138 protein-coding genes and 4 pseudogenes (1 of these 142 cut by a window edge) are annotated in these 115,343 nt (G+C 23.0%); 67 read left to right on the forward strand and 75 right to left on the reverse strand.

Translation table 4 applies throughout. The features are described from left to right. Nucleotides 1-364 precede the first annotated feature (364 nt). The 13 genes from SPIRDC1_RS02765 to SPIRDC1_RS02820 all read left to right on the forward strand — a co-directional run bounded on the left by SPIRDC1_RS02765 (nt 365) and on the right by SPIRDC1_RS02820 (nt 6,892). On the forward strand, nt 365-694 hold the full coding sequence (locus SPIRDC1_RS02765) for a terminase small subunit (RefSeq protein ID WP_174480432.1): 330 nt from the start codon (nt 365-367) through the stop codon (nt 692-694). A 58-nt stretch (nt 695-752) separates the two neighbouring features. Continuing rightward, the gene (locus SPIRDC1_RS02770) at nt 753-1,535 is read left to right on the forward strand and encodes a phage terminase large subunit (protein ID WP_174480433.1); all 783 of its coding nucleotides are present in this window, start codon (nt 753-755) and stop codon (nt 1,533-1,535) included. 206 nt (nt 1,536-1,741) lie between these two features. Continuing rightward, nucleotides 1,742-2,107, forward strand: a complete 366-nt coding sequence (locus tag SPIRDC1_RS02775) for a hypothetical protein (RefSeq protein WP_174480434.1) — start codon at nt 1,742-1,744, stop codon at nt 2,105-2,107. A gap of 3 nt (nt 2,108-2,110) precedes the next feature. Then, the gene (locus SPIRDC1_RS02780) at nt 2,111-3,448 is read left to right on the forward strand and encodes a phage portal protein (RefSeq protein WP_174480435.1); all 1,338 of its coding nucleotides are present in this window, start codon (nt 2,111-2,113) and stop codon (nt 3,446-3,448) included. Further along, on the forward strand, nt 3,417-4,049 hold the full coding sequence (locus SPIRDC1_RS02785; protein WP_174480436.1) for a hypothetical protein: 633 nt from the start codon (nt 3,417-3,419) through the stop codon (nt 4,047-4,049). The genes SPIRDC1_RS02780 and SPIRDC1_RS02785 overlap by 32 nt, the downstream gene beginning before the upstream one ends. Nucleotides 4,050-4,401: 352 nt before the next feature. Beyond that, nucleotides 4,402-5,127 carry an ERF family protein gene (locus SPIRDC1_RS02790; protein ID WP_174480437.1) on the forward strand — a complete coding sequence of 242 codons (726 nt, stop codon included), beginning with the start codon at nt 4,402-4,404 and terminating at the stop codon, nt 5,125-5,127. Then, a complete protein-coding gene (locus SPIRDC1_RS02795) occupies nt 5,120-5,257 on the forward strand; it encodes a hypothetical protein (protein WP_174480438.1) in 138 nt (45 codons plus the stop codon). Before SPIRDC1_RS02790 ends, SPIRDC1_RS02795 begins: the two co-directional genes overlap by 8 nt. Beyond that, nucleotides 5,257-5,385: a hypothetical protein gene (locus SPIRDC1_RS10220; protein ID WP_255495900.1), complete on the forward strand. Its 129-nt coding sequence runs from the start codon at nt 5,257-5,259 to the stop codon at nt 5,383-5,385. The genes SPIRDC1_RS02795 and SPIRDC1_RS10220 overlap by 1 nt, the downstream gene beginning before the upstream one ends. After that, a complete protein-coding gene (locus SPIRDC1_RS02800; protein ID WP_174480439.1) occupies nt 5,378-5,545 on the forward strand; it encodes a hypothetical protein in 168 nt (55 codons plus the stop codon). The genes SPIRDC1_RS10220 and SPIRDC1_RS02800 overlap by 8 nt, the downstream gene beginning before the upstream one ends. Further along, nucleotides 5,538-6,107, forward strand: a complete 570-nt coding sequence (locus tag SPIRDC1_RS02805) for a hypothetical protein (RefSeq protein ID WP_174480440.1) — start codon at nt 5,538-5,540, stop codon at nt 6,105-6,107. The genes SPIRDC1_RS02800 and SPIRDC1_RS02805 overlap by 8 nt, the downstream gene beginning before the upstream one ends. Before the next feature lie 105 nt (nt 6,108-6,212). Then, on the forward strand, nt 6,213-6,413 hold the full coding sequence (locus SPIRDC1_RS02810) for a hypothetical protein (protein WP_174480441.1): 201 nt from the start codon (nt 6,213-6,215) through the stop codon (nt 6,411-6,413). After that, complete coding sequence (locus SPIRDC1_RS02815; protein ID WP_174480442.1) at nt 6,413-6,622, forward strand: hypothetical protein; 210 nt, start codon at nt 6,413-6,415, stop codon at nt 6,620-6,622. Before SPIRDC1_RS02810 ends, SPIRDC1_RS02815 begins: the two co-directional genes overlap by 1 nt. Nucleotides 6,623-6,625: 3 nt before the next feature. Continuing rightward, on the forward strand, nt 6,626-6,892 hold the full coding sequence (locus SPIRDC1_RS02820) for a hypothetical protein (protein WP_174480443.1): 267 nt from the start codon (nt 6,626-6,628) through the stop codon (nt 6,890-6,892). A 374-nt stretch (nt 6,893-7,266) separates the two neighbouring features. Here the strand turns inward: SPIRDC1_RS02820 and SPIRDC1_RS02825 are convergent, their stop codons facing one another. Further along, complete coding sequence (locus tag SPIRDC1_RS02825) at nt 7,267-7,431, reverse strand: hypothetical protein (RefSeq protein ID WP_174480444.1); 165 nt, start codon at nt 7,429-7,431, stop codon at nt 7,267-7,269. A 51-nt stretch (nt 7,432-7,482) separates the two neighbouring features. After that, nucleotides 7,483-8,958 (reverse strand): hypothetical protein, encoded by a 1,476-nt coding sequence (locus tag SPIRDC1_RS02830; RefSeq protein WP_174480445.1) that lies wholly within the window; start codon nt 8,956-8,958, stop codon nt 7,483-7,485. Between the two features lie 558 nt (nt 8,959-9,516). Between SPIRDC1_RS02830 and SPIRDC1_RS02835 the strand changes: the two genes are divergently transcribed. The 3 genes from SPIRDC1_RS02835 to SPIRDC1_RS02845 all read left to right on the forward strand — a co-directional run bounded on the left by SPIRDC1_RS02835 (nt 9,517) and on the right by SPIRDC1_RS02845 (nt 10,707). Beyond that, on the forward strand, nt 9,517-9,921 hold the full coding sequence (locus tag SPIRDC1_RS02835) for a hypothetical protein (RefSeq protein WP_174480446.1): 405 nt from the start codon (nt 9,517-9,519) through the stop codon (nt 9,919-9,921). A 169-nt stretch (nt 9,922-10,090) separates the two neighbouring features. Continuing rightward, the gene (locus SPIRDC1_RS02840; protein WP_174480447.1) at nt 10,091-10,486 is read left to right on the forward strand and encodes a terminase small subunit; all 396 of its coding nucleotides are present in this window, start codon (nt 10,091-10,093) and stop codon (nt 10,484-10,486) included. Then, on the forward strand, nt 10,480-10,707 hold the full coding sequence (locus SPIRDC1_RS02845) for a hypothetical protein (RefSeq protein WP_174480448.1): 228 nt from the start codon (nt 10,480-10,482) through the stop codon (nt 10,705-10,707). The genes SPIRDC1_RS02840 and SPIRDC1_RS02845 overlap by 7 nt, the downstream gene beginning before the upstream one ends. Nucleotides 10,708-10,741: 34 nt before the next feature. On the opposite strand, the gene SPIRDC1_RS02850 is transcribed toward SPIRDC1_RS02845, so the two are convergent. The 19 genes and pseudogenes from SPIRDC1_RS02850 to ligA all read right to left on the reverse strand — a co-directional run bounded on the left by SPIRDC1_RS02850 (nt 10,742) and on the right by ligA (nt 27,232). Beyond that, nucleotides 10,742-11,737, reverse strand: a complete 996-nt coding sequence (locus SPIRDC1_RS02850; protein WP_174479968.1) for an IS3 family transposase — start codon at nt 11,735-11,737, stop codon at nt 10,742-10,744. 113 nt (nt 11,738-11,850) lie between these two features. Then, nucleotides 11,851-12,009: pseudogene (locus SPIRDC1_RS02855) on the reverse strand (IS256 family transposase); the annotation flags it as partial. A 58-nt stretch (nt 12,010-12,067) separates the two neighbouring features. Next, nucleotides 12,068-13,264, reverse strand: coding sequence for an IS256 family transposase (locus SPIRDC1_RS02860; protein ID WP_174480450.1), 1,197 nt, complete (start codon nt 13,262-13,264; stop codon nt 12,068-12,070). A gap of 58 nt (nt 13,265-13,322) precedes the next feature. Next, entirely contained in the window at nt 13,323-14,150 is an 828-nt protein-coding gene (locus SPIRDC1_RS02865) for a hypothetical protein (protein WP_174480451.1), read from the reverse strand. Between the two features lie 3 nt (nt 14,151-14,153). Then, nucleotides 14,154-14,411 carry a hypothetical protein gene (locus tag SPIRDC1_RS02870; protein WP_174480332.1) on the reverse strand — a complete coding sequence of 86 codons (258 nt, stop codon included), beginning with the start codon at nt 14,409-14,411 and terminating at the stop codon, nt 14,154-14,156. A gap of 604 nt (nt 14,412-15,015) precedes the next feature. Continuing rightward, the gene (locus SPIRDC1_RS02875) at nt 15,016-15,858 is read right to left on the reverse strand and encodes a RecT family recombinase (protein WP_174480452.1); all 843 of its coding nucleotides are present in this window, start codon (nt 15,856-15,858) and stop codon (nt 15,016-15,018) included. Beyond that, complete coding sequence (locus tag SPIRDC1_RS02880; protein ID WP_174480453.1) at nt 15,851-15,997, reverse strand: hypothetical protein; 147 nt, start codon at nt 15,995-15,997, stop codon at nt 15,851-15,853. Before SPIRDC1_RS02880 ends, SPIRDC1_RS02875 begins: the two co-directional genes overlap by 8 nt. A gap of 159 nt (nt 15,998-16,156) precedes the next feature. Continuing rightward, nucleotides 16,157-16,351: a hypothetical protein gene (locus SPIRDC1_RS02885; RefSeq protein WP_174480454.1), complete on the reverse strand. Its 195-nt coding sequence runs from the start codon at nt 16,349-16,351 to the stop codon at nt 16,157-16,159. Beyond that, nucleotides 16,344-16,568 carry a hypothetical protein gene (locus SPIRDC1_RS02890; protein WP_174480455.1) on the reverse strand — a complete coding sequence of 75 codons (225 nt, stop codon included), beginning with the start codon at nt 16,566-16,568 and terminating at the stop codon, nt 16,344-16,346. The genes SPIRDC1_RS02885 and SPIRDC1_RS02890 overlap by 8 nt, the downstream gene beginning before the upstream one ends. Then, nucleotides 16,558-17,211: a PD-(D/E)XK nuclease family protein gene (locus SPIRDC1_RS02895; RefSeq protein ID WP_174480456.1), complete on the reverse strand. Its 654-nt coding sequence runs from the start codon at nt 17,209-17,211 to the stop codon at nt 16,558-16,560. Before SPIRDC1_RS02895 ends, SPIRDC1_RS02890 begins: the two co-directional genes overlap by 11 nt. Next, nucleotides 17,204-17,539 carry a hypothetical protein gene (locus SPIRDC1_RS02900; protein WP_174480457.1) on the reverse strand — a complete coding sequence of 112 codons (336 nt, stop codon included), beginning with the start codon at nt 17,537-17,539 and terminating at the stop codon, nt 17,204-17,206. Before SPIRDC1_RS02900 ends, SPIRDC1_RS02895 begins: the two co-directional genes overlap by 8 nt. A gap of 352 nt (nt 17,540-17,891) precedes the next feature. Continuing rightward, nucleotides 17,892-18,746: a hypothetical protein gene (locus SPIRDC1_RS02905; protein ID WP_174480458.1), complete on the reverse strand. Its 855-nt coding sequence runs from the start codon at nt 18,744-18,746 to the stop codon at nt 17,892-17,894. Between the two features lie 935 nt (nt 18,747-19,681). Next, on the reverse strand, nt 19,682-20,536 hold the full coding sequence (locus tag SPIRDC1_RS02910) for a bifunctional 5,10-methylenetetrahydrofolate dehydrogenase/5,10-methenyltetrahydrofolate cyclohydrolase (protein WP_174480459.1): 855 nt from the start codon (nt 20,534-20,536) through the stop codon (nt 19,682-19,684). Between the two features lie 21 nt (nt 20,537-20,557). Continuing rightward, nucleotides 20,558-20,869, reverse strand: a complete 312-nt coding sequence (locus tag SPIRDC1_RS02915) for a potassium transporter TrkG (RefSeq protein WP_174480460.1) — start codon at nt 20,867-20,869, stop codon at nt 20,558-20,560. Nucleotides 20,870-20,885: 16 nt separating this feature from the next. Then, nucleotides 20,886-21,881 carry an IS3 family transposase gene (locus SPIRDC1_RS02920; protein ID WP_174479968.1) on the reverse strand — a complete coding sequence of 332 codons (996 nt, stop codon included), beginning with the start codon at nt 21,879-21,881 and terminating at the stop codon, nt 20,886-20,888. 134 nt (nt 21,882-22,015) lie between these two features. Beyond that, entirely contained in the window at nt 22,016-23,455 is a 1,440-nt protein-coding gene (gene gatB / locus SPIRDC1_RS02925) for an Asp-tRNA(Asn)/Glu-tRNA(Gln) amidotransferase subunit GatB (RefSeq protein WP_174480461.1), read from the reverse strand. Next, a complete protein-coding gene (locus SPIRDC1_RS02930; RefSeq protein ID WP_174480462.1) occupies nt 23,448-24,920 on the reverse strand; it encodes an amidase family protein in 1,473 nt (490 codons plus the stop codon). The genes gatB and SPIRDC1_RS02930 overlap by 8 nt, the downstream gene beginning before the upstream one ends. Continuing rightward, nucleotides 24,910-25,224, reverse strand: coding sequence for an Asp-tRNA(Asn)/Glu-tRNA(Gln) amidotransferase subunit GatC (gene gatC, locus SPIRDC1_RS02935; RefSeq protein WP_174480463.1), 315 nt, complete (start codon nt 25,222-25,224; stop codon nt 24,910-24,912). The genes SPIRDC1_RS02930 and gatC overlap by 11 nt, the downstream gene beginning before the upstream one ends. After that, nucleotides 25,217-27,232 carry an NAD-dependent DNA ligase LigA gene (gene ligA, locus SPIRDC1_RS02940; RefSeq protein WP_174480464.1) on the reverse strand — a complete coding sequence of 672 codons (2,016 nt, stop codon included), beginning with the start codon at nt 27,230-27,232 and terminating at the stop codon, nt 25,217-25,219. Before ligA ends, gatC begins: the two co-directional genes overlap by 8 nt. 344 nt (nt 27,233-27,576) lie before the next feature. On the opposite strand from ligA, the gene SPIRDC1_RS02945 reads away from it, so the two are divergent. After that, nucleotides 27,577-27,813 carry a hypothetical protein gene (locus tag SPIRDC1_RS02945; protein WP_174480465.1) on the forward strand — a complete coding sequence of 79 codons (237 nt, stop codon included), beginning with the start codon at nt 27,577-27,579 and terminating at the stop codon, nt 27,811-27,813. A 61-nt stretch (nt 27,814-27,874) separates the two neighbouring features. Here SPIRDC1_RS02945 and SPIRDC1_RS02950 read toward each other — a convergent pair whose 3' ends face one another. Beyond that, a complete protein-coding gene (locus SPIRDC1_RS02950; protein ID WP_174480466.1) occupies nt 27,875-28,567 on the reverse strand; it encodes a superoxide dismutase in 693 nt (230 codons plus the stop codon). A gap of 185 nt (nt 28,568-28,752) precedes the next feature. Between SPIRDC1_RS02950 and SPIRDC1_RS02955 the strand changes: the two genes are divergently transcribed. Further along, nucleotides 28,753-29,829, forward strand: coding sequence for a CPBP family intramembrane glutamic endopeptidase (locus SPIRDC1_RS02955; RefSeq protein WP_174480467.1), 1,077 nt, complete (start codon nt 28,753-28,755; stop codon nt 29,827-29,829). An 11-nt stretch (nt 29,830-29,840) separates the two neighbouring features. After that, a complete protein-coding gene (locus SPIRDC1_RS02960; protein WP_174480468.1) occupies nt 29,841-30,770 on the forward strand; it encodes an RluA family pseudouridine synthase in 930 nt (309 codons plus the stop codon). Between the two features lie 27 nt (nt 30,771-30,797). Here the strand turns inward: SPIRDC1_RS02960 and SPIRDC1_RS10225 are convergent, their stop codons facing one another. The 7 genes from SPIRDC1_RS10225 to SPIRDC1_RS02990 form a co-directional block, all read right to left on the reverse strand. Next, on the reverse strand, nt 30,798-30,929 hold the full coding sequence (locus SPIRDC1_RS10225) for a hypothetical protein (RefSeq protein WP_255495901.1): 132 nt from the start codon (nt 30,927-30,929) through the stop codon (nt 30,798-30,800). Between the two features lie 86 nt (nt 30,930-31,015). After that, nucleotides 31,016-31,753 carry an Abi family protein gene (locus tag SPIRDC1_RS02965; protein ID WP_174480469.1) on the reverse strand — a complete coding sequence of 246 codons (738 nt, stop codon included), beginning with the start codon at nt 31,751-31,753 and terminating at the stop codon, nt 31,016-31,018. Nucleotides 31,754-31,774: 21 nt separating this feature from the next. Then, a complete protein-coding gene (locus SPIRDC1_RS02970; RefSeq protein WP_174480470.1) occupies nt 31,775-33,688 on the reverse strand; it encodes a hypothetical protein in 1,914 nt (637 codons plus the stop codon). 244 nt (nt 33,689-33,932) lie between these two features. Beyond that, nucleotides 33,933-34,244, reverse strand: coding sequence for a hypothetical protein (locus tag SPIRDC1_RS02975; protein WP_174480471.1), 312 nt, complete (start codon nt 34,242-34,244; stop codon nt 33,933-33,935). A 16-nt stretch (nt 34,245-34,260) separates the two neighbouring features. Next, entirely contained in the window at nt 34,261-35,256 is a 996-nt protein-coding gene (locus SPIRDC1_RS02980; protein WP_174480472.1) for an IS3 family transposase, read from the reverse strand. 58 nt (nt 35,257-35,314) lie between these two features. Beyond that, on the reverse strand, nt 35,315-36,010 hold the full coding sequence (locus SPIRDC1_RS02985; RefSeq protein ID WP_174480473.1) for a helicase HerA domain-containing protein: 696 nt from the start codon (nt 36,008-36,010) through the stop codon (nt 35,315-35,317). Nucleotides 36,011-36,121: 111 nt separating this feature from the next. Further along, nucleotides 36,122-38,491, reverse strand: a complete 2,370-nt coding sequence (locus tag SPIRDC1_RS02990) for a VirB4 family type IV secretion system protein (protein ID WP_174480474.1) — start codon at nt 38,489-38,491, stop codon at nt 36,122-36,124. A 215-nt stretch (nt 38,492-38,706) separates the two neighbouring features. Here SPIRDC1_RS02990 and SPIRDC1_RS02995 point away from each other — a divergent pair, with 215 nt between their 5' ends. Further along, nucleotides 38,707-39,945 carry an IS256 family transposase gene (locus SPIRDC1_RS02995; protein ID WP_174480475.1) on the forward strand — a complete coding sequence of 413 codons (1,239 nt, stop codon included), beginning with the start codon at nt 38,707-38,709 and terminating at the stop codon, nt 39,943-39,945. Nucleotides 39,946-40,136: 191 nt separating this feature from the next. Here the strand turns inward: SPIRDC1_RS02995 and SPIRDC1_RS03000 are convergent, their stop codons facing one another. Beyond that, complete coding sequence (locus SPIRDC1_RS03000; RefSeq protein WP_174480476.1) at nt 40,137-41,552, reverse strand: DUF3626 domain-containing protein; 1,416 nt, start codon at nt 41,550-41,552, stop codon at nt 40,137-40,139. Nucleotides 41,553-41,962: 410 nt separating this feature from the next. After that, the gene (alaS, locus tag SPIRDC1_RS03005) at nt 41,963-44,689 is read right to left on the reverse strand and encodes an alanine--tRNA ligase (protein WP_174480477.1); all 2,727 of its coding nucleotides are present in this window, start codon (nt 44,687-44,689) and stop codon (nt 41,963-41,965) included. An 891-nt stretch (nt 44,690-45,580) separates the two neighbouring features. On the opposite strand from alaS, the gene SPIRDC1_RS03010 reads away from it, so the two are divergent. Next, the gene (locus SPIRDC1_RS03010) at nt 45,581-46,120 is read left to right on the forward strand and encodes a hypothetical protein (protein WP_174480478.1); all 540 of its coding nucleotides are present in this window, start codon (nt 45,581-45,583) and stop codon (nt 46,118-46,120) included. A gap of 118 nt (nt 46,121-46,238) precedes the next feature. Here the strand turns inward: SPIRDC1_RS03010 and SPIRDC1_RS03015 are convergent, their stop codons facing one another. Then, nucleotides 46,239-47,234, reverse strand: coding sequence for an IS3 family transposase (locus SPIRDC1_RS03015; protein ID WP_174479968.1), 996 nt, complete (start codon nt 47,232-47,234; stop codon nt 46,239-46,241). A 901-nt stretch (nt 47,235-48,135) separates the two neighbouring features. Here SPIRDC1_RS03015 and SPIRDC1_RS03025 point away from each other — a divergent pair. Then, nucleotides 48,136-49,272: pseudogene (locus SPIRDC1_RS03025) on the forward strand (IS256 family transposase); the annotation flags it as partial. 46 nt (nt 49,273-49,318) lie between these two features. Here SPIRDC1_RS03025 and SPIRDC1_RS03030 read toward each other — a convergent pair. Beyond that, nucleotides 49,319-49,657, reverse strand: coding sequence for an HU family DNA-binding protein (locus tag SPIRDC1_RS03030; RefSeq protein WP_174480480.1), 339 nt, complete (start codon nt 49,655-49,657; stop codon nt 49,319-49,321). A gap of 148 nt (nt 49,658-49,805) precedes the next feature. Next, the gene (locus tag SPIRDC1_RS03035; RefSeq protein ID WP_174480481.1) at nt 49,806-51,221 is read right to left on the reverse strand and encodes a terminase large subunit domain-containing protein; all 1,416 of its coding nucleotides are present in this window, start codon (nt 51,219-51,221) and stop codon (nt 49,806-49,808) included. A gap of 255 nt (nt 51,222-51,476) precedes the next feature. Here SPIRDC1_RS03035 and SPIRDC1_RS03040 point away from each other — a divergent pair, with 255 nt between their 5' ends. After that, the gene (locus SPIRDC1_RS03040) at nt 51,477-52,472 is read left to right on the forward strand and encodes an IS3 family transposase (protein WP_174480482.1); all 996 of its coding nucleotides are present in this window, start codon (nt 51,477-51,479) and stop codon (nt 52,470-52,472) included. Nucleotides 52,473-52,589: 117 nt separating this feature from the next. Here SPIRDC1_RS03040 and SPIRDC1_RS03045 read toward each other — a convergent pair whose 3' ends face one another. Then, nucleotides 52,590-53,828 carry an IS256 family transposase gene (locus SPIRDC1_RS03045; RefSeq protein WP_174480483.1) on the reverse strand — a complete coding sequence of 413 codons (1,239 nt, stop codon included), beginning with the start codon at nt 53,826-53,828 and terminating at the stop codon, nt 52,590-52,592. Nucleotides 53,829-53,950: 122 nt separating this feature from the next. Here SPIRDC1_RS03045 and SPIRDC1_RS03050 point away from each other — a divergent pair, with 122 nt between their 5' ends. Continuing rightward, on the forward strand, nt 53,951-55,000 hold the full coding sequence (locus SPIRDC1_RS03050) for an Mbov_0401 family ICE element transposase-like protein (RefSeq protein WP_255495905.1): 1,050 nt from the start codon (nt 53,951-53,953) through the stop codon (nt 54,998-55,000). A 196-nt stretch (nt 55,001-55,196) separates the two neighbouring features. Here the strand turns inward: SPIRDC1_RS03050 and SPIRDC1_RS03055 are convergent, their stop codons facing one another. From SPIRDC1_RS03055 to SPIRDC1_RS03085, 7 genes are all read right to left on the reverse strand, one after another. Beyond that, nucleotides 55,197-55,721, reverse strand: a complete 525-nt coding sequence (locus SPIRDC1_RS03055; protein ID WP_174480484.1) for a recombinase RecT — start codon at nt 55,719-55,721, stop codon at nt 55,197-55,199. A 109-nt stretch (nt 55,722-55,830) separates the two neighbouring features. Next, nucleotides 55,831-56,022 carry a hypothetical protein gene (locus SPIRDC1_RS03060; protein ID WP_174480485.1) on the reverse strand — a complete coding sequence of 64 codons (192 nt, stop codon included), beginning with the start codon at nt 56,020-56,022 and terminating at the stop codon, nt 55,831-55,833. A 132-nt stretch (nt 56,023-56,154) separates the two neighbouring features. Then, nucleotides 56,155-56,319, reverse strand: coding sequence for a hypothetical protein (locus SPIRDC1_RS03065; protein WP_174480486.1), 165 nt, complete (start codon nt 56,317-56,319; stop codon nt 56,155-56,157). After that, entirely contained in the window at nt 56,306-56,734 is a 429-nt protein-coding gene (locus tag SPIRDC1_RS09990) for a PD-(D/E)XK nuclease family protein (RefSeq protein ID WP_174480604.1), read from the reverse strand. The genes SPIRDC1_RS03065 and SPIRDC1_RS09990 overlap by 14 nt, the downstream gene beginning before the upstream one ends. Next, nucleotides 56,718-56,963, reverse strand: a complete 246-nt coding sequence (locus SPIRDC1_RS03075; RefSeq protein ID WP_174480487.1) for a hypothetical protein — start codon at nt 56,961-56,963, stop codon at nt 56,718-56,720. Before SPIRDC1_RS03075 ends, SPIRDC1_RS09990 begins: the two co-directional genes overlap by 17 nt. Before the next feature lie 120 nt (nt 56,964-57,083). Beyond that, complete coding sequence (locus SPIRDC1_RS03080; RefSeq protein ID WP_174480488.1) at nt 57,084-57,251, reverse strand: hypothetical protein; 168 nt, start codon at nt 57,249-57,251, stop codon at nt 57,084-57,086. A gap of 159 nt (nt 57,252-57,410) precedes the next feature. Continuing rightward, nucleotides 57,411-57,605: a hypothetical protein gene (locus tag SPIRDC1_RS03085; RefSeq protein ID WP_174480338.1), complete on the reverse strand. Its 195-nt coding sequence runs from the start codon at nt 57,603-57,605 to the stop codon at nt 57,411-57,413. A gap of 766 nt (nt 57,606-58,371) precedes the next feature. Here SPIRDC1_RS03085 and ilvA point away from each other — a divergent pair. Then, nucleotides 58,372-59,622 carry a threonine ammonia-lyase gene (gene ilvA / locus SPIRDC1_RS03090; protein ID WP_174480489.1) on the forward strand — a complete coding sequence of 417 codons (1,251 nt, stop codon included), beginning with the start codon at nt 58,372-58,374 and terminating at the stop codon, nt 59,620-59,622. Nucleotides 59,623-59,728: 106 nt separating this feature from the next. Here ilvA and rpsT read toward each other — a convergent pair whose 3' ends face one another. Then, entirely contained in the window at nt 59,729-59,989 is a 261-nt protein-coding gene (gene rpsT / locus SPIRDC1_RS03095; protein WP_174480490.1) for a 30S ribosomal protein S20, read from the reverse strand. 212 nt (nt 59,990-60,201) lie between these two features. Between rpsT and SPIRDC1_RS03100 the strand changes: the two genes are divergently transcribed. Genes SPIRDC1_RS03100 through SPIRDC1_RS03120 form a run of 5 tightly spaced genes read left to right on the forward strand, consistent with a single transcriptional unit; the run spans nt 60,202 to nt 64,465 of the window. Then, nucleotides 60,202-60,483, forward strand: coding sequence for a hypothetical protein (locus SPIRDC1_RS03100; protein ID WP_174480491.1), 282 nt, complete (start codon nt 60,202-60,204; stop codon nt 60,481-60,483). 22 nt (nt 60,484-60,505) lie between these two features. Continuing rightward, nucleotides 60,506-61,114, forward strand: coding sequence for a hypothetical protein (locus SPIRDC1_RS03105; protein WP_174480492.1), 609 nt, complete (start codon nt 60,506-60,508; stop codon nt 61,112-61,114). A 36-nt stretch (nt 61,115-61,150) separates the two neighbouring features. Next, entirely contained in the window at nt 61,151-62,905 is a 1,755-nt protein-coding gene (locus SPIRDC1_RS03110; protein WP_174480493.1) for a DUF2779 domain-containing protein, read from the forward strand. Further along, on the forward strand, nt 62,892-63,839 hold the full coding sequence (gene fmt / locus SPIRDC1_RS03115) for a methionyl-tRNA formyltransferase (protein WP_174480494.1): 948 nt from the start codon (nt 62,892-62,894) through the stop codon (nt 63,837-63,839). Before SPIRDC1_RS03110 ends, fmt begins: the two co-directional genes overlap by 14 nt. A gap of 44 nt (nt 63,840-63,883) precedes the next feature. Beyond that, nucleotides 63,884-64,465 carry an ECF transporter S component family protein gene (locus SPIRDC1_RS03120; RefSeq protein ID WP_174480495.1) on the forward strand — a complete coding sequence of 194 codons (582 nt, stop codon included), beginning with the start codon at nt 63,884-63,886 and terminating at the stop codon, nt 64,463-64,465. Here SPIRDC1_RS03120 and SPIRDC1_RS03125 read toward each other — a convergent pair whose 3' ends face one another. Next, on the reverse strand, nt 64,466-65,275 hold the full coding sequence (locus tag SPIRDC1_RS03125; RefSeq protein ID WP_174480496.1) for a hypothetical protein: 810 nt from the start codon (nt 65,273-65,275) through the stop codon (nt 64,466-64,468). A gap of 408 nt (nt 65,276-65,683) precedes the next feature. On the opposite strand from SPIRDC1_RS03125, the gene SPIRDC1_RS03130 reads away from it, so the two are divergent. Continuing rightward, nucleotides 65,684-65,857, forward strand: coding sequence for a hypothetical protein (locus tag SPIRDC1_RS03130; RefSeq protein ID WP_174480497.1), 174 nt, complete (start codon nt 65,684-65,686; stop codon nt 65,855-65,857). Between the two features lie 177 nt (nt 65,858-66,034). Here SPIRDC1_RS03130 and SPIRDC1_RS03135 read toward each other — a convergent pair whose 3' ends face one another. The 6 genes from SPIRDC1_RS03135 to SPIRDC1_RS09940 all read right to left on the reverse strand — a co-directional run bounded on the left by SPIRDC1_RS03135 (nt 66,035) and on the right by SPIRDC1_RS09940 (nt 70,417). Further along, nucleotides 66,035-67,273: an IS256 family transposase gene (locus SPIRDC1_RS03135; RefSeq protein WP_174480498.1), complete on the reverse strand. Its 1,239-nt coding sequence runs from the start codon at nt 67,271-67,273 to the stop codon at nt 66,035-66,037. 83 nt (nt 67,274-67,356) lie between these two features. Then, nucleotides 67,357-68,046: a hypothetical protein gene (locus tag SPIRDC1_RS03140; RefSeq protein WP_174480499.1), complete on the reverse strand. Its 690-nt coding sequence runs from the start codon at nt 68,044-68,046 to the stop codon at nt 67,357-67,359. Between the two features lies 1 nt (nt 68,047). After that, complete coding sequence (locus tag SPIRDC1_RS03145) at nt 68,048-68,194, reverse strand: hypothetical protein (RefSeq protein WP_174480500.1); 147 nt, start codon at nt 68,192-68,194, stop codon at nt 68,048-68,050. Nucleotides 68,195-68,466: 272 nt separating this feature from the next. Further along, entirely contained in the window at nt 68,467-69,012 is a 546-nt protein-coding gene (locus SPIRDC1_RS03150; RefSeq protein WP_233214973.1) for an ETX/MTX2 family pore-forming toxin, read from the reverse strand. 472 nt (nt 69,013-69,484) lie between these two features. Further along, complete coding sequence (locus SPIRDC1_RS03155) at nt 69,485-69,703, reverse strand: hypothetical protein (protein WP_174480502.1); 219 nt, start codon at nt 69,701-69,703, stop codon at nt 69,485-69,487. 126 nt (nt 69,704-69,829) lie between these two features. Beyond that, nucleotides 69,830-70,417, reverse strand: a complete 588-nt coding sequence (locus tag SPIRDC1_RS09940; RefSeq protein WP_199188848.1) for a BspA family leucine-rich repeat surface protein — start codon at nt 70,415-70,417, stop codon at nt 69,830-69,832. Between the two features lie 212 nt (nt 70,418-70,629). Here SPIRDC1_RS09940 and lepA point away from each other — a divergent pair, with 212 nt between their 5' ends. Together lepA and SPIRDC1_RS03170 are read left to right on the forward strand one after the other, a co-directional pair. After that, nucleotides 70,630-72,438 carry a translation elongation factor 4 gene (lepA, locus tag SPIRDC1_RS03165; RefSeq protein WP_368668551.1) on the forward strand — a complete coding sequence of 603 codons (1,809 nt, stop codon included), beginning with the start codon at nt 70,630-70,632 and terminating at the stop codon, nt 72,436-72,438. Nucleotides 72,439-73,126: 688 nt separating this feature from the next. Next, nucleotides 73,127-73,552, forward strand: a complete 426-nt coding sequence (locus SPIRDC1_RS03170) for a hypothetical protein (RefSeq protein WP_174480504.1) — start codon at nt 73,127-73,129, stop codon at nt 73,550-73,552. Nucleotides 73,553-73,855: 303 nt separating this feature from the next. On the opposite strand, the gene SPIRDC1_RS03175 is transcribed toward SPIRDC1_RS03170, so the two are convergent. Together SPIRDC1_RS03175 and SPIRDC1_RS03180 are read right to left on the reverse strand one after the other, a co-directional pair. Continuing rightward, nucleotides 73,856-74,851, reverse strand: a complete 996-nt coding sequence (locus SPIRDC1_RS03175; RefSeq protein ID WP_174479968.1) for an IS3 family transposase — start codon at nt 74,849-74,851, stop codon at nt 73,856-73,858. Nucleotides 74,852-74,935: 84 nt separating this feature from the next. Beyond that, entirely contained in the window at nt 74,936-75,808 is an 873-nt protein-coding gene (locus tag SPIRDC1_RS03180) for an Mbov_0401 family ICE element transposase-like protein (protein ID WP_174480505.1), read from the reverse strand. A gap of 443 nt (nt 75,809-76,251) precedes the next feature. Here SPIRDC1_RS03180 and SPIRDC1_RS03185 point away from each other — a divergent pair, with 443 nt between their 5' ends. From SPIRDC1_RS03185 to SPIRDC1_RS03220, 7 genes are all read left to right on the forward strand, one after another. Beyond that, nucleotides 76,252-76,539, forward strand: a complete 288-nt coding sequence (locus tag SPIRDC1_RS03185) for a hypothetical protein (RefSeq protein WP_174480506.1) — start codon at nt 76,252-76,254, stop codon at nt 76,537-76,539. A gap of 454 nt (nt 76,540-76,993) precedes the next feature. Next, complete coding sequence (locus tag SPIRDC1_RS03190; RefSeq protein WP_174480507.1) at nt 76,994-77,482, forward strand: hypothetical protein; 489 nt, start codon at nt 76,994-76,996, stop codon at nt 77,480-77,482. 130 nt (nt 77,483-77,612) lie between these two features. Then, nucleotides 77,613-77,810: a hypothetical protein gene (locus SPIRDC1_RS03195; RefSeq protein ID WP_174480508.1), complete on the forward strand. Its 198-nt coding sequence runs from the start codon at nt 77,613-77,615 to the stop codon at nt 77,808-77,810. An 18-nt stretch (nt 77,811-77,828) separates the two neighbouring features. Further along, entirely contained in the window at nt 77,829-78,068 is a 240-nt protein-coding gene (locus tag SPIRDC1_RS03200; protein WP_174480509.1) for a hypothetical protein, read from the forward strand. Beyond that, nucleotides 78,056-78,262 carry a hypothetical protein gene (locus SPIRDC1_RS03205; protein WP_174480510.1) on the forward strand — a complete coding sequence of 69 codons (207 nt, stop codon included), beginning with the start codon at nt 78,056-78,058 and terminating at the stop codon, nt 78,260-78,262. The genes SPIRDC1_RS03200 and SPIRDC1_RS03205 overlap by 13 nt, the downstream gene beginning before the upstream one ends. Before the next feature lie 793 nt (nt 78,263-79,055). Further along, nucleotides 79,056-79,862 carry a recombinase RecT gene (locus SPIRDC1_RS03215; protein WP_174480512.1) on the forward strand — a complete coding sequence of 269 codons (807 nt, stop codon included), beginning with the start codon at nt 79,056-79,058 and terminating at the stop codon, nt 79,860-79,862. Next, nucleotides 79,855-80,358 (forward strand): hypothetical protein, encoded by a 504-nt coding sequence (locus tag SPIRDC1_RS03220; protein WP_174480513.1) that lies wholly within the window; start codon nt 79,855-79,857, stop codon nt 80,356-80,358. Before SPIRDC1_RS03215 ends, SPIRDC1_RS03220 begins: the two co-directional genes overlap by 8 nt. A 340-nt stretch (nt 80,359-80,698) precedes the next feature. Here SPIRDC1_RS03220 and SPIRDC1_RS03225 read toward each other — a convergent pair whose 3' ends face one another. The 18 genes from SPIRDC1_RS03225 to SPIRDC1_RS03320 form a co-directional block, all read right to left on the reverse strand. Next, nucleotides 80,699-81,937 (reverse strand): IS256 family transposase, encoded by a 1,239-nt coding sequence (locus SPIRDC1_RS03225; protein ID WP_174479940.1) that lies wholly within the window; start codon nt 81,935-81,937, stop codon nt 80,699-80,701. A 48-nt stretch (nt 81,938-81,985) separates the two neighbouring features. Then, complete coding sequence (locus tag SPIRDC1_RS03230) at nt 81,986-83,890, reverse strand: hypothetical protein (protein WP_174480514.1); 1,905 nt, start codon at nt 83,888-83,890, stop codon at nt 81,986-81,988. Next, on the reverse strand, nt 83,802-84,842 hold the full coding sequence (locus SPIRDC1_RS03235) for a hypothetical protein (RefSeq protein WP_174480515.1): 1,041 nt from the start codon (nt 84,840-84,842) through the stop codon (nt 83,802-83,804). The genes SPIRDC1_RS03230 and SPIRDC1_RS03235 overlap by 89 nt, the downstream gene beginning before the upstream one ends. Then, nucleotides 84,812-87,082, reverse strand: a complete 2,271-nt coding sequence (locus tag SPIRDC1_RS03240) for a hypothetical protein (RefSeq protein ID WP_174480516.1) — start codon at nt 87,080-87,082, stop codon at nt 84,812-84,814. Before SPIRDC1_RS03240 ends, SPIRDC1_RS03235 begins: the two co-directional genes overlap by 31 nt. A 3-nt stretch (nt 87,083-87,085) precedes the next feature. Next, nucleotides 87,086-88,783 (reverse strand): hypothetical protein, encoded by a 1,698-nt coding sequence (locus SPIRDC1_RS03245; protein ID WP_174480517.1) that lies wholly within the window; start codon nt 88,781-88,783, stop codon nt 87,086-87,088. A gap of 639 nt (nt 88,784-89,422) precedes the next feature. Then, nucleotides 89,423-89,731, reverse strand: a complete 309-nt coding sequence (locus SPIRDC1_RS03260) for a hypothetical protein (RefSeq protein WP_174480520.1) — start codon at nt 89,729-89,731, stop codon at nt 89,423-89,425. A gap of 16 nt (nt 89,732-89,747) precedes the next feature. Beyond that, on the reverse strand, nt 89,748-90,125 hold the full coding sequence (locus tag SPIRDC1_RS03265) for a hypothetical protein (protein ID WP_174480521.1): 378 nt from the start codon (nt 90,123-90,125) through the stop codon (nt 89,748-89,750). 16 nt (nt 90,126-90,141) lie between these two features. Further along, nucleotides 90,142-90,330: a hypothetical protein gene (locus SPIRDC1_RS03270; protein WP_174480522.1), complete on the reverse strand. Its 189-nt coding sequence runs from the start codon at nt 90,328-90,330 to the stop codon at nt 90,142-90,144. A 34-nt stretch (nt 90,331-90,364) separates the two neighbouring features. Further along, the gene (locus tag SPIRDC1_RS03275; protein WP_174480523.1) at nt 90,365-90,523 is read right to left on the reverse strand and encodes a hypothetical protein; all 159 of its coding nucleotides are present in this window, start codon (nt 90,521-90,523) and stop codon (nt 90,365-90,367) included. Nucleotides 90,524-90,539: 16 nt separating this feature from the next. Next, on the reverse strand, nt 90,540-91,301 hold the full coding sequence (locus SPIRDC1_RS03280; RefSeq protein ID WP_174480524.1) for a hypothetical protein: 762 nt from the start codon (nt 91,299-91,301) through the stop codon (nt 90,540-90,542). 1 nt (nt 91,302) lies between these two features. Then, a complete protein-coding gene (locus SPIRDC1_RS03285) occupies nt 91,303-91,548 on the reverse strand; it encodes a hypothetical protein (protein WP_174480525.1) in 246 nt (81 codons plus the stop codon). After that, a complete protein-coding gene (locus tag SPIRDC1_RS03290; RefSeq protein ID WP_174480526.1) occupies nt 91,548-91,853 on the reverse strand; it encodes a hypothetical protein in 306 nt (101 codons plus the stop codon). The genes SPIRDC1_RS03285 and SPIRDC1_RS03290 overlap by 1 nt, the downstream gene beginning before the upstream one ends. Next, on the reverse strand, nt 91,846-91,989 hold the full coding sequence (locus SPIRDC1_RS03295) for a hypothetical protein (RefSeq protein ID WP_174480527.1): 144 nt from the start codon (nt 91,987-91,989) through the stop codon (nt 91,846-91,848). The genes SPIRDC1_RS03290 and SPIRDC1_RS03295 overlap by 8 nt, the downstream gene beginning before the upstream one ends. Nucleotide 91,990: 1 nt before the next feature. Beyond that, nucleotides 91,991-92,149 (reverse strand): hypothetical protein, encoded by a 159-nt coding sequence (locus tag SPIRDC1_RS03300; RefSeq protein WP_174480528.1) that lies wholly within the window; start codon nt 92,147-92,149, stop codon nt 91,991-91,993. Nucleotides 92,150-92,184: 35 nt separating this feature from the next. Next, nucleotides 92,185-92,442 carry a hypothetical protein gene (locus SPIRDC1_RS03305; protein WP_174480529.1) on the reverse strand — a complete coding sequence of 86 codons (258 nt, stop codon included), beginning with the start codon at nt 92,440-92,442 and terminating at the stop codon, nt 92,185-92,187. Continuing rightward, nucleotides 92,432-92,908, reverse strand: a complete 477-nt coding sequence (locus tag SPIRDC1_RS03310; protein WP_174480530.1) for a hypothetical protein — start codon at nt 92,906-92,908, stop codon at nt 92,432-92,434. The genes SPIRDC1_RS03305 and SPIRDC1_RS03310 overlap by 11 nt, the downstream gene beginning before the upstream one ends. Before the next feature lie 8 nt (nt 92,909-92,916). Further along, complete coding sequence (locus tag SPIRDC1_RS03315) at nt 92,917-93,120, reverse strand: hypothetical protein (RefSeq protein WP_174480531.1); 204 nt, start codon at nt 93,118-93,120, stop codon at nt 92,917-92,919. 134 nt (nt 93,121-93,254) lie between these two features. Then, a complete protein-coding gene (locus SPIRDC1_RS03320; RefSeq protein ID WP_174480532.1) occupies nt 93,255-93,776 on the reverse strand; it encodes a hypothetical protein in 522 nt (173 codons plus the stop codon). An 896-nt stretch (nt 93,777-94,672) separates the two neighbouring features. Between SPIRDC1_RS03320 and SPIRDC1_RS03325 the strand changes: the two genes are divergently transcribed. Continuing rightward, a complete protein-coding gene (locus tag SPIRDC1_RS03325; protein ID WP_174480533.1) occupies nt 94,673-94,822 on the forward strand; it encodes a hypothetical protein in 150 nt (49 codons plus the stop codon). 58 nt (nt 94,823-94,880) lie between these two features. After that, a complete protein-coding gene (locus SPIRDC1_RS03330) occupies nt 94,881-95,876 on the forward strand; it encodes an IS3 family transposase (protein ID WP_174479968.1) in 996 nt (331 codons plus the stop codon). Nucleotides 95,877-95,910: 34 nt separating this feature from the next. Here the strand turns inward: SPIRDC1_RS03330 and SPIRDC1_RS03335 are convergent, their stop codons facing one another. Further along, the gene (locus tag SPIRDC1_RS03335; protein ID WP_174480534.1) at nt 95,911-96,213 is read right to left on the reverse strand and encodes a hypothetical protein; all 303 of its coding nucleotides are present in this window, start codon (nt 96,211-96,213) and stop codon (nt 95,911-95,913) included. Between the two features lie 417 nt (nt 96,214-96,630). On the opposite strand from SPIRDC1_RS03335, the gene SPIRDC1_RS03340 reads away from it, so the two are divergent. From SPIRDC1_RS03340 to SPIRDC1_RS03355, 4 genes are all read left to right on the forward strand, one after another. Further along, the gene (locus SPIRDC1_RS03340; protein ID WP_174480535.1) at nt 96,631-97,812 is read left to right on the forward strand and encodes a prolipoprotein diacylglyceryl transferase; all 1,182 of its coding nucleotides are present in this window, start codon (nt 96,631-96,633) and stop codon (nt 97,810-97,812) included. Between the two features lie 116 nt (nt 97,813-97,928). Beyond that, nucleotides 97,929-98,237: a hypothetical protein gene (locus SPIRDC1_RS03345; RefSeq protein ID WP_174480536.1), complete on the forward strand. Its 309-nt coding sequence runs from the start codon at nt 97,929-97,931 to the stop codon at nt 98,235-98,237. 19 nt (nt 98,238-98,256) lie between these two features. Continuing rightward, on the forward strand, nt 98,257-99,315 hold the full coding sequence (locus SPIRDC1_RS03350) for an MSC_0882 family membrane protein (protein WP_174480537.1): 1,059 nt from the start codon (nt 98,257-98,259) through the stop codon (nt 99,313-99,315). Nucleotides 99,316-100,078: 763 nt separating this feature from the next. Then, entirely contained in the window at nt 100,079-100,642 is a 564-nt protein-coding gene (locus tag SPIRDC1_RS03355) for a BspA family leucine-rich repeat surface protein (RefSeq protein WP_174480538.1), read from the forward strand. 158 nt (nt 100,643-100,800) lie between these two features. Here the strand turns inward: SPIRDC1_RS03355 and SPIRDC1_RS03360 are convergent. After that, nucleotides 100,801-100,974 (reverse strand): annotated as a pseudogene (locus SPIRDC1_RS03360) (hypothetical protein); the annotation flags it as partial. A 357-nt stretch (nt 100,975-101,331) separates the two neighbouring features. Continuing rightward, a pseudogene (locus SPIRDC1_RS03365) lies at nt 101,332-102,571 on the reverse strand (IS256 family transposase). Between the two features lie 177 nt (nt 102,572-102,748). Here SPIRDC1_RS03365 and SPIRDC1_RS03370 point away from each other — a divergent pair. After that, nucleotides 102,749-102,994, forward strand: a complete 246-nt coding sequence (locus tag SPIRDC1_RS03370) for a hypothetical protein (protein ID WP_174480540.1) — start codon at nt 102,749-102,751, stop codon at nt 102,992-102,994. 177 nt (nt 102,995-103,171) lie between these two features. Here SPIRDC1_RS03370 and SPIRDC1_RS03375 read toward each other — a convergent pair whose 3' ends face one another. After that, nucleotides 103,172-103,465, reverse strand: coding sequence for a hypothetical protein (locus SPIRDC1_RS03375; RefSeq protein WP_174480541.1), 294 nt, complete (start codon nt 103,463-103,465; stop codon nt 103,172-103,174). 120 nt (nt 103,466-103,585) lie between these two features. Here SPIRDC1_RS03375 and SPIRDC1_RS03380 point away from each other — a divergent pair, with 120 nt between their 5' ends. The 5 genes from SPIRDC1_RS03380 to SPIRDC1_RS03400 all read left to right on the forward strand — a co-directional run bounded on the left by SPIRDC1_RS03380 (nt 103,586) and on the right by SPIRDC1_RS03400 (nt 109,144). Beyond that, nucleotides 103,586-104,581 (forward strand): IS3 family transposase, encoded by a 996-nt coding sequence (locus SPIRDC1_RS03380; RefSeq protein WP_174479968.1) that lies wholly within the window; start codon nt 103,586-103,588, stop codon nt 104,579-104,581. 359 nt (nt 104,582-104,940) lie between these two features. Further along, complete coding sequence (gene topA / locus SPIRDC1_RS03385) at nt 104,941-106,902, forward strand: type I DNA topoisomerase (protein ID WP_174480542.1); 1,962 nt, start codon at nt 104,941-104,943, stop codon at nt 106,900-106,902. 9 nt (nt 106,903-106,911) lie between these two features. Then, the gene (gene truB / locus SPIRDC1_RS03390) at nt 106,912-107,835 is read left to right on the forward strand and encodes a tRNA pseudouridine(55) synthase TruB (protein ID WP_174480543.1); all 924 of its coding nucleotides are present in this window, start codon (nt 106,912-106,914) and stop codon (nt 107,833-107,835) included. Continuing rightward, entirely contained in the window at nt 107,828-108,712 is an 885-nt protein-coding gene (ribF, locus tag SPIRDC1_RS03395; protein WP_174480544.1) for a riboflavin biosynthesis protein RibF, read from the forward strand. Before truB ends, ribF begins: the two co-directional genes overlap by 8 nt. Before the next feature lie 129 nt (nt 108,713-108,841). Further along, nucleotides 108,842-109,144, forward strand: a complete 303-nt coding sequence (locus tag SPIRDC1_RS03400) for a hypothetical protein (protein ID WP_174480545.1) — start codon at nt 108,842-108,844, stop codon at nt 109,142-109,144. 50 nt (nt 109,145-109,194) lie between these two features. Here the strand turns inward: SPIRDC1_RS03400 and SPIRDC1_RS03405 are convergent, their stop codons facing one another. Continuing rightward, entirely contained in the window at nt 109,195-109,764 is a 570-nt protein-coding gene (locus SPIRDC1_RS03405; RefSeq protein WP_233214964.1) for a phosphotransferase, read from the reverse strand. 316 nt (nt 109,765-110,080) lie between these two features. Here SPIRDC1_RS03405 and SPIRDC1_RS03410 point away from each other — a divergent pair, with 316 nt between their 5' ends. From SPIRDC1_RS03410 to SPIRDC1_RS03475, 15 genes are all read left to right on the forward strand, one after another. Further along, entirely contained in the window at nt 110,081-110,614 is a 534-nt protein-coding gene (locus tag SPIRDC1_RS03410; protein WP_174480547.1) for a cob(I)yrinic acid a,c-diamide adenosyltransferase, read from the forward strand. Further along, nucleotides 110,614-111,207, forward strand: a complete 594-nt coding sequence (gene rdgB / locus SPIRDC1_RS03415) for an RdgB/HAM1 family non-canonical purine NTP pyrophosphatase (RefSeq protein ID WP_174480548.1) — start codon at nt 110,614-110,616, stop codon at nt 111,205-111,207. Before SPIRDC1_RS03410 ends, rdgB begins: the two co-directional genes overlap by 1 nt. Before the next feature lie 464 nt (nt 111,208-111,671). After that, entirely contained in the window at nt 111,672-112,160 is a 489-nt protein-coding gene (locus SPIRDC1_RS03420) for a hypothetical protein (protein WP_174480549.1), read from the forward strand. A 134-nt stretch (nt 112,161-112,294) separates the two neighbouring features. Further along, nucleotides 112,295-112,453, forward strand: a complete 159-nt coding sequence (locus SPIRDC1_RS03425) for a hypothetical protein (RefSeq protein ID WP_174480550.1) — start codon at nt 112,295-112,297, stop codon at nt 112,451-112,453. Continuing rightward, nucleotides 112,443-112,625 (forward strand): hypothetical protein, encoded by a 183-nt coding sequence (locus SPIRDC1_RS03430; protein ID WP_174480551.1) that lies wholly within the window; start codon nt 112,443-112,445, stop codon nt 112,623-112,625. The genes SPIRDC1_RS03425 and SPIRDC1_RS03430 overlap by 11 nt, the downstream gene beginning before the upstream one ends. Before the next feature lie 5 nt (nt 112,626-112,630). Then, nucleotides 112,631-112,837, forward strand: a complete 207-nt coding sequence (locus SPIRDC1_RS03435; RefSeq protein WP_174480552.1) for a hypothetical protein — start codon at nt 112,631-112,633, stop codon at nt 112,835-112,837. A 15-nt stretch (nt 112,838-112,852) separates the two neighbouring features. After that, the gene (locus SPIRDC1_RS03440; RefSeq protein WP_174480553.1) at nt 112,853-113,029 is read left to right on the forward strand and encodes a hypothetical protein; all 177 of its coding nucleotides are present in this window, start codon (nt 112,853-112,855) and stop codon (nt 113,027-113,029) included. Next, entirely contained in the window at nt 113,029-113,754 is a 726-nt protein-coding gene (locus SPIRDC1_RS03445) for an ERF family protein (protein ID WP_174480437.1), read from the forward strand. Before SPIRDC1_RS03440 ends, SPIRDC1_RS03445 begins: the two co-directional genes overlap by 1 nt. Next, nucleotides 113,747-113,884: a hypothetical protein gene (locus SPIRDC1_RS03450; RefSeq protein ID WP_174480438.1), complete on the forward strand. Its 138-nt coding sequence runs from the start codon at nt 113,747-113,749 to the stop codon at nt 113,882-113,884. The genes SPIRDC1_RS03445 and SPIRDC1_RS03450 overlap by 8 nt, the downstream gene beginning before the upstream one ends. Further along, nucleotides 113,884-114,012 carry a hypothetical protein gene (locus SPIRDC1_RS10230; protein ID WP_255495900.1) on the forward strand — a complete coding sequence of 43 codons (129 nt, stop codon included), beginning with the start codon at nt 113,884-113,886 and terminating at the stop codon, nt 114,010-114,012. Before SPIRDC1_RS03450 ends, SPIRDC1_RS10230 begins: the two co-directional genes overlap by 1 nt. Further along, complete coding sequence (locus SPIRDC1_RS03455; RefSeq protein WP_174480439.1) at nt 114,005-114,172, forward strand: hypothetical protein; 168 nt, start codon at nt 114,005-114,007, stop codon at nt 114,170-114,172. Before SPIRDC1_RS10230 ends, SPIRDC1_RS03455 begins: the two co-directional genes overlap by 8 nt. After that, nucleotides 114,165-114,734: a hypothetical protein gene (locus tag SPIRDC1_RS03460; RefSeq protein WP_174480440.1), complete on the forward strand. Its 570-nt coding sequence runs from the start codon at nt 114,165-114,167 to the stop codon at nt 114,732-114,734. Before SPIRDC1_RS03455 ends, SPIRDC1_RS03460 begins: the two co-directional genes overlap by 8 nt. 105 nt (nt 114,735-114,839) lie before the next feature. Then, entirely contained in the window at nt 114,840-115,040 is a 201-nt protein-coding gene (locus tag SPIRDC1_RS03465) for a hypothetical protein (RefSeq protein WP_174480441.1), read from the forward strand. After that, nucleotides 115,040-115,252: a hypothetical protein gene (locus SPIRDC1_RS03470; protein WP_174480554.1), complete on the forward strand. Its 213-nt coding sequence runs from the start codon at nt 115,040-115,042 to the stop codon at nt 115,250-115,252. The genes SPIRDC1_RS03465 and SPIRDC1_RS03470 overlap by 1 nt, the downstream gene beginning before the upstream one ends. Next, on the forward strand, nt 115,252-115,343 hold the start of the coding sequence (locus tag SPIRDC1_RS03475) for a hypothetical protein (RefSeq protein WP_174480443.1). Its footprint extends 175 nt past the window's final position; only the first 92 of its 267 coding nucleotides appear in the window; the start codon lies at nt 115,252-115,254; its stop codon lies beyond the right edge, outside the window. Before SPIRDC1_RS03470 ends, SPIRDC1_RS03475 begins: the two co-directional genes overlap by 1 nt.

Genomic DNA, 115,343 nt, shown 5'->3' on the forward strand with positions numbered 1-115,343 from the left:
TTATATGGTTGAAATCTATGTGAAAAAAATAAAGTTTTTGGAGTATTATTCTTAACTATTTCTCTTAATATTATAGGAACTTTTATTGGTTGCATGATTATGTATAAATCACAACATCCAGAATTTAAGTTTTGAAAAAATTTAGGGAATAAAATTAAGAAAATGTTTAAATTTAAAAGAAAAAATAAAAAAATAGCAGTGTAATGCTATTTTTTGTTATAATTATATTATAAAAATTAAATAAAAAAGTATATGAAGTAATTAATAAAGTTAATAAGTTATTTTTGTCAGACTTAACTTAAAGATTATATTAATTATAGCATAAATTTTTGTTTTTTTAAAGCATATGAAAGGAGATTTTTATGTGCAAGAAGAAAAAATAAAAATAAGAACAATTTTTAATGATGCTACAAAATTAAGAGAATCATTAGAAAATTATTTTATTCATTGTAATGAATTTAAAGAAGTTCCTACAAAATTAGGAATGTTAATTTATTTAGATATAACTGAAAGTACTATTAGGACTTGAAAACAAAAAAAGAGAAATACTTTTTTACAACAAATTAATTGAGCGCATTCTCAAATTGAACACTTAAATTTACAAAGATATTTAACTTCAAATGCTGGTACTTCATCATGATATTTAGAAAGAGCATATGTTAATAAATATCATTTATCAAAAAAATTGATATAAAAAATAATGATAACGTCGCCCCTATAGCAATTAGTTTAGAAAATAAAGGTAAGAATAAATGTTAAGTAATTTTGGTTATTTATTAGATATTGCTAAAAGAATGTATTTAAAACAACCTTTAAATATTAATAAAATTAAACAATTAGGTAGTCGTAAATCTGGTAAAACATTTAGTGATATTGAATTCTTAGGTATTTTATTAATGTTAGATAATATTAATATTCATGCTTATTTAATTCGTAATATGTCAAAACAATTAAATGATAGTTGACAAGAATTAAAGCAAATTATTAGAGCAACATATCCATCAATTAATTTTATTATTAGTGAAACTAAAAAAACTATTGAATTTAATGGTAGTAAAATAACTTGTAAATATTTACATTCACAAGATAATAGTAATGTTAAATTAACTGGATTAGCAAGTAATTATTTATATGATTATGTAATTATATGAAGTGATGAAAGATATGAAATTACTGAAAATGATTATCAAGATTTAAAAGATGCTATTCGTGGTGCAAATCAATTATTAGAAATTGAAAGTTGTAACCCTTGAAGTATTTTAAATGAATTTATTAAAAAAACTATAAATTCTTGTCCACAAAATGAAAAACAAATTATTAATGAATATGAACAATTTACTATTATTGATAATACTATTTATCATTATCAAAATTGAAAATTAAATACTTATTTAAAAGATAGTGATAAACAACAATTATTAGAAATAGAAAAATTAGACCCAATATCTGCAAGAGTAAGAAGTCATGGTTTAGTAGGGTATGAATCTGGTGGAATATATTCACATCTTATTCATAAGATATCACGTTTATTATAACCAAGTTATAGATTTAGTGCTGGATATTAGATTATGGGTTTAAAGATGATGCTTTAGCATGTGTATTAATAGGTTTTGATTATGATTTTAAATTTGTTAATGTTATTGATTGTTTAAAAATAGAAAATAAATTAGTACGTTATGATAATAAACAATTAGCAAGATTAGTAGTTGAGTTTTATATTAAATTAGCAAAAGAAAATAATTTGTTATATGAATATGGTTTAACTGTATATTGTGATTTTAGTAATTATACATTTATTGAAATGTTAAATGATACAGCAATTAAATATCAAGTTAATTCATGATTATATTTTAAAGATTGTGTGAAATTAAGACTTGAATTTAGAATAGTTAAGAATGTGGCTTTAATGGCTTCAGAACGTTTAAATATTAGTATGAATGCACAAGCATTATTAGATGAATTTAGATTAGCTGTATGAGACCCTAAAAGTATTAAACAAATACCATTAGCAGGTAATGACCATTTACGTGATGCATTTGATTATGCTATAGAACCATATATAAGAAATTTAAGTGCAAATATAAATCCTTATTTTGAAAGGAAATAACATATGAGTAATGAAACATTAATATCAGAAGAAAATTATAAAAAAAAGACTGAATGATTATCATCTGAATGATGTATGCTGAATTTAACAGAAATGATTGCTAATCATGCTTCTAAATTACTTTGGGGTAATGGTTATACTTTAACGAGTGAAGATGAACAATATAAACAAGCAATTAAAAAATTAAAAGAATGAAATAATTTGGATTCATTATTTTATCAAGATTGTAATATTAAATCTGGTTATGGTTATAGTATTGTTCAAATTGATAAAAGTAAAACTGGTAGAATAGCATTAAATTTTGCTCAACCATATGCTCAATCAAGAGTAGCTAGAGTATTAGATACTGAACAAGGAGCAAGTACTTGGTCAAGATTACAATATGATGACCAAAGTATTTATGTTAAAACAACATATACTCCAAATCAAATAATTAGATATTTTACTAGTGATTTTATTACTTTAGATGGTTTACAAGAAAAAATAAGTAAAGATTTACAATTACCTTTAATAGAAAATCATAATTTAGGTATTATACCAGTTAAATTTATGCAAAATTTACCAAAGAAAAACTTTTTTGGTGGAGTTATTGGTGATTATTATCCAGATATGACACCAATTAAAAAATTACAACAATTATTAAATAAAACATTTGAAAGTATTGAACATGAACTTGAATATAATGTTACTCGTGTATTTTTAGATATTACTGAACAAGAAATAAATCAATCTAAAACTGCTTTTGATTTAAAAAAATTAATAGGTAAATTTATTTTACAAGCAAATTTAAGAAGTTTAGGAAGTACTAGTGGAACACCACCAATTGCAATATTACAAGGTAATCCAATATTAGATAAATATGCAGATTTTATAAAATTTATTATTGATAAAGCATTTGAAGGTAGTGGATATAGTCCAGTCAATGATACTACTAGTCAAAAAACTGAAGCAGAAGTATTAATTACTAATTCAAGAGATATGGAAACTACAAGAATTAAAAGAACATTAAATCAAAGTGATTGAAATGAAATATTTCAAAGATGTTTTATATTAATGGGATTAGATGGGGATAAATCTAAATGAACATTTGAAATTAAAGAAAATACTATTATAGATAGATTAAAATCATTGGAAATTAATGAGAGAAAATTAGCATTAGATTTAACTAACAGAAAACGTATTCTTGTGCAAGAAGAAGGTGTCAGTGAAGAAGAAGCAATGAACATTCTTGAAGAAAATAGAAGAATGAGAAAAGAAGAAATTGATTTTGATAATAAATTAGTAAAAGATATTGATGGAGAAACTAAAAATGATATCGAAAATAAATCATCAATTAATTAAAACTGTATGAAAAAGTACAGGTGAAATTGAAAAAGATTTTACACAAAATAAAGATTTACAATTTCGTGTATGCCCTTTTACTATTATTTTAGGTGCGATAAATTCAACAGAAACGGGTTATAAACCACCAACTTCAATACCTAATGATTATACTTCATTTAGTAAAATCTTTACTGGTAGAGAAGCAATACAAGCAGTTTGAGACCATTCTTATTATCCTATTCAAAATAAAGATAATCCAGATGAAGCATATAAACAATTAAAAATTGGTGATGTGTTTTATGGAAATATATTATCAGACCAATTAGGTATTACTTATTCAGCAACTCCAGCAAATAACACTTTTATTCAAGAACAAGCAATTAAAAATGTATTTATTAATATTCCAAATGAAAAAAAGAATTTTAGTTTTATTAATAATATTGTTTCAAATTTATATAAGTTATATATGATTCCAGAAATTAATAAAGTTATAAATACTGATAAATCAATTAAAGTTGATAGACAATGATATATTCTTGAAGTTGCTAGTAAAACTTATAATAATGAAAATAAAGAATTGGCTTATATTCAATGTACTTTTAGTTCATTAAATGATTAATTAGCACATAGTGGATTAGCAATTAATCAATATGTACAATTAGGTGCCCCGGGCGACCCAGTAGCATTACCAGCATTAGATGAAAATAATAATATGTTTTAGACAGTAATTATTTAACACCATTACCAGTTACTCATTGTCAAATATCTTTTTATGGGTCAGTAAAACCTATTTCAATAGCATTATGGGGTAGAGATATTGATAATAATCCTATTAATACTAAACAACATAAATATCGACAATATCCAAGTAAATTATTATTTCCATGACAATATCAATGTTCAACTTATGACCCAGTAAGTTTTCAAGCATTACCAGAAACTAATTATGTATTAACTGTNAGTGATAAATAATGAATAATTTATATAAAAAAATACTTAAATTACAATTAGAAATTGGTAGTACACCTAAAAATGGTTTTAATAAATTTGGTAATTATAAATATTGATTATTAAGTGATATTTTTAATAAATTTAAATTATTATGTAAAGAATTAAATATTGTTATTACACATGAAGATATATTAACAACTGATAGAAAAATTAATTATTTAGATACTAAAGAAGTAGAAATAACTTATTTTAAAAGATATACAATTATTGATTTAGATAATGATAAAGAAAATAAATATTTTGATATACTTGCTTGTGCTAAAAATACAGATATAGCAAAAGCAAAAGGGAGTGCAGAAACTTATGCTTATAGATATTTTTTAATGAATTTATTATTATTAAGTGAAGATGAACTTGACCCAGATAATGATAATGTTAATTTAATACAAAATAATAAACCACAAAATAATTATATTAATAATAATATAAAAATACAAAATGAAAAATGAGAACCAAGTGAAAAACAATTAGATTATTTTGAAAAATATATGATTACAAATACAGTTTTATTTGATGAATGTATCAGAGAAGATATGGAAAGATTAAATCCAAGTAATAATAAAGATTTTTTAATATTAATGGGTGAAAATTATTTAAAAACTTTATTTGATAAATTTAAAGAAATTCGTGAAAGATTTAAAAATTTAAAAAATAATAATAAAAATGAGTATAGAAATTATGAATAAATGTAGAACATGTAATAAAAGAATATTTTTAAGTAAAAATTGATGTCTTAAATGTTTAGAAATAATTGTTAATAATTTATCTGAAAATGTAGAAAATAAATATTTAAATAAAAATAAGGAGAATAAATAATGAATAAAGAAAAATTAATTAAAAAATTAGATGAATATTTAAAACTTACTGGTGATAATTGATGAGCAAAAGCAGCATTTATTAGTATTATAGATTCTATAAAAAAGGGTGAATTTGATAATGAATAAAGAAAAATTAATTAACGCACTGCGTGATAGATATAAATTATTGTGGGATAAAATTACTCAATCAACAAATAGTGATAAGATTTTATATTTACAAGCAAAATTATTTGAAGTAGAAGATTGAATTGAAAAAATAGAAAATGGAGACTTTGATAATGACTAATTATTTACTTTCAATTGACCCAAGTATAAAAAATACTGGATTTACTTTATGAGAAAAGAAAATATATTGTGATACATATAAATATATATGAAAACCAATATTAATTAGTAGTTGTAGTTTTAAAAAAAATGGTGTTGATAATTTTAATAGAGATATGCATTATGTTGTATATGGAACTTTAGAATTAAAAGATGAGTTAAATAATTCTAAAAATAATTTTGATTTAATTATTGAACGTGGTACTTTTCATTCAAAAAATGGAATTGGTTATGAAACACAAGAACATTTACGTGGTTTTATTGCTGGACAATTTAATAAATTAATAACAAAAGATATGTTAATAAGTCCAAGTGAATGAAAGAAATGATATGTAAAAAATGATAAATATTGTTCTGCTATTACATTTGTAAATGGTATAAATTATAAATGAGATAAAAATATTTCTTTGTTTATGTGTGAAAATTTAATAAAAAAAAATAATTGAAATATAAAAATATCAAATCATGATGAAGCAGATAGTTTATTAATTGGTTGATATTATTTAAATAAGGAGAATAAATAATGAATAAAGATAATTTAAAACCATGTAAACATTATATTTATTATAACGTAGAATATTATTATTTTGGAGAATGTGATATGTGTGATGAAGAAAAGGAGAATAAAAATGAGTAAAGAAAAAATAAAAGAATTACATTATACAAAATCATTATGTGATAATTGAGATTGATTTACTGAATGCGAAGGATGTAATATTGGTATATCTTTACATTGTTTATGTTCTATACATTTAAAATGTAATATGTGTGATGAAATTTGTTCAAAAGATTTTGAATGAAACATAAAACAAATTAAGGAAGTTAAATAATGCAAAAACAAAAAAAAGAAAAAGTATTACTTAAATGTATTGTTAAAGATTGTAATAGTAAAGTATTAGTTACTTTAAAAACTTTAAATATAGAAGATAGTGTAATTCAATTTTTTAATATGTGTTATTTTCATAAAAAACAATTTAAAAATAAAATAAAAGAAATAAAAAATGAATGATGATGATATAAAAAAAAAAATAAGGAGTAAATAATGATAATGATAAATTGTACAATAGATGAATTTTTAAATAAATGAAAAAAAGAAAAACATTATGATGTAAGTGTTGGTCATTTCTCAGTTGATGGAGATTTTACTTTAAATTTTAAAAGTTTGCATATTGATAAAAATAATATTGAAGAATTTGAAGAATTATTAAATGATTATAATATTAATAGAAAAATTTGAGAAAAAATAGAAAAATGTAAACAATGTCATCATCATAATTCTCAAATAGAAATTGATGATGAAGATGAATAAATTAACTAATTTATCTATATTTAATATAGAAAATATGATATAATTAATTTATAAAAATAGGTTTCCGTATATTAAATCGTAAGTTAAGAATTCGGTGAGCGTAATTAACTCTAATGTAATAAATAATGAAATATTTTCCTAATTTTTAAAGAAGATAGCCGTAGAAATAAATTTTAATTTATTTTGTAGAGCGGTGATATATGATGAATTTCATGTCTTCTTTTTTTTATTTAAATAAATATAAAAAAAGTTACCTTATTGGTAACTTTTTAATTAGGTGCCAACCTAACAACAGAACAGTAAGAACTTTTTATTTCATATACTTACATAAGTAAGTCTCTTAATTATACATTATTTAAGATTGTGGGGAAATATTATTTTCAAACAGTGAATGCACCAATTAAAAGAGCAATAGTTATCAATAAAACTACTATAGCAATTACACTAATAGAAATTAGAAAAAATTTATTATTATAAAGTTTACTAGTAAATTTTTCTTTTTCAATTTCATGAGTTATAACATTTTTTTTTGTATCCATAATTTACTCCTTGAATATTTTATTTAACTTAATAGTAATATAATATCATAATTATCTTGAATTTAGTACTATTTTATATATATTTGCTTTAATACTATTAATGTAGATTCTAGCATATGCTTTATTATCTTCGCCAATTTTTTCATTAATATATCACATATTTTCAATTTTTCCTAATGTTGCTTGTAAATAAAAATTTCATTTTAATTTTTTATTAAGAATACAATAATTTAAAAAATTATTATTTTCAAAACTATTATCTCATCCATCAATATTACCATTATCTTTTATTTCAAACTTATAACTATTAAAATCATAATGTTTATTAGTTATTCCATATATATTAGCAATACCACTTTCACTTTCTAAATGGACTAGTTGGTTTTTATTTGGATTATGATTTCAATAACCTAATCTAAAGTTATTGTTTGGTTCGTTATCTTGAAAAATTAAATCTTTTAATAAAATTTCTTGTAAACCATCATGTTTTTTTGGATTGGCAAATTTTTCTTTAACAGAAAAATCAGTATATCAATCTTTTAAACCAAAACCTTTAATAAAATTATTATGAATTTCTTGTACTGTTTCAATATCATAATCATAATAAATAGTTATTGATTTATAATATCTTTTTAAATCATTAAAAGACTTAATTAATAATGTTGGGTCTAATAATGAATTTAAATCAATTTCATAATTAACTAGTTTATTTGAATTAGCATTTCATCAATTATCTAAATTATCTTTTACTGGAATTGAACTTGTATCTGTTAATGGTATATCTTTATAATTTAATTCTACTTTTAAATCTGGATTAATAATAATTGATTTTGCTATATTTTGTGGACTTGGTGGTAATATTTTTGATGGATAACTAAAAGTAGTTTCTTCACTTTCTTCATATTCATCATGATTTAATTTATATAAAGTTGTTCAATTAAAAGCATTACCAGTTAAATAACCCATATTATTATAACGAAATTGTGCAACTGATATTTCATTATAATCACCTTGATAAGTAAAAGGATTATCACTATAAAATGTATGTCTTTCTTCACCTTGATGTAAACTTTGAGTTACAATTGTATCAATAATATAAGCATAATTTGAACCATCAATAACTCCATTACTTGTCGGATTTCATTGACATTCAGTATCTTCATTAGTTAATGGTGAAGCAATATCTAAAAATTCTGTATCTTCTGCCATTATATATACTTTATCATCTATTATATGATTAAAAATTTCTTTTGTTTTCTTTTGTGATAAATCAACTGTACTTATTTGTTCTTTTACTTCTAACTTTTTACCAGTTTTAGCATCTCATGGATAAACACTTACTCTATCACTTAATTTCATTGTCATAGCAGTTGTTGAAACATGTGAACCTAACATTTTACCTAATGCAAACTCACTTGAATTACTAAATACATTTAAAGGAATAAATCAATTATTATCATTATTACCAATAATACTTGATAAATTTGAAGCAAAAAATGCACTCATAAATCCATTAAAAAATGGCATATTTTTATATTGTTGAGAATTTTGAGTAATAATAAATCCTACTGGAATACCTAATGTTAAAGCATTTAATAATTTACCTACTAATGGAATTGAACTTAAAGCAAATGGTAATTAAAAGTGTTTGTTTAAATTTATAAAATTTAATAAATCTAAACCTAAATAGTTAGGAATTTTTATTTTATAAAAGTTAATAAAATCTATATTAAGACTTGACATTAACCCTAAATAGGGTTATAATTTTTATAACAATTAATAATTTATTTTAATTTTATCTTTTATTTAAAGAAAATTAAATTATATCCACATTTGAAATACGTCCTTGATTTTTATCTCTATTTAGAAAAAAATATTCATCATAATCATGGATTTTTTGAAAATATTTTGCTAAAATATTAGTGATTTCAGATTTTAGAGTATAATATATAATATTAAAGAACGATAAAATAAACTGCAAATTCTATTTACGTTTAAAAGATAACTTTTATTAGTTATCTTTTCTTTTTTAATAAAATAATGTACAATAAAGAAAAATATAAATAGAAAAGGAATTATAAATATATGCCAACTTGAGCAATTATATCATTAGCCGTTTTAGTATTTGGTAGTATTGTTTTATTTGTACCAATTATGCAAGGAATAGTTTTATGTAAAAAAAATAAAGTTTTTGGTATTTTTTTATTAACTATTTCATTACCTATTATTGGAACTTTTATAGGATGTATGATTATATATAAAAATCAACATCCAGAATTTAAATTCTGAAACAATATAAAAAACAAATTAAAAATTAAAAGAAAAAATAAAAAAATAAAATTTAAAAAAATTAATTTAAAATTATTAATTGATAAAAATTCTTATTGTCAATTAAAAAAATATTGTTCTGATAATAATATTAATATGTCACAATTAGGACAAAAAAGTTTAGAAAATTTTATTGAAAAATTAAATAAATTAAAAAAATAGCAGTGTAATGCTATTTTTTGTTATAATTATATTATAAAAATTAAATAAAAAAATATATGAAGTAATTAATAAAGTTAATAAGTTATTGCTACCACCGTCTAACTTAAAGATTATATTAATTATAGCATAATTTTTTTTGTTTTTAAAGCATATCAAAGGAGATTTTTATGTGCAAGAAGAAAAAATAAAAATAAGAACAATTTTTAATGATGCTAAAAAATTAAGAGAATCATTAGGAAATTATTTTATTCATTGTAAAGATTTTGATGAAATACCTACTAAATTAGGAATGTTAATTTATTTAGATATAACTGAAAATACTTTAAAAAAATGAAAAGAAAAAAAGAGAAATACTTTTTTACAACAAATTAATTGAGCGCATTCTCAAATTGAACACTTAAATTTACAAAGATATTTAAAGTCACATGCCGGCAATTCTTCATGATATTTAGAAAGAGCATATGTTAATAAATATCATTTATCAACAAAAATTGACATCAAAAATAACGATAATACCACCCCTATAGCAATTAGTTTAGAAAATAAGAGTAAAAATAAATGTTAGAACATTTTGGTTATCTTAATGATATTTTAAAACAAATGTATTATAAAAAACCTTTAACTGTTAAAAGAATTGACCAATTAGGTAGTCGTAAATCTGGTAAAACTATTCAAGATTTTGATTTTGAATGTAAAACAACTGTATTACCTAATACAAAAGTTAAAACTTATGTTTTTAGAAATATGAGTGAACAATTATATGATACTTGAAAACAAGGTGGTTAGCCCTAAATACTGGACTACTTTTGGATAGACAGTTTTAAATTTTTATTTGTGAAATTGGTGGTTTTAGAAATTTAGAATGTATTCTTTCGTAATTATAAAACATAATATATTGGTTTACATCATTTATAGCTTCATTGAGAGAAAAATATTGATTTGAACCTTTAGGTAGTCATTCTTGAGATAAATGAGAAAATCAGTTTTCAGATATTACATTGCCACCAATATCATAAGGTTGTTTTTTGCTTAAAATTATTTGCTTATCAGCAGCTCAATTTGTGATGTCTTGACAATAAAATTCGTTGGCGTTATCTGAGTGTAAAATAACGTTTTTTACTTGGTTTCAAGAGAATTGTTGATTTATTTTTTCAAGTGCAGGAAGGATTAAATCTTGATAGGATTTGTTTGAACATGTATTATAGCTTACAATATTATTTGAATAAAAATCAATAATTACAAAAAGATATAATCAACCTTCTTTAGTATTTATTTGTTTAGTGTCCATTGATCAAATTTGATTTGAAGAGGTTGTACTTTTATAATCTTTGTTTACTTTATCCATTGTAGGTATTCACTTATTTGGATTTTTTTTGTTTTTAGGATAGTTATTTTTAGTTTGTTTTAATCCTTGAAGATTGTGATCTTTCATAATTTTTCGCATTTGTTTTGTTGATAATTCTAGATTTAAAATAATATGTTTGTATTGTTTTAATCATTCTTTAAATGCTGAAAAAATTCGTAAATAGCCATAAATTTGTCCTTTTCTTGTAAAATGAAATTCAAGTAAAAGTTGGCATAATTCTTGATATTTATGTGTACAATTACTAATTTGATTTTTTTCTTTTTTAATAGGGTTTTGTTTGTTTTTTACAAAATAATATGTTGATCGGTTTAGTTGAAGATGTTGGCAAAGATATCTAATTGAATATTGGTTTTTGCTATCATCAATAATTTGAATTTTTTGTTTGATATTTAACTTGTTAATTACTAATGCTATTTGTTTAATTTTATCCATTATTAAAAATCCTTTCATGTCAAAATTAGTGTTAATTGTATAACACAATTGTTTTTCGAATACATTCAAGTTTTTTTTAAATTAATGGTCTAGTAAAAAGGGCTAAGTAGCAAGTAGCAAGTAGCAATTAGCATCTCAGAATTCAACATTTTTTCTACCAATCGTTTAGTTAATTCTTTATATAAGCCTCCCTCTTTAAAAACTGTTGTTAAATCCTCAGTATTTTCTAATAATAAATCTACTGCTTTTGATATTGGATCATTGTTATTAAGATTATCTTTTTTAGCCATCTGTAACTCACTCTTTCTAGATATATAAATTATATTTACTAGAATTAATTAAACATAGTTATTTTTGTAAGTCACACAGATTACTAAACATTCCCCATTTTTTTGTGATATTTTCAATTGCTAAGTAAAAAATTTTAAAAACTGCCATATCATTAGGAAAAACTTTTTTATTTCTAATAACTTTTCGTAATTGGCTATTAACAGATTCAATAGCATTTGTAGTATAAATTACCCTTTTAATTTCTGCTGGATAACTAATAAAAACCATTAAATTTTCTCAATTTTTATATCAAGATTTAGCAATTTGTGGATATTGTTTATTTCATTTACTTTCAAATGATTCTAAAGCTTGCATTGCTTGTTCTTCACTACATGCTGTATAAATTGGCTTTAAATCGATAACTAGAGACTTTCGATGTTTGTATGAAACATATTTTAAGCTATTTCTAATTTGATGAACTATGCATAATTGATGTTCAGTTTTAGGATAAACTGATTGTATTGCCTCTGACATGCCTGTTAAATTATCACTACAAGCAATAAGAATATCATTTAAGCCTCGATTTTTCATTTCTGTAAAATTATTTAATCAGAATTTAGCACCTTCATTTTCACTAATTCATAAACCTAAAACATCTTTTTTACCTTCTAAATCAACTCCTAAAGCTATATAAACTGATTTGTTAATAATACGTTTATCCTGACGTACTTTAACTACGATACAATCAAAATAAATGATTGGATAAACACTATCTAATGGACGATTTTGCCATGCTTTGACATCATCAATGACATCATCAGTAATTTGACTAATTACGCTTTCGCTAATATCTGCGCCATCATATAACTCTTGCAACTGCATTCTAATATCTGATAAAGTCATACCTTTTGCATATAGTGAAAGAACTTGTTGATCAAAACCATCAAATCTTCTCTGTCTTTTTGTGATTATTACTGGTTCAAAATTACTATTGCGATCTCTTGGTACATCAATTTCAATTTTACCTTGTTGAGTTATTAATTTTTTTGATGTTGTACCATTACGAACATTGTCATTATTACTGCGTTGATTTCTTTCGTGTCCTAAATAATTTTGCATCTCAGAATTCAACATTTTTTCTACCAATCGTTTAGTTAATTCTTTATATAAGCCTCCCTCTTTAAAAACTGTTGTTAAATCCTCAGTATTTTCTAATAATAAATCTACTGCTTTTGATATTGGATCATTGTTATTAAGATTATCTTTTTTAGCCATCTGTAACTCACTCTTTCTAGATATATAAATTATATTTACTAGAATTAATTAAACATAGTTATTTTTGTAAGTCACACAGATTACTAAACATTCCCTTATCATAATTTAATGGTACTTCGGTCATATTATCACTACCATAATATTGACTTGATGTTTCACTATTAATTGTGAATCTATTATCATTAATTAATCTTGTAGTTTCATTATTAAATGGTGTTTCTTGCATTTCTTCAATATGATTAGTTGTTTCCATAGGTAATAAATTATGAATAATTTCACTTGCACCAGCAATTATGGTAGGTACTGCATAAGCATTCATAAAATCATTATTTATACCCATTGCTACACCACTACTAATCAAACAACCACCAGTAGCCATATTACATATCTTTCTTATTGCTTCAAATTTATTAGGTATTAACTCAGTAATTCCAGCAACCAAATTGGCAATACCATATGAATTTAAAGATATATATGTATCTCAATCCATTAAATGATTATCAATAGTATCATGATTACTAAATAATAAATCTGGTGGAAATGGGTCAACAGTAGTAGTTGTTATTGGATTTTCTGTTGGATTAGGATTAATATCTGCATTAGTAAATTTACTATAATTAACTAAACCAATTGTTCCTAATCCTAATAATATTTTTTTACTACTATTAATTAATTTAGTTTTTGAACTTGGCATTTGATTTAAATTTCAAATATCAATTCCTAATTTTTTACTAAATAATAAAGCATTAATACTTCCTAAAATAGGATTTCCTATTAATTGACCATAATAAGCACTGGTACCAATCATGGCAGATAATGGTGCTATTCCAGTTCTTATTAATTTTAATAAAGTATAATTTGATTGTGAGTTTTCTGTATTTGGCATTTTCTATTCTCCTTTTATAAATTTAAATTTCATATTTCCAATAGTATCTCTATTATTACCGACAATAATTAAATATCCAGTTTGATTATTTTCTAATATTCATGAATAATAAATATCTTGTGGATATAATTTTGGATATAAATTTAATGCTAATAAATAACATAAAGCATCTTCTTTATTTTTTAATAAACTTACTGTTTTACATATTATTTCTTTAGGACTTTTTTCATTATAAAATCATTCAGTTTTAATGTTTCTCATTATTTCACATCCTTTTATGAACTCATCAGCACCGTTTACTACGGTGGACTATAGAATTATAATGTTATCCAAATTTTAATAATTCTATAGTTTCGTTCTGTATAAAATAAAATTTAGGACTTACATTGACATATTTAAATAAAAATAGGAGTTAAACAGGTTATATGTCAAATGCCTATCATTTTATTTAATCTTTTATTATTGCTATTGCTCCTAAAATAAGAGCAACTAAACAAAATAATAATATGATTGCTACTGGTGTAGTTGCTATCACTATTAATAATATTCCTCATCAAGGCATTATTTACTCTCCTCTTTTCATGTCATTTCAAACTGAATTTTAAATTTTCCAAATAAAATAAATGCTAGTAAATTATAAGGAATAGAGATTAAAGATAATAATAAAAATATTGGTAAAATTAATATTCTTAATAAGATATAAAATAATTTCATTAATCAAATTCACCTTTTTATATAAATTCAAGTACTTTATAATAAGCAGTAAGTTTACCGGCTTCTTTTAAAGAATCACATAAACAAATACTAATTTGTTTTTTTATTCAAATAATTAATTTTTCTTTATTCATATTAAATTTACCTTTCACTAGACCTCAAAATTTTCTATAATTTCTTCTTCTTTTTCTAATTCTTTTAATTTAGATAAAGTAGAATTTATATCAGTATTATCAATATTATTATTTGAATTAATAATTTTAACTTCATCACCAGTATTATCTTTATATGCAATAGTTTCTTCATCAATTACTACACCTTGGTCTAATTGAAGTGCTAAATTAATATCATCTTGATTATTTAATACTATAATTGGTGTTTTATTAATTTCACGAATTAATGCTTTAACTACTGTTTTTAAAGCCATTTGGTCAAAAGCAGAAGTTCATATATGATTTAATTTTCATTCTTGATTTTTTTTATTATAAGTTTTTCCATATTTATCTTTATGTTGATTAATTTCTTCAACAGTCATTCCTTTATAAAAATTATTAATTTTACCATTTTTATCTAAAAGTGAAATATAACAATAATAACCAATTGTAGTAATAGTTTTTCTTTCAAAAATTAATGCTGGATTAATTTCTCATTTATTATTTTCTTTATTAAATTTATGTGCTGATGTTATTTTTTCTCTTTGAAAATCAACAACTAATCCAGTTCTTTGTAATAATGTTAATCAACCATCTTCTTGAATTTGAACTTGTAATTCATCACCATAAGGAATTAATGCTAATTCTTTTTTTATAGGATTAATTGAAAGATTTAATTTATATAAATTAATTAAAGCATTAATTAAACTTTGTGGATTCATAGTTTTTAAATCTTTACTAGAATTTATAATCATTTCATAATAATTTCTAAATTTTACATATTCTTCTTTATTACTTTTAATAAAATTAGGAATTTTTAATTCATTTTTATTATTACTCATTATTTTCTTCTCCTTCATCTCAAATTATTTTTTCAGCATTTAATATTTTTAAAATTTCATCTAATTTTTTATTAATTTTTCCTATATGTTTTAATAAAATTAAAATTGATTTATCCATACCAGAACTTTTTTTATCCATTATTTAATAGTTCCTTTCGTTTTTTATTTTTTTCAATTATTAAATCTTTTATATTAATAAAAAATAGAATTAATAATAGAATTATTAAAATAATTGAAGCAATTATAATTAATCCAATGAGTACTCAAGTTATAGGTCAAATATCATTAATTTTAGTAATTAAAATCATTTTTTAATTCCTTTAAATCTATTATCTAAATGTACTTCAATATTTTTACTAGGATTAACTATTAAATGACTATTAATCTCAATTCAATTATTTAGATTACTATCTAGTTTATTAGGTAATTTATCAAATTCAATTGAATTACAAGAATAAATATTTTTTTCTTTAATTGATTTTTCATTAATCATTTTTATTTCTTCTTAATCATTCTTTAATATTATTTTTTAAAATATTTAGTTCTTTAATTTGACCTCTTAAAACATCTAATTCTCATAAATTTAATTGATTTAAATTAATTTCTTCAATTTGATATTCTAAAAATTCAATTCTAGAATTAAGATTTTTAACTAATAATTCATTAAAATTACATTTTTTATTTTTACAATATTCCAATTTATATTCCATTTTTATTTTCTCCTTTAAAATATTTTGTTTTTGCTTCTAATCATTCATCTATTAATTTCTTTGTTATTTTAATTTCTATTTCTTTTTGATTTTTTTTATTAGTTAAATAAACATAAGTTTTATTAGTTGGACTTATACCATTAGCAAGTAACATACAATAATAAGCAGTTAATTGTAATTGAATTCTTTTGAATTTATCATTATCAATACAAGCATAAGTTTTATAATCTACTAAATAATATTTATTTTCATTTTTATCTAAATAAACTAAATCTGGTGTTCCAGCAATTACATTATCAGTAATAGGTTTTTCAATAATAAATTCATAATTATTTTTATCTTTAAATTTTTCTTTTAAAAACATAAGTGATTTTTTACAATAAGAATAATTTATAGTATTAGTTAATGGTTTTAATTTTTTTAATAAATTATTAATAATATTTTCTTGATTAATATTTTGTAAATATAATTCATTAAGTTTATGAACTCATTTACCACGATTTGAAGCATTTTTTAATACTTCTGGTGCTATATGACTATAATCAAAACTTAAATAATTATCAATAATTCTAGAAACAGATATTAATTCTTTATCTTCTAAAAAATATTGATGAGTTTCTTTTTTAAAAATTAATTTACTCATATTTTTTTCTACCTATTAATATTCAAAAACATTTATTACATAATCTATTACCAATTGAAGATTGTTTTCTACATCTATCACAAGAACCAACCATTCTATATTCTCTATATTCCATAATTATTAATCCTTTCATTAATGTTTTTTCTTCTGTACAATGCATATCAATTTCTAATACTAATATTTCATAATGTATAATATATGCATCTTCTAATAAATGATATTTATAATTTTTATGAAAATTAGTAGCCTCTACAAAAGTGCAAAAGGCTTTATATTTTGTTTCAAATGTATAATTAACTTTATATTTTATTAAATAAACGTATGCCATATTTATTTTTCTCCTTTATTTTATTTATTGTGTTATGATATTGTTAATGAGGTATGTATTTATATATAAAACCCCCTATTTTTTTTAAATAATACAAATGTAATTATTAATTAGATTAATGAGTTCTTTACTGAGCCATAATAAGGCTATTCAAATTAATCTATAATTACATTAAGCGATACAGTGTAACATTTTAACTTACTTAACATTAAATGCTCTTTTATACTGATATAGAAGTATTTACATTTCGTACTCACTATTAGACTTCTACGACAGTTTTATGAAGTTTTAATCTTTTAACAAAAAAAGAACGATAGTTATATCGTTCTTTGTTATTTTATGAAACTAGGAGTTAAAGTGATGCGCCCTTTTCTGTGAGTGTTTGTATTTGTTCACTGGTCAGTCAAGTAATTTGTTTTGATGTAATTGCTTTAATTTGGCTTTCTGTAAATGTTTCTATTTGTTCTTTAATGAATGTTTGTATTTGTGTTGTTGTAAACATTTTAATTTCTTCTTTTTTAAATAGTGGAATAGGTATTTCTTTATGCTTTAAAATATAATCAGCGTGTTCTTTATTAACGTAGTTTATTAGACAACATGTTTTAAGAATTTTTTCAAATTCTAGTTTATTATTTATTATTTTTCTTGTTTCATTTAATTGTTTACCTATAAAATTTAAAGGTTCTTCATTGTGGGGTTTTAATTTTCTTGATTCAAACTCTTCTTGATAAATATTGTGATAGTGTTGTAAGTCACTTGAATCCATAATTCTTGCTTGTCCGATAATATATTTTAAAGGGTTACTATCAAAAAACATAGATTCAGCAGCAAATCCAGCTAAATCAATTCGTAATAAGGTATATAAGTCATTATCACTTATATTTTTAATTTGATTTAAAGGTATAAGTTCATCAGATATTGTTCTTCCGAGGTATTGGGAATCTGAAGTGATAAATTCTAACTTTTGAAATTTATTTTTAAATTTAGAATCTAAAATAATTGTTGTATGTCCTGCTTCATGAATACAAGTAATATCTTGATCATTAGATTGTGTACAATCTCTAATAGATATATTTTTTGTTTTTCAATCTTTAATATTTTCTTTATTATAAATTGCTTTAGCATTAGTATTTTGTAATTGATTATTAAAAAGTGGTGTGATTAATAATCATAATTTAAATCAATAATTTGGATTAAAATATTTCATATTTTTGTACTCCTTTTTAAATGTAAAAAAACTCATTTACTTTTAAAATAAAAGCAATGAGTTAAAACTTATAATTTAGTTTCTAATTATTTTTATAACAAATTTTATAATTTTTACATACAATATGATTTATTTTTGATTTATCACTTTAATGATTTATATTAATTTAAAAAATTAAATATGATTGTAAATAAAAGTGCTAAAATTAAAATAAATATTGAAATAAATCATGATCAATTTCTTTTTCATCAATTAGAATTTTTATATTCATAACCTTTAGTAGTAATTTTAGTTTCAGTTTCAACATATTTTATTTTAATTTCATGATTTCCTTTAAATAATAGTTCTTTTATTAAAGAGTCTGATTGATTTCTAAAAGTAAAACGTAATTTTTCATTTAACGAAACTTCTTTATTTAAAGTGTCTTTATCTGTTCATCAATATCCAACATCGCTAAATTCTTCTCAATCTTTTTCAAAGGAAGAAATATTGAAATTATTTTTTTCTATTTTTGAAGTTCAAACTCTTACAACATAAATATTATTTTTTGATATTAAATTATTTTTTAAAAGAAATAAGTTTTGATTAATTTTATTAATAAACTCATTAGTTTTTAAATTATATTCAGTGCTAATATTTATATATTTTTTACTTAAAATATAATCTTAAGCAAAATTATTCATTCCTTTTATTCAATCATCATATAATTTTTGTATATTAACTTCTATTTTAAAAATAATAGTATTATTTTCATTATGTATTTGATAATCTGAATAATTTTCTGGTTTTAAAAAATGTAAAGGACTATCAAAATAAACACTATTTGTTGAAATAGTTTCTTTTAAAAACTTAAATTTTAATAATTCTAAATTATTTTTTTCAATATTATTTAATCTTTTTTAATCCAATTTTTCTTTAACATTTAATTTTCCAATTTAATTATATTTATTATTTAATTGATAGCAAATCATTAAATTTTCTAATAACATGGAAATAGTCATTGGTCCAACACCACCAGGCACAGGAGTAATTGCTGAAGCGGTATTTTTCATTATTTCAAAATTAATATCACCAACAACTTTTTTTTCTTTACCTTGATAATTAATTGCTACATCAATAATAACAACATCACGTTTAACTTGACTACTATTAATAATATTATAGAAACCAGTAGCACTACAAATGATATCAGCTTCTTTAGTATAAAGAGTTAAGTCTTTAGTTAATTTATGAACAATGCTAACAGTTGCTCCCATATTAGTTAATGATAAAGCCAATGGTTTACCAACAATATTACTATCGTTAATGATAGTAATATTTTGTTTAGAAATGGGAATTTGATAGTGATTTAGTAATTTTAAAATACCTTTTACTGTACAAGGCAACATTGCTTTTTTATCACCTTGTAATAATCTTCCGGCATTAATATTTGTTAAACCATCAACATCTTTATTAATAGTAATGCTATTAATAATTGCTAATGTATCTAAATGTTTTGGTAGTGGTAATTGTACTAAAATTCCATCAATATTATTATCACTATTTAATTGTTCAATTTTATTAATTATTTCTTTTTGTGTTACTGTTGTTGTTAGTGAAAATACTTGTCCATCAATACCACATTCTTGACATGCTTTAATTTTAGTTCGTACGTACATTTGTGATGCTAAATCTTCACCAATAATTATTACTGCTAGTTTAGGTTTACGATTAGTAATAGTTGTTACTTGTGCTTTAATTTTTGCTTTAATTTGCTGGGCAATTATTTTACCATCTAAAATTTTTATCATATGTGTTCACCGTTTCTTAATTTATCCAATTAATACGTTTTCTTCAACTCTACTTATCGTTGGTTTTGATTTACGATCACTTCAAGCAAGAACAGTAGTTGATACTCCTAATTGTCCCACAAACATGACAAAAATTAAACTAAGTTGACTAAAAATAGCTAATTTCGAATTATCAAATAATGAAAGTCCCGTTGTTCCAAAAGCACTTGAAACATCAAAAATTACTTTTGCAAAGGTCATATCAGAATTATCTTTTATAAAAACATTTTCAATTGTGATAATCATTACTGATACAAAAACGGTGGTGGTGGTTAGCCCTAAATACTGGACCACTTTTGGATAGACAGTTTTAAATTTTTATTTGTGAAATTGGTGGTTTTAGAAATTTAGAATGTATTCTTTCGTAATTATAAAACATAATATATTGGTTTACATCATTTATAGCTTCATTGAGAGAAAAATATTGATTTGAACCTTTAGGTAGTCATTCTTGAGATAAATGAGAAAATCAGTTTTCAGATATTACATTGCCACCAATATCATAAGGTTGTTTTTTGCTTAAAATTATTTGCTTATCAGCAGCTCAATTTGTGATGTCTTGACAATAAAATTCGTTGGCGTTATCTGAGTGTAAAATAACGTTTTTTACTTGGTTTCAAGAGAATTGTTGATTTATTTTTTCAAGTGCAGGAAGGATTAAATCTTGATAGGATTTGTTTGAACATGTATTATAGCTTACAATATTATTTGAATAAAAATCAATAATTACAAAAAGATATAATCAACCTTCTTTAGTATTTATTTGTTTAGTGTCCATTGATCAAATTTGATTTGAAGAGGTTGTACTTTTATAATCTTTGTTTACTTTATCCATTGTAGGTATTCACTTATTTGGATTTTTTTTGTTTTTAGGATAGTTATTTTTAGTTTGTTTTAATCCTTGAAGATTGTGATCTTTCATAATTTTTCGCATTTGTTTTGTTGATAATTCTAGATTTAAAATAATATGTTTGTATTGTTTTAATCATTCTTTAAATGCTGAAAAAATTCGTAAATAGCCATAAATTTGTCCTTTTCTTGTAAAATGAAATTCAAGTAAAAGTTGGCATAATTCTTGATATTTATGTGTACAATTACTAATTTGATTTTTTTCTTTTTTAATAGGGTTTTGTTTGTTTTTTACAAAATAATATGTTGATCGGTTTAGTTGAAGATGTTGGCAAAGATATCTAATTGAATATTGGTTTTTGCTATCATCAATAATTTGAATTTTTTGTTTGATATTTAACTTGTTAATTACTAATGCTATTTGTTTAATTTTATCCATTATTAAAAATCCTTTCATGTCAAAATTAGTGTTAATTGTATAACACAATTGTTTTTCGAATACATTCAAGTTTTTTTTAAATTAATGGTCTAGTAAAAAGGGCTAAGTAGCAAGTAGCAAGTAGCTGTCAAGACATCACAAATTGATTGAAACTAATTATAGTTTTCAATCAATTTTTTTAATATTTCTTTAGAAACTTGTGGATTTGCTTGTCCTTTAGTTAGTTTCATTAATTGACCCATAAAAAATTTCATTGCTTTTTCTGGATTGAATTTATAAATAGTAATCATGTTTTCATTTGCTTTTAAAATTGTGATTAATATTTTTTCTAAATCATTACTATCACTTACTAAAGTAATACCTAATGTTCTAATAAGATCGGTAGGGCTTTTTTCACTATTAATCATAATTGCATTTAATAACTGTTTACTTTGTTTATCATTAATTTTTTGCTCATAAACTAGACTAACTAATTGTGATAGATTATTAGCAGTAAGTTCGCTGTTTTTAATAGTAGTGTTATTAGTATTACAATAAGCTTGCACAGGACCTACTAAATAATTAAAGGTAGGTAATGCTAAATTATTAATGGCAACTGTTTGTTCAAAAATAGTTAATATTTCTACTTTGTCAATTAATAAATTAATATCTTTTGTTGGTAGATTGTATTGTTTTTTTAATCTTTCCATTATTTCTTTAGGCAATTCAGGAAGATTTTTAGCAATCATTTTGATTCATTTTTCGTCTAGTTGAATTGGAAAAATATTTGGTTCAGGAAAATATTTATAATCAATTTTATTTTCTTTGCTACGCATGCTAACGGTTTTATTAGTTTTTTCATCAAATCTTCTAGTTTCAAGATTAATTTTTTGTTTTTTATTTAAAATATTAGTTTGACGATTAATTTCATCATTTATTGCTAAAGTAATATTATGTGTAGAATTTAAGTTTTTAATTTCAACTTTGGTACCTAAAATATCACTACCATGTGGTTTTAACGATATATTAATATCACATCGTAATGAGCCTTCATTCATTTTAGCATCACTAACTTGTAAATGAATTAATAATTGACGTAGAGTATTAATATATGCTACTACTTGTTCACTTGTGTTAAAAATTGGTTTAGTAACAATTTCCAATAAGGGAATTCCCGCTCGATTATAGTCTAATAATGTTTTTTTATTATTATGAATTTGTTTTGCTGTATCTTCTTCAATATGTAAGCGTTCAAAACTAACAATAAATTCTTCATTATTTACAACTATTGGTAATTCACCATTTCTGCCAATTGGATGAAAAAATTGTGTGATTTGATAACCTTTAGGTAAATCGGGATAAAAATAACTTTTTCGATCAAAACGTAAGAGTGGATCAATATTCATTTTTAAAGCAGTACATGTTTGAATTGCCATTATAATAACAGCTTGATTAACTGTTGGTAATGTTCCTGGATATCCGCAATCAATGGCATTAATTTGAGTATTTGGTTTTTGACCAAAAGTATTGGCGGCGTTGGAAAAACATTTAGTTTTAGTTTTTAATTCACAGTGGATTTCAATACCCATTACAACATCATATTTATTATTCATGATCATCACCTAGTAGTTTATTATTAAAATTAATTTTTTTACTTAAAAATGAAGCAATATTCAATATAACTTGATCATTGAAAGGTGCACCATTAATATTAAAACCAATCGGTAAACCATTAACAGTAGTTAACGGAATATTAATGCTTGGTCCACCATTTAAATTAGAAAGTAGTAGTAAGTCTTCTAAATAATCATGTTCACTTTTAATAACTTTTTTTTGTTCTAATACATCTTTAATTTTTGGAGCTGGATTAATATTTGGCATAATAATGAAAGCATCATATTTTTTAAAGATAGTATTTAAATGTTCAACAATTAATCTTCTTACTTTTTTAGCTTTGTTAAATAATTCTTCTTGATGATTTTCAGATAAAGCATATGCACCAATAATGTATCTGCGTTTTACCATATCACCGAAACCAAATGTTCGTGAATTTGTCATAACTTCTTGATAATTTTTACCATTTTTACGAACACCAAAATTAATACCAGTTAGATTTGCGTGGCAACTAGTTGCTTCAGCAAAAGAAATAATCATATAGACCGGTAATAAAGATTGTAATAATTCTTTATTAAATTCAATTTGTTGAACTTTTGCACCACCATCAGTTAAATGCTTTATTGCTTCATCAAAACTAGATTTAACTATATCATTTCACTGATAATCATTATAATTTAAAATAGCAATATTTTTATCTTCTATATTTTGATTTAAGTTTTGAGTATAATCTTTTTCTTTACTTTGAACACTAGTAAAGTCTTGTTCATCAAATAAAGCAATACTATCCAAGACAATGGCAATATCTTCGACATGATTAGTAAATATACCAACTGTGTCTAAACTTGGAGCATAAGGAAAAACACCATTTCTTGAAATTAAACCATATGTTGGTTTAAAACCAACAATACCACAATAAGCGGCAGGTTTACGTATTGAATCACCAGTATCTGTTCCTAAAGCAAATGGTACAATTCCAGCAGCGACTAAAGCTGCACTGCCACTAGAACTACCACCAGTGATATGTTTTAAATTCCAAGGGTTTAAGACATGACCAGTAGCTGCATATAAACCATCTCCACCCATTCCTAGTTCATCAAGAGCAGTTTTAGCTATATTAATGGCTTTATTATTTGTTAATAACATATTAACAGTACTGTCATAATTAGGAATAAAATTAGCAAGAATTTTTGATGAACCTGTTGTTAAGAAATTAATAGTAGCAATATTATCTTTCATTACAAATGGAATTGCTGCTAATAAATTATCATTAATTTCTTGTTCAGTAATTGATTTTGTTTGTTTAATGGCATTTTGTTCCAGTGAAGTAACAACAGCATTTAATTTTTTGAATTGTTCTACTCGTTTGTATACTAATTTAGTTAATTGATCTGGAGTAAGTATTTTTGTTTTTAATAATTCATGAAGTTGACGAATTGAAAGTTGGTGGTAATTAATTTTCATGATTAATCACCTGATTAATACTAATGTAATTATTTTCAACTTCTGGAGCAATATTTAAAACAGTTTTAGATGTTAAATGAGTTCCAACATTATCGGAACGTAATAAATTATTAATAATAGGAAATGGGTAATTTAAAGGTTCAATATCATTTGTATTAATATTTGTCACAATTTCCATTTGTTTTTCAATAGCTTTAAATTCTAGTAAAAGATTTTCACATTGTTCTTCGCTTAAATTGAACATAAGTTCGTTAGCAAATTCATGTAGCATTTTTGTTTTCATTTTCTTTTCAATTTTATCCATTTTTTGCTACCTCTTTCAATAAATTTTGTAATTGCTCTTCATTAATAATTTTAACATTAAGTTTGCGTGCTTGTGCTAATTTATTTCCTGGATTTTCTCCAACAATTAAATAAGAAGTATTATTACTAATAGTATTGGTAATTTTAGCACCATAGTTATTTAATAATTGAATGAATTCGTTACGACTTTTAGTTAAAGTTCCAGTTAAGACAAAAGTTTTACCATTCAATACTTGTGATTGGTTTTTTTGTAAATAATTAAACTTAAGTTTAAAGTTTTGCAAGTTAGTAATTAGTTGTTGATTAGTAGGATTAAGGAAATAATCAATAACACTAGTAGCAATTGTTGGACCAATTTCATTAGTATTAGCTAGATCATCAAAGGTTGCTTCCATTAAGTTATTTAAAGTTAAATATTTTTTTGCAAGAATAATTGCTGTTTTTTGGCCAACATGGCGAATTCCCAAACCGAATAAAAGTCTTTCTAAGGAATTTTGTTTTGATAGAATAATTGAATTAGCAAGATTAGTGAAAGATTTTTCACCAAAACGTGGTAATGATAGTATTTCTTTTCGTAAATTAACTAAATTGTAAATATCACTAATAGTTTTAATTCATTTTAAATCTAAAAAACGTAATAATATTTTTTCATTTAAACCAATAATATCCATAGCATTTCTTGAACAGAAGTGCATTAATGATTTAAGAATTCGTGATGGACAATCACTATTAATGCAAAATTGATCAACTTCTGGCGGAACTTGTTCCAATTTTGTTTTACAAACTGGACAATGGATAGCTTTTTTAAAAATAATATTGTTTATTTGACGATTACTAATAATTGGAGCAATTACTTCTGGAATAATATCACCCGCTTTTTTAACACTTACTAAATCATTAATACGTAAATCACGATTAATAATATAATCACCATTATGAAGTGTGGCAAAAGTAACGGTAGTACCAGCAATTATCACTGGTTGTAATCTAGCATTATAGGTTATTTTTCCTGTTCTACCAACAGTTGGAAATATATCTAAAAGCTTAGTAACACTAGTAACAGCAGGAAATTTATAAGCTATTGCTCATTTTGGTGCCTTATTAGTTCTTCCTAACATATCATAACTGGTTAGATCATTAATTTTAATGACAATACCATCAATTTCATATGGTAATGTATTTCTTAACTTTTCATATTTCTGAATATAAGTTCATACTTCTTCAATATTTTTACATAACTGTCATTGTTCATTAATTTTGAATCCATATTTTTGTAAGGTAAATAGTGCTTGTTCATGGGTTTTAATATTATCATTAGTAGCATTAATATAATAGTAAAGAAAACCATCTAATTTTCTTGAATTAACAATATTAATATCAAGTTGGCGAATAGTACCGGCTGTAGCATTGCGAGGATTAGCAAAGAGTGGTAAGTTTTGTTGTTGTTGTTTTTCATTAATGCGATTAAATTCTTCTTTACTTAAATATATTTCTCCTCTTACTTCTAATTTAGAATTAATTGGTATTGTTTTTGGTATTGTTTTAATTGTCAAAATATTATTGGTAATGTCTTCACCAGCAATACCATCACCTCTGGTAGCAGCAGTTTTTATTTTTCCTTTTTCATAAGTTATAGAAATTGATAGACCATCAATTTTTAGCTCACAAACATATTCAATGTTATTTTCTGATAATGTTTTTTTAATTTGTTGATCAAATTTTAGTAAATCTTCATAGTTAAAGGCATTACCCAAACTTAGCATTGGTTGTTGGTGAAAAATTTTTGTTAAAGAATTAAGTGGTTTATTACCAACAGTTTTAGTTGGAGAATCATTACTATTAAATTGGGGATATTGTTCTTCTAATTTTATTAATCTATGATAGGCGCTATCATAAAGTTCGTCACTAACAGTAGGTTTATCTAAAACATGATATTCATAATTTCATTGTTTAATTTGGTTTCTTAATTGTATTATTTCATTTTTAATATCATTATTTTTGTTACTCATATTACTTTCTCCTCTAATTGGTTTGTTAATAAGACATAATTAATTATAAATGAATTATTACTTTAATTGTAATTTTGTTTTATAAAAGTATAATTTAGTAATGTAAATAAAATAAATAAATAATAATATACATTTTTTTAAAAAAATGATTATAATAAAATTAGTATTAAAAAATAATGGCTAATTAAGTATTTAGTTTTTAAACTCCTGTTAAGTTTATTGTGACTTAAAGGTTTTTTATATATAACTAGACACATTTTTTAATATTAACCTTTGATAAGTTTTAAGTATAGTACTAAAACTAAAAATAATTACTTTAATTTTATATGAGTTAGGAGTAAGTTATGAAAGATACATATGCATCTGTTCGTTTAGCACAAAAGCCAGAAAATTCTTTTGTTTGTCATCGATGTGGTAGGGTTATTTTAATTGCCGAATTTTTAGAAGCAAAAAATATTCAATTGAATTGTAATCGATGTGGTTTTAAAAAGCATGTTGAAAAAATTAAAATAGAAAAAAAAGCAGAAATTAAAAAAACTAGAATTGCTGCTATTTCTTCGAAAAATTCTTCTAAAAAATAACTTAGATTAGATTAATATTAATAATATTATAAAAAAAGAACTCAATTGAGTTCTTTTTTACTTATTTTTTAGTTTTTTCATTTAAATACTCTTGATAATTGTTATTTACTTGTTCTCAATTGATAACTTTTAATAATGCTTGTAAGTATTTCTCTTGTTCGTTTTTATATTGTAAATAATGTGCATGTTCTCATACATCAATAGCGATCAATGGATACATATTCAAGAATCATGGATTGTCTTGATTAAAAGTTTTGTATAGTCTTAATGTACCATTATTGTCAATTACTAATCATGCTCAACCACTTCCAAAAATATCTATGGCAGTTTTTGTTAAAGCGGCTTCAAATTTTTCATAAGATTCAAAGCGATTAATTATTGCTTTACCAATAGCTGATTTTTCATTAAAACTTTTATTTTTCCCCAATAGTGAAAAGAAAAGATTATGATTAATTACTCCCCCACCAAATTGTCGAATGCTACTTTGTAATTTTTTTACATTACAAGTTTCTTTATCCTCACATATATCTTCTAATTTACAATAATTACTTAATAAACGATTTAGTTCCCCTTTAGTTTCAAGATTATAATCAGAAAAAACTTTCGGATGTTTATCCATCACTAATTTTAAAGAAGTTAAATATTTCTTATGAAGTTCTTCATAATGATGTTTCATTGTTTCTTGTGAAATATAAGGTTCTAAAGCATCATAATTATATGGTAAATCGATAATATTAATCTTGTATTTAGGCATTCTTTTCTATCCTCCTTTTCTTTTTAAACTCTTCACATATAAATATTGCATTACATTATAATAAATTAATGTAAAATTACAAGTTTATTATATTACAAGATTTCTCACTATATGTTATACTAAAAATTAATATTAAATACTAATTTTAGTAACAAAGGGTGAAAGTTTTCGTGCAGTACTTATACATGTTTAATAAAAAATCTAATCAAATTAATGTTTCTCACAACAATGATATCATACGTAGAATTAATGTAAACCAAACTGATAACATTAATAGTAATAATTTAGAAAAAAATGAACAAAAACAGTCATTTATTGATAAATTTACTTCAAAATCACTTAGTTGTGATGACACCAATAACTTTAATTTCAAAACAGCCAGTTGGACTCTAACAATAATTTATCTTATATCTTTTATTATAATTCCAATTCTTTATAGTTTAATCAAAACTTATGCTGTAAAAGATACTAGTCAAAGTTCATTTCTTAGTCTTTTTATTTTTAGTTTATTGCCAATTTTTGGCTTAGTTGTTTCACTTGGTATTGATTGAGAAACTATGATTAAAAAAGGTGGGTGGGCTGCTTATAGTCATAGTGTATTTGGTTTTATTAGTGTAGTATTTGTTCTTTTATTTTTTATTGCAACAAAAGTTATTAGTGGTAAAGATGATGATGTAACTTCGCTTGCTACTACATTTTTAATTCAACAGTTATTTCAATTGTTAGGATCAATTTTAGTATTAATATTTTGTAGATCATTACGTGAGAGAATTATTACTACCTTAAAAGAAGCAAAATTAGATTTAATAACTTGAGTTACCATTTTTGCTGTTATTGGTACTATTTTAAATATTATTTTCAACATAATTCCTAAATTTAGTGAATTTAATATGTTAACAAGTAATAATACTTCAAAAAATCAAGATGTTTTAAACTTATTAATGAATAGTCCATATGGCATTTTTGTTTTAGTTCTTAGTACTATTTTTATTGCTCCAATTAATGAAGAAATATCATATCGTCATGGTACTTTTACCATTGTTCGTTATCGTTGGTTAGCATATGCTGCTTCATTAATTTATTTCCCATCAATGCATGTTATGGATAGTGGTGATTGAAATAATATTATTGGTTATTTAGGATTTAGTATTATATTACCCTTATTATTTATAATGACACGCGGTAATACTACATATACTATTGGTTTACATGCTTTTTCTAATCTAATTGCAACTATTTCTGGTTTTATTAATAAAAATTAAAAGGAGAAATTATGACTACCCTAACAATTACTGCCAATGATGCTGATCAAACTTTAATTAATTATTTAAAAAAAGTATTTAAAACACTACCACTGTCAAAAATTTATCGTTTATTTAGAACAAAAAAAATCAGAGTTAATAATAAAACTACTACTGATTTTAAATATCGCTTACAAGAAAATGATTTAGTAGTCATTTATGAAAGTAATTTAGTTGTTAACTATAAACCAGAAAAAATTATTAAAGAAGCACCAATTGAATTGTTTTATGAAGATGATAATTTTTTAATTGTTAATAAAGATCATAATATTGTTGTCCATCAACCATATGGTTCTTGCTTAGATAACATGGTAAAATATTATTTACAACAAAAATACCCGAAGAAGAAACGTGAGCAAACATTTAATATTAGTCATCAGTATCGTTTAGATAAACTAACTAAGGGTTTAATTATTTATCCAAAAAATAAAATGACACAAAACGCACTTCATAATGCTATCAAAAATGGTCAAATTATTAAAAAATATTTGGCTATTTGTTCTGGCCAATTAACTAAAAATTTAAATATTTCTGGCTATATTACTCATGATGAGTTAACAATGAAAATGAAATTTTCAATTGAACCAAGTGAACAAAGTAAAAGTTGTAGCACCATCTTTACACCAATATTTAATACTAAAGACTTTACTTTAGTTGAGTGTCAATTAGTTACTGGTAGAAAACATCAAATTCGTAGTACTTTACAATTTTTAAATTTACCAATTGTTGGTGACACTAAGTATGGATCAACAATAGTTACTCCTAATAAAATTGCATTATTTGCTTATTATTTGTCATTTAATGATTTAGAAAAACCATTTACTTATTTGAATGATCAAAATTTTATAATAAAAGATTTAAAAACAGATTTAATTAAACAGATTAAAAAAGAAAAATGATAAAATTAATCTATACTTAATTAATTTAATTTAATCAAGTCGTTTTAATTCTGTAATATTTAAATCTTTTTTTTCATTATACTCTGATTTCATTTTTTTCCTACTTTCTTCAAGTTTCATTAATTCTAAATAAAATAAACCATCGTCATTTAAAAATGACAATGGTTTATTTTACACTAGTAATTAATTGATATCATTATAATATACTTATTAAATTAAATCTACTAAAATTTAATAATTTTTCTATACTAAGTATGGATTATACTTTGATGATCTTCCTTAAAACAATCATGAATTTTAACATCATAACTATTAAATAAATTTTCATAATCAACATTAAATGGCACTAGTAATTGGTTTTTACTAGAAAAACGAGTAATTAATAAGTGCAAATAATGATGATCATTATTAGCATTTAAAGTTTGTTCATAATAAGCGAACCGTTCTTTATACTTAAATTGAATTGCTAATACTTTAAAATTATGTGATAAATAATTACGAACATCTTTAATATACTCTAACTGTTCTAATAAAATTTTACTATCATTAAATTCTTTGATACCAAAATAATGAGCAATCTTAGCGATACTTTTATCATTTAAAGTTTGTAATAATTTCATTGTTCATTCAAATGACATAACTTCTATTAAACTGCGTATTGTTCGTGATTTTAAAACACCACTTCTATTATATTTATTATAACCGGCACGAATCAAACGTAAAGCTGTTTTCATTTGAGCTAGGTGTTCTGGATTAAGAAAAGTAGCATTATCTAAATTTTGAACATTATCATTAAAAAGTTGATGTAATAAAGCATTTTTTAAAGAATTTTCAATCATTAAAATATGTTTTAAATACAATAAACGTAAATCAATGTTTAATAATAATAAATCTTTAAGTTGATGTTGAGGATAATTACGCTTTAATAATTCTAAATATTTTTCTTCAACAATATTTTCTGCAAATCATTCTTCATTTAATAACATGTAATTCACTCCTTAAATAAACTAACCTCTAATTTTATAAATACCAACGCGAATAGAAGAATTTTCAGATTCTTTTGTTTCACTTTTAATATCTACTTCTTTTTTTCTTCGTAACAACTCTTGTTCAATAAAGTCATCAACGTTCATATTGGTACTTTGATAAGTAGCAGTTCAATCAAATGTTTTATTAGTAAAGTTATTTTTAGGTTTATTACTATCTTTAAAAAATTCTTGTACTTCTTGATTCATAAATGCTTTTTGCTTACGTTTACGTGAAAATAAATTAGTAAAGAATTTCTTAAAATTAAAAATTGATCAAAACTGACGAAAATTAATAGTCATTGCTAAACCAAAAATTAAAATTGATGAATACAATAATGAATAACCGATAACTCGTAATACAAAACTATAATCTGTGAAATTATATGTTGGTGGATATTTATCAAAGAAATAAAGACATCCAAATAATGTTACTGCTAAAATTGGAATAATTAACACTAAAGTATTTTGAATAATAAAACGTAAATCACTATTATACGTCAAATGTTTTCAAACATAAACTCAGATTGAAATTAAACGATAAACTCAACCAATACAACTTGATAAAAGAATCATATATAAACTTAATGATAAATATTGATAACTTTGATGTTTTCAACCTAAATTTGATAGTATTCAACCCAAAATAACACCTAAAAAAAGATTTATTATTGATTGAATATATGAACCTCAAATTGTTTCTTTGTGTTTTACAGTAGCATTTACAATAACTTTTCCTGGTTCGGTTGCCACTTGAATTGTATTTTTTAAAGATAAAAGTAAAATAAATCATGGTTGTGACAAAAATAAATTAATAAAAAGATTTTTTGAAGAATCAAAATTACCATCACAATTATTAATATTTGTAATACTTAAAGCAGACACTAAATATTGAGTAATAATAAATTGATTAATAAATAAAAAACCAGCAATCATATAAGCATATAACTCAAATTTAGTATACACAGTTCATCTAATTCGTCCACTTTTGGCAATTCAATATCCAAAAACTTCGCGAAAAGAACTAATTAAAATTAAAGCAATGGAGCGCATTGTTGTGGCAATAATAATATAAATAGTGTAAATTGATGTTGTTGTCAGTGATAAAAATAAAGTAATTAAAATAATATCAATGTTAGAAATAATCATGTCAGGTAAACAATTCAGGGCTACTCATCATGATTGTTTTAGCATCCTTTTTTGTTGTATTCATTTTTTATGTTGTAATCATGGATATTCAATTTTAATAAGGATAAAAGTAACAAATGCTTTTAATACACCACAAACAAAATAAGCAAAAAAAGGAATATACATATCTATTGGTTTACCATCAGATTTTCTAATAACTAATAACGTCATTAGTAAAATATACATAATAATCTCTGAAAAAATAAAAATTAAACGATTTAAATAACCTTTTTGATCAGCTTGAATTAAATTTTGATAAGCACCACTAAAATAAAAAAAGATTAATTCACGTGATCCTAAAGAAATAATAATAAGTGCTACTTGTCAAAAAGGAATTTCCATATCTAAACCAATTTCTGGTAAATGAACACTAGCTAATCCTAAAATAAAAGCAGCACTGACAAGAATAATTAAATATATTCTTCCTGAATGATGATAATTTTTTCTTGTCGTATTAATAATATCGTTGACGGTTTCATAATCATCATTTTGTAAAGGACGATATAAAGAAAAAATGGTAATTAAACCAAGTCCTCCTTCTGTCAAACTAAGGTAAGTCAAAAAAGAAATAATAACACGAATTAAACCATTAATTTTGTCACCGTATGCTAAACCAGTAACATAAAGAAAAGTTAACTGTAAAATAGAGATAACAATTGTCATGATAACACCAACAATTGTATTAAAAATACCTTTTTTAGTTGTCATTACTTCACCCAATCTATATAAATAAAACTAATTTTGTTTTTTACTTAAATATGTTAACAACCCAAAATTAAAAGTTCAATATTATTAATCACTATTAAAAATAAAAAAATAGTAAAAAAATAAAAATGTAATCTATCAAGTATATAGGGGCTTTGCCCCTAGTTGCTTTGCAACTCACCCCAGTGCCGTAAACGCCACGGCCAACCAATCAAGGTTCTGGTTGGCTTCGACCAATAATATAGGTTTACTCTATTTTAACATCTTTCTTATTTTTCTTAGAATATTTATTTCTATAATAACAAGTACGGCATACAGTATTTTCAGTTTCTTTCTTTTCAGTTTGTAATATATTATCCAACTTATCTAATCCTACTGCTCTAATATCATCAACAGTAAAATCTAATGCTTGTGATTGTTCATAGTCTTTAACATTACTTAATTCACTCTTTAAAGAATGAATATAATTTAAAGCACGACTATTATATCTTTGTAAATAAGACCTAGGAAATCATAAACTAAAAGTCATAGTGGTGGTTAGCCCTAAATACTGGACCACTTTTGGATAGACAGTTTTAAATTTTTATTTGTGAAATTGGTGGTTTTAGAAATTTAGAATGTATTCTTTCGTAATTATAAAACATAATATATTGGTTTACATCATTTATAGATTCATTGAGAGAAAAATATTGATTTGAACCTTTAGGTAGTCATTCTTGAGATAAATGAGAAAATCAGTTTTCAGATATTACATTGCCACCAATATCATAAGGTTGTTTTTTGCTTAAAATTATTTGCTTATCAGCAGCTCAATTTGTGATGTCTTGACAATAAAATTCGTTGGCGTTATCTGAGTGTAAAATAACGTTTTTTACTTGGTTTCAAGAGAATTGTTGATTTATTTTTTCAAGTGCAGGAAGGATTAAATCTTGATAGGATTTGTTTGAACATGTATTATAGCTTACAATATTATTTGAATAAAAATCAATAATTACAAAAAGATATAATCAACCTTCTTTAGTATTTATTTGTTTAGTGTCCATTGATCAAATTTGATTTGAAGAGGTTGTACTTTTATAATCTTTGTTTACTTTATCCATTGTAGGTATTCACTTATTTGGATTTTTTTTGTTTTTAGGATAGTTATTTTTAGTTTGTTTTAATCCTTGAAGATTGTGATCTTTCATAATTTTTCGCATTTGTTTTGTTGATAATTCTAGATTTAAAATAATATGTTTGTATTGTTTTAATCATTCTTTAAATGCTGAAAAAATTCGTAAATAGCCATAAATTTGTCCTTTTCTTGTAAAATGAAATTCAAGTAAAAGTTGGCATAATTCTTGATATTTATGTGTACAATTACTAATTTGATTTTTTTCTTTTTTAATAAGGTTTTGTTTGTTTTTTACAAAATAATATGTTGATCGGTTTAGTTGAAGATGTTGGCAAAGATATCTAATTGAATATTGGTTTTTGCTATCATCAGTAATTTGAATTTTTTGTTTGATATTTAACTTGTTAATTACTAATGCTATTTGTTTAATTTTATCCATTATTAAAAATCCTTTCATGTCAAAATTAGTGTTAATTGTATAACACAATTGTTTTTCGAATACATTCAAGTTTTTTTTAAATTAATGGTCTAGTAAAAAGGGCTAAGTAGCAAGTAGCAAGTAGCAAGCTCATAATCTTATCTGCTAAAACAATATGACTTTTTGAAGCAAAAGGATTATATTGATTTTTACCATTTATTGTTCAAATAAAAGCATTATTATCAATAGCTTTAACTTTGTCTATTAAATCACTGTCACCTTTACCATCAATAATGATTACAGTTTGATTTAGTTTATATACAAGTTGATTTATTATTGATAATGCTGTTGTAGTTTTCCCTGAACCCGTTGCACCAATTAACAAAGTATGTTGGTTTAGTTTTGATTTGACTAAACCAACTTTTTTATTTAGATTTATCAAATTTTGATTTCCTAATTTTTTAAATTCTTTAATTTGAGATTTTATTTCATTTTTTAGTTTTCAATTTTTTGGATTTCATTTTTCAAATTTATGATTTCAATAGTAAATAAACATACCTAATACAATAAATGCACTTACTCATGCACTATTACTTACTACTCATATTGCTGGTAAATTTTTGAATCATTTAAATCAAGTAAAATGAATATTGTAATATCATGTATAAGCAATTGCTCCAACACAATCCAAAGCAAACCATAATGCAAGAAAAATTAAACTTCATATCATTGCAAAAATTCAAATTTTATGAAAAATATTTTCTTGTCACTTATTTTTTATTCAATTTATCATTTTTTTCACTCCTTTTTGACATATGCCTTTATTTCGCTCATATTTGCTGTTTTTAGCGATGTTTTGATTTTGAATACAAAAACATTCATAATATTTAGTTATTAGACTTTTTTATGTATTTCCAACAATTTTTGTTTCATCATCAATTTGTAAAACTTGAATGGGCAATTGTTCTTGTTTTGAAATCTTAAATCAAAATTTACCTTGATTTGCTTTAGAAAGATAATTTTTAACAGCATCGCTTAATCCACGAGATTGTTGATACATTTGATTTAATGCATTTAAGTCTTCAGGTTGCAAACCACCAATTAATCAATATTGAGCACTGTTTAAAATTCCTGTAAATTTCTTTTTGATTGTTTCATTACCACTAAAATCATTAATATTTTGTGTAATAATAATTAATGAACCATTATATTTTCTAATGCGCTTCATACTGTGAAATAAAAAGTCTAAAGCTATTGGATTATTTTCGTTAGCTAACAAGTGTGCTTCATCGACAACAATAATAATTCTTTGTTGATTTTTACTTAAATTTTGTTCATTATAGGTTTTAATGTTTATCATTTCTTTTCCTAACAATTGTAAAATCAACATCATTTGGATATTTATTATTTTTTTATTGTTATTTTCTAGTAATTCAATTAAATTAAAACAAACTATATTTTTTTCATTTCATTGAAATTTAGTGTGACCATTTCAATATTTAGCATATGTGCCTTGTGTTAAAGATGTTAGTTTAGATTTTAAATTTTCAAGTATAAACTGTTGTTGTTTATTATTTGAAATTTTTAATTTTTGCTTTATTAATTCAAGTGCATCATTGAAAGTTGAAAAATAGTGATTTTCCAACTTAATAAAATTAGTACTTGGTAAAATTTTTTTATTCTTATATGTTTCTTTAACTATTTCAATTAGTGAATTCATAATAGTATCATCATCGTTTAATTTAGGAAATAATGTAATAAAGAATGCTTCTAGTAAAGATAATTGATTATTAAAACTATCTGCATTATCTTCTTCATCATCATTTAATTTAATAATTTCTAAAGGATTAATAACATTACCTAGCGACCCTGATGCATTAATCATTTGCCCATTCAAGTTAGTTACTAAAGTTTTAAATTCGTTTTCAGGGTCTAAAACAAATATTTTTGCATTTTGATATGCTTGATTTAATAATATTTTTTTAGCAGTAAATGATTTACCACTACCACTTTCACCAAAAATTAATAAATTTTTATTTACTCGTTCTTTAGTTTTCTTAAATAAATCCCAAATTACGGGTTTAGCTAAAACTGTTTCAGCAAGTAAAAATCCTTTTTCATCACTTAAGGGCATATCAGGAATAGGAAAACTTGTTGCAAAAGTATCACAAGTCATATCAATAACACATGATTTTTCTAGTAAATTATAAATAAAGTAAGATGAAATAATTGCTTCAGCTTGTAAAAATGACAATTTATCATATTTTCAATTTTTATTAATTGCTAAATTTTTTAATTCTTTTTTACTATTTGAAATTATTTTTTTGTTATTAGAAACACATAAAATAAAAATTGAGATTTCTTTTAAAATATCAGTATCATCTAAAATTGATTGTTGTTCATTTAGAAATGCTTCTTCATAATTTTTATTTTCAATACGTTGACTTTCAGTTTTAGCATAATTGGAAGTATTAGTTTTAATTTTATTAATAGCTTCATCAATTCGTTTTTTAGCATCTTTTTTAGTAACTGGATAAATATTTACTACCAGATTACAATTTTCAACACTAAATAATTGACTTAATCAAAAGGGTGAAATTTTATTTGGTAAATTAGTCAAACTTCAAATAAAACCTTTTTTATTCATAAAATTTTCTTTAATAGAATTTGATAAACAAGCAAATTCATAACCTTCAAAACTAAATTTTTGTCAACAATTAATAATTTGTTCATTATTTAAATTAGCAAATTTTAAATTTGAAAAAGCAAGAGTTTCATTTACCAATTGCAATTGATTTTTGGCTTCAAAAATACTTTTAGCAAATCAAAGTAAATAAACTACTGGTGTTTTTAAATCATGTGAATCATTTAATAATTTTAATTGTTTTATTTGTAAATTAATAAATTGTTTATTAACTTTATTGGCTTTTTTTAATTGATTTGTTAAATTATTAATTTGATTTTCAAAATCATAATTATTATCAATTTTAATTAGTTTACATGGCAAATTAATTACTTTTAATAAACTACTAAAATCATCTAATATTACTTTTTGTTGCTCTATATTTAATAACTGCAAATTTGTTGATTGTAATTGAATTCCTGATAAAAATAAACTTTCTTTTTTGTAATTAAATTGTAAAACTTCAACTGATGAAGTATTAACATAGTGTGGTTTTACAATTACTTTTCTATTAACAAGTAATTTAGTACTATATTTAATAGCATTAAAAATAGTGTTATAAACTCTTGTTTCATTAGAATTTTTAACCAAACTTAAACAACCTAGTAAAAACGTAATTGTTGTTGTAATTCATTTTAAAATTAAAATTGGTAATAAATATGCAATTAAAATTGATGTAATTAAAAACAAAGAGAAAACAACTAAATCAAAGGGAATGTTTAGTAATCTGTGTGACTTACAAAAATAACTATGTTTAATTAATTCTAGTAAATATAATTTATATATCTAGAAAGAGTGAGTTACAGATGGCTAAAAAAGATAATCTTAATAACAATGATCCAATATCAAAAGCAGTAGATTTATTATTAGAAAATACTGAGGATTTAACAACAGTTTTTAAAGAGGGAGGCTTATATAAAGAATTAACTAAACGATTGGTAGAAAAAATATTGAATTCTGAGATGCAAAATTATTTAGGACACGAAAGAAATCAACGCAGTAATAATGACAATGTTCGTAATGGTACAACATCAAAAAAATTAATAACTCAACAAGGTAAAATTGAAATTGATGTACCAAGAGATCGTAATAGTAATTTTGAACCAGTAATAATCACAAAAAGACAGAGAAGATTTGATGGTTTTGATCAACAAGTTCTTTCACTATATGCAAAAGGTATGACTTTATCAGATATTAGAATGCAGTTGCAAGAGTTATATGATGGCGCAGATATTAGCGAAAGCGTAATTAGTCAAATTACTGATGATGTCATTGATGATGTCAAAGCATGGCAAAATCGTCCATTAGATAGTGTTTATCCAATCATTTATTTTGATTGTATCGTAGTTAAAGTACGTCAGGATAAACGTATTATTAACAAATCAGTTTATATAGCTTTAGGAGTTGATTTAGAAGGTAAAAAAGATGTTTTAGGTTTATGAATTAGTGAAAATGAAGGTGCTAAATTCTGATTAAATAATTTTACAGAAATGAAAAATCGAGGCTTAAATGATATTCTTATTGCTTGTAGTGATAATTTAACAGGCATGTCAGAGGCAATACAATCAGTTTATCCTAAAACTGAACATCAATTATGCATAGTTCATCAAATTAGAAATAGCTTAAAATATGTTTCATACAAACATCGAAAGTCTCTAGTTATCGATTTAAAGCCAATTTATACAGCATGTAGTGAAGAACAAGCAATGCAAGCTTTAGAATCATTTGAAAGTAAATGAAATAAACAATATCCACAAATTGCTAAATCTTGATATAAAAATTGAGAAAATTTAATGGTTTTTATTAGTTATCCAGCAGAAATTAAAAGGGTAATTTATACTACAAATGCTATTGAATCTGTTAATAGCCAATTACGAAAAGTTATTAGAAATAAAAAAGTTTTTCCTAATGATATGGCAGTTTTTAAAATTTTTTACTTAGCAATTGAAAATATCACAAAAAAATGAACATTGCCTATTCAAAATTGAAATACAGCAATTGCTCATTTTATGATAAAATTTGAAGACAGAATTAATCTGAACTAGTACTTTGTAAAACAAAGAAACACAGATTACTAAAAAGCCTCTATTATCTGTGATTTTCATTTTATTTAAATTAAAAATTGTATTAAGTAATATACTATTTTCAGTTTTTTCAATAGTTGGAGCAAAATAATTAGATATACCTTTATATTTTACTTCTAAGTTTTTATAAAAATGATTCAATATATATTTTATTAAAGAAGATTTTGTTGTGAATTTGAACAACTGTTTAAAAAGGGATTATTTAATTCTTCACCATTTGCTGATTGTTTATCAAATTTTTTTTCATCAGTTACTTTTTGATCTTGTAATAATGGCATAGTTTCCGTTGAAATTAATGGTGAATGTGGTGTTTCATTATTTTTTATCTCTAACAACAAATTTTTAATTTCAATATTTTTGGCATTTATTATTTCTTTTATTTCTTTATTTTTATTAATACATCCAAAACTAAAAACTTTAATAACAAAATTTAAAATTGGATTTATCTTTTTTTTCTCTAACTTGACAATATCACTTTTTAATTTTGTTATTTTTTCTTGTTTTAATGATAATTTATCTTCTAAATGTCTTTCTTCTTGTTTTATTTTGTATTCTTCTTCAGTTATGAATATAATAAATGAAGATCCTAGACATGAGTTTATTTCATTTATTTTTTCTAATATTTGTTTTTGTTTATTAGATGGATGACTATCAAATTCCGCTTTTGATAAGCAAATTTGTTTTATATCACGTGCAAATAAGATTCTAGAATAAACATGAGCCTCTATATAATTTCCTTCACTTTTACCATAATTACGATGAGGAACAAATTTTTTTTCATTAGCTTTATTAATTAAACTTTCTAAACAATTATATCCAAATAAATCATTTTGACAATATCTTATCAATCTTGGGAAGTGTAAAAAAGTAGATATTTTATCTTTTAATTTCCCACCACTGAATGTAGGTGGTGAATACGTATCATAAGGACTATATGTACAATTATGTTTTACATAATCTTTTAGTATAATAAAAGATTTTCCATACATAGGAGCTCCACCCATAGGATTTTCCAAAAAATCTAATGCTGCATAGCAAGGTCTACTTGTTCACTGAAAATTAGCACTTCTTTTTGTTTGATCGCCAGTAGGGGTTGAAAAACGTCCAAATTTTTCATACTTACTATTATCAAATAATTGATTTAGATAAAATGCAACTTCCTCTATACTTGCTCGACCTACATTATAGTTAGAAATTTCATTTGGTTTTTCCTTATAAGCAAAACAGTTTAAAACCTCTGGTCATTTATTATTAATATCGTATATTTTTGAAAAATCAAAATTAATTGTTAACCTTGATGATTGTAATATTTTAGTAATCTTTTTTAATAAATCTTTTGCATTTTCTTGACTCATCTTGCATTTTTTAGATAATATTTTTAAAGCAGATTCATAATCTTCTTGTTGAGAGGATTCGCATAGTTCATAAATTTGATGTAAAATTTCACTTCTAAACAATTGACCATAAATCTCTTTTTTTAATCTTTCTTCATCTTTTGAATTATTTGATGAAGTTGAAGGCAAACCACCATTAATATGTGATAAATCAGATTGTTTGTTATATGCCATAATATTTATCTCCTCTATACTTAAGATGGACATTTGAAATCTATTTTATTGGTTTAAGCAATAGAGCATTTCTAATACACCTATTGTATTTTTATGTTTTTTATTTATTAAATACAATAAAAACTCATTTATTTTTAAATTAAAATAATGAGTTAAAAAACTAATATTTAGTTTACACTTAGTTATTTTATTAAATTTTAGAAAAAATACAAGTTATTAATTAAAAAAATGTATTTTTTCTAAAATTATTATCACTACTATTTTTCTATATTTCATCAATAAGAAATTATAAAAGATTATGCAATTACTGTAATAATGTTATATATGATTGTAAAACATTATTGATGTTGAACATATATTATTGTATATCATATAATATTTATATAAATTAATACATATAAGCATTAAGTTTAATATATAATTTTATTAATTTCTTTTTCTGTAATAAACTTATCAATCTTCCCTTGCGCTAAGATTGGGCTACCGCCACCCTTACCATTATATGTTTTTAATATTTTTTGTAAAATATTATTACTTTGATACTGTTTATTATTATGCAATTCTTTACTTGAAGCAACTAATACTAAATATTCTTGATTATTAATTTTATTAATAAAAATAATAATAATATTTTGATATTGATTACGATAATGTTCAATTATTTCTCTTAATGTTTTAATATCTAAATTTTCAAAATTTGCAATTAATAGTTTATAATTATTTTCATTTTTTGGAACTAAAGTTAAATATTTTTTCACTATCTTCTGACGATTTAATTCTTCAAAATTAATTTGTCATTTTTTAAATAAACCATGTAATTCTAGTAATAACATTTTTCCTTTTCTTCAATCAGCAGCTACCACTTTTAAATTATTAATAGCATCATATATTTTTTCAATTTCTTCTTCTTGCATACAGTTATCTTTATTTTTTTGATATTGAATAAATAAACTATTGCTTTGTTCTTTAATCATCATTATTTGTTGTGTTAAGTATTCATTAATAGTTTTTAATGATGTTAAAGCATGAATTCGATAAGAACCAGATCCTTTTGATTCAACATTAGTTATTAATAATTGTTCTACTTCTTGTGAATTATAACAATGAGTACCCCCACAAAGTTCAATTGAAAAATCACCAAACTTAATTACTCGAACTTTTTCTTCATATTTTTCACCAAAAAAAGCTAAAGCTCCAATTTTGATTGCTTCTTCATATGTACAATAAATAATTTCACAAGGATATTTACCTTTAATTCATTTACTTACTTGTTGTTCTACACTTGTAATTTGTTCTAAAGTTAACATTTCATAATGACTAAAATCTAATCGTAAATATTGATAATTATTAAAACTTCCAGATTGCATAACATGTAAACCTAATAATTTTCTTAAAGCAGCATGTAATAAATGGGTTCCTGAATGATTTTTTCTTGTATAAAAACGATGTGAACTATTAATTTGTGCTTCAACAATTTCTGTTTGTGTTAATTCACCTTTTACTTCCACTTGATGAATATGCTGTTTTTGTGGTCCTTGTTGTACATCAATAACAGAGGCCGTTCCATTTTCTCCTTTGATAATACCATCATCAGATGCTTGCCCTCCCTTTTCTGCATAAAAAGGCGTTTCATTTAAAATTAAATAACCTTTTTCATTTTTTAAAAATTTTACCTCATGCTCTGATTTAAACATAAAAACAATATTTGTATTTATTTGTTCTTTATCATAACCAACAAAGGTTGAAGGAACTTTTAAATTAGTTAGTAATGAGGATTGAATTGTTAATGCTTGATGATTAATTCTTACTTTTCTTGTATTATCTTTACTGTTATCCAATAACTTTTGAAAACCTTTTAAATCAACAGTCGCATTTTCTTCATTTGCAATCTCTAATGTTAATTCAATAGGATAACCATAGGTATCAAATAATTTAAAAGCCGCAGTTGCATCTACTTTTTTATTATCTCTAATAACTTGTAATAATAATTGTTTTCCTGTTATCAATGTTGTTCAAAATTTTAATTCTTCGCTTTTAATAATATTAGTTACTAAATCGACTTTTTTATGTAATTCTTGATAATGTTGACCCATAACTTTGATAATAATTGAAACTAACTTAAACAAAAATGGTTCATTAATATTAAGTTTTTGTCCATATACAACAGCTCTTCTAATCAATCTTCGTAATACATAACCACGATCTTTATTACTAGGAAAAACACCATCACTAATTGCAAAAACTAAGCAACGAATATGATCAGCAATAATTTTAAATGCAGTATTAATAGTTTTTTGCTTAATTTCTTGTGTAAAATAATTATTAATATCATAACGAAAATTTGTCAATTTTTCACATTCATGAATAATATTTTCAAATAAATCAGTATCAAAGTTAGTTGGCACATCTTGTAAAATTGCTACTAGTCTTTCTAATCCTGCACCAGTATCAATATTTTTTCTTGGTAAATCAGTATAATTATTTTTGCCATCATTATTAAATTGTGAAAAAACAATATTTCAAATTTCAATATAACGATCATTTTCAATATCATCTTTTAATAATTTAATACCAATATTTTTAGGATCATATTTAATACCACGATCATAATAAATTTCAGTATTAGGACCACAAGGACCTTGACCCATATCTCAAAAGTTAGTAGATCTTGTACCTTTAATAATACGTTCTTTTGGTAATTTAATAATATTTAATCATAAATTATATGTTTCTTCATCTTCATTAAAAACTGTTACATATAATAAATTAGCATCTAAATTTAATCACTTTTTACTAGTTAAAAATTCTCATCCTCAAACAATAGCTTCTTTTTTAAAATAATCACCAATTGAAAAATTACCTAACATTTCAAAAAAAGTTTGATGTCTTGCTGTAATACCAATATTTTCAATATCATTAGTTCTAATTGCTTTTTGTGAATTTGCTAATCTTTTAGCAATTGGGGTTTTTCGTCCATCAAAATATGGTTTTAATGTAGCAACTCCAGAATTAATCCACAATAGTGAAGGATCATCATTTGGAACAAGTGATGCACTTTCTAAAATGTGATGATCATAACTTTTAAAAAAATTTAATCAAGTTATTCTAACTTTATCTGTTGTTCATTTTATTGACATAATAATTTCTCCTCAAAATAATAAAAATTCCTATCAAAATAGGAACGTTTTTTAACGCGGTACCATCCTAATTCACTTACAAAGTAAATGCACTTAATTAATGATTAAAATTGTTAAATTAGGAGCTTCTAATTAATAATGGTTAAGCACTTACACTATTCACTCTCGCTGAAAACTAATTATTATTAATTATACTTATCTAATTTAGATTAATATAAATATTAATTTCAATTTTAATATTAACCATAAATATTAGTTATTACAAGCAAAAAGATAAAATTATGAAATATTTTTATAAATTAAAAAGAAAAAAATATTAATTATTAACTTTATAGAATAAAAATTACAAGAAAGATTTTTTCTATTTAATCAAAAATATAATTTAACTGGTATTTTTTTTATTGTATATTCATTTTTTCAGATATAAACTTTAGTTAAGATTTGCTTAGAGTAATTTTTAAAAAATAAAATTTATTATTAAATTATATAAAATTAATTCATTTAATTCAATATTATTTACTATTTAATATAGTAACTAATTTAATATATTAATGCATTTTTTATATTTTTAAATCTATAATTTTGAACAAAAAAATATTTTAAGTAAATCTTAAATATAAAAAATAAAAATGATAATTAATTGAAATTTTACAATTAAATCTAGCATTAAAAATTTTATTAATTTATTAAAATTAATCTTTGTAAAAACAATAACTATTAAATTACTATTCATTTTTTTAAAATGAAATTTTAAACAACTCAATTTATTTATTATTTCAAAAAACAAAAAAATAATTTAATTTCTACTCTAAATTTGTGTTTTATTAACATATTACTATAAAAGAAGTCCAAAAATAAATCAAATTAATAAATAAAAAGGAGACAAATTTTATGTCAAGTAAACTAAATAATAATGAAATAGATAATACAATAAATGAATTTGAAGAAACTAAAGAGGAAGAAAAAGAAGAAGAAACTGAAGAAGAAGAAATTGAAGAAATAAAAACTAATTCAGACACAATAGAAAATATTGAAGATCATATTGAAGAAAAAGAAGCATTTGAAAAACAAATACAAAATATTAAAGATCAAATAAATAAATTAATTGAAGAAGAAAAAAATAGAGTTCATTTAATCAATTGTCAAGATCTATTAAAACAATTAAATGATATAAAAGATTCAATAAAAAATAATTATGTAATGATAGAAAAACTTAATCAAAAAAATAATAATGATAAATCAAAACAAGAGTTTGATGAAACAATACAACAAGAAATCAAACAATTATTACAAATATTAGTGGAAAATGAAAATACTATTAATGAATACCAAAAGAAAATTGAAAACCTTAAAAATAATAAAAATAATTGTGATAAAGAAAATAAAGGAATTTTGGGAATGTTTAGTAATCTGTGTGACTTACAAAAATAACTATGTTTAATTAATTCTAGTAAATATAATTTATATATCTAGAAAGAGTCAGTTACAGATGGCTAAAAAAGATAAGGTGGTTAGCCCTAAATACTGGACCACTTTTGGATAGACAGTTTTAAATTTTTATTTGTGAAATTGGTGGTTTTAGAAATTTAGAATGTATTCTTTCGTAATTATAAAACATAATATATTGGTTTACATCATTTATAGCTTCATTGAGAGAAAAATATTGATTTGAACCTTTAGGTAGTCATTCTTGAGATAAATGAGAAAATCAGTTTTCAGATATTACATTGCCACCAATATCATAAGGTTGTTTTTTGCTTAAAATTATTTGCTTATCAGCAGCTCAATTTGTGATGTCTTGACAATAAAATTCGTTGGCGTTATCTGAGTGTAAAATAACGTTTTTTACTTGGTTTCAAGAGAATTGTTGATTTATTTTTTCAAGTGCAGGAAGGATTAAATCTTGATAGGATTTGTTTGAACATGTATTATAGCTTACAATATTATTTGAATAAAAATCAATAATTACAAAAAGATATAATCAACCTTCTTTAGTATTTATTTGTTTAGTGTCCATTGATCAAATTTGATTTGAAGAGGTTGTACTTTTATAATCTTTGTTTACTTTATCCATTGTAGGTATTCACTTATTTGGATTTTTTTTGTTTTTAGGATAGTTATTTTTAGTTTGTTTTAATCCTTGAAGATTGTGATCTTTCATAATTTTTCGCATTTGTTTTGTTGATAATTCTAGATTTAAAATAATATGTTTGTATTGTTTTAATCATTCTTTAAATGCTGAAAAAATTCGTAAATAGCCATAAATTTGTCCTTTTCTTGTAAAATGAAATTCAAGTAAAAGTTGGCATAATTCTTGATATTTATGTGTACAATTACTAATTTGATTTTTTTCTTTTTTAATAGGGTTTTGTTTGTTTTTTACAAAATAATATGTTGATCGGTTTAGTTGAAGATGTTGGCAAAGATATCTAATTGAATATTGGTTTTTGCTATCATCAATAATTTGAATTTTTTGTTTGATATTTAACTTGTTAATTACTAATGCTATTTGTTTAATTTTATCCATTATTAAAAATCCTTTCATGTCAAAATTAGTGTTAATTGTATAACACAATTGTTTTTCGAATACATTCAAGTTTTTTTTAAATTAATGGTCTAGTAAAAAGGGCTAAGTAGCAAGTAGCAAGTNTTTACTTGGTTTCAAGAGAATTGTTGATTTATTTTTTCAAGTGCAGGAAGGATTAAATCTTGATAGGATTTGTTTGAACATGTATTATAGCTTACAATATTATTTGAATAAAAATCAATAATTACAAAAAGATATAATCAACCTTCTTTAGTATTTATTTGTTTAGTGTCCATTGATCAAATTTGATTTGAAGAGGTTGTACTTTTATAATCTTTGTTTACTTTATCCATTGTAGGTATTCACTTATTTGGATTTTTTTTGTTTTTAGGATAGTTATTTTTAGTTTGTTTTAATCCTTGAAGATTGTGATCTTTCATAATTTTTCGCATTTGTTTTGTTGATAATTCTAGATTTAAAATAATATGTTTGTATTGTTTTAATCATTCTTTAAATGCTGAAAAAATTCGTAAATAGCCATAAATTTGTCCTTTTCTTGTAAAATGAAATTCAAGTAAAAGTTGGCATAATTCTTGATATTTATGTGTACAATTACTAATTTGATTTTTTTCTTTTTTAATAGGGTTTTGTTTGTTTTTTACAAAATAATATGTTGATCGGTTTAGTTGAAGATGTTGGCAAAGATATCTAATTGAATATTGGTTTTTGCTATCATCAATAATTTGAATTTTTTGTTTGATATTTAACTTGTTAATTACTAATGCTATTTGTTTAATTTTATCCATTATTAAAAATCCTTTCATGTCAAAATTAGTGTTAATTGTATAACACAATTGTTTTTCGAATACATTCAAGTTTTTTTTAAATTAATGGTCTAGTAAAAAGGGCTAAGTAGCGAGGCTTATATAAAGAATTAACTAAACGATTGGTAGAAAAAATGTTGAATTCTGAGATGCAAAATTATTTAGGACACGAAAGAAATCAACGCAGTAATAATGACAATGTTCGTAATGGTACAACATCAAAAAAATTAATAACTCAACAAGGTAAAATTGAAATTGATGTACCAAGAGATCGCAATAGTAATTTTGAACCAGTAATAATCACAAAAAGACAAAGAAGATTTGATGGTTTTGATCAACAAGTTCTTTCACTATATGCAAAAGGTATGACTTTATCAGATATTAGAATGCAGTTGCAAGAGTTATATCATGGCGCAGATATTAGCGAAAGCGTAATTAGTCAAATTACTGATGATGTCATTGATGATGTCAAAGCATGGCAAAATCGTCCATTAGATAGTGTTTATCCAATCATTTATTTTGATTGTATCGTAGTTAAAGTACGTCAGGATAAACGTATTATTAACAAATCAGTTTATATAGCTTTAGGAGTTGATTTAGAAGGTAAAAAAGATGTTTTAGGTTTATGAATTAGTGAAAATGAAGGTGCTAAATTCTGATTAAATAATTTTACAGAAATGAAAAATCGAGGCTTAAATGATATTCTTATTGCTTGTAGTGATAATTTAACAGGCATGTCAGAGGCAATACAATCAGTTTATCCTAAAACTGAACATCAATTATGCATAGTTCATCAAATTAGAAATAGCTTAAAATATGTTTCATACAAACATCGAAAGTCTCTAGTTATCGATTTAAAGCCAATTTATACAGCATGTAGTGAAGAACAAGCAATGCAAGCTTTAGAATCATTTGAAAGTAAATGAAATAAACAATATCCACAAATTGCTAAATCTTGATATAAAAATTGAGAAAATTTAATGGTTTTTATTAGTTATCCAGCAGAAATTAAAAGGGTAATTTATACTACAAATGCTATTGAATCTGTTAATAGCCAATTACGAAAAGTTATTAGAAATAAAAAAGTTTTTCCTAATGATATGGCAGTTTTTAAAATTTTTTACTTAGCAATTGAAAATATCACAAAAAAATGAACATTGCCTATTCAAAATTGAAATACAGCAATTGCTCATTTTATGATAAAATTTGAAGACAGAATTAATCTGAACTAGTACTTTGTAAAACAAAGAAACACAGATTACTAAAAAGCCTCCTATTTTACTTAAATTTGTTTTTATTCATGTTTTCATATTTTGACACTTCCATTTCTTTTTCGTTTCAATATTTTTTGATTTCTTTTAAATAAGTTTTTGTTGGTTCAAACCTAATAATATTATAAGGTTTTACTTTTATTATTTTATTATTTTTTTTATTTCTTCTATTTTTTGGTTGAACCTTAACAATTTTAAAATTTGCAATTTCTTTTATATTTACTGATTTTTCTTGTTTATTTTGATATTTAATTTCTTGAAAGATAGCATCAAAAACTAATTCTACATGTTCTAAATAAAAATTAGTTTTTTCAGATACTAATCTCATTAACTCTTTTTTCTCCATAAACACTCCTTTTTCCTTAATTTTACTTCTAAATTATACTATTTTTCATTATTTTTACAAATATTCTTTTAAACGCAAAATAACGCCTAAATTAAAGGCATTTATTTTATGATACCTATTATACTATTAATTATATTGAAATTGTTTATTATATAGCAAATGTGAAGATGCTTTTTTTAACAGTAGCATTATTTTTACCCCTAATTATATTTTTATATGGATATAGTGCATAAAACAAAGCATCATATGGGTCTTGGTACATATTTTTGTCTGGAATGTTAGTTTTTGTTTCATCATAACGTAATTCTTCTAAACATTGAGTAGTTTTTGGTAAATCATCTTTATTTGCATAAAAGTTTCCATAACTCATAATATTTCTCATTCAAACTACTCTATTAGTTAATCCTGCTTCTTGATTTAAATTTGAAGCATGTTTAATAGCAGTTTGTATTATTAAAATAATATTATGTTCATCAATTAATTTTTGATTTAATCAATCCATTGCTGTTCTTGCTTTATCATCATAAAAATAAATTGTTTGTTCAAAATTTTCAAAATTATCCATTAATCCTAAAATTTCATTTACATAAGCATTAATTTTTTCATTTTCATTTATAAAATCATTTGGAGTAACTACTAATTCACAAATAATATAAGCATCGTAATAACCAGTATTATTATATTCTTTAAAACCAACTACCATAAATACAGTATGGTCTTTATGTCCAGTTGCTCAATCAACACCAACTGAATAAAAATCAAACTTATACATATCTTTTTCTTGATTATAAAATTGTTTTAAATCGTATAATTGTCAATATTTTACAGTTTTTTGAAATGGAAAAATTGTTGCATCACTATCTAAAAATTCAAAACCATAAAAAACAGTATTAAATTCATCGGGATTACTTTTTTTCATTTCTAATAATATTCTTTTTTGAATGTCTGGTAATTTATTTCAAAATGGTTGAATAGTAAATCTTAGAACAAATAAACCTAAACCACTAAACATTTCTTTATTTTCATAATAAACTTTACCAACTTTTTTAAGATTTTCCATAATTTTATCATTTAATGGTAAAAATGGCGTGCAATACTTTAAATAAAATGGATGGTATTTATCGTATGGATTACATGTAAAAGTAATGAAAAAACTTTTATAAAAATAACGAGTAATCTTTTGTCCAAAAGTAGAACTATATATATTTTTATTAATAAATGTTCAAGTTCACTCTTTAATAGGTTCATTTGATACTTTAATACGATTACTTCTAAACATAGAGTTTTGTAAACGTTCATATCGATATGTTAATTGCTTTTCAGTTAATGTTTCTTTTTCTTCTGCCATAATAATTTCATCTGTTCTTGAACCTAAAAAACTTGAACCACCTGCTTCTTTTCCAAAAATTTTATTACCATTAGCATAACCAATAAACTCAATTTGTTGATTACTTGGAAATATAATACATCCCCCATTCTTAGTAATTTTTCATTTAATGCCATGTGGATTATTAGGTAATAAATTAATATTATATGTATCTAATAAAACTTGACAAACATTCATTAAAGCACCAATTGTAGTTTCACTATGAGTATTTTCATATCTTCTTACTTCTTGAACACTACTATCGCTAAAATTACAACATATAAATAAATCAAATGCTAAGCAATTTCAAGTTTTTCTTGTTCCACGTGCAGTTGGAACAAAACGATAAAAACAATTAGTGCTACTTAGCCCTTTTTACTAGACCATTAATTTAAAAAAAACTTGAATGTATTCGAAAAACAATTGTGTTATACAATTAACACTAATTTTGACATGAAAGGATTTTTAATAATGGATAAAATTAAACAAATAGCATTAGTAATTAACAAGTTAAATATCAAACAAAAAATTCAAATTATTGATGATAGCAAAAACCAATATTCAATTAGATATCTTTTCCAACATCTTCAACTAAACCGATCAACATATTATTTTGTAAAAAACAAACAAAACCCTATTAAAAAAGAAAAAAATCAAATTAGTAATTGTACACATAAATATCAAGAATTATGCCAACTTTTACTTGAATTTCATTTTACAAGAAAAGGACAAATTTATGGCTATTTACGAATTTTTTCAGCATTTAAAGAATGATTAAAACAATACAAACATATTATTTTAAATCTAGAATTATCAACAAAACAAATGCGAAAAATTATGAAAGATCACAATCTTCAAGGATTAAAACAAACTAAAAATAACTATCCTAAAAACAAAAAAAATCCAAATAAGTGAATACCTACAATGGATAAAGTAAACAAAGATTATAAAAGTACAACCTCTTCAAATCAAATTTGATCAATGGACACTAAACAAATAAATACTAAAGAAGGTTGATTATATCTTTTTGTAATTATTGATTTTTATTCAAATAATATTGTAAGCTATAATACATGTTCAAACAAATCCTATCAAGATTTAATTCTTCCTGCACTTGAAAAAATAAATCAACAATTCTCTTGAAACCAAGTAAAAAACGTTATTTTACACTCAGATAACGCCAACGAATTTTATTGTCAAGACATCACAAATTGAGCTGCTGATAAGCAAATAATTTTAAGCAAAAAACAACCTTATGATATTGGTGGCAATGTAATATCTGAAAACTGATTTTCTCATTTATCTCAAGAATGACTACCTAAAGGTTCAAATCAATATTTTTCTCTCAATGAAGATATAAATGATGTAAACCAATATATTATGTTTTATAATTACGAAAGAATACATTCTAAATTTCTAAAACCACCAATTTCACAAATAAAAATTTAAAACTGTCTATCCAAAAGTGGTCCAGTATTTAGGGCTAACCACCTGAATTAAATTTACAACAAACAGAAGAATTATTGAGGCTTTTTAGTAATTTGTGTTTCTTTGTTTTACAAAGTACTAGTTCAGATTAATTCTGTCTTCAAATTTTATCATAAAATGAGCAATTGCTGTATTTCAATTTTGAATAGGCAATGTTCATTTTTTTGTGATATTTTCAATTGCTAAGTAAAAAATTTTAAAAACTGCCATATCATTAGGAAAAACTTTTTTATTTCTAATAACTTTTCGTAATTGGCTATTAACAGATTCAATAGCATTTGTAGTATAAATTACCCTTTTAATTTCTGCTGGATAACTAATAAAAACCATTAAATTTTCTCAATTTTTATATCAAGATTTAGCAATTTGTGGATATTGTTTATTTCATTTACTTTCAAATGATTCTAAAGCTTGCATTGCTTGTTCTTCACTACATGCTGTATAAATTGGCTTTAAATCGATAACTAGAGACTTTCGATGTTTGTATGAAACATATTTTAAGCTATTTCTAATTTGATGAACTATGCATAATTGATGTTCAGTTTTAGGATAAACTGATTGTATTGCCTCTGACATGCCTGTTAAATTATCACTACAAGCAATAAGAATATCATTTAAGCCTCGATTTTTCATTTCTGTAAAATTATTTAATCAGAATTTAGCACCTTCATTTTCACTAATTCATAAACCTAAAACATCTTTTTTACCTTCTAAATCAACTCCTAAAGCTATATAAACTGATTTGTTAATAATACGTTTATCCTGACGTACTTTAACTACGATACAATCAAAATAAATGATTGGATAAACACTATCTAATGGACGATTTTGCCATGCTTTGACATCATCAATGACATCATCAGTAATTTGACTAATTACGCTTTCGCTAATATCTGCGCCATGATATAACTCTTGCAACTGCATTCTAATATCTGATAAAGTCATACCTTTTGCATATAGTGAAAGAACTTGTTGATCAAAACCATCAAATCTTCTTTGTCTTTTTGTGATTATTACTGGTTCAAAATTACTATTGCGATGTCTTGGTACATCAATTTCAATTTTACCTTGTTGAGTTATTAATTTTTTTGATGTTGTACCATTACGAACACTGTCATTATTACTGCGTTGATTTCTTTCGTGTCCTAAATAATTTTGCATCTCAGAATTCAACATTTTTTCTAGCAATCGTTTAGTTAATTCTTTATATAAGCCTCCCTCTTTAAAAACTGTTGTTAAATCCTCAGTATTTTCTAATAATAAATCTACTGCTTTTGATATTGGATCATTGTTATTAAGATTATCTTTTTTAGCCATCTGTAACTCACTCTTTCTAGATATATAAATTATATTTACTAGAATTAATTAAACATAGTTATTTTTGTAAGTCACACAGATTACTAAACATTCCCGAATTATTTAAAAAAATAGATGATTATTTATGAAGTACATGTGATAAATCTGTATATAAATCATATAGATTTAGAAAAAGAAAATTAAAAACAAAAAAAGGTTTATTAAATTATAAACGACGTATTTGTACATATTATAACCCAAAAACACAAAAAAGGGAATTTGTTTCATTGCTAGATAACTATCTTGGTGTTAAAAAGTATAGTAAATTAACACCAGATGTTATTAAACAAATTTTAAAATATTTTGCAGATGGTAAAAAATACCGTGATGTTTGTGATACTTTTATTGAAGATTTAATAAGTAATAGTACAGTTTGTAGAAGATATAAAAAATTTGAATTACCAAAAGCTAATATTCCTAAAATTGTATTACAACCAAATCAAATATTATATATAAATATTGATGATGGACATCGAAAATTTAAGTTTAATGAAAAACACAATACTAAAAATTGTAAAAAATGTTCTATGAGATTATTAGTATTTTGTACTGGTAAAAAGAAAAATGGAAAATTAATTAATAAAAGAGCAGCCTGTCAAATAAGAGTATCAAAAACAGAAATTGGTTCTGAAAAAACTGCAAAATTAATTGAAAAATATGGTAATTTATTTTTTGAAAATTTTGACCAAGCAAATTTAATAGTTTGTGGAGATAGTGCAAAATGAATTAGAAAAACTGCTAAAATTTTAAATGCTAAATTTATTTTAGATAAATTTCATGCTTTTCATGTTTTATTTCTTGGTATAATGGCTGGAAGAAGAAAAAATAAAATTGCTAAATTACACTATCAAAATGCAATAAATTTATTTGAAAAAGGTCAATATTATGAATTAATTGATTTTTTACAATCATTAACTTTGCAATATAAAAAATTAAAAGTTGGTTATTTTATTAATGCAAAAGATGGTGTATTAAACCAAGCATTAGTTGAAAATATTGGTTGCTTTACAGAAACTAATATTAAACAAATTTTAAAGCATATGATTGGTGATAGAACCTATAACATTGATATGTATACAAAAATGGTTAATTTTAAATGCTATCAAATAAATACTGCCATCCAGTTATTATAAATTAAAACTTAAATTTAAAAAATAACTAAAAATAAAATAAAACTTATTAAAGTAAACTTTAATAAGAATTTTTGTGTTATAAAAGTAAGTATTATTGTTGACTAATATTTTTCAAGTGTTAAGATTAACATACAATTGCATATTAAAGTCAAAATTATTCTCGTCTAACTTTATAATTTTAAGACAAATTTGAATATTATTGACAACATCGGTACGCTCCCAATTTTTTTCTTCATTCTTGACATTCTTCAACTGTCATACCTTTATAAAAATTATTAACTTTACCATTTTTATCTAAAAGAGAAATATAACAATAATAACCAATTGTATTAATAGTTTTTCTTTCAAAAATTAATGCTGGATTAATTTCTCATTTATTATTTTCTTGATTAAATTTATGTGCTGATGTTATTTTTTCTCTTTGAAAATCAACAACTAACCCAGTTCTTTGTAATAATGTTAATCAACCATCTTCTTGAATTTGAACTTGTAATTCATCACCATAAGGAATTAATGCTAATTCTTTTTTAATAGGATTAATTGAAAGATTTAATTTATATAAATTAAATAAAGCATTAAATAAACTTTGTTGATTCATATTTCTTAAATCTTTACTAGAATTTCTAATCATTTCATAATAATTTCTAAATTTTAATAATTCTTCTTTATTACTTTTAATAAAATTAGGAATTTTTAATTCATTTTTATTATTATTACTCATTATTTTCTTCTCCTTTTTTATTTAATAATTCTAAAATTTCATCTAATTTTTTATTAATTTTTCCTAAGTGTTTTAATAAAATTAAAATTGATTTATCCATAAGTTACTCCTATCATTTTTTAATTGTTTTAAATCTATTATCCAAATGTACTTCAATATTTTTACTAGGATTAACTATTAAATGACTATTAATAACAATTCAATTATTTAGATTACTATCTAATTTTTTAGGTAATTTATCAAATTCAATTGAATTACAAGAATAAATAGTTTTTTCTTTAATTGATTTTTCATTAATCATTATTTATTCTCCTTATTAGTTATTTCATCAACTATTTTTTCTAAACATTTCATACATCAATATTTACTTAGTCAAATTCTTTTATTACAATATTTGCATTTATTCATTATTTATTCTTTTAATTACACTTAATTAATGTAATATTTCTTTTCTAAGTTCAAATTCAATTACATCATCATGTGTTACATCTAATAATTCAATTAAGTAATTAAGATTATTTTTAGTTTGTTCAATTTTCACTTCATTATTTTTTTCTTTACTTTGTTCTACTTCTTCATTAAATTTATTTGTTTTCATTTTTATTTTCTCCTTTAAAATATTTTGTTTTTGCATTCATTCATTCAATTATTAATTCATGTGTTATTTCTATTTTTATTTCTTGTTGACTATTTTTATTAGTTAAATAAACATAAGTTTTATAAGATGGAGTTATACCATTCTCAAGTAACATACAATAATAAGCAGTTAATTGTAATTTAATTCTTTTTAATTTATCATCATCAATACAAGCATAAGTTTTATAATCTACTAAATAATATTTATTTTCTTTTTTATCTAAATAAACTAAATCTGGTGTTCCTGCAACTAAAGTATCAGTAATAGGTTTTTCAATAATAAATTCATAATTATTTTTATCTTTAAATTTTTCTTTTAAAAAAATAAGTGATTTTTTACAATAAGAATAATTTATATTATTAGTTAATGATTTTATTTTTTTTTAATAAATTATTAATAATATTTTCTTGATTAATATTTTGTAAATATAATTCATTAAGTTTATGAACTCATTTACCACGAACTGAAGCATTTTTTAATACTTCTGGTGATATATGACTATAACCAAATTCTAAATAATTATCAATAATTCTAGAAACTGATATTAATTCTTTATTATCAATAAAATATTGATGTGTTTCTTTTTTAAAAATTAATTTACTCATATTTTAATATTCAAAAACATTTATTACATAATCTATTACCAAAAGAAGATTGTTTTCTACATTTATCACAAGAACCAACCATTCTATATTCTCTATATTCCATAAATATTTTTCCTTTCATTAATGTTTTTCTGGATTGGTACAATTCATATCAACTTCCAATACTAATATTTCATAATGTGTAATAAACGCATTTTCTAATAAACGATGTTTATAATTTTTATGAAAATTACTAGCCTCTACAAAAGTACAAAAGGCTTTATATTTTATTAAATAAACGTATGCCATATTTATTTTTCTCCTTTTAAATATTTTAGATATTCATTATCAATAAATATTTCATTTTCTTTACAGCTAGTATTATTTTTATTTCTATTTTTACAAAATATATTTCAACCATCACCAAAATAATCNCTTTATATTTTATTAAATAAACGTATGCCATATTTATTTTTCTCCTTTTAAATATTTTAGATATTCATTATCAATAAATATTTCATTTTCTTTACAGCTAGTATTATTTTTATTTCTATTTTTACAAAATATATTTCAACCATCACCAAAATAATCACAATCAATATTATGATTTTTATATTTTGGATTTAATTTTATTGCTAATTCGATTATTTCCTTTTTTTCCATATTATTATTTTCTCCTTTATTTTATTTATTGTGTTATGATATTGTTAATGAGGTATGTATTTATATATAAAACCCCCTATTTTTTTAAATAATACAAATGTAATTATTAANTTGGATTTAATTTTATTGCTAATTCGATTATTTCCTTTTTTTCCATATTATTATTTTCTCCTTTATTTTATTTATTGTGTTATGATATTGTTAATGAGGTATGTATTTATATATAAAACCCCCTATTTTTTAAATAATACAAATGTAATTATTAATTAGATTAATGGCTTCTTTACTGAGCCATAATAAGGCTATTCAAATTAATCTATAATTACATTAAGCGATACAGTGTAACATTTTAACTTACTTAACATTAAATGCTCTTTTATACTGATATAGAAGTATTTACATTTCGTACTCACTATTAGACTTCTACGACAGTTTTATTAAGTTTTAATCTTTTAACAAAAAAAGAACGATAGTTATATCGTTCTTTTTTATTTCTAAATCTATCTATTAAATTAATGCGCCCATATTGGAAAAATATTTTTTAATTTTTGTTTTTCATGTATATATAATATAGATTTGAAAATAGTGATTATTTAGTATAGCAATTTAACATATACTTTAAATCAACATTTATGAATTCAAATCCCATTTAATTATAAAACCATATACTATTAATGATTACTTTTGTTGTTTTATAAATAAAAGTTATTATATTGTATAATTAATTATATTTGAGAAATTAGATAGAAATTCAGGAGGAACCATTGTGGAAAATTTAGTAAGTGAAGAGGTAATTGAAGAAACGTATTCAAAAATTAAAGATAAAATTAGTAAGACAAGTTTGATAAAAGCAGATAAACTTTCTTCATTTTCTGGTAATAATATATTTTTAAAGTTAGAAAATTTACAAAAAACAGGTAGTTTTAAAATTAGAGGAGCTTTAAATAAAATTCTTAATTTATCAAAGGAACAGCAAGCAAAGGGTTTAATTGCTGCTAGTGCTGGTAATCATGCACAAGGAGTCGCTTTAGCAGCTTCAAGTTTAAATTTAGTATCCAAGATAGTTATGCCTGTAACAGCACCACTAGCCAAAATTGCTGCTACTAAAGAATTTGGTGGTGCTAAATGTACTGTTAAACTTTGTGGTAATATGTTTGATGATGCAATGTCTGAAGCATTAAGACTTGAAAAAGAAGAAGGGTTAACGTTAGTTCATCCATATGATGATAATTTTGTTATTGCTGGTCAAGGTACAATTGGTTTAGAAATATATGAGCAAATGAATGCAATGGGTAAAGAAATTGATTATTGTTTAGTTCCAATTGGAGGAGGAGGACTTTTAAGTGGTATTTCAATTTATTTAAAAAGTAAAAATCCAAATATTAAGTTTATTGGGATTGAGGCACAAAATGTTGATTCTTATAATCAAGCTTTAAAACAAGGAAAACCATTTAAAATTCAAGGTAAAAGTTCAATTGCTGATGGAATTGCTGTTAAACAAACAGGAGAATTAACATTTAATATTTTAAAGAAAAATGTTGATAAAGTTGTTACTATTAGCGAAGAAGAAATTGCGCAAGCAATGTTATTTTTATTAGAAAAATGTAAAATTGTAACTGAAGGTAGTGGCGCTGTTAGTGTTGCTGCTATTCTTTCTGGTAAATTAGATAAAATCATTGGTAAAGATAAAAATGTTGTTTGTGTAATTAGTGGTGGTAATGTTGATATTACTACATTAGGAACAATTATTAATAGCGCCTTAATTAGTTCACATCGACGAGTTCCTTTTTCAGTTAATGGTAAAATTAATAATAGTACTATTAGCGAAATTATTAATATTATTACTAAAAATGGTGCCTCTATTTATAAAATTCACAGTACATTTGATCGTAATAAATTAGATATTAGTAATTTTAGTATTTTTATAGTTATGGATACATCAGATGAATTTCAAAAAAATAAAATTTTTGCTGAGATTAGAGCATCAAGTTCTAACTTTACATTATTAGCTAAATAGTTTTTAAATTTGGTATTTTATTAAAACAAAAATTTAGTTTAAAAATATCAATTATATTTTAAAAAGAGACACTTTTAAAAGTGTCTCTTTTTAAAATAAATTATAGTTATTTTGCTTTTGCTAATTTAGTCATAATTTTAGATTTTTGACGAGCAGCTTTATTAATGTGATAAATGCCTTTAACAACGGCTTTATCAATTAAACTACATACTTCATTAACAAGTAGTGCAGCATTTTCTGCTTTGTTTTTTATTGATATTTCAGCTTTTTTTAAAGCAGTTTTAACTTTAGATTTATAACTTTTATTAATTTCATTTCTTTTTTGGTTTGTTTTAATTCTTTTAATTTGTGATGCAATGTTAGCCATTTTTTCTCCTTTTTTGTTTTGAACATGTTTTATAGATTAATTACAACAAAAATAATTATAACAAAAATCATAAATGTTGTATAATATTTTTTATTTTTTCAGTATAATTAATGTGTTAGCTTTTTGTTAATAGTATATTTTAATTTTTTTACACTTTTAATGTAAATTATTTGTTTAAAAAATTTAATGATAAATGTAGGTGTGGTAAATAAATGAGTTACTATTTTCGTAACCCTTATCAATTTTCTTACCATAGTATTGGTAGGATTAGAACAAGATTAAAATTGCAAGACTTAAATGATATCCAATTACGTGAATATTGTTTAAAATTGATTAATGAGTCTTATGATATTGAAGAGACAAAAAGTTTTAAATATATTAGAGTAAATAAAACACATCTTTACTTTGTAATTAAAAAAGATGTTAATTTAATTTTAACAATTTCACCGATGAGTCCAACTAAACTATTAGCAGTAATCGAGGAAAATTTATAAATCAAAAAAAGAGGAATAAAAAATGGGAAATTTATCTAGTCAATGATGAATGTTAGCACTTATAGGAGTACTTTTAATAATTTTTATTTTTACAACCATTTCAGCAAAAAAAAAGAAAAAAGAAGAGAAAAAACAACGTCAAAAAGAAGTAAAAAATATTATTAAATCCTTTATGCGTGATGAATTAAAATTGCAACATAAAACATTAGAATTTGAACAAGTAGTTTCACGTAGTAGTAAAGAATATCGCTATCGTGATGTTTTTGATGTAATTGTAAAATTATATGATTCTAAGAAAAATGATTTATTTGCAACTAAAGCATTTGAGGTAGAAGGGTTTACTAAACAATTATCAAAGAAAGAATTTGAAACAATTTGAAAAGTAAATTGTGAATTAGATTTAGAAGAAACACTTAAGAAAATTGAAATCTCAAAAAAACGTAGTGGTAAAATTAAAATAAAAAGAAAGACAGCAGAAGAAAAAGCAGCAATTAAAAAAGAAAATGAATCCGTTAAACTTGCAATTGAAGAAGAACGTTTACAAAATAAAGAAAATAAAAAACGTGCTAAAAATTTAGAAAAACCTAAAATTGCAATTCATGATAAATTTTCTGGATGAAAAGATAAATAAATCTTTATTTTTAAGTAGGCAATTGGGTGATATGTAATGAAAATTTATAAAGATGATTATAAGCATTTCCGTATTTGTCGAAAACTTTCATGATTTTTAAATGCAAAAAATTATGCTTTAGTTAAGCATTTAATTGAAGAGAAAAAGATAATAAATTTTGTTGAACTAACGCATACTAAAACAAGTAGTAAATTTAAATCTAATTTAATTACTATTTCTGATTTAGACGATGATACATTTGAAAATAATTATAATGAAGAAGATGATTCTGAATTTTATCTTGGTGAAACAATTGCAGACGGTATTGAAACTGGGCACTATGCTCAAGAATATTTTAAAGTAAAATATTCTTGTTTTAATTTTGAGTCTGAACCGGATAATAATGTTATAGAAATTATTAATAATAAAGAGTATGATGTTTTATTTGAACCAAGATTTGAATATCAGGGCTGTGTTACTAAGTGTGATATTTTAAAACGAAATAATGATGGTTGGGATTTAATTGAAGTAAAAGCAGTAACTTGAGTTAAAGAAGAACATATGTGAGATTTACTTTATCAGTATGATATTTTAACCAAATGTGGAATTAAAGTAGTTAATACTTATATTATGTATTTAAATAATAATTATGTTAGGAAAGAAAAAATAGATTTAAATGAATTATTTATTGTTAATGGATCAACTTGGCAAAAAAGTCCAAATACTAAAAAAAATTTTAGTCTTTTTGAATCAATTCAAGATGAAATTTTAAATAATAATTTGAAATTACAATATGAAAATATTAAGAATATTATTAAAATTAGTGATATTGACGAAATAGTTAAATTATTAACTTTACCTTATTGTCATGAAAATAGTAATCAATTTTGTCCTCATATTTTTAAATATTTTTCTATTCATAATACTATTTTTGAATTATATCGTTTAAGAAAAACTAAGAAAGCATTGTGATATTATGAAGAAGATTTGTTAGAAATTAATGATGAAAGATTATTACCATTTTTAACAAAGTCTAATTTACATTTAAGACAATATGATGTAATTAAAAATGGTGAAAAATTAATTGATGGCAATAAATTTGTTGATTTAAAAATTGAATACAAAAAGTACCAATATCCAATTTATATGTATGATTTTGAGACTATGAAATCTGCAATACCTAAGTTTAAAAATAGTAAACCATATCAACAAATTCCTTTTCAATATTCTGTCCATGTATTATTAGCACCAGATTTTGATTTTAAAACTTATAAATCAATTAAACATTATGAATTTTTAGCAGATGGCAATGATGATCCAAGAGAAATGTTAACAAAAAAATTATGTCATGATTTAATTAATATTCATGGTAAGGGTACGTATGTTGCTTATAATCAATCATTTGAGAAATCTGTTCTTAAAAAATTAGCTTATTATTACCCTCAATATAAAAATAAATTATCATTAATTCATGATGGTACTATTGATTTACAAGATTTTTTTAAAGAATTTAAAATTTATAAAGAACAGTTTTATGGTTCTCTTTCAATTAAAAAAACTTTACCAGCATTTGAGCCTTCCTTTTCTTATGAAGGATTAGTTATTAAAAAAGGAGACATGGCATCAGAAGTTTTTCGTAGAAGAGTTGAAAATAACATTAGTTTAACTAATTGAATTCATAATTTTCGTGAAAATATGTTAAAATATTGTGCTCAAGATACTTTAGGTATGGTAGTATTATTCTGACATGTAAAAAATATTATTGAAATGTACAAAGCAAAAATTGAGGGCGAAAATTATGAAAAAATTTAAAATTTTATTTATGGGTTCTTCTTTTTTTTCTGAAAATATTTTAAAAACATTGTTATTAACAATGAAAAATGAAATTGAAATAGTTGGTGTTGTTTGTCAGCCAGATCGTAAAATTGGTCGTAAACAAGAAGTTGTTCCTTTAGCAATTAAACAATTGGCACAAGAATATCAAATCCCTGTTTTCCAACCCGAAAATATTATTGACAGTTTAAAAGATTTACAATTATTAAATATTGATGTTATTCTTACTTGTGCTTATGGTCAATTTTTACCAAAAGCAATTTTAAATTTACCAAAATATAAATGTTTAAATATTCATGCTTCATTATTACCATCATTGCGTGGTGGTGCCCCTATTCAATGAGCAATTATTAATGGATTACAAACTACTGGTATTACATTAATGAAAATGGTAAGTAAAATGGATGCAGGAGCAATTTATGTTCAAGAACAAGTTTCAATTGGTATTGAGGATACATATACTTCTTTAGTTAATAAATTGATAACTTTAGCACAAAATATTTTAAAAAAATATTTATTAAAAATCATTAATAATGAAATTGAAGAACAAGAACAAGATGAAAATAAAGTAACTTTTGGTTTAAATATTAAAAGAAGTGATGAAAAAATTAATTGAAATCTTTCAGCACAATTAATTTCATGTCATGTTCGTGGATTGTATAATACACCAATTGCTTATACTATGTTGAATGATAATATATACAAAATTCATCAACTAGCAGTAACTAATGAATTATCAAATGCTCTGCCAGGAACAATTGTTGCAATAAATAAATTAGGTATTATTGTTGCCACTAAAACTAATAACATAGTAATTAAAGTTATTCAACCAGCAGGTAAAAAAGAAATTATAGCAGCTTGTTACTATGGTTCTAAAATTAATCCAATTGCAATTGGTTTTATCTTTAAATAGTAAAAAAAAATAACCAATATTTTTTGGTAATCTAGGAGGAAAAGATGTATCGTTTTCGATCAATTAAATATTTAGCAATGACTGGTATTATTACTGGTTTATTAGTAACAATTGGTTATTGTTCAACTTTTCTTTTTGGTTGAGCAATTACTAGTTTATTTGCTGGAAATTCTACTTTACAATTATTTGATGCTGTTTTTATTCCATTTTGTGCTTTTTTTGAAGGACCAATGCTGTTATTTGCAGGACCAATTGCGGGTGGCATTTTTGATTTAATTAGCGGTGTTAAAATTGTGGTTATTCCTATTACAATTTTTATTAGAATTTTAATGTTTTTTGTTATTAAGTTATTAATTAATAAATCTTGATGAAGTATTGTTTATACTTTCTTTTTTGCTGCTATTTTACTACTTATTTACCCATTGTCTTATTTAGTAATTTATCAAGATTATGCTATTACAGTTAATGAATTAATTACTGATAGTATTCAAGCTATCTTTGCTTATTTTGTTGCTATTCCACTTTATTATGCTCTTAGTAAAAATAAAATTAGATCAAATTATAGTTTTTGAAATGATCAAGAATTTGATTATTTAAAAAATAAAAAAATAACTGTTTTAGAATAGTTATTCAAAAGATCATAAAATATTTGGTATTAAATTAATTATTTTTGTGATGAAGAGAGAAAATAATGATTGAATAAAAAGATAAAACAGACATTCTTTATAAGAATAGTTTGTAATAAATTTATTATGCTCTGGGTCATTTCTGAAAGGTATTTTGTTATTTTCTTCAAAATTTATTATTTCATCAATAAGTTTTTTATTTATATCAATATATTTTTTTAGATTATTTAAATTAGAATTATTAATATTGGTTGCAATTAATATTTTTAAATAATCTAAAGTATATTTTCACTTTTTTTCTTTTTTATTTATTATTACTTGATTTATTTTTTTAAGAAATCTTTCATTTATTGAATATAAATTATTGGCATAGTTAATAATTTGCTCATTTTTATCTCCAAATTCTAATTTTCTGATATTAATTTTTTCAAATTTTAAATTATTTAAAAAACTATTAATTTCTATTCATTCATTAAATAATTGTTTTAATGAGTCTCTATTTGAAAGTTTATAGTTTAGTTTTTTCTGGTGTTCATCAAGAATCTTTTCTTCTATATATTCTAACCCTAAATTTTTGTTTAAATTTCTTATATTTTGTGCCGTTCCATCAATTTCTGATTCAATAAAACTTCTTAGATTCATAGTATTTATATTTTGAAAATTTAGTTCATTAAAGAATTTGGAAAATTGATTAATAATAATATTTTCAATTAAATAATCAGAATCAAAATTGTTAATTATTTTTTTTGATTTTTTAAAAATTAATAAAACTTCAAATATATAATCTTCTAATTTATTTAAGTTTAACATTTTATCACTTCCTAATTTAATTAGGAATAATTAACATATAATAAATTATTTTAATTATTAAAAGTAAAAAGATCAATTGATCTTTTTATTTAAATTTGTTTTGTAATGGTATTTAATTGTAAAATAAGTGTATTCTTTACTTATTATCCATTATTTATATCTAATATAGACAATATCGTTTAATTTTATAAACTTAATATAAGTTTATACCCATTTACTTAAGTTTTAAGGTAAAGGGTTTTTAATTAAAATAAGGAGAAAAAGGTTTTATGAATAAAAAAAATTAAAAAAAGTTTTAAAAAAATATCTAAGTTAAAAAAAGTAATTAAAAATCATATAATCGATCCAACACCATCTGAAACAGTTATTGGAACTACTGTTCTTTCTGCTGCTGCTATTAGTGGTATTATGATTGGGGCTGGTCGTGCGCCTGTTATTGTTCCTGCACTTGCTGGTGGTATTATTGCAGTGGGAACGGTTTCTGCTATTACATATATAGTAGAAAAAATAAATGAATCAGAAAATGATAGTGTTATTGAAGGTAGTAAATCTCAAACAAAGAGATTAACATCAGTAATATAGATAAATTAATATAATGAAATATTATTTTTTAATATTTAATTAATAATAAAAAAATGAATAATTATTATATTCATTTTTTTATTTTAAATAATAGTTAGCGTATATTCACTATTAAATTGAATTTCACCAATTGAAAGAGGCTTTTTAGTAATCTGTGTTTCTTTGTTTTACAAAGTACTAGTTCAGATTAATTCTGTCTTCAAATTTTATCATAAAATGAGCAATTGCTGTATTTCAATTTTGAATAGGCAATGTTCATTTTTTTGTGATATTTTCAATTGCTAAGTAAAAAATTTTAAAAACTGCCATATCATTAGGAAAAACTTTTTTATTTCTAATAACTTTTCGTAATTGGCTATTAACAGATTCAATAGCATTTGTAGTATAAATTACCCTTTTAATTTCTGCTGGATAACTAATAAAAACCATTAAATTTTCTCAATTTTTATATCAAGATTTAGCAATTTGTGGATATTGTTTATTTCATTTACTTTCAAATGATTCTAAAGCTTGCATTGCTTGTTCTTCACTACATGCTGTATAAATTGGCTTTAAATCGATAACTAGAGACTTTCGATGTTTGTATGAAACATATTTTAAGCTATTTCTAATTTGATGAACTATGCATAATTGATGTTCAGTTTTAGGATAAACTGATTGTATTGCCTCTGACATGCCTGTTAAATTATCACTACAAGCAATAAGAATATCATTTAAGCCTCGATTTTTCATTTCTGTAAAATTATTTAATCAGAATTTAGCACCTTCATTTTCACTAATTCATAAACCTAAAACATCTTTTTTACCTTCTAAATCAACTCCTAAAGCTATATAAACTGATTTGTTAATAATACGTTTATCCTGACGTACTTTAACTACGATACAATCAAAATAAATGATTGGATAAACACTATCTAATGGACGATTTTGCCATGCTTTGACATCATCAATGACATCATCAGTAATTTGACTAATTACGCTTTCGCTAATATCTGCGCCATGATATAACTCTTGCAACTGCATTCTAATATCTGATAAAGTCATACCTTTTGCATATAGTGAAAGAACTTGTTGATCAAAACCATCAAATCTTCTCTGTCTTTTTGTGATTATTACTGGTTCAAAATTACTATTGCGATCTCTTGGTACATCAATTTCAATTTTACCTTGTTGAGTTATTAATTTTTTTGATGTTGTACCATTACGAACATTGTCATTATTACTGCGTTGATTTCTTTCGTGTCCTAAATAATTTTGCATCTCAGAATTCAACATTTTTTCTACCAATCGTTTAGTTAATTCTTTATATAAGCCTCCCTCTTTAAAAACTGTTGTTAAATCCTCAGTATTTTCTAATAATAAATCTACTGCTTTTGATATTGGATCATTGTTATTAACATTATCTTTTTTAGCCATCTGTAACTCACTCTTTCTAGATATATAAATTATATTTACTAGAATTAATTAAACATAGTTATTTTTGTAAGTCACACAGATTACTAAACATTCCCAATTGAAAATTTTACTTTAATAACATCACCTTTTGCAAAATAAGTTCCATCATTTACGGACTTACTTACTTTAACTTTAAAGTGGTCACCTTGTTTCATAAGATCAGCAATTCTTTCTCCTAAAGAATAAATTGGACTTTTTAGATAGTTTGTTAAATCTGTATCAACTAATAATTTTGATTTAGGTTGTCCAATTTTAAATTCTGGAATATCATTAAAGTTATTTAATGATATGTTAGATGTGGTTGGTAATTTAGGTAATACAAGACCATCATTTGGGTTGGATAAAATATTTAATAAATAATTTTCAGATAATTGTTTATTATTTTTTTCAAAAAATATAGTTACTGTACCACCACCTGTAATTATATAATCTGTATGATCTATTTTTTTATTAATTATTGGTGAGTAAGATTTAACTTTCATCTTAATGGATTGTGTATCACTATGTTTAAAAAGTCTATATTTTCCTTGACCATTAACTACTTTTAATTTTAAAATATCAACTAAAAAGTTAGCAGCATCAGCAGATTTAGCTTTAGCAGTTTCGCTATCATTTTCTAATAAATTGCTGGCAGTAATATTGTTTAGTTGAATAGAGTTTCATTTTGTTAATTTAGTTATATTATTTTGATAGATATCTAATTTTTTAGATTCAAATAATAATTCAACAATCAAATTAGATATCTAAAAAATTAAAATTTTTTTGTACTTGCATATTCATTTTTAGATTATCATCTGATTGACATGCAATGAGTGAGCTTGTACTAACTGTTGTTAAAATAACTGCTGTCATTAATTTAAATAAAGTTTTTATATTTTTCATATTTTTTCTTTCTCCTTTTAAATCTAGAAAAATTTTAGTTATTTTTAAAAATTTAGTAATTAATTAAAAATAATTTTCTGATATAAATTATATATTTTTAGCACTTATTAATGATTTTCATAATAATTTTCTTTTGTTGGTGTTGTTTTAATAATTTTAAAGTTGAATAAAAAAATCTTTAGTGAATAAAAAAATATTTAAAATAAAACTGCTCAATTGAGGAGTTTTATTTTAAAAAATGTTATTTTTGAATTAAATATTTTTTATAAACTTTAAATTGGTTGTTCTGGATTGACTGTAACATCTAATTCATTAGATTTACCATATAAGGTTAATGGAATAGAATAATATAATTCGTTATTGTTAGCATACATTAAACAATTATTAGCAAATTGATTTTTATTTAATTCTGTTAGAAGTTCATAGAAATTATATGTTTGTCAACCTTTATTAACATTATCTTCTCAATAATATAAATTTCCAGAAAAAGTTGAACTCTTATCTAATTTTAAAGTTAGAATATAGTCAGATTTAGTATTATTTAAAAATATATCATAATCTATATTTACCTTTTTATGAGGTAATACATTTATTTTTTGACATGGATATTTTAATGTTACTGATTCAGAATTTGTATTTGTGGTACTATGACTAAAGTTAAAATTAAAGGTTGTTTCTTCAAAAGGTATTAATATTTTTTCACTTATACCAACATCATATGTATTAGTAACAGAATAAGTATTTGTTACTTCTTTATCGTATTCTTGTATACTAAGTTGTTGTTCAAGGTTTGTATTATTTTTAATATTAAGTTTCATATTTTCCAATCAATAACCTTTATTTTTCATATGACCCATTACAAGAATATCTAGAAAATTTCATATATTAAAATCAAATTCTTGTCTATAACTTAAAGTAATTTCACCTTTGTAGTCACCATTTCCTTCAATTATAACACTTTTAGTATTAATATAAACTTTAATATTAAAATCATTAATAGTTAAAATACTAGCATCATAATTTATGCTTTTGATACCAATTAAAAGTTCCTCTTTGGTTGGAATTAAATTTTTTGCTAAAATTTTAATAAATCCTAGGTTTTGATTTGCTATAAGTAAAGTAAACTTAAGTCTTTTTTCTCTTGTGTGGTTGTAATATTTATATTTATCGTTTTTTCACCCGTAAAGTTTATAGAATTACTTAATGCAATTATTTTTATAATTAATTTTCTATTTTTAATATCAGCATCTTGTAGAGGTGTATTATTATTTTTACTAATTTTTACATCGCTTAGTTGTAAATTTGAAAATGTTTTTTTCTTAATTTATTAATTAATTCAACTTTAAAAACTTTTACATTATTATCAAGTGTTGTAATGTCTAAGTTATCAGATAAACCTTTTAAATCTTTTTTATGTACAGGATATACTGCTCCTCCACAAGCAACTAAACTAATACTTGTTGGTGTTGCAACCATTAAAGATAATATAAATCTTAGCAGTTTTCTCATAATTATTTACCACCTTATCTTTTTCTTATTAAATTTTTTTATTGTTTAAATTTTGGTAATTTACTGGGATTATCAATTTTTGAGCCAGTAGCAAAATTACTGTGCTCTATTATTTTTTTTTACATTTTATTTTGAAAGGTTTTGATTGAATGATCTTGCATTAAAAAACATTTTATTCATATTTGTTACATTAGAAGTATTTCAATTTGAAATATTTTGATTAAATGTTAAAGCATCAGCAAACATTGAATTCATATTTATTACATTTGATGTATTTCAATCTGCAAGACTTTGATTAAATGCAATGGCATTTTGAAAGATAAGACTTAAATCTGTTACTTTTGAAATGTCTCACTTTGAAATATCTTGATTGAAGACAATAGCATCTCAAAACATATGTTTTAAAGATGTTATTTCTGGTGGTAATTGATCTGGTACTTTTTGAATTGTTTTTGGCATTTTAACTACTTGAATTTGATTAATGATGTTTTTATAAAATCCAATTTGAACAATTTCTTTACTATTTATCTTTGATAAGTCTTTTTCACTAGTTGTTATTTGTTTGCCATCTTTGTCAATATAAATTGTGTCTTGTTGAGTTTTATTAATTATATGTACATTTTGTTGCCAACTACTATTTAAATTAACATTATTTATAATTGTAATTGCTAAAATACTTAATGTTGTTAATATTTTTTTTCATATTATTAACACCCTCTCTCCTTTATTTTTTGTTATTATAATTTTACATGATTTTAAAAAATAGTTATTTATGTATATATCTTTTCATATATTGTTAAGTGATAGTTTAATATATTTATAACATTATCTGCAACTTTCGATTTAATTTTATTTAAACTTTGGTATACTAAAACATAGTAAATAGTTTATAAGCAAAAGATAGGTGAATAAATAATATTATGAGTATCGATAAAAAATACATTAGAAATTTTTCAATTATTGCCCATATTGATCATGGTAAATCAACTTTGGCTGATCGTATTTTAGAATTAACTAATGCTGTTTCAAAAAGGGAAATGAAAAATCAATTGTTAGATTCACTAGATTTAGAACGTGAACGTGGCATTACAATTAAATTAAATAGTGTACAACTTAAATATCAATCATTAGATGGTCATACTTATTTGCTCCACTTAATTGATACTCCAGGTCATGTTGACTTTACTTATGAAGTATCGCGTAGTTTAGCAGCATGTGAAGGTGCCATTTTAGTAGTTGATGCTGCTCAGGGTATTGAAGCACAAACTTTAGCAAATGTATATTTAGCATTAGATAATGATTTAGAAATTATTCCTGTTATTAATAAAATAGATTTACCAAGTGCTGAACCAGAAAAAGTTAAGGAAGAAATTGAAAAAGTATTGGGTTTACCTGCTGATTATGCGCCTTTAATTTCTGCAAAAACAGGTATTAATATTCGCGATGTTTTAGAAGCAGTTATTAAATATATTCCTTATCCAATTGATGCTGATGATAATGAACCATTGCGTGCTTTAATTTTTGATTCATTATATGATAAATATCGTGGAGTGATGGCATTTATTAGAATCAAAACTGGTGTAATTAAAGTTGGCGATAAAGTAAGAATGATGTCAACTGGTGCCGAATATGAAATTACTGAATTAGGAGTACGCACACCAAAAGAAGAAAAGAGAGAAATGTTAACAGCTGGTGAAGTTGGTTGAATTAGTGGTGCAATTAAAATAATTAGTGATATTCATGTTGGTGATACGATTACTAGTGTTATTAATCCTGCTGATGTACCATTACCAGGTTATAAAACTTTAAAACCAATGGTTTATTGTGGTTTATATCCAATTGATACTAATAAATATCAAGAATTAAAGGATGCATTATATAAAATTCAATTATCGGATGCCTCATTAATTTTTACTGCTGAAACATCACAAGCATTAGGTTTTGGTTTTCGTTGTGGTTTTTTAGGGTTATTACATATGGATGTTATTCAAGAACGTTTAGAGCGTGAATATAATTTAGTTTTAATTTCAACAGCTCCTTCTGTAATTTATGAAGTAAATTTAACTAATGGTGAAAAGTTAATAATTGATAATCCAGCAAAATGACCAACTGTGCAGACAATTAAAAGTGTAGAAGAACCATTTGTGCAAGTAACAATAATGACACCAGAACAATATGTTGGTGCCTTGATGCAATTATGTCAGGATAAACGTGGAACTTATTTAGATTTAAAATATGCTGATAATTTACGAAGAACTCTTATTTATAATATGCCACTGAATGAAATTGTCATTGATTTTTTTGATAAATTAAAATCAATATCAAAAGGTTATGCTTCATTAGATTATGAATTAATTGGTTATCAGGAAAGTAAATTAGTGAAAATGGATATTTTATTAGCAGGTAATATTGTTGATGCATTATCTGTTATTGTTCATAAGGATTTTGCTTATGATCGTGGGCGTGTTTTATGTGAAAAATTAAAAAAATTAATTCCAAAACAAAATTTTGAAGTTGCTATTCAGGCTGCTATTAATAATAAAATTATTGCTCGTCAAACTGTGCAAGCAGTTAGAAAAGATGTTATTGCTAAATGTTATGGTGGTGATATTACAAGAAAAAGAAAACTTTTAGAAAAACAAAAAGAAGGAAAGAAAAAAATGAAATCGATTGGTAATGTTGAATTACCACCAGAAGCATTTCGTGCTGTTTTAAAAATAGATGAAGAAAATTAATAAATAAGTTAAAAATATTTGATTTGTTTTTTTCTAAATTGGATTATTTGAAAATAAAAATGAGATTTCTCACAATTTTATGTTAAATATATAGTATTTTTTTTAATTCTGCAATTATTTCCATTTTAATTTTTATGTAATTTTTTTGCATTTCAATATTAATTAAATTCGCTTGACTTTTTAAATGATTATTTTCTAAATTATTTTTTATTATTGCGTGACACTCAATTTCTCTAGAGTAATTTTTAATCATATTTTTTATGTTATTAATCATTTTATATTCCCCATTTTAAAGTTTTATAAATAATTTATTTATATTTTTTATTATATCATTTTATTTATAATTTTTATAAATAAAATGATATAATTTTTTATAATAAATCCAGTATTCATAGAAAAATAAATTAAAAGCAAGTTTAAATAAAATGATATAATAAAAAAACAATTCCCTAAGAAATTGATAAAATTTTAATTTATAATAAGTATATTAATAATAGGGAGATTGTCAAAAATCCGCAATAAATTAAATCTTATATAGTCTTATTATAATTTTAGACAAGAAATAATTTGGATTTTTATGAAATTGTACACTCATATTACTATTTTTTAAATTTATTGCAACTAAAATACTTATAATTAAGTTTGTTAAGTGTTAAACTTATGAAATAAAGTTAAGGAGAATTTAAAGATGAAAAATAAAGCACTTAAAAAATTACAGTTAATAACTGTATCATTATTTATTTTAACTATTTTAACTTTAATTATAGGATTAATATTAATAGATTTTAGTCATTTTAATCTTTTTTATTTAAACAAAAAATTAAATTGTATTAATGGATTTGATTTGTTAAAACACTTTCGATTAAGTTTTATCATAGAGCATTCTGCAAAATATTTTTATAATTTTGGAACTCATCATATTAAAGAAAATTATTATGAATGAATTGAATTACAAAGTGGAATTTTTTTGGTTTTATTTTTACTTCCAATTTTATTTTTTATAACTATATCATTAACTTTTTTCATTATTGGTTTCAAAACAAAATTAAAAAATAATAATTTTTGAGATGCTATTCAAAATTGTGAAATAATCAATAATTATTACATTCATTAAAATTATGTTTCTAAATTTATTTTATTACATTTAAAAATAACCATTTTAATATAAATTGAAATATTATATGTTCTATTACCAATCATTTCTTTTAAAACATGTCAAATATTAGTTTCTGTAAAACAACCAATATTTCACTTTGCACCTTGATTTTCAATACCTTCTTTATTATTTTTAAAGTATTGTTTTTTTTAATTTTTTATGATTATCTAATTGATTATATAAATAGTTAATTAATTGTTCATATTGACCATTATTAAGGTGGTTAGCCCTAAATACTGGACCACTTTTGGATAGACAGTTTTAAATTTTTATTTGTGAAATTGGTGGTTTTAGAAATTTAGAATGTATTCTTTCGTAATTATAAAACATAATATATTGATTTACATCATTTATAGCTTCATTGAGAGAAAAATATTGATTTGAACCTTTAGGTAGTCATTCTTGAGATAAATGAGAAAATCAGTTTTCAGATATTACATTGCCACCAATATCATAAGGTTGTTTTTTGCTTAAAATTATTTGCTTATCAGCAGCTCAATTTGTGATGTCTTGACAATAAAATTCGTTGGCGTTATCTGAGTGTAAAATAACGTTTTTTACTTGGTTTCAAGAGAATTGTTGATTTATTTTTTCAAGTGCAGGAAGGATTAAATCTTGATAGGATTTGTTTGAACATGTATTATAGCTTACAATATTATTTGAATAAAAATCAATAATTACAAAAAGATATAATCAACCTTCTTTAGTATTTATTTGTTTAGTGTCCATTGATCAAATTTGATTTGAAGAGGTTGTACTTTTATAATCTTTGTTTACTTTATCCATTGTAGGTATTCACTTATTTGGATTTTTTTTGTTTTTAGGATAGTTATTTTTAGTTTGTTTTAATCCTTGAAGATTGTGATCTTTCATAATTTTTCGCATTTGTTTTGTTGATAATTCTAGATTTAAAATAATATGTTTGTATTGTTTTAATCATTCTTTAAATGCTGAAAAAATTCGTAAATAGCCATAAATTTGTCCTTTTCTTGTAAAATGAAATTCAAGTAAAAGTTGGCATAATTCTTGATATTTATGTGTACAATTACTAATTTGATTTTTTTCTTTTTTAATAGGGTTTTGTTTGTTTTTTACAAAATAATATGTTGATCGGTTTAGTTGAAGATGTTGGCAAAGATATCTAATTGAATATTGGTTTTTGCTATCATCAATAATTTGAATTTTTTGTTTGATATTTAACTTGTTAATTACTAATGCTATTTGTTTAATTTTATCCATTATTAAAAATCCTTTCATGTCAAAATTAGTGTTAATTGTATAACACAATTGTTTTTCGAATACATTCAAGTTTTTTTTAAATTAATGGTCTAGTAAAAAGGGCTAAGTAGCATGATTATATTCTTCTAAATATTTTTCTTTATTTCCAGCCATTATTCCAAGATATAATGTTCTAATTAAATGAAATTTATCTAAAACAAACTGTGCACCTAAATAATCAGCAACTTCTTTAATTCATCCTGCACTATCACCACAAATAATAATTTTTGCTTGTTCAATATTTTCATAAAATTTTTGACAATGTTCTTTAACAAATTCAGCAGTTTTTTTAACTCCAATTGGAGTTCTTGTTTTTCTTATAATTGCTTTTACTCTTTTATTTTGTACTTTATGATTAATATTATCTGTATATGTTACTATTAATCTCATAGAGTGTTTTGTACCTTTACGTTTAAAATCTCAAAATTTTCGATGTCCATCATCAATTGCTACAAAAATAGGTTGATTTTTTTGCAATTTTACTTTTACTGGATTTGCTTCATTTATTTCTAAATTTTTAAAAACTCTATGAACACTACTAACACTAATACCTGCTTTTTTACAAATCGCACAAATATCACGATATCTTTTTCCATCAGCAAAATTTTCAATAATAGTATCTTCGATATCTTCACCAATTCTTTTATATTTTGGAAGTTCCATTTTTTCATCAACTAAACAAACACGAACTAATTTTTGTAATTTTTCATCAAAATATTCATAAATTCTTCTTTTATAAGTTACCATTCCATATAATGTTTTTCTTGTTCGATATTGAAAATCAACAATTTTATATTTCTTTTTATCTCTTGTATTTTTTATTCTTCTATCTCATTTTTCTCATTTATTTTTAAAATTTTCGACAATTAATTTATCAATTTTAGGATATTGTTCTTTATAATTTCATTTATAATTAAAATCAATATTAAAATTCATTTTTTCTCCTAACTTTTTTTAAAATTTTAAATTTATTGTAAATATATTTAAAAAAATATTTTACTTTAATATTATAAACATATATAAGTGTAATTTTAACTAAAATAAAAATTATTTAAAAAATCACTTTCATATTTGCAATATAATAAACAATTTCAATATAATTAATAGTATAGGTATCATAAAATAAACGCCTTTAATTTAGGCGTTATTTTACATTTAAAAGCATATTGTAAAAATAATGAAAAATAAGTACAATTTACTTGTTAAAGTTTATTAAAGTTTAAAAATAAGGGAGTAATTGAATATGAAAGATTGAATAATAGGAGTATTATTCGTAATAACTTTTATATCTCTGATGATATTTAGTTATATTTATAATTGATATAAATTAAAAAAAGAAATAAATAAAATTATAAATTAAAATTAAAATTTTAAAATAAATGAAAAATAAAATAACATTAGCATTAGCACTAACTGGTGCTACAACTGGAACAATAGGATTAATCATGGGGGTGCTTACCCATGAAAATAGTAAAGATTTATCATTTTATAATTATGACCGTACGAAAACTGTTGGTGGTAAAGGAGCAATTATATGGTCACATAAAAGTGGAGATTATCATAAAATAGATTTATATTTTGATATCAAACCAAGACATCAAGGAGATATAAAATGAGATGGCAAATATCCTGATGGAGGGCGCATTGCAAACTTGGATACGATTTAATAAAAATACAAATGAGAGATAAAACTCTCATTTTTTAATTGTTAAATAAAAAAACTTTAAAACTCTCATAGATAGTCTAATTATGAGTACTAAATGTAAATACTACTACATGAGTATAAAAGAGTAATTTATTTATTTTTATTGAATTGTTATTGTATGAAATTGAAATTAAATTTGTATAGAAATGCAATAACCATAAACCCTGTTCTTTAATTATTTTTAAATTATTACATATAAAGGGGGTTATATATTACATACATAACTTATCAATAATATCATAACATAAATAAATTAATTATTAAATATAATTTTTATTTACGTATATGTGCTTCACTCATCAAGAGTGAAAGCACAATATATTACGTATACGTATTAATAAAAATATATATAAGCCTTTTATCACTGTAGGTGATAAGGCTTATACGTAAAAATACTTATTAGAAAGGAATATTATATGCCAAATATTAGTTTAGATTTAAAAACTAAAATACAAGAAACAAATAATGGAATATTATTAGAAATTGGTGAATATGAAACATGATTTCCTAAACAATTTACTAATATTAATGAAAAAAATAAAAAAATAATAATAAAAATAATAGAAGATTTTAATTATCAATTAGGTAAAAAATCAATTACAAAAGATATTGAAAGTATTAAAGGTAGTGATATTTTAAAATATATAAAAAATATTTCAGATATTACTACAAATGAAAATGAATTAATATCTTGTGAATTTTATGAACAATATAATGGTTATTATATTTTTACAAATGATAAAAATCAAGAATGTTTTAAATATAACATTACATGAGAACAAGATATGAAAAGTTTTAAAATAAATAATCCATATAATGATAATGATTTAGCAATAAATTATATTGTTACACCAATGAAAGATATAAATACTCATAATGAAAAAATATTTTATTTAAAGTATTAAAGGAAATTAATATGTTATTAAATATTGAAAAAATAGAATTAATTAAAAATTTATGTAATGAAAAATTACTTAAAAATAAAAAATATATTGAAATACAAGAAATATTAAAAATTATAGAAAGAGAGTAAAAATGGAAGAAATAGATAATTTAGAAATACAAGAAGATAATAAAGAATTACAAAATAAATTATTAAAAGAACAAATTGAATTAATTGAAGAACAAAAAGAATTTTATAAAAAATCATGAAAAAGTAGAATTGTATTTTTAACAATTTGAATAATTATTATGATTTTAACATTAATAATTATTGCTTCTAAATATTCTTAATTAAAGGAGTTAATATAAATGATTAATTTAAAAGAAGATAAAAGAATATATTTAAAATATGAAGAAATTGAAAAAATATTTGGTTCATGTGATATTTGTCATAAAAATTCATCATTTGCAAATAGAACTTGTAATAAATGTTTTTATAAATTAATAGCTGAAAAAAATGGAATTTGCAAAGATGTAAATAATTTAATTTGTATAGGCGTAAACGATTTAATTTGATTTTCTATAAATGATGAAATTTGAATAGATTAGAATTACAAAATGCAAGAAAATTAATAGAAAAATTTGAAGAATTACAAGAAGAATTTAATAGTAAATATGAAAATTGAGAAATTACAATTGATGATGATGGTGATTTAAAAACTTATAATGATTATTTTACATATGAAGATGTAAATAAATTAGAACAAGCAATTATTGATTATAAAAGAATTTTTAAAGGTTAAAGGAGATAAATAAATATGGTAGCAGCTCCAAAAAAGAAACCAGAAGATTTAATTATTAAACAAATTCATATTAGATTAAATAAAAATGATTATTATGAATTAAAAAAGATGTGTTTAGAAGAAGATATTACAATTAATAGTTTTGTAAAAAATTTAATTAAAAATGCAATAAANAAAGAAACACATCAATATTTTATAAATAAAAAAGAATTAATATCAGTAAGTAAAATACTTGATTATTATTTAGGTAATTCATATTGTAAATGTAATAAATGTAAACATTGTTTTAATATTCATAATGCAAGAATTCGTGGTAATTTTGTTCATAAAGTAGCAGAATTATATTTTAAAAATATAAATATTAAAAATATAACTAATCAAATTAAAAATTATATTAAAGATTTATTTTCACAAAATTATTTAAATTATTGTTATACATTATTAGATTATTTACCTACTAAATTTATTAATACTAATGAATATATTAGTGAAAAAATGTTTAATGCAGATATAGTTGCTGGAACACCAGATTTAATTTATAAAGAAAATAATTTAAATATAATAGTAGATTTTAAAACTTATAAAGTTTTTACTAAAGAATTATTAGAAAAATCAAAATTACAAATAATAGCATATTATTGATTATTAAAAAATAATAATTATGAATTATCAAATACTCATTTTATATGTTGAGTTAAAGAAAATGAAATTGAATTAATAAAAGTTGAAATAACAAATGAATTATTAATTGAATGAGAAAAAGCAATTTGAACATGAAAGGAATTAAAATAAAATGGCAAATGAATTATTAGTGAAAAATATTAATAATGGTAATGTAGAAAAATTTATTAGACAAAAAGGTATTGTTAATAATTTAGAAATACAAAAATTTAAAAGTAATGTATTAGCAATTTCAAATCAATATGGTTTAGATAAAGCATATCCAGATACTATTATTAATAGTTGTTATCAAGCAGTATTATTGAATTTACCATTAGAAAAGAATTTTGGTTATTGTTATATTGTACCTTATTGAGATAGTAATACTAAAGTAAATAATGCTCAATTTCAAATGGGATATAAAGGTTATATTCAATTAGCATTACGTAGTCAACAATATAAAGAAATTAATGTTAGTAATGTTAGATTAACAGAAATTAAAAAAGTAGATAGACTTAAGGGAATTGAATTTAATTGAATACAAGATGATTTAGAAAGATTGAAACAACCTATTATTGGTTATGTAGCATATTTTCAGTTAGTAAATGGTTTTGAAAAAACTTTATATATGTCAAAAGAACAAATTGAAAAACATTTTTTAAAATATTCAAAAACTTATGCAAAAAATAAAGAATTTGTTGTTAGTGATTTTGATAGTATGGCATTAAAAACTGTATTAACTCAATTATTAAGAAAATGGGGAATTATGAGTACTGAAATGCAAATTGCATATGAAAGTGACCAAGCAATTATTACTGAAAATGAAAAAATATATATTGATAATCCAAATATTAATAATGTAATTGAAAATAATACTAATTTTCAACAATTAGAAGAAAATATTAATAAATTAGATAATTTGGTATTTAAAAATGAATAATTATTTACTTTCAATTGACCCAAGTATTAAAAATACTGGATTTACTTTATGAGAAAATAAAAAACCAATATGAATTAAAAGTTATAGTTTTAACAATAAAAAATTAGACTTTATTGATTTTCAAGGCGAAATATTTTTTCAGAGAAAAAGAGATGAAGATATAGATTTAATTATTGAACGTGGTACTTTTCATAGTAAAAATGGTATTGGTTATGAAACACAAGAACATTTAAGAGGTTTTATTGCTGGACAATTTAATAAATTAATAACAAAAGATATGTTAATAAGTCCCAGTGAATGAAAAAAATGATATGTAAATAATATTAAAAATAATTATAATTTACCTAAAAAACAAGAATTTAGATGAATTAAAAATACTTCAATACAATTAGCAAATGAATTAATTAATGAACAAAATTGAAATATAACAATATCAAATCATGATGAAGCAGATAGTTTATTAATTGGTTGATATTATTTAAATAAGGAGAATTAATATGCGTAAAAAGATAATGAGATATGAGAAGCACTATATAATAATGCAAAAAATATAAATCTTGTTTTAAAAGAAATATTAGAAATTAGACAAATAATTAATAAGGATAATAAAAATGAATAAACAAGATATTTTAGAAATAATAGAAAAATTAAAAGAATTAAAAAATTTAGATGGAATAACTATAAATATAAATATTGATGATATTAATATTGAAAATAATTAAGGAGTATTTGATTAATGAAATGTTTAAATTGTAAAAAGCAAGCAGTAGGAAGTCAAAAAATTATGAAATTAACGAGGCTTTTTAGTAATCTGTGTTTCTTTGTTTTACAAAGTACTAGTTCAGATTAATTCTGTCTTCAAATTTTATCATAAAATGAGCAATTGCTGTATTTCAATTTTGAATAGGCAATGTTCATTTTTTTGTGATATTTTCAATTGCTAAGTAAAAAATTTTAAAAACTGCCATATCATTAGGAAAAACTTTTTTATTTCTAATAACTTTTCGTAATTGGCTATTAACAGATTCAATAGCATTTGTAGTATAAATTACCCTTTTAATTTCTGCTGGATAACTAATAAAAACCATTAAATTTTCTCAATTTTTATATCAAGATTTAGCAATTTGTGGATATTGTTTATTTCATTTACTTTCAAATGATTCTAAAGCTTGCATTGCTTGTTCTTCACTACATGCTGTATAAATTGGCTTTAAATCGATAACTAGAGACTTTCGATGTTTGTATGAAACATATTTTAAGCTATTTCTAATTTGATGAACTATGCATAATTGATGTTCAGTTTTAGGATAAACTGATTGTATTGCCTCTGACATGCCTGTTAAATTATCACTACAAGCAATAAGAATATCATTTAAGCCTCGATTTTTCATTTCTGTAAAATTATTTAATCAGAATTTAGCACCTTCATTTTCACTAATTCATAAACCTAAAACATCTTTTTTACCTTCTAAATCAACTCCTAAAGCTATATAAACTGATTTGTTAATAATACGTTTATCCTGACGTACTTTAACTACGATACAATCAAAATAAATGATTGGATAAACACTATCTAATGGACGATTTTGCCATGCTTTGACATCATCAATGACATCATCAGTAATTTGACTAATTACGCTTTCGCTAATATCTGCGCCATCATATAACTCTTGCAACTGCATTCTAATATCTGATAAAGTCATACCTTTTGCATATAGTGAAAGAACTTGTTGATCAAAACCATCAAATCTTCTCTGTCTTTTTGTGATTATTACTGGTTCAAAATTACTATTGCGATCTCTTGGTACATCAATTTCAATTTTACCTTGTTGAGTTATTAATTTTTTTGATGTTGTACCATTACGAACATTGTCATTATTACTGCGTTGATTTCTTTCGTGTCCTAAATAATTTTGCATCTCAGAATTCAACATTTTTTCTACCAATCGTTTAGTTAATTCTTTATATAAGCCTCCCTCTTTAAAAACTGTTGTTAAATCCTCAGTATTTTCTAATAATAAATCTACTGCTTTTGATATTGGATCATTGTTATTAAGATTATCTTTTTTAGCCATCTGTAACTCACTCTTTCTAGATATATAAATTATATTTACTAGAATTAATTAAACATAGTTATTTTTGTAAGTCACACAGATTACTAAACATTCCCTTATATATACTTTATCATCTATTATATGATTAAAAATTTCTTTTGTTTTCTTTTGTGATAAATCAACTGTACTTATTTGTTCTTTTACTTCTAACTTTTTACCAGTTTTAGCATCTCATGGATAAACACTTACTCTATCACTTAATTTCATTGTCATAGCAGTTGTTGAAACATGTGAACCTAACATTTTACCTAATGCAAACTCACTTGAATTACTAAATACATTTAAAGGAATAAATCAATTATTATCATTATTACCAATAATACTTGATAAATTTGAAGCAAAAAATGCACTCATAAATCCATTAAAAAATGGCATATTTTTATATTGTTGAGAATTTTGAGTAATAATAAATCCTACTGGAATACCTAATGTTAAAGCATTTAATAATTTACCTACTAATGGAATTGAACTTAAAGCAAATGGTAATCATTGTACACTATCATAAGGCATTTGAATTAATGAACTAAATACTACACTATTAAAATTTAATATTGCTGACATATATTTTTGTGATATTTTTTTATAATCAACAGTTGGTGAACCAATAACTAATCCAGTATCTGGGTCTTTATATTTAAAATTACTACTCATATCAACATTATATTCACCTTGTAAATTATTTATATTTCATTCACTATCTCAAAAGAATTTTGCTTTACCAATAGCATCACCATTACTTTTAATTGCTAATTCTTTATTACATGTTAATATTCCTTGAAAATCTTTTTGAGCTAACATATCAAATTTTCTTGCTTCTAAAAATTTTTGTCATGTATCATAATGAGTAAATCCAGTAGGTTTAGCGTCCATAATATTATAAAATGTTGTTTCTGGATGACTACTTGTTGTTATTTTATCATTTATTCCAGCAAGTAAACCACCATTATTTTTAACTTCAGTTGTAGATTTTTCATTATTACCAGCAATAAATAATCTTCTTGAAGCAAATACTTTACTTTCAAATATTTCTTCATTATTTTGTTGTATTGGTTCTTGACCTTGAATTATTGGTCTTCCATAATAATAACAACTTGTTAATAATTCTAATCCATAAATTTGTCTATGACTATATCTTACACCAATATCACGCATTAAAGTACGATTTAAAGTTACTTTTCCTTGTTGAATAGTTGGGAAAGCATAACCACTACCTGGGCTTGCATATTGTACAAAATCAAGTGTATTTTGACCACTTGCAACTACTCTATCATTTAAACTACTAAAAGTTAATACTTGCATACTAAATGCACCATTATAAGGACTATAATAATTTGTTACATTTGAAATATATAATAATTGTCTATCTTGATTTTTACCACTATTACCACCAATATTTTCATTTTCATCATTAAATACACAAAAAAATTGTAAATAATCATCAATTGTAATATGTTCTTCAAACATTACTAAAGTATATTGTCTTTTTGTTTGTACTGTTTTAAATATTTGATTATTTGGTAAATTACTAAAATCAACACCACTTGTATCATCAATTAAATAAGCATTTCAATAATCTCCAATTTTATATTGTTTTGTATAAAATTCATCTTGACCATTAACTTTATGTATTTCTTCATTAATTTTACCTTTATTTTTTTGATATATTTTTGTACTATTTTTTCAAATACATACAACTGGAGTAGTACCAGTTAATATTAATTCATATTGACCAAAATCACTTATTTTACTATTAATTGGTTTATAACCAGTTTCAGTTAAAGGAATTGCTCCATTATTAATAACAAATGGAAATATTTTTCAATAACTACATCTCTTTATTAATTGTTGAGTTTGCTTTAATGCTAGATGTGCTTGTTTCATTAATTGAATTCTTACTGCGTTGTTCATTATCATTTGTATTATCTCCTAAATTTTTATTTAAAAATTTATTTTCATTAATAATATGTTCTAATTTTTGTTTTGCCATTAATGTATCAATATTTTCATATAAACTAATTGCTTCAACTATTGACATTGTTCCATTATTTAATCTACTATTAATTAATTCATCTTGTACTAATTGGTCAACCATAGCAATTGGTATAAATTCAAAACTATAAGGTCTTTCACCAATACCATTTCAATATACTTTTCCATTTTCATCTTTAGAAAAAGTTACTAACATATCAAACATTCTATATAAATAAGTTGTATAATGTGTTATTTTAACTTCTGTTGTTTGCATATCAAATTTATTATTCATTAATGTTTTAGTTTTATTTTCATAATTAATACCATTAAATTCATCATAATCATAACCAGCACCATTAAATATTTGTTTTGCTGTACCATTATAATCAAGTCAATATTCACCAAATTTTGGATTACCTTGTACAATATCAACTCCACCATTACCACCTTTTACATAATTTGCAGTAGTAATATTTAAAAATGCATCTTTAATAATTGATTGAAAATCATCACTTAAATTTAAAGCTTTAAATTTTTCATTATCAATAATTCCATAAAATCTAGTTAAATTTAATATTCTTTCTTTTCTTTTTTGTTTAATAATATGTTGTAAATCTCATATTAAATTTCATACTGGTGCACAATCTGGATATGCATTCATTTGTGTACTATTACCATAAAAATGAATTTGTGGTAAATTTGTAATTTCAACAATTGGTAAATAACCAAATGGATTTTTTAATTCATATTTTTCTTTTAATTGACTTTCTGGTTTAATTTTTGATTTTGTACTACCTAATAAAATTTCTATATTACCATTAAATATTTCAACTTTTACTTTTGAATTTTCTATTGTTACTCATGTTAAACTACCATTATCACTTTGTTCATTCATAAAAATAATTCTGCTGATTGTTCTTGTTCATTAAATTTAGCAACACGTGACATAAAACTTGGACTTGGTGTTGGATTATTTTTTAATTCAATATCTCAAATATTTTCTTCTATTTCATTTGTAGTTAAACTACCAGACCTTATTTGCAATTTTGGTTGAATATCTATTTTAATAGTATCTTGTAATTCTTCTAATGAAAATATATTTCCAAATTGTTTATTTCCACCAATAATAATTAATTGACTTTTATTACCATCAACAGTTCCTAATTTAATAATTAATGAAGCATCTTCATTATCAATTTTACCTTTAACAAGCATATAATTTCCACCTATATAGTTACTACTTTTAAATTCTATTTTTAGTTTTACACTTGTTTGATTAAAAGGTGGTTTATCTCATGTTATAAATACTCTATAATATTTATTAAAACTAAGAGCAAAATCTTCTCATGTACGATTATCAAGACTTTTACCTATTATTTTTCATACTTCTTTATCTTGTTTTTTATCAATATTACTTTTATTTTCATTAATAGAACCAACAACTGTTTTATTAGTAGTTTCTAAATTAGGAATTTCTTGACTTACAGCATTTATTTGAAATGCAATAGGAAATTGTGCTTTTGTATCTTCTAATTTTTTATCTACTTCTGTTTTTATGTAATAATTATCTAAATTAGGTATTTTATCATCTATATATTTCTTATTTGGAATATCTAAATCATCAGTTATAACTGGATTATTTCTATAAATTAAAGTTTTACCACCAACATTAGTTTTAATAACTTCATTAACTAATCTTGTAGTATTCTCTTTATCATCTTTATTATTAAATATTCTATTTTCATCAACTGAACTACCACCAGAAGCACTAATTTTATTATTTTCATCAATAGTTATATTAGTACCAGCAATTAATTTATTTTGTTTTTTATCTAATAAATTATTAGTTTCTAGTTTTGTGTAATAATCATGTTCAGTATTTTCTTCTGCTATAAATTCAGTTGGTGTATTTATTCCTTGATATTGATATATTTCTTCTATATCACCAATTAAATTAATTTTTCCACGTTCAGGATAAGAATTACCGCCACCCCTAAATTTTTTATTTCTATTGTCATAGTAAATAGTTCCAATATTTAAAATATTTTTATTTTGTATTTGTTCTTTATAAGTCATGGAATCAACATTTAACAATTCAAATTCATGAAAAATATTATTTAAATAAATTTTAATTATTTTATAAAATTTCATAAAGTTATTTTCTGTTGAATAGTGATAACTGATTTTAATAAAATATCATTTCAACATTTCTATATTATTATTTTCAACTTTTTTTCATAAAGGACTAGTTTCAATATTAAATCAATTATTTTTGATATCATCAATGTTTTCATTTGTTTTAGTTAATTCACTATTTAATTTGGTAATTTCATTTTCATTTGTAGTAATTCGTTTTTGTTGTTTAGCAGAAAAATCACAAGTTGGTGCATGAGTAAAATCACCAATTTGTGGATTATTTTGTAATGCTTCGGGTGGTAATGTACCAATTTCATCAGGTCAATCTAAAATCATTGTTTCAGTTTCTTTATTATAATCAGTTGCAACATAACCTTTATTAATAAAATTAGTAACAGGACCCCTATATACTTCATTTTCATTATCATCAACTAAATCATCATATAATTTAATTTGTTTTAATAGTGTAAATTCTTTTTGTTCTTTAATTAATTCATCAACTTGATTTCTAGTATAAAATGCTTTTAAGTCAATTTTTTCAACATCTATTTCATGATCATTATAACTTGAAAATATTTGTTTTAATTCTGTTAATCTTGCTCATATTTTCATTCTACTAGGTGCTAAATCTCAAATATTAATTGTTGGAATACTACTTGCACTAAATTGATTACCATTATTAAATTGAATAGTTGCATCAACATTAAATTCAATTGGTGTACGATTAAATACTCAATGTTCAACCATTACATAAACCATATCTCTTAATGTTTCTTTAATTAATTCATCTTTAAAACTATCAAAAGGAAATTTAGATAAAATAAAATCAAGATAAGCATTAATATCATTTTGAGCACGAATAGCAAAAGTTATAAATCAATCATTAACATTAGGTCATGTTTGTATGTATTGCTGTGGCGTTTCTGTAATTTTTCCAGTTAATGGATATCAGTTATTATAATTTTCAAGACTGACACCAGTTCAAAGTTTATTAATCATAATTTATCATTCCTTAAAAAATGCTTTTTTATAATGCTTAGTTTTTGTTTTAGTTTTTCTATGTGAAATATGGATAATTTCTTTTTGCAACTTTTTCTTACCCTTTTCTACAACTTGACTATATGCAAACTTTTCTAAATGATGTAATAATCCAGTACCAAATAAAGTATTAACACTAAATTTTAAACCAACATTTTTAAATGATTTGTTAATATTTTCAATAGGATTATTAATAACATTTACTACTTTATGATAAGTTCTAATAGTTCTAAATATTTCTCTATATACTTTAAAACTATCTCTAATTACTTGTTGCACCACTGGTGGAGCAAATGCTATTGCTTTTAATCATTTATTACGATTAATACCATAACCAATGTATCAACCACTATATCAACGATATCAATGAAATGGATGTATTTGAATAACAAAAGTTTTTGCTTTAAGAATACTATCAACAACTGTAATTGGTTTATATTTAGGATTGCGATGATAAATAGTAATTGCACATTTATCTAATGACAAAGGTTGAATTTTACAACCCATAAATACTGGTGAATTTAATGGAATTAATTGTGCGTGTTTAATTGCTCTTTTTTCTGCACTAGTAAATAAATCAGTTGCTTTTTCTTTTAATTTCTGAATTTTTTCAAATACTTGTTTTTCTAACTTTTCAAATTTTTCTTGTAATTTATATATACTTTCTCGTATTTTTTCAAAATATGGTGTATCTTTTCAAAATTTATTTAAACCTTTTTTTAAATAAAATCTAATATCAAAATATTTAAAAGTTTGATTTGCTTTTAAAACAAGTTGATGAATAACATTATTTTTAAAATTAAATTTAATAGCATTAGCACGAATTTTTTGTAAATCTAAAATTAAAGTTTTTCCATATCTATTTTCTGTATGTATTGTATGAACTAAATTTAATCAATCATGTTGATTCATTTTTAATACTTCTTTTAAATCAGTATTAAATTTTTTTAAAAAGTTATTTGCTTTTTCAATATCTTTAATTTTAAATTTAGGAGTTAATTGTGGACTTAATTTTATTAATGTATTTTGTAATAATAAGTGTTCTATTAATTTTTCTGTTTCTAGTTTTTGAAAATTATTCTTATATTGTCTTTCAGCAACATAACCTAAATCTCGTAATACTGTTTCACGATTAGGAGTAAAACTATAATTCATTAAATAACGTTTATTACCAATAATTTTATCTGTTAAAATTTCTTTTCCACTTACTTGACTAATAATTTCTTGTAAGTTTTTTGCTTCTTTAATACCAACTTGTTCTAATGTTTTAGTTTTTTGTGCTAACTTAATAAATTTAGTTGTACGATAACCACGACTAATTTTATTAAGTCCAGCAAATGCTGGTAATATATTAAAAAAAGTATTTAATGGTGTTACATTTCCTTTTAAATAATCATAAACTTGATTAATAGTAAAATCAGTTAAAAACTCTACACCAACAGCACTAATACTAGCAATTAAATCACTTGCACCTAATCCAAGGGCTACACTTTCACTTAATCCACCAGTAAAAGGAGCAAGTGCTACTGCTATAACTTGTACACCAATCATTTCTAAAATTTCTCATCAAAAACTTTTATTTTCTTGTTGTTTACTTATTCTAGTATGTTTTGGTTTATTTATGTTTAAAAGTATTGCTGTACTAGTTGTACCGATTAACATAATATTAATTTCCTTTATTTAAGAGTTATTTTAATTGGATTTGTTGAACCTTTATAATTTAAATCATTAACATTTGAAGAAATAACTATGTATAACTCACCCGCTTTTTGTTTTTGATTACTTACATTAGTTTTGCCTTGTGCATCACTAAAATATTTAATAGTTGGATTTGTTAAATTAGGATTTAATGATTTAAGTTCATTAGTACTTTTTATTTGTGTATTTAATTCACTATTATTGTTATTAACATTTGCAGTAATATCAGTTGTTAAACTTGTAATTTTAGTTTTTAAATCAGTTTTATCAGTATTAATAATTCCACATGCCATTCAACGTGATGTTGTTTCATTATTAGAAATATAAGGTATTGCTTGACCTGTAACTTCTCCACCAACTAAATACATTCTTCCAACTNTGTTGATCGGTTTAGTTGAAGATGTTGGCAAAGATATCTAATTGAATATTGGTTTTTGCTATCATCAATAATTTGAATTTTTTGTTTGATATTTAACTTGTTAATTACTAATGCTATTTGTTTAATTTTATCCATTATTAAAAATCCTTTCATGTCAAAATTAGTGTTAATTGTATAACACAATTGTTTTTCGAATACATTCAAGTTTTTTTTAAATTAATGGTCTAGTAAAAAGGGCTAAGTAGCGCTGCAATTGTTTCGCCAGCAACAGCTTCTTCTGTAATTTCTTTAATAATTTTATCTGTATCAGCATATCCGACATCTATTCTTTTACTCTTATCATTTCATTGAAGAACTTTAACTTTTGGGTCTTTTGGTTTTTTAACTATAAATTCAATTCTTGTTGAATTAACCATTTCGATAGGAAAAAAACTTGCCCATGGACTATTTGATTGTTTAAAAAATTCTATAAATTCTGGTGCTTCTACTAATTTTTCGGTATTATCTAAATTTTGTTTGAATGGTACTGCCATTTTTTATTTTCCTTCCTTATAATTTATTTTTATTTTTATAATCCAATAAAGCATTTTTTATTGAATTTGGTTGATTTGTTATTATTGTTTGTGGTTTGCCACCTGTATTAATTGTTTCTTTAAATACTGGTTGTTCTTTAATCATTTTTTTAATAGTTTCTTCAATTTTTGAATTTTCTAGATTAGTTGTTTTAAATTTTAAAAAATCATAAAATTCACTTTTAACTTGATATTTTTTAAATATATTAATGATTTCTTTTTCTTTAATTTCTTGATTAAGTTTATTTAACTTATTTTCTGCTTCATTAACTTTATTTTCTATTTCTTGTGAAGAAGCATTATTTTCAGTTAAAGGTTCAGTTGTTTGTTGAACATTATTTTCATTTTCTAACATTTACATTACCACTTTTTTATTTATTTTCTTTATTAATCTTTTCATTTAATTTTGCTAATTTTTTTTGATGTTTGATAATTTTGTTATTTGCTCTAACATGTTTTGGATTTGTAATAAATCGTTTAAATCAAACAATTAATTCTCTGCAAATTAATGTTCCTACACTTGTTCCAATAATGATTAATTCATGCAATAATTCTTTCATTTCAATATTTTCCTTTCAATTATTTATTTTTTAATTATTCGTCAAATTGACCACCATTAATTCTTTCAACCATTGACTGATAATTACTTATAATAGTTACTAATAAAGAAATTTCTTTATTTAATTGTTCCATCCTTTCTTTATGTATTTTTATTTCGTGATTATAATATTCAATTAATTTTTCTTTATTCATAAATTACTCACCTCCTTTATAAACTGTCATAATATGTAGTTGGTCTATATACTGGTGATATTCTATCTACAACATCATTAATTAATCTTGCATTTTCACTAGTAAATGTTGTTTCTTGCATTTCTTGAATATGATTAGTTGTTTCCATTGGTAGTAAATTATGGATTATTTCACTTGCACCAGCAATTATGGTAGGTACTGCATAAGCATTATTAAAATCATTATTAATACCCATTGCTACACCACTAGAAATTAAACAACCACCAGTAGCCATATTACAAATCTTTCTTATTGTTTCAAATCTATTAGGAATTAATTCAGTTAATCCACTGATAAGATTTGATATACCATAAGCATTTAAACTAATATAAGTATCTCAATCCATTAATGACTGATTTTCTTGTTTATTTAATAGTAATCATGGAGGACCTTCTGTTGTAGTTGTAGTAGTTATTGGAGTTGGTGTTGTTGGAATAATAGGAGTAATATTATTTTCACTTCATTTACTATAATTTGCTAATCCAATTGTTCCTAAACCTAATAATATTTTTTTAGAACTATTAATTAATTTAGTTTTAGTATTTGGTCTTTGATTTAAATTTCAAATATCTAAACCTAATTTTTTACCAAATAATAAACTATTAATTGAACCTAATACTGGATTTACAATTACTTGACCATAATAAGCACTTGTACCAATCATTGCACAAATTGGACTTATTCCAGTTCTAATTAATTTAATTAAAGTATAATTTGATTGATTTTCTATATTTGGCATTTTATTCTCCTTTAATTTCTAATTTTTTAACTGTTACTTTAATTCAACCTTGATAAACATCATTATCACCAACTATTAATGCAACATTACTTTCTGGGTCCGAAACAATTATGTGTTTAGATTTAACATTTGCGTATTGTCTTAAAATCATTGCTCTAATATCATTACTTGTATGAATTGCTTTTGGAAATGGTGATAATATTTCAATTTCATCTTTATTTTCAAACAAAGTAGGTAATATTATCATTAGTCAAATTCTCCATTTTCAATTCTTTCTTTTAAAGAAAAGACATATTCTGTATAAGTTCTATGTGGATTTTTATCATTTATAATTTCATCGATATCTAAAATTAATTTTTCTTTATATTCATTAATATATTTTTGGGCAATTTTTCTTCTTATATTTTCAACTTTTATCATATGTTTATCACAAAAATATCTTACTTGAACATTATCTTTATCTAATTTTGTTGGTAAATTATTACAATTTGTTATATGTTTACCAAGTTCATTAACTTCACTAAAACAACATGGTATATTTTCTTTATTCATTATCAATGTCTCCTAAATTTCTTCAACTTCTTCTATTTCATTTATTAACTGATTCTAATCAACAACTATTACAGGTATTGGATAAAAAGTTTTCTTTTACTTTATTGCACATAGAACATTTATCTTCATATTTCATATTATTTCTCCTTATTTTCAATTTGATTAGCAATTTCACTTAATATTTTTAATACTTTATATTCATTTTTTAATTCTTTACTAATAAATATTAAAAATATTATTAGTGTTATGCTTGTTATTAATATTGGTACTATTAATAAAATTTTTCATAATATCATTTTTTACTCTTTTCATTTTTTAAATCATTTAACATTTATTGAACAAAATGCACGATAGGAATATTTAAAGTATTAAAAATTTGACCAGTTACTATAATTTCATCGTTTTTGTTTAATAAAATACAGCGTCTATAAAATTTTGGGTTGTTAAAAATTAAAGTAACATAGTTTAATCCATTTCATTGACCTCTAACACTATAATATAATTCTTTATTACCTTTTTCGTAATATTTTGCTTCAATACTGTTACTGATTTTTAGTGTTAATTTGACATAATTGGCTTTATCTTTCATTTTTATAATTCCTTAAATAATTATCAAAAATTAATATTTTTTTATGATTTTTTAAATAATATTGAATATGTTTATAAGCATCTTGTTCATGTTTTGTTAATTTTATATTTCCTTTATAATTTTCTATTTTAGTTTTATTTTTTGGTTGACTTTCTAGATAATCTCAGTTAAAAACATCTTGTACTAATACCATTAAAGCACCAATAATTTTAGGAGTTGCTAATGGATTAGTTAATAATTGTTTTGAACTTAAAAAGAAATTTTCTACAATAACTAATATTTTTTTATCAATAAATTTTTCTTTAATTAATTTAAATTTTTCTTTATACATATTTTTAGTTCATAAAACAGTTAATGTACTGAATGTTTCATTAAAAACAATATTATTAGTTTCATTTGAATATATAACTATTCCGTTACTACCAATTCCAGCAGGGTCAATCCCAATAATTAAGTCATATTGCATTAATTAAGTTAACCTCTAATAACTGTTTTAATAATTTCTAAATCACAATTACATCAACAATATTTACATTCTTCAATAAATTCTTTATGACCACAAATTAAATTATCTTTTTTTAAATCATCAATCAGTTTAATTAGTCCTATTTTAAATTCAATATTATCACTGTCCGTTATGCAAATTGTTCCTCTTTTACTTAAGTATTCTTTATCCATATTTATACCTCCTACTTAACCTAATATTTAAAATACAGTCATAACAAATCGCTTTACTATTTTTATCTCTTAAAAAATATTTTCTTGTTTTTATATCATTAGTATTAAAGAATAAATAATCTAATTTATTTTGTTTACATGTTCAACAAAAATACTTTTTCATTATGAGTTGAAATTTCCTTATAAGAAGTAACTAAATAATTAATTGGTAAATCATCATGTTTATATGGATTATTTATTTTAAAACCTTTTCTGTTTTCTTCTCACGTAATGTTATATTTAAAACAAGGATTAGTAATTTTAGTTTTGTTATCTGTTATTTCACCGATAAATCAACTATTATGCTGTTCATAAAATCTTAATGGTTCAAGTTTTATATCATTAAGATAATATTCTTTTGGAGCGGTTGGTTTATTAACAGTTATTTTTTGGTCTTTAATATATGGTTCTAATAATTTTATTAATTCATTACCACTTAATTCTCTTTTAATATTGTCTAAATTAAAAACTCAATATGTGTAACTGTTATCAACAATAAAAGAAGAATTATTTTTAATCATTCATTTTGGAAGCGATAATTTATATTCAACATAATCAATAAGAATAGATTGTGATTTATCTTTAACAATTTGTTCTTTTTTAAATTCTATTTGCATAATAATTCTTTCCTAATATGTTCTGTTGCTTCTAGCATAAAGAACATATATTTTGATTTTTAGATTATTAATAATACTACTATTCGTTTTATTCATTCCATGAAAACTGGGCTCAAAAATAAATTATGAAATTTTAAAAAACATTGAGGCATTCGATTCAATATTTATTTAATTTGCATTTAGCAAATTAATATTTTAATTGAACCGGTCCCGCTCAATTTTTTTTACAAGTTTGAAATTTATTTTCTCGCCCAAAAAAATTTTTCAAAAAAAATAAAAAATAAAAGCAACACTTGCTCACTGAAGAGTGGCAAGGTTGGTTAAATAAAGAATAGAATTAATACAATAGGTCCCTATAACAGGTCTATATATACTAGTTTCCAATTCGCTCCCACCCCAAGAATTACCATTAAATGGTTAGTATATTTTATTAGGTATCACTACTCCACTTTTTCTTTATCCATGCAAGTCCACATGTTCTAGCTACTATTTTTAACAACTGTGTTGTAGTTCACTTTTTTAGTTCCCTAACACTTGTTGATAATAGCGTTAAAGACGGTTATTAATTATTAACTTCTCCTACTTGGTCACTGCGTGTAGTAGATATTTAAAGGATGTTAATAATAAAAATTTTAAAATTTTACAATTACAAAAAAAGACAAGATTATTTCTTGTCTTTTTCCTTGTTAATAATTTTTATTTTATCTTTTAAATGTATATTTTTTAAAATACGTCGAATATAAATTTAAATTTAAGGGTAAAAGAGAATTTAATTTGTCTATCATCATTTTTAAATGGTAATATTGGAAATAAGTTACTGATATGATAATTAATTATTTCGTAAATTTGACAACCGTCCTTAATAATAATTACTTAAATGGGGAGTAGGGGGTTATGTGAAAATTTTATTAAAAATAATTGATTGTTTGAACCCAATTTCTATTTTTAAAAGTATTAAAAAGTATATAGAAAATAGAGCTAAGATTGAAGCAAAATTAATTGATGCTACTTGCTACTTAGCCCTTTTTACTAGACCATTAATTTAAAAAAAACTTGAATGTATTCGAAAAACAATTGTGTTATACAATTAACACTAATTTTGACATGAAAGGATTTTTAATAATGGATAAAATTAAACAAATAGCATTAGTAATTAACAAGTTAAATATCAAACAAAAAATTCAAATTATTGATGATAGCAAAAACCAATATTCAATTAGATATCTTTGCCAACATCTTCAACTAAACCGATCAACATATTATTTTGTAAAAAACAAACAAAACCCTATTAAAAAAGAAAAAAATCAAATTAGTAATTGTACACATAAATATCAAGAATTATGCCAACTTTTACTTGAATTTCATTTTACAAGAAAAGGACAAATTTATGGCTATTTACGAATTTTTTCAGCATTTAAAGAATGATTAAAACAATACAAACATATTATTTTAAATCTAGAATTATCAACAAAACAAATGCGAAAAATTATGAAAGATCACAATCTTCAAGGATTAAAACAAACTAAAAATAACTATCCTAAAAACAAAAAAAATCCAAATAAGTGAATACCTACAATGGATAAAGTAAACAAAGATTATAAAAGTACAACCTCTTCAAATCAAATTTGATCAATGGACACTAAACAAATAAATACTAAAGAAGGTTGATTATATCTTTTTGTAATTATTGATTTTTATTCAAATAATATTGTAAGCTATAATACATGTTCAAACAAATCCTATCAAGATTTAATCCTTCCTGCACTTGAAAAAATAAATCAACAATTCTCTTGAAACCAAGTAAAAAACGTTATTTTACACTCAGATAACGCCAACGAATTTTATTGTCAAGACATCACAAATTGAGCTGCTGATAAGCAAATAATTTTAAGCAAAAAACAACCTTATGATATTGGTGGCAATGTAATATCTGAAAACTGATTTTCTCATTTATCTCAAGAATGACTACCTAAAGGTTCAAATCAATATTTTTCTCTCAATGAAGCTATAAATGATGTAAACCAATATATTATGTTTTATAATTACGAAAGAATACATTCTAAATTTCTAAAACCACCAATTTCACAAATAAAAATTTAAAACTGTCTATCCAAAAGTGGTCCAGTATTTAGGGCTAACCACCGTCAAAAGTCATTGCTAATAATTGATGTGAACTTAAAGTATATTTTTCAGCAAGTTGATCATTTTTAAGAATATAAACTTTTAATTCATTATTTTTTTCATTATAAGTTCCAACATAAATTGTGCCATTAGGTGTTGTAATTAGTGATTTTATTTTATAATAATAATTAAGTAAATTTATTTCTTCAAAAGATTGACCATTGTCACTTTTATAAACAATACCTTCACTATTAACGGCATAAGTTTGTTCCCCCTTAAAAGTTAAACTATTAATTTCACCAGTAGTGCCTGTCATTTTGTTAAAGCTAATTTTAGAAACATTGTTTTTATTTAAAAAGTAGTATTTTGATTGCTATTAATTATTTTATTATTTGATAATATCATCCCTAAACTTGTAACAGTGGTAACTAATAATAACAATTGTTTAAATTTCATTTTTATTCCCTCCTTTTTTAAAAATTAAATTAAGATTTAGCAAAAATACATTATTTTTTGTATTTGTTTCTTGGTAAATCTTAATTTAAGTTTATATTTGCAAAAAATAATATACAATAAAAAATCTAAAAAAATGTGAATTACAATTACACTTTATCAAAATTATATATGTAATATGTATTGTTTGCCTTTATTTATATTGTGATTCTTAGTTAGTTATGGTATTCTATTATGGTATTCTATATTAAAAGATGGTCTTGTAAGTGAGGTGTTTGTTATGTTAAATTTAGATTTTGTTGGACCTCACGGCATTACTGATACTTATGGTGGATGGTTTCATGTTTATGCATTTGCTATTATGTCAGGTATTTTTGCTTCAATTATTGCTTCTTGAGTAAAATTTAAACGTTATCGTGTTCCTACTGATTCTTTAGCATGATCAATAATATTTATTATTCCTGCTTCATTATTTGGTGCTAGTTTTCTTGGTAAGGATGATCCTGATAAGTCAATTACTTTTTTTGAAAAATTTGCATTTTGAAAACCAGGGATGTCTATTCATGGTGGTGTTTTATTTGGCATTATTGCTGGTGCAATTATTTTTTACTTTGTTGGTCGTAAGTATAAAATATCATTATGAATATATGGTGATTTAATTATTCCTAATATTTTATTAGGACAGGTATTAGGACGTTGAGGTAATTTCTTTAATCATGAATTACTTGGTAACGTTGTAAGTTATGATTCATTATCATGATTACCTGCTTTTATTCGTGATAATTGTTTTAAATTAAATCGTGGACCAAGTGGTACTCCAGAAACTATTAATGGTGAAATTGTTTATCGTGCACCAATATTTCTTTATGAATCAATTGCTAATTTAGGATTATGATTAGTGATTACACTTGTTGTTCCAAATCTTGGTAAATGATTTGGTAAAAAGCCATGAAAAGTAGAGCCAGATAAGTTTCAATTTGATTTTAAAAATAATTTTAAATACTGAGGAAAAATAACTTTTAATCCAAAATATTGAAATAAAGTAAATCATGACCCAAAACATTTGATTTGAACTAAAATGTGAAATGAAGTTTACTATTATAATCAAGTACCAAAAAATGTAGTAAATAAAGCATTAGCAGAAGTCAAACCTTCCGGTAAGAGAATTAATGATTATATAAATAAAAGCAAAAAACTTTATGAAATAAATAATTCACATCATTATCGAATGATGCATGCAGGTGTTCAAATGGGACTTTACTTTTTTGGATGAAATTTAATTAGATTTATTTTAGAGTTACAGCGCCCACCAGAAGATTTATTTTTAATTAATCGTCCAATCCTTGATTATACAATTTTATTATTGATTACTTTCTTTGGCCTGTTTCTAGCAATATTTGCACAATTTGTTGCAGCAAAATATTTACGTAGCGAAGGATGAACATATGAAAAAGAATATTAATAATATTCTTTTTTTATTATTAAAATAATTATTATAACAGAAAATAAACTATTAAATAGATAATATTAATTAGATTTGGTGTTTTTGTTATAATATTAATGTATGAGGTGAAATTAGTGTTAGCAGTAGTAAGTGATGATAGTAGTACTAATACCATTAAGTTTTTAGGTTTTGAGATTCCAATTACTACTTTTTTATATTCAATGGGTGGGTTAGCACTTTTGATTTTTCTGTTATTATTATCAATTTTATTAATAATGTATTTACGCAAAAGGATTTCTATTAAAGGATACTTAAGTTTAGAAGAAAAAGATTATCAATTTGAAGATAAAATTTTGGAAATTGAACATGAAATTGCCAAATTACAAAGAAAATTTTATTCAAGTAAACATATTTCTAAAAAGACAAAAAAATATTTTAACTAATTAAATGTAGGTGATGTATATGTCTAAAATAAAATTTAAATTATTTGATAAATTTTTTTCACAAAAAAATAGGTTATCAGATAAAGAAGGTTATCAAAAATCAACTAATAATAACACTTATTTTAGCAATGTTGTACCACCAATTAATAAAAATAAAGAAAATATTCATAATTCTGATTTTAATGAAAATGATTATAATGAAAAAAAATATGATGGTAAAAATATACAAGTTACTAGTTCTTATATAATACCTTTACAAGAAAAAAAGACAGTGCCGATCAATGAAAACTTTACTAAAGAAAAACATATGTATTATGATCAACCACAAACATTTAATACTATGGAAATAGTTAGTTATAAAAATAGTTTTAAAATTCCAAAACCAATTAGCAGAGAAATTAAATCAGAGAAGCTAAAACAATTGATTTTATTATTTATTGGTGTTATGACATTAATTATTGCTTCAACTTTTATTGGTTTATATTTTGGTATGATTAACATAAAAATTATTCCTCATCCTGTAATTACTATTCCATTAGCGATTATTGCTCTTACTATTATTTTAATTAATATTATTGAATTTGTGACATTAAGAAGAGAAGTGGATTTATATATTGAAAGAACATTAAAAGGGTCACTATTACCTCCTAATTTTATAATTAGAAATTATCGTAAAATTCATGCTAACTTGATAATTATTAATTGAATAAGTATTAGTAGTTATATTGTTCTTGGTATTATTATTGGCATTATGTTTTTGATTAGTGGTCAGAAATTAACTTTTATTATTCAAAAATGAACAGTTAATGTTCCTGATATTATTAAAGATGCAATAACTTTAACAATTATTTTAGGTGTTATTTTCTTTATTCATATGATTAATATTGTTATTTTTAAATTTCGTAAACGTAATATTATAAGTTATTATGGCTATGAAATTATTAATCCACAAGAGTTAAATCAATATAAAAAAAAGATAAATAGAATATGTATGATTATTACTATTGGTTTTACTGCTTTAATATTTTTTGCAATTGTTATTCCAATATTTGTATTAAAAAGAAGAAAGAAAAAGTAAAAAAATATTGAATATTATTTATATATAATTAGAGTGTGTCATTAAATAAAATATTTTATGTAATAAAGATTATTTTTAAATAAAAACTAATTTGTATTATGTAAATATTTTTTTATTAAATAGTTAAATTTAAAAAAATAAGTATTTATTTACAATATTTAATTAGTTAATAACTTTTTATAAATTTAATGTATTATTAACTTGTATAAAATATTGAATCCAAAAACACGGTTGAAAAAGTGGAGCAAAACAAGGAGCAAAAGCTATAACAAAACAAACAATTAAAAAAATAATGTTGGAAATGAAGAATTATTTAAAACATAATTAGGTATTTTTTTGGATACTTTTAACTTTAAAATTGTAACTATTAAATATTTTAAAAATAATTCAGTTTTTATTAACCAACATTTATTGCATTTTCTGATTTTAAAAACTAAACTATTTTTTAACTACTTAAATTTTTAAGTAGTTATTGGGAAGGAAAAAAAGGAGGTTTTCAGGATGAAAACATTACTAACAACCTTAAGTATGTTCACACTAGCAACTAGCAGTGTCACTTTCAGTAGTGCTATTAACACTACTTTCCAAAATAGCAAACTAATTACTAACAACCAACAACTAAACCACCAAGATACTATTTATCTTGACAAGAATGGCAATAAAGTAACAACTAATAAAGTAAATTTATCAGAAATAGACACTAAAGAGATTATCCAAATTGGTTTTTTTCAAAATCAAATAAACAGAAACACAAGTTGTCAGAATGCCAAGAACCATTGAAAAAGTACCAACTCAGTTACCATCAGCAATCACATCATTAAAAAATATGTTCACTGCTGCCAGCAAATTTAATCAAGATATATCTTGTTGAGATGTTTCCCATGTCACAAATATGAAACTAATGTTTCTAGGTGCTATCGCCTTTAACCAAAACATTTCCCATTGAGATGTTTCAAATGTGACAAATATGGTGGGAATGTTTGACCTGACATTATTCAATCAAAGTATTAGTAACTGAAATACGGCAAAGGTAACAAATATGATGGGGATGTTTTTTTATAATAGCGCCTTTAACCAAGATATTTCGCAATGAGATGCACATGTCATAAACATGTCTTATATGTTTCTGACTGCTAAAGCATTTAACCAGGATATTTCCCCATGAAATGTATCACATGTTACCAATATGGACAGTATGTTTGAAGAAGCAACTAGTTTTAATAAAGACCTTTCCCACTGAAATATCAATCAAGTAATAGAACATGATGATTTTGATAGTGATGCTGGCTTTGATAGTCTTAGTAAATTACCACATTTTAAAAAATAAAAATCAACAAGTAATTTAACAATAATTTTTGACAAAAAATAACAAATGTTGCAAATTATTTCTTAATAAAGATAGATAACGTAGTTTTAATTAGGTTGTCTATCTTTTTAATTTTCATCATCAATTTTCAAGACAGCACGAAATGCTGTTGCTGGTAATTAAATATTACCAATGGCTTTCATTTTCTTCTTTCCCACTTTTTGTTTTTCTAACAATTTCTTCTTTCTAGTATATGATTTAGCAGTTACATCTTTCCATACTGCTTGCACTGTTTGTCTAGCAATCACTTTATTACTAATAGAAGCTTGAATGGCCACTTCAAAATTTTGTTTAAGTGATGAAGAAAATTTAAAAAAACAACTTGCAGAAGAAAATCAAAAATGTAAAGAAACAATGGAAACAAAAAAAGATTAAAAAAATTAAAAAAACTAATTCTTTAAAGAAAGTAAATAAAGAACTAAATACTAGTATAGATATTTGAAGTCAAAGATTAAAAAAATTAAAAAAACAATTTAATGATTATGAAAATAAGCATGGAATGAGTTTAAAACTTAAAGAAATAAATATTAGAATAATAACATTAGAAGCAAAATTAACTGCACTTTTAGAAAAAAAATAAATTTAAAATCAAATGATATCGTGAATTACGAGGCTTTTTAGTAATCTGTGTTTCTTTGTTTTACAAAGTACTAGTTCAGATTAATTCTGTCTTCAAATTTTATCATAAAATACAGCAATTGCTGTATTTCAATTTTGAATAGGCAATGTTCATTTTTTTGTGATATTTTCAATTGCTAAGTAAAAAATTTTAAAAACTGCCATATCATTAGGAAAAACTTTTTTATTTCTAATAACTTTTCGTAATTGGCTATTAACAGATTCAATAGCATTTGTAGTATAAATTACCCTTTTAATTTCTGCTGGATAACTAATAAAAAGCATTAAATTTTCTCAATTTTTATATCAAGATTTAGCAATTTGTGGATATTGTTTATTTCATTTATTTTCAAACGATTCTAAAGCTTGAATTGCTTGTTCTTCACTACATGCTGTATAAATTGGCTTTAAATCGATAACTAGAGACTTTCGATGTTTGTATGAAACATATTTTAAGCTATTTCTAATTTGATGAACTATGCATAATTGATGTTCAGTTTTAGGATAAACTGATTGTATTGCCTCTGACATGCCTGTTAAATTATCACTACAAGCAATAAGAATATCATTTAAGCCTCGATTTTTCATTTCTGTAAAATTATTTAATCAGAATTTAGCACCTTCATTTTCACTAATTCATAAACCTAAAACATCTTTTTTACCTTCTAAATCAACTCCTAAAGCTATATAAACTGATTTGTTAATAATACGTTTATCCTGACGTACTTTAACTACGATACAATCAAAATAAATGATTGGATAAACACTATCTAATGGACGATTTTGCCATGCTTTGACATCATCAATGACATCATCAGTAATTTGACTAATTACGCTTTCGCTAATATCTGCGCCATCATATAACTCTTGCAACTGCATTCTAATATCTGATAAAGTCATACCTTTTGCATATAGTGAAAGAACTTGTTGATCAAAACCATCAAATCTTCTCTGTCTTTTTGTGATTATTACTGGTTCAAAATTACTATTGCGATCTCTTGGTACATCAATTTCAATTTTACCTTGTTGAGTTATTAATTTTTTTGATGTTGTACCATTACGAACATTGTCATTATTACTGCGTTGATTTCTTTCGTGTCCTAAATAATTTTGCATCTCAGAATTCAACATTTTTTCTACCAATCGTTTAGTTAATTCTTTATATAAGCCTCCCTCTTTAAAAACTGTTGTTAAATCCTCAGTATTTTCTAATAATAAATCTACTGCTTTTGATATTGGATCATTGTTATTAAGATTATCTTTTTTAGCCATCTGTAACTCACTCTTTCTAGATATATAAATTATATTTACTAGAATTAATTAAACATAGTTATTTTTGTAAGTCACACAGATTACTAAACATTCCCTGAATTACCTTCTAAGTTTGAAGCAAGAGAATATGTTATTAATGAAAAAGATTTAGAAAATGCAAAAAAAATAGGAATCCCAATGTTATATGAAAAAGATCTTAAGCAATTATTAGAAAAATATAAAATTACAATTAAAAATAAAAAATATAAAATTGATAATGATAATGGTAGTATTGTTGTTGCTGGTGTCAAGAAATTTGATTTAAAATTAGGAAGTTATGGTGGTAGTTTTGAAATTCCTACTTTATTGCAAATTCTTAGTTTTTCTCAAAATGGTAATAGCAATATTCTAGTGAGTGGTAATAATGCTGTTAATGGTAATTAATCAGGATCATTATCAGAAAGTGGTGGTACTATTGATAGTGAACACGATAATGATGATAAAGAAACTTTATCAATATTTACTAGTTCAGAAACTTGTAATAATGGTATGTTAGATCAGACAATGTTAGAAACTAAAAATAATGTAGGTTTTTCTTTTTAATATTTTATAAAATATAGTCTATAAAATATTTTTATGAATATTATTTTTTACATTAGATTGATTATCAATTATTACCCATTCATCTTCTTTATTTATTTCTGATTTAGCATCATTTAGCATATCATATTGTTCTTCAACATTTATTTCTGACTTAGCATCATTTAGCATATCATATTGTTCTTCAACATTTATTTCTGACTTAGCATCATTTAGCATATCATATTGTTCTTCATCATTTATTTCTGATTTAGCATCATTTAGCATATCATATTGTTCTTCATCATTTATTTCTGATTTAGCATCATTTAGCATATCATAGCTACTTGCTACTTGCTACTTGCTACTTAGCCCTTTTTACTAGACGATTAATTTAAAAAAAACTTGAATGTATTCGAAAAACAATTGTGTTATACAATTAACACTAATTTTGACATGAAAGGATTTTTAATAATGGATAAAATTAAACAAATAGCATTAGTAATTAACAAGTTAAATATCAAACAAAAAATTCAAATTATTGATGATAGCAAAAACCAATATTCAATTAGATATCTTTGCCAACATCTTCAACTAAACCGATCAACATATTATTTTGTAAAAAACAAACAAAACCCTATTAAAAAAGAAAAAAATCAAATTAGTAATTGTACACATAAATATCAAGAATTATGCCAACTTTTACTTGAATTTCATTTTACAAGAAAAGGACAAATTTATGGCTATTTACGAATTTTTTCAGCATTTAAAGAATGATTAAAACAATACAAACATATTATTTTAAATCTAGAATTATCAACAAAACAAATGCGAAAAATTATGAAAGATCACAATCTTCAAGGATTAAAACAAACTAAAAATAACTATCCTAAAAACAAAAAAAATCCAAATAAGTGAATACCTACAATGGATAAAGTAAACAAAGATTATAAAAGTACAACCTCTTCAAATCAAATTTGATCAATGGACACTAAACAAATAAATACTAAAGAAGGTTGATTATATCTTTTTGTAATTATTGATTTTTATTCAAATAATATTGTAAGCTATAATACATGTTCAAACAAATCCTATCAAGATTTAATTCTTCCTGCACTTGAAAAAATAAATCAACAATTCTCTTGAAACCAAGTAAAAAACGTTATTTTACACTCAGATAACGCCAACGAATTTTATTGTCAAGACATCACAAATTGAGCTGCTGATAAGCAAATAATTTTAAGCAAAAAACAACCTTATGATATTGGTGGCAATGTAATATCTGAAAACTGATTTTCTCATTTATCTCAAGAATGACTACCTAAAGGTTCAAATCAATATTTTTCTCTCAATGAAGCTATAAATGATGTAAACCAATATATTATGTTTTATAATTACGAAAGAATACATTCTAAATTTCTAAAACCACCAATTTCACAAATAAAAATTTAAAACTGTCTATCCAAAAGTGGTCCAGTATTTAGGGCTAACCACCGTATTGATTGTAATAAATTAGAAAGTATTTCAGAATTAATTTCCCTCTCATTTGTGTTTAAAAATTTCATTTTTATGTTCCTTTCAAATCAAAATAAAAACCTATTTATTTACAAAAATAAATAGGATAAAAACTTATATTAAATTTTTACTAAATAAATATAGCATAATTTATATATTAATTGTTAATAAGTTATTTAAAATTTTTATAAAAAAGCATATATCCAAAAAAATATTGACTTTCGCGTTAAAGTTATATATATTACAAAATAGTATTTGAATAAAGCTAATAAATTATATATAGAGGAAGATATAAGATGCCATCAAAATTAGTAATCATGGAATCTCCAGTTAAAAGTAAAGCAGTACAATCATATTTAGGCGATGATTATTTAGTGTTATCTTCGGATGGACACATTCGTAATTTAGCAATTAAAGGTCAATATGGTTTGGGAATTGATTTAGAAACTTTTGAACCAATTTACAAAATTGATCGCAAAAAAATGCCAAAGGTAAAAGAATTAAAAAGTAAATTAAAAAGTATTACTCATGTTTATCTAGCAACCGATCATGATCGCGAAGGAGAAGCAATTGCTTATCATTTAGATCAAGTATTAGCAACAAGTAATATATCATCACGAATAACTTTTAATGAAATTACTAAAGATGCAATTTTAACAGCATTTAAATCTCCACATAGTATTGATTTACCATTAGTTCGTAGTCAAGAAGCAAGAAGAATGGTTGATCGTATCATTGGTTTTCGCTTAAGTAATCTATTACAAAAGAAGATCGGTTCACGTAGTGCAGGGAGAGTACAATCAGTAGCATTAAAATTAATAGCAACAAGAGAACGCGAAATTATTAATTTTATTAGTAAAGAATTTTGAACAATTAATAGTACTTATCAAAAAAAAATAATATTAAATTGTGAAAAATATAAAGAAGAACTGTTAGTTATTAATAATGAACAAGAAGCAGTTGCTATTAAAAATGCATTAAGTGATAGTTATCAAGTAATTTCTGTTACTGAACAAAATCGTAAGCGTAATTCATTAAATCCATTTACTACTAGTAGTTTATTACAAGCAGCATCAACACAATTAAATTTTAGTACTGCTAAAACAACGCTTATTGCTCAGCAATTGTATGAAGGAATTGATGTTAATGGAACACTTACTGGATTTATTAGTTATCCTCGTACTGATTCAATACGTTTAAATGATAAATTTATTGAAAATGCCAAAACATTAATTGTTAATGAATATGGTGAACAATATCTTGGGCAGAAGAAAGAACAGACTAATAAAAAAAATGTGCAAGATGCTCATGAAGCAATCAGACCAACTGATTTAACAATGAATAATAAACGTGCTATTGATTTTTTAAATAAAGATCAATTAAAACTTTATAATTTAATTTATTTTCGTGCCCTTAGTTCATTAATGGCACCAGCACAATTAATTAGTACTACTGTTTTATTTAAAAATAATGATTATCAATTTCGTTTAACAGGACAACAAATCAAGTTTAAAGGATTTTTAATGCTTGATGTAGAAAGTCTTGAAAATGAAGAACTTTTAGTTTTACCAAAATTTGAAAAAAATCAAATTATTAAAGTTGAGTCAGTAAATTTACAGCAACACTTTACTAAACCAAAACCAAGATACACAGAAGCTAAATTAATTAAAACATTAGAAGAACTAGGAATTGGTCGACCATCAACTTATAATCCAATTATGAACACTATTAAAGAACGCGGTTATGTTATTATTGAAAATAAGTCTTTTAAAGTTACTGAGAAAGGTCTTTTAACTAATGATAAACTTCAAGAGTTTTTTTATGATATTATTAATGAGACATATACTTCACAAGTTGAAACTCAATTAGATCAAATTGCTCATGGTAATTTTGATATGCATCAAGTGGTAAAAGACTTTTGAGTTAAGTTTGAACCAAGGATTGATGATGCTTTTGATAAAATGACTGAGTTTAAAATTAAACCGGTTTTATTAGATCAAGATTGTCCACTTTGTGGTGCCCCACTTGTACAAAGAACAGGAAGATATGGTAAATTTAACGGTTGTTCAGCATTTCCAAAATGTCGATATATTCAAAAACAATTAGAAAAAATTAAACCTTGTTTAGTATGTACAGATGGTTGAATGGTTGTTAAATCTTCAAAACAAAATCGAAAATTTTTAGGGTGTACTAATTATCCAAATTGTAAACATGTTGAAAAGTATCAAGAAATAACTTCTGATAAAGAAGTAAAGTAGGTGAAACGCATGTTAAAAGATTATATATTATTAATAGATAAACCTTCATTTATGACATCACAAGATTGTCTTGTTGTTATTAAAAAACGTTTGAAATTAAATAAAATTGGTCATACAGGTACGTTAGATCCTTTAGCAACAGGACTAATGATAGTACTTGTGAATGAAGCAACCAAAATTAGTGATTTTATTTTAAAAAGTGATAAAGTTTACATTGCAAAAATGCAACTATTTTTAAAAACCGACACCGGCGATATTACTGGTAAAATTGTTGAATCAAAACCACATCTTGATTTAAAAGAATCAGAAATTGTTAAAGCACTTGAATTTTATAATAATCGTCAATATGAGCAAATAATTCCTGCTTATGCAGCAGTTAAAATTAATGGTAAAAAACTTTATGAATATGCTCGTGAGAATATTCGTGTTGAATTACCAAAACGTAAGGTTTATATTAAATCTTTAAAATTAATTAGTTTTAATAATGATTTAGTTACTTTTGAAGTAGTATGTTCAAAAGGAACTTATGTTCGAGCTTTGGTTACTGACATTGCTAGAATTTTACATACATCAGCAACTTTAACTTATTTGAGAAGAATTCATCAATCGGGTTTTGATTTAAGTAATGCCCTAAATTTAGATGTTATTAATGAAGAAACAGTTAGTAAAAATCATATTAGTATTTATGATGGTGTTAAAAATATTATGCCAGCGATTGTTGTTGATAATAGTAAAAGTGTTATTGATGGTAAACATTTAGTTATTGATAGCACTAATGAGCCATATGTTTTAGTTGTTAATTCTGAACATTTGCCATTAGCTATTTATCGTAATCAAAAAAATAATTTATATGTAAGCCAACGAGGTTTTAAATGTAATGAAGATATTAAAATTGAAAAATCTAAATATTCAAAATCAAAAATTGATGTCTAAACCAATTATTGCTTGTTGAGGTTTTTTTGATGGTATTCATCAAGGTCATCAAGCCCTATTTAAACAATTATTAGTTAATTCAACAATAAATAATTATCAAACATGTATTATTAGTTTTGATAGAAAACCACAAAGTGTAATTAGTAATAAAAATAATGAGGTTTTATTAAGTAATCAAGATAAAATTAAAACAATTGCTAAATACAATTTTGATTATTATTGGGAAATTAAGTTTAGTAAAGAAATAGCAACACTTTCACCAGAGGAATTTATTTCGTGATTATTGGCAAATAATGTTAAAGCAGTAGTTGTTAACCCAAATATTAGGTTTGGTTATCAAGGGCAAGGTAATATTAAAACATTACAACAATCTTCATTACAAGTTTATCTTTGTAATGATATTATTGTTAATAATAACAAAGTTTCTTCAACTTATATTAAACAACTTTTACAAAATAAAGATATTAGTAGTGCTAATCTTTGTTTACAACAAGAGCCATATACAATTAGTGGTAAAGTAGTTCATGGTATTAAAGAGGCTAGAACGATTAATTTTCCAACTGCTAATTTATCGTTATTAACAAACTATGCATTACCGGGTCTTGCTACTTATATTACGCTTACTGAAGTAGATAATAAATGATATCAAAGTATGACAGTAATTATGTTACGTAATAATAAGCCGTTAGTTGAAACTTACTTATTAAACTTTAATCAAGATTTATATGGAAAAATCATTAAAGTTAGATTTTTAGATTTTCTTCGTGATAATTTAAAGTTTACTAATTTAGATGATTTAAAAAAACAAGTCGATAAAGATTTAATAGAAACAATTAAATATTTTGCTAATTCTAGTAGTAAATTATTAAAGCCATAATAATTGTGATATTCTTTATATTTACAATAATTATTAACATTATAAATACTATTTATTAAAAACTATTTCCAATAAAATTTAATTTTATTGTACATGCTAATGAAAAAGAAAAAAGGGAGTAAATAAATAATGAAATATTGAGTAAAAGAATTTATAAATCAAATAAAAGATAATAATGAAATTTGCGCAAACTGTCATTATAAAGAAAATTTACAAAAAAATATTACTTCAAATGATAATTGTCAAATTGTAAATGATGAAAGAATGCCATTGTTACAAGAACACGCTTCAAATAATAAATGTATAGTTATTGAAATAGAATCAAACATTTCAGCTGTTAATAATATAGTAGAAATAAATTTACAACGAAAACAAATTGAACAAAAAAAACAGACTACTAATAAATTACCTAATTATGGGTCAATTTGTTAAGAAGTTAAAACTACATAATCAGGCTTAAAATGATGAATTATTTAAATAACTTATTTTAATAGATTAGTTAATTTACTTTCACTAATTTCTTTATATATGTTTAAATTAGTTTGTTCGTATAAATAACAAGCTCAATAATATCAAATTAAATTTTGATAATTCATTCATTTTTTAGCAATAATTATTTGTTCATTATTTAAATTAAAACAATTAAATCAAGTATTAATTTCGGTTTCAGAAGTTAAACTTTCAGAAGCAAAAGAGGCAATATCAAATAATTCGTCGTTTCAACAAGCAAAATCTCAATCAATTAAATATCAACAATTATTTTTTTTAACAAAATTATTTAATGTTAAATCATTATGAGATAAAACAATTGTTGTTGGTTGATAAGTAGCAATTCATTTGATTACCTCACTGGTTATTTTTTCTAAGCAAGGATTACTAGTAGTTAAATTACAGTATAAATTAAGTTGTTCTAAACCTTTTCAAGTTTTAATTAATGATTTATTATCAAATTTAATATTATGTAGTTGTTTTACCAATGATGAAATTTGTTCTAATATTTGTTTATTAATTATTTGTTCGCTTAAATTAATTAAATTATGATAATATGGCATTAAGGTTAATAGTTTATTATTATTAATATTGACTTCATTAATAAGTAATGTAAATTTTTTTGATTTAATTAATTTAATAACATTAATTTGATTTGTAAAATTCAAAAAAGGTTGCAAAATATCTTTAGATTGTTTTAAAAAAAATGTTTATTTACTAAAAATAAGTCATTGGTTAAACCTTTTGTTTTTAATAGCTTTAATTGATATGGTGGTTTAATAGTTTTAAATTTCAAAATGACACCTCTATTTTGCTTGTATTGTCCGTAATAAAATTATACAATTTATTAAATAAAAAATATTGAAAGTAAGTGATAGTATGTTAAAAAAAGGTTATATTCATATTTATAAAGGCGAAGGAAGAGGTAAAACCTCAATTCTTAATGGTATGGTAATTAGAGCATTGGTTAATAATCTTAATGTTAGTTACTTACGTTTTTTAAAAAATCGTCCTTCTGGTGAAATTAATTTTTTAAAACAAAATACTAAACTTAAAATTGAAAGTTTTTATGAATCTTCGCAAAATTTTTTTTGAGAAATGGATGAAGAAGAAAAAAATAAATTAAAACAAGAAACTAATTATGATCTTACTAGATTAAAACTGTTAAGTCAAAGTGATAATACTGATCTTATTGTTGTTGATGAAATTTTAGGGTGTATTCAAAATAATTTGATTAAAGAACAAGACTTAATTGAAATTTTAAAAAATAAAAAATCACATATTGAAATTGCATTATCTGGTAGATATGCATCTTTTGCCTTAGAGCAATGTGCTAATTTAATTAGTGAAGTTAAATCAATTAAACATTATTTTGAAAAAGGTCAAATTGCTCGTGAAGGGATTGATTATTAATGACTGCTAAAACCTTATGGTTTGCATCTAATAATATCGGTAAAATTAATGAATTAAAGAGTATCTTACAGACAAAGGGATATAATGTCAAATCAATGTTAGATCTTAATTCTCCTCTTGAAATTAATGAAACAGGTACATCATTTATTGAAAATGCAATTTTAAAAGCAACAACACTTGCAAAATTAGTGAATGGTCCTGTAATTGCTGATGATTCAGGGTTAGAAATATTAGCTTTAAATAATTTTCCTGGTATTAACTCAGCACGATGAAAGGGTGAAATGTCCTATCATGATGCAATGTTAGACATTTTAGAACAAATGGAAGGTGAAACTAATCGTGCAGCAGTATTTATTTCTGCTATTGCTTATGTTGATTTTGATCATAAGATTACTAAAGCATTTATTGGTAAACTTGAAGGTGAAATCACTACTGAGATAAAAGGTAATGATGGTTTTGGTTACGATCAAATATTTTATGTTCCAGTAGTACATGCTACTTTAGGTGAATTGTCATTGGCAGATAAAAATAAAATTTCTCATCGTAATTCAGCAATTCAGCAATTATTAACATTTTTACAAGAACAAAATTAGATAGTTAAAATGAAAATAAAAAGGATGATTTAATTATGCCACAATCATTAACAGATTCATAATTACCATTATTAACTGATAATAACAATAATAGGACGTATTGCAACCTTAGTTAGATTTAATAAAAACTTAAATGAGAGATAAAACTCTCATTTTTAATTGTTAAACAATTATAATTAATTATTTTATTAAACCAGCACTTTATTAAAGTAATTAATTATTACATAACTAAATAAAAAATTATTTAGGCTATTGTGCTGGAATTAACCAATAGTAATTTTTGTGTTGCTCTTTTAAAATTTGATATTTTTTTCTCCCCCTCCCTCCAGACCTCCTACCCCCAAGGCTTTTGCTACCTATAGTAGCAATAAGCCTATACGTATAGTAGTAGAAGTATTTAGTTAGTAGTATATAAGCCTTTTATCACTGTAGGTGATAAGGCTTATACGTAGAAAGGATTTGTAATGATTAATGTTAATTTAGATATTAAAAATAAAGTTAGAGAAACAACTAAAGGTATGTTATTAGAAATTGGTGAATATGAAACATGATTTCCAATTAAAGATACTATTATTAATCAAAATAATAAAAAAATAACATTAAAAATAATTGAAGATTTTAATTATAAATTAGGTAAAAAATCAATTACAAAAGATATTGAAAGTATTAAAGGTAGTGATATTTTAAAATATATTAAAAATATTTCAGATATTACTACAAATGAAAATGAATTAATATCTTGTGAATTTTATGAACAATATAATGGTTATTATATTTTTACAAATGATAAAAATCAAGAATGTTTTAAATATAACATTACATGAGAACAAGATATGAAAAGTTTTAAAATAAATAATCCATATAATGATAATGATTTAGCAATAAATTATATTGTTACACCAATGAAAGATATCAATACTCATAATGAAAAAATATTTTATTTAAAGTATTAAAGAAATTAATTATGTTACTTAATGTTGAAAAAATAGAATTAATTAAAAATTTATGTAATGAAAAATTACTTAAAAATAAAAAATATATTGAAATACAAGAAATATTAAAAATTATAGAAAGAGAGTAATTAATTATGTTGAATTTAAAAGAAGATAAAAGAATATATTTAAAATATGAAGAAATTGAAAAAATATTTGGTTCATGTGATATTTGTCATAAAAATTCATCATTTGCAAATAGAACTTGTAATAAATGTTTTTATAAATTAATGAGTGATAATGATGAAATGTAATATCCATAATGAAAAATATATTTGATTTAGTGAAATTGAAAATACATATTATTGTAATAAATGTATTGATGACATGATTGAAGAAGATATGTATTTAACATCTAATAATTGAGATTACTTATATGAATATTATATTAATGAATTACAATTAGAAAATTTTAAAGGAGTGTAAAAATAATGAATAGATTAGAATTACAAAATGCAATGAAATTAATAGAAAAATTTGAAGAATTACAAGAAGAATTTAATAGTAAATATGAAGATTTTGAAGTTGAAATTGATAATGATGGGGATTTAAAAATTAGTAATGATTATTTTATATATGAAGATGTAAATAAATTAGAACAAGTAATTATTGATTATAAAAGAATTTTTAAAGGTTAAAGGAGATGAATAGAAATGGTAGCAGCCCCAAAAAAGAAACCAGAAGATTTAATTATTAAACAAATTCATATTAGATTAAATAAAAATGATTATTATGAATTAAAAAAGATGTGTTTAGAAGAAGATATTACAATTAATAGTTTTGTAAAGAATTTAATTAAAAATGCAATAAATAGAAAGAGTGATAAATAATGAATAATTTATATAAAAAAATACTTAAATTACAATTAGAAATTGGTAGTACACCTAAAAATGGTTTTAATAAATTTGGTAATTATAAATATTGATTATTAAGTGATATTTTTAATAAATTTAAATTATTATGTAAAGAATTAAATATTGTTATTACACATGAAGATATATTAACAACTGATAGAAAAATTAATTATTTAGATACTAAAGAAGTAGAAATAACTTATTTTAAAAGATATACAATTATTGATTTAGATAATGATAAAGAAAATAAATATTTTGATATACTTGCTTGTGCTAAAAATACAGATATAGCAAAAGCAAAAGGGAGTGCAGAAACTTATGCTTATAGATATTTTTTAATGAATTTATTATTATTAAGTGAAGATGAACTTGACCCAGATAATGATAATGTTAATTTAATACAAAATAATAAACCACAAAATAATTATATTAATAATAATATAAAAATACAAAATGAAAAATGAGAACCAAGTGAAAAACAATTAGATTATTTTGAAAAATATATGATTACAAATACAGTTTTATTTGATGAATGTATCAGAGAAGATATGGAAAGATTAAATCCAAGTAATAATAAAGATTTTTTAATATTAATGGGTGAAAATTATTTAAAAACTTTATTTGATAAATTTAAAGAAATTCGTGAAAGATTTAAAAATTTAAAAAATAATAATAAAAATGAGTATAGAAATTATGAATAAATGTAGAACATGTAATAAAAGAATATTTTTAAGTAAAAATTGATGTCTTAAATGTTTAGAAATAATTGTTAATAATTTATCTGAAAATGTAGAAAATAAATATTTAAATAAAAATAAGGAGAATAAATAATGAATAAAGAAAAATTAATTAAAAAATTAGATGAATATTTAAAACTTACTGGTGATAATTGATGAGCAAAAGCAGCATTTATTAGTATTATAGATTCTATAAAAAAGGGTGAATTTGATAATGAATAAAGAAAAATTAATTAACGCACTGCGTGATAGATATAAATTATTGTGGGATAAAATTACTCAATCAACAAATAGTGATAAGATTTTATATTTACAAGCAAAATTATTTGAAGTAGAAGATTGAATTGAAAAAATAGAAAATGGAGACTTTGATAATGACTAATTATTTACTTTCAATTGACCCAAGTATAAAAAATACTGGATTTACTTTATGAGAAAAGAAAATATATTGTGATACATATAAATATATATGAAAACCAATATTAATTAGTAGTTGTAGTTTTAAAAAAAATGGTGTTGATAATTTTAATAGAGATATGCATTATGTTGTATATGGAACTTTAGAATTAAAAGATGAGTTAAATAATTCTAAAAATAATTTTGATTTAATTATTGAACGTGGTACTTTTCATTCAAAAAATGGAATTGGTTATGAAACACAAGAACATTTACGTGGTTTTATTGCTGGACAATTTAATAAATTAATAACAAAAGATATGTTAATAAGTCCAAGTGAATGAAAGAAATGATATGTAAAAAATGATAAATATTGTTCTGCTATTACATTTGTAAATGGTATAAATTATAAATGAGATAAAAATATTTCTTTGTTTATGTGTGAAAATTTAATAAAAAAAAATAATTGAAATATAAAAATATCAAATCATGATGAAGCAGATAGTTTATTAATTGGTTGATATTATTTAAATAAGGAGAATAAATAATGAATAAAGATAATTTAAAACCATGTAAACATTATATTTATTATAACGTAGAATATTATTATTTTGGAGAATGTGATATGTGTGATGAAGAAAAGGAGAATAAAAATGAGTAAAGAAAAAATAAAAGAATTACATTATACAAAATCATTATGTGATAATTGAGATTGATTTACTGAATGCGAAGGATGTAATATTGGTATATCTTTACATTGTTTATGTTCTATACATTTAAAATGTAATATGTGTGATGAAATTTGTTCAAAAGATTTTGAATGAAACATAAAACAAATTAAGGAAGTTAAATAATGCAAAAACAAAAAAAAGAAAAAGTATTACTTAAATGTATTGTTAAAGATTGTAATAGTAAAGTATTAGTTACTTTAAAAACTTTAAATATAGAAGATAGTGTAATTCAATTTTTTAATATGTGTTATTTTCATAAAAAACAATTTAAAAATAAAATAAAAGAAATAAAAAATGAATGATGATGATATAAAAAAAAAATAAGGAGTAAATAATGATAATGATAAATTGTACAATAGATGAATTTTTAAATAAATGAAAAAAAGAAAAACATTATGATGTAAGTGTTGGTCATTTCTCAGTTGA

It is taken from the genome of Spiroplasma endosymbiont of Danaus chrysippus, assembly GCF_902809815.1.
Taxonomy (GTDB): domain Bacteria; phylum Bacillota_I; class Bacilli_A; order Mycoplasmatales; family VBWQ01; genus Spiroplasma_E.